General features: G+C 72.2%; 100 protein-coding genes and 3 tRNA genes (2 of these 103 cut by a window edge). 51 read left to right on the top strand and 52 right to left on the bottom strand.

From position 1 onward, the window contains the following. The 3 genes from M3666_RS03730 to M3666_RS03720 all read right to left on the bottom strand — a co-directional run. A protein-coding gene (locus M3666_RS03730) for an L-ribulose-5-phosphate 4-epimerase (protein WP_066655643.1) crosses the window boundary here: on the bottom strand, window positions 1-442 show its 5' portion. 269 nt of this gene lie to the left of the window's left edge; the window shows 442 of its 711 coding nt (coding positions 1-442); it begins with the start codon at window positions 440-442; the stop codon falls past the left edge of the window. Further along, window positions 439-2235, bottom strand: coding sequence for a xylulokinase (locus M3666_RS03725; RefSeq protein WP_251154538.1), 1797 nt, complete (start codon window positions 2233-2235; stop codon window positions 439-441). Before M3666_RS03725 ends, M3666_RS03730 begins: the two co-directional genes overlap by 4 nt. Before the next feature lie 739 nt (window positions 2236-2974). Further along, window positions 2975-3979, bottom strand: coding sequence for a LacI family DNA-binding transcriptional regulator (locus tag M3666_RS03720; protein WP_251154537.1), 1005 nt, complete (start codon window positions 3977-3979; stop codon window positions 2975-2977). A 150-nt stretch (window positions 3980-4129) separates the two neighbouring features. Here M3666_RS03720 and M3666_RS03715 point away from each other — a divergent pair, with 150 nt between their 5' ends. Next, a complete protein-coding gene (locus tag M3666_RS03715; protein WP_251154536.1) occupies window positions 4130-6199 on the top strand; it encodes a glycoside hydrolase family 127 protein in 2070 nt (689 codons plus the stop codon). Between the two features lie 122 nt (window positions 6200-6321). On the opposite strand, the gene M3666_RS03710 is transcribed toward M3666_RS03715, so the two are convergent. Then, window positions 6322-7371 carry a substrate-binding domain-containing protein gene (locus M3666_RS03710; RefSeq protein WP_066655657.1) on the bottom strand — a complete coding sequence of 350 codons (1050 nt, stop codon included), beginning with the start codon at window positions 7369-7371 and terminating at the stop codon, window positions 6322-6324. Window positions 7372-7552: 181 nt separating this feature from the next. Between M3666_RS03710 and chvE the strand changes: the two genes are divergently transcribed. From chvE to mmsB, 3 genes are all read left to right on the top strand, one after another. Next, window positions 7553-8686, top strand: a complete 1134-nt coding sequence (chvE, locus tag M3666_RS03705) for a multiple monosaccharide ABC transporter substrate-binding protein (RefSeq protein ID WP_251154535.1) — start codon at window positions 7553-7555, stop codon at window positions 8684-8686. A 102-nt stretch (window positions 8687-8788) separates the two neighbouring features. After that, on the top strand, window positions 8789-10339 hold the full coding sequence (gene mmsA / locus M3666_RS03700) for a multiple monosaccharide ABC transporter ATP-binding protein (protein ID WP_066655660.1): 1551 nt from the start codon (window positions 8789-8791) through the stop codon (window positions 10337-10339). Next, window positions 10326-11507, top strand: coding sequence for a multiple monosaccharide ABC transporter permease (mmsB, locus tag M3666_RS03695; protein WP_066655663.1), 1182 nt, complete (start codon window positions 10326-10328; stop codon window positions 11505-11507). Before mmsA ends, mmsB begins: the two co-directional genes overlap by 14 nt. Before the next feature lie 103 nt (window positions 11508-11610). Here mmsB and M3666_RS03690 read toward each other — a convergent pair whose 3' ends face one another. Further along, the gene (locus M3666_RS03690; RefSeq protein WP_066658547.1) at window positions 11611-12891 is read right to left on the bottom strand and encodes an alpha-amylase family glycosyl hydrolase; all 1281 of its coding nucleotides are present in this window, start codon (window positions 12889-12891) and stop codon (window positions 11611-11613) included. Between the two features lie 124 nt (window positions 12892-13015). On the opposite strand from M3666_RS03690, the gene M3666_RS03685 reads away from it, so the two are divergent. The 3 genes from M3666_RS03685 (at window position 13016) to M3666_RS03675 (ending at window position 14851) form a co-directional block, all read left to right on the top strand. Then, window positions 13016-13414 carry a DUF3253 domain-containing protein gene (locus M3666_RS03685; protein WP_066658549.1) on the top strand — a complete coding sequence of 133 codons (399 nt, stop codon included), beginning with the start codon at window positions 13016-13018 and terminating at the stop codon, window positions 13412-13414. A 35-nt stretch (window positions 13415-13449) separates the two neighbouring features. Next, window positions 13450-14544, top strand: coding sequence for an SDR family oxidoreductase (locus M3666_RS03680; RefSeq protein WP_209685696.1), 1095 nt, complete (start codon window positions 13450-13452; stop codon window positions 14542-14544). Between the two features lie 130 nt (window positions 14545-14674). After that, a complete protein-coding gene (locus M3666_RS03675) occupies window positions 14675-14851 on the top strand; it encodes a CsbD family protein (protein WP_126891475.1) in 177 nt (58 codons plus the stop codon). Window positions 14852-14916: 65 nt separating this feature from the next. On the opposite strand, the gene M3666_RS03670 is transcribed toward M3666_RS03675, so the two are convergent. Continuing rightward, the gene (locus M3666_RS03670; protein WP_251154534.1) at window positions 14917-15990 is read right to left on the bottom strand and encodes a spore photoproduct lyase family protein; all 1074 of its coding nucleotides are present in this window, start codon (window positions 15988-15990) and stop codon (window positions 14917-14919) included. A 45-nt stretch (window positions 15991-16035) separates the two neighbouring features. Here M3666_RS03670 and M3666_RS03665 point away from each other — a divergent pair, with 45 nt between their 5' ends. Beyond that, window positions 16036-16365, top strand: a complete 330-nt coding sequence (locus M3666_RS03665; protein ID WP_251154533.1) for a biopolymer transporter Tol — start codon at window positions 16036-16038, stop codon at window positions 16363-16365. Beyond that, complete coding sequence (locus M3666_RS03660; RefSeq protein ID WP_251154532.1) at window positions 16362-16808, top strand: hypothetical protein; 447 nt, start codon at window positions 16362-16364, stop codon at window positions 16806-16808. The genes M3666_RS03665 and M3666_RS03660 overlap by 4 nt, the downstream gene beginning before the upstream one ends. A gap of 133 nt (window positions 16809-16941) precedes the next feature. Here the strand turns inward: M3666_RS03660 and M3666_RS03655 are convergent, their stop codons facing one another. The 4 genes from M3666_RS03655 to M3666_RS03640 all read right to left on the bottom strand — a co-directional run bounded on the left by M3666_RS03655 (window position 16942) and on the right by M3666_RS03640 (window position 22193). Next, window positions 16942-18768, bottom strand: a complete 1827-nt coding sequence (locus M3666_RS03655; RefSeq protein ID WP_251154531.1) for a beta-galactosidase family protein — start codon at window positions 18766-18768, stop codon at window positions 16942-16944. A 75-nt stretch (window positions 18769-18843) separates the two neighbouring features. Further along, a complete protein-coding gene (locus M3666_RS03650) occupies window positions 18844-20175 on the bottom strand; it encodes a sugar ABC transporter substrate-binding protein (protein WP_251154530.1) in 1332 nt (443 codons plus the stop codon). Window positions 20176-20277: 102 nt separating this feature from the next. After that, on the bottom strand, window positions 20278-21261 hold the full coding sequence (locus M3666_RS03645) for a carbohydrate ABC transporter permease (RefSeq protein WP_066655680.1): 984 nt from the start codon (window positions 21259-21261) through the stop codon (window positions 20278-20280). After that, window positions 21258-22193: a carbohydrate ABC transporter permease gene (locus M3666_RS03640; protein ID WP_066655681.1), complete on the bottom strand. Its 936-nt coding sequence runs from the start codon at window positions 22191-22193 to the stop codon at window positions 21258-21260. Before M3666_RS03640 ends, M3666_RS03645 begins: the two co-directional genes overlap by 4 nt. Window positions 22194-22381: 188 nt before the next feature. Between M3666_RS03640 and M3666_RS03635 the strand changes: the two genes are divergently transcribed. The 3 genes from M3666_RS03635 to M3666_RS03625 all read left to right on the top strand — a co-directional run bounded on the left by M3666_RS03635 (window position 22382) and on the right by M3666_RS03625 (window position 25910). After that, window positions 22382-23410, top strand: a complete 1029-nt coding sequence (locus M3666_RS03635) for a LacI family DNA-binding transcriptional regulator (protein WP_066655683.1) — start codon at window positions 22382-22384, stop codon at window positions 23408-23410. A gap of 63 nt (window positions 23411-23473) precedes the next feature. Then, a complete protein-coding gene (locus M3666_RS03630) occupies window positions 23474-24331 on the top strand; it encodes a 3-hydroxyacyl-CoA dehydrogenase (RefSeq protein ID WP_251154529.1) in 858 nt (285 codons plus the stop codon). Window positions 24332-24401: 70 nt separating this feature from the next. After that, window positions 24402-25910, top strand: coding sequence for a GNAT family N-acetyltransferase (locus M3666_RS03625; protein WP_251154528.1), 1509 nt, complete (start codon window positions 24402-24404; stop codon window positions 25908-25910). A gap of 269 nt (window positions 25911-26179) precedes the next feature. On the opposite strand, the gene M3666_RS03620 is transcribed toward M3666_RS03625, so the two are convergent. Further along, a complete protein-coding gene (locus tag M3666_RS03620) occupies window positions 26180-27682 on the bottom strand; it encodes an alpha-N-arabinofuranosidase (protein ID WP_251154527.1) in 1503 nt (500 codons plus the stop codon). A gap of 231 nt (window positions 27683-27913) precedes the next feature. Between M3666_RS03620 and M3666_RS03615 the strand changes: the two genes are divergently transcribed. The 3 genes from M3666_RS03615 (at window position 27914) to M3666_RS03605 (ending at window position 31220) form a co-directional block, all read left to right on the top strand. Continuing rightward, window positions 27914-29281: an extracellular solute-binding protein gene (locus M3666_RS03615; RefSeq protein WP_251154526.1), complete on the top strand. Its 1368-nt coding sequence runs from the start codon at window positions 27914-27916 to the stop codon at window positions 29279-29281. Between the two features lie 123 nt (window positions 29282-29404). Next, window positions 29405-30301: a carbohydrate ABC transporter permease gene (locus M3666_RS03610; RefSeq protein ID WP_066655692.1), complete on the top strand. Its 897-nt coding sequence runs from the start codon at window positions 29405-29407 to the stop codon at window positions 30299-30301. Window position 30302: 1 nt separating this feature from the next. Continuing rightward, complete coding sequence (locus M3666_RS03605) at window positions 30303-31220, top strand: carbohydrate ABC transporter permease (RefSeq protein WP_066655694.1); 918 nt, start codon at window positions 30303-30305, stop codon at window positions 31218-31220. 226 nt (window positions 31221-31446) lie between these two features. Here M3666_RS03605 and M3666_RS03600 read toward each other — a convergent pair whose 3' ends face one another. Together M3666_RS03600 and M3666_RS03595 are read right to left on the bottom strand one after the other, a co-directional pair. Beyond that, entirely contained in the window at window positions 31447-31824 is a 378-nt protein-coding gene (locus tag M3666_RS03600) for a VOC family protein (protein WP_066655697.1), read from the bottom strand. A gap of 23 nt (window positions 31825-31847) precedes the next feature. Continuing rightward, window positions 31848-32675, bottom strand: a complete 828-nt coding sequence (locus M3666_RS03595) for a siderophore-interacting protein (protein ID WP_066655700.1) — start codon at window positions 32673-32675, stop codon at window positions 31848-31850. 29 nt (window positions 32676-32704) lie between these two features. Here M3666_RS03595 and M3666_RS03590 point away from each other — a divergent pair, with 29 nt between their 5' ends. From M3666_RS03590 to M3666_RS03575, 4 genes are all read left to right on the top strand, one after another. After that, window positions 32705-33784 carry an iron ABC transporter permease gene (locus tag M3666_RS03590; protein WP_251154525.1) on the top strand — a complete coding sequence of 360 codons (1080 nt, stop codon included), beginning with the start codon at window positions 32705-32707 and terminating at the stop codon, window positions 33782-33784. Next, window positions 33781-34902, top strand: a complete 1122-nt coding sequence (locus M3666_RS03585; RefSeq protein ID WP_251154524.1) for an iron ABC transporter permease — start codon at window positions 33781-33783, stop codon at window positions 34900-34902. Before M3666_RS03590 ends, M3666_RS03585 begins: the two co-directional genes overlap by 4 nt. Continuing rightward, a complete protein-coding gene (locus M3666_RS03580) occupies window positions 34899-35819 on the top strand; it encodes an ABC transporter ATP-binding protein (RefSeq protein ID WP_251154523.1) in 921 nt (306 codons plus the stop codon). The genes M3666_RS03585 and M3666_RS03580 overlap by 4 nt, the downstream gene beginning before the upstream one ends. A 73-nt stretch (window positions 35820-35892) precedes the next feature. Further along, window positions 35893-36918 (top strand): ABC transporter substrate-binding protein, encoded by a 1026-nt coding sequence (locus M3666_RS03575; RefSeq protein WP_251154522.1) that lies wholly within the window; start codon window positions 35893-35895, stop codon window positions 36916-36918. A gap of 81 nt (window positions 36919-36999) precedes the next feature. Here the strand turns inward: M3666_RS03575 and M3666_RS03570 are convergent, their stop codons facing one another. Continuing rightward, window positions 37000-39060, bottom strand: a complete 2061-nt coding sequence (locus M3666_RS03570) for a transglycosylase domain-containing protein (protein ID WP_251154521.1) — start codon at window positions 39058-39060, stop codon at window positions 37000-37002. A gap of 219 nt (window positions 39061-39279) precedes the next feature. Here M3666_RS03570 and M3666_RS03565 point away from each other — a divergent pair, with 219 nt between their 5' ends. Further along, window positions 39280-40272, top strand: a complete 993-nt coding sequence (locus M3666_RS03565; protein ID WP_066655713.1) for an alpha/beta hydrolase — start codon at window positions 39280-39282, stop codon at window positions 40270-40272. A gap of 21 nt (window positions 40273-40293) precedes the next feature. Here the strand turns inward: M3666_RS03565 and bla are convergent, their stop codons facing one another. Further along, a complete protein-coding gene (gene bla / locus M3666_RS03560; protein WP_374109568.1) occupies window positions 40294-41253 on the bottom strand; it encodes a class A beta-lactamase in 960 nt (319 codons plus the stop codon). A 171-nt stretch (window positions 41254-41424) separates the two neighbouring features. Continuing rightward, complete coding sequence (locus tag M3666_RS03555; RefSeq protein WP_066655718.1) at window positions 41425-42906, bottom strand: mannitol dehydrogenase family protein; 1482 nt, start codon at window positions 42904-42906, stop codon at window positions 41425-41427. 182 nt (window positions 42907-43088) lie between these two features. Between M3666_RS03555 and M3666_RS03550 the strand changes: the two genes are divergently transcribed. The 6 genes from M3666_RS03550 to M3666_RS03525 all read left to right on the top strand — a co-directional run bounded on the left by M3666_RS03550 (window position 43089) and on the right by M3666_RS03525 (window position 49881). Beyond that, complete coding sequence (locus M3666_RS03550; protein WP_158407762.1) at window positions 43089-43724, top strand: TetR/AcrR family transcriptional regulator; 636 nt, start codon at window positions 43089-43091, stop codon at window positions 43722-43724. A gap of 72 nt (window positions 43725-43796) precedes the next feature. Beyond that, complete coding sequence (locus M3666_RS03545; RefSeq protein WP_066655724.1) at window positions 43797-46505, top strand: MMPL family transporter; 2709 nt, start codon at window positions 43797-43799, stop codon at window positions 46503-46505. Between the two features lie 152 nt (window positions 46506-46657). Beyond that, window positions 46658-47104, top strand: a complete 447-nt coding sequence (locus M3666_RS03540) for a MarR family winged helix-turn-helix transcriptional regulator (protein ID WP_066658556.1) — start codon at window positions 46658-46660, stop codon at window positions 47102-47104. Window positions 47105-47153: 49 nt separating this feature from the next. Continuing rightward, window positions 47154-47366: a hypothetical protein gene (locus tag M3666_RS03535; protein ID WP_251154519.1), complete on the top strand. Its 213-nt coding sequence runs from the start codon at window positions 47154-47156 to the stop codon at window positions 47364-47366. Between the two features lie 53 nt (window positions 47367-47419). Further along, window positions 47420-48514 (top strand): alkene reductase, encoded by a 1095-nt coding sequence (locus M3666_RS03530; protein ID WP_209685658.1) that lies wholly within the window; start codon window positions 47420-47422, stop codon window positions 48512-48514. Between the two features lie 125 nt (window positions 48515-48639). Beyond that, window positions 48640-49881, top strand: a complete 1242-nt coding sequence (locus M3666_RS03525; protein ID WP_066655735.1) for a mannosyltransferase family protein — start codon at window positions 48640-48642, stop codon at window positions 49879-49881. On the opposite strand, the gene M3666_RS03520 is transcribed toward M3666_RS03525, so the two are convergent. Both M3666_RS03520 and pucL read right to left on the bottom strand, forming a co-directional pair. Then, a complete protein-coding gene (locus tag M3666_RS03520; RefSeq protein ID WP_251154518.1) occupies window positions 49789-50547 on the bottom strand; it encodes an NTP transferase domain-containing protein in 759 nt (252 codons plus the stop codon). The two genes, M3666_RS03525 and M3666_RS03520, sit on opposite strands and share 93 nt — an antisense overlap. Before the next feature lie 14 nt (window positions 50548-50561). After that, entirely contained in the window at window positions 50562-51503 is a 942-nt protein-coding gene (gene pucL, locus M3666_RS03515; RefSeq protein WP_209685656.1) for a factor-independent urate hydroxylase, read from the bottom strand. 283 nt (window positions 51504-51786) lie between these two features. Here pucL and M3666_RS03510 point away from each other — a divergent pair, with 283 nt between their 5' ends. The 3 genes from M3666_RS03510 to M3666_RS03500 are packed head-to-tail and all read left to right on the top strand — an operon-like array spanning window position 51787 to window position 56395. Next, window positions 51787-52620, top strand: a complete 834-nt coding sequence (locus M3666_RS03510; protein ID WP_251154517.1) for a xanthine dehydrogenase family protein subunit M — start codon at window positions 51787-51789, stop codon at window positions 52618-52620. Further along, the gene (locus tag M3666_RS03505) at window positions 52617-55412 is read left to right on the top strand and encodes a molybdopterin cofactor-binding domain-containing protein (RefSeq protein ID WP_251154516.1); all 2796 of its coding nucleotides are present in this window, start codon (window positions 52617-52619) and stop codon (window positions 55410-55412) included. The genes M3666_RS03510 and M3666_RS03505 overlap by 4 nt, the downstream gene beginning before the upstream one ends. Further along, window positions 55412-56395, top strand: coding sequence for an XdhC family protein (locus M3666_RS03500; RefSeq protein WP_066655757.1), 984 nt, complete (start codon window positions 55412-55414; stop codon window positions 56393-56395). The genes M3666_RS03505 and M3666_RS03500 overlap by 1 nt, the downstream gene beginning before the upstream one ends. 129 nt (window positions 56396-56524) lie before the next feature. On the opposite strand, the gene M3666_RS03495 is transcribed toward M3666_RS03500, so the two are convergent. Next, a complete protein-coding gene (locus tag M3666_RS03495) occupies window positions 56525-57823 on the bottom strand; it encodes an amidohydrolase family protein (RefSeq protein WP_251154515.1) in 1299 nt (432 codons plus the stop codon). Between the two features lie 147 nt (window positions 57824-57970). Here M3666_RS03495 and M3666_RS03490 point away from each other — a divergent pair, with 147 nt between their 5' ends. Next, the gene (locus M3666_RS03490; protein WP_251154514.1) at window positions 57971-59368 is read left to right on the top strand and encodes an amidohydrolase family protein; all 1398 of its coding nucleotides are present in this window, start codon (window positions 57971-57973) and stop codon (window positions 59366-59368) included. Window positions 59369-59465: 97 nt separating this feature from the next. Here the strand turns inward: M3666_RS03490 and M3666_RS17005 are convergent, their stop codons facing one another. Beyond that, window positions 59466-60419 (bottom strand): PDR/VanB family oxidoreductase, encoded by a 954-nt coding sequence (locus M3666_RS17005; protein WP_251154513.1) that lies wholly within the window; start codon window positions 60417-60419, stop codon window positions 59466-59468. Further along, the gene (locus M3666_RS03480; RefSeq protein ID WP_251154512.1) at window positions 60416-61051 is read right to left on the bottom strand and encodes an XRE family transcriptional regulator; all 636 of its coding nucleotides are present in this window, start codon (window positions 61049-61051) and stop codon (window positions 60416-60418) included. The genes M3666_RS17005 and M3666_RS03480 overlap by 4 nt, the downstream gene beginning before the upstream one ends. Window positions 61052-61263: 212 nt before the next feature. Between M3666_RS03480 and M3666_RS03475 the strand changes: the two genes are divergently transcribed. From M3666_RS03475 to M3666_RS03445, 7 genes are all read left to right on the top strand, one after another. Continuing rightward, window positions 61264-62556 (top strand): amidohydrolase family protein, encoded by a 1293-nt coding sequence (locus M3666_RS03475; protein ID WP_251154511.1) that lies wholly within the window; start codon window positions 61264-61266, stop codon window positions 62554-62556. Window positions 62557-62582: 26 nt separating this feature from the next. Continuing rightward, the gene (locus M3666_RS03470; RefSeq protein WP_251154510.1) at window positions 62583-63374 is read left to right on the top strand and encodes an ABC transporter ATP-binding protein; all 792 of its coding nucleotides are present in this window, start codon (window positions 62583-62585) and stop codon (window positions 63372-63374) included. Next, window positions 63374-64243: an ABC transporter permease gene (locus M3666_RS03465; protein WP_251154509.1), complete on the top strand. Its 870-nt coding sequence runs from the start codon at window positions 63374-63376 to the stop codon at window positions 64241-64243. Before M3666_RS03470 ends, M3666_RS03465 begins: the two co-directional genes overlap by 1 nt. A gap of 119 nt (window positions 64244-64362) precedes the next feature. Then, entirely contained in the window at window positions 64363-65559 is a 1197-nt protein-coding gene (locus M3666_RS03460; protein ID WP_251154508.1) for an ABC transporter substrate-binding protein, read from the top strand. Between the two features lie 118 nt (window positions 65560-65677). Continuing rightward, window positions 65678-67075 (top strand): FAD-binding oxidoreductase, encoded by a 1398-nt coding sequence (locus M3666_RS03455; RefSeq protein ID WP_251154507.1) that lies wholly within the window; start codon window positions 65678-65680, stop codon window positions 67073-67075. Further along, the gene (locus tag M3666_RS03450) at window positions 67072-67911 is read left to right on the top strand and encodes a creatininase family protein (RefSeq protein WP_251154506.1); all 840 of its coding nucleotides are present in this window, start codon (window positions 67072-67074) and stop codon (window positions 67909-67911) included. Before M3666_RS03455 ends, M3666_RS03450 begins: the two co-directional genes overlap by 4 nt. After that, window positions 67908-68531 carry a pyridoxamine 5'-phosphate oxidase family protein gene (locus M3666_RS03445; RefSeq protein ID WP_251154505.1) on the top strand — a complete coding sequence of 208 codons (624 nt, stop codon included), beginning with the start codon at window positions 67908-67910 and terminating at the stop codon, window positions 68529-68531. Before M3666_RS03450 ends, M3666_RS03445 begins: the two co-directional genes overlap by 4 nt. Before the next feature lie 28 nt (window positions 68532-68559). Here the strand turns inward: M3666_RS03445 and M3666_RS03440 are convergent, their stop codons facing one another. From M3666_RS03440 to M3666_RS03415, 6 genes are all read right to left on the bottom strand, one after another. Next, complete coding sequence (locus M3666_RS03440) at window positions 68560-68985, bottom strand: hypothetical protein (RefSeq protein WP_251154504.1); 426 nt, start codon at window positions 68983-68985, stop codon at window positions 68560-68562. Next, window positions 68978-69418 carry a hypothetical protein gene (locus tag M3666_RS03435; protein ID WP_251154503.1) on the bottom strand — a complete coding sequence of 147 codons (441 nt, stop codon included), beginning with the start codon at window positions 69416-69418 and terminating at the stop codon, window positions 68978-68980. The genes M3666_RS03440 and M3666_RS03435 overlap by 8 nt, the downstream gene beginning before the upstream one ends. A gap of 86 nt (window positions 69419-69504) precedes the next feature. After that, window positions 69505-69885, bottom strand: coding sequence for a hypothetical protein (locus M3666_RS03430; protein ID WP_251154502.1), 381 nt, complete (start codon window positions 69883-69885; stop codon window positions 69505-69507). Window positions 69886-70200: 315 nt separating this feature from the next. Then, a tRNA-Arg gene (locus tag M3666_RS03425) sits at window positions 70201-70273 on the bottom strand. Between the two features lie 112 nt (window positions 70274-70385). After that, window positions 70386-71171, bottom strand: a complete 786-nt coding sequence (locus M3666_RS03420; protein WP_251154501.1) for a dienelactone hydrolase family protein — start codon at window positions 71169-71171, stop codon at window positions 70386-70388. A gap of 102 nt (window positions 71172-71273) precedes the next feature. Continuing rightward, window positions 71274-72698: a glucose-6-phosphate dehydrogenase gene (locus tag M3666_RS03415; protein ID WP_251154500.1), complete on the bottom strand. Its 1425-nt coding sequence runs from the start codon at window positions 72696-72698 to the stop codon at window positions 71274-71276. Window positions 72699-72779: 81 nt separating this feature from the next. Here M3666_RS03415 and M3666_RS03410 point away from each other — a divergent pair, with 81 nt between their 5' ends. The 3 genes from M3666_RS03410 (at window position 72780) to M3666_RS03400 (ending at window position 78287) form a co-directional block, all read left to right on the top strand. Then, entirely contained in the window at window positions 72780-73949 is a 1170-nt protein-coding gene (locus M3666_RS03410) for a Gfo/Idh/MocA family protein (RefSeq protein ID WP_066655782.1), read from the top strand. Between the two features lie 52 nt (window positions 73950-74001). Further along, window positions 74002-75816, top strand: coding sequence for a thiamine pyrophosphate-requiring protein (locus M3666_RS03405; protein ID WP_251154499.1), 1815 nt, complete (start codon window positions 74002-74004; stop codon window positions 75814-75816). A gap of 122 nt (window positions 75817-75938) precedes the next feature. Continuing rightward, window positions 75939-78287 carry a bifunctional UDP-sugar hydrolase/5'-nucleotidase gene (locus tag M3666_RS03400; RefSeq protein WP_251154498.1) on the top strand — a complete coding sequence of 783 codons (2349 nt, stop codon included), beginning with the start codon at window positions 75939-75941 and terminating at the stop codon, window positions 78285-78287. Window positions 78288-78540: 253 nt separating this feature from the next. Here the strand turns inward: M3666_RS03400 and M3666_RS03395 are convergent, their stop codons facing one another. The 3 genes from M3666_RS03395 to efeU are packed head-to-tail and all read right to left on the bottom strand — an operon-like array spanning window position 78541 to window position 82647. Then, window positions 78541-79824, bottom strand: a complete 1284-nt coding sequence (locus M3666_RS03395; RefSeq protein WP_209685628.1) for a Dyp-type peroxidase — start codon at window positions 79822-79824, stop codon at window positions 78541-78543. Beyond that, window positions 79821-81071, bottom strand: coding sequence for an iron uptake system protein EfeO (efeO, locus tag M3666_RS03390; RefSeq protein ID WP_066655791.1), 1251 nt, complete (start codon window positions 81069-81071; stop codon window positions 79821-79823). Before efeO ends, M3666_RS03395 begins: the two co-directional genes overlap by 4 nt. Beyond that, window positions 81058-82647 carry an iron uptake transporter permease EfeU gene (efeU, locus tag M3666_RS03385; protein WP_209685624.1) on the bottom strand — a complete coding sequence of 530 codons (1590 nt, stop codon included), beginning with the start codon at window positions 82645-82647 and terminating at the stop codon, window positions 81058-81060. The genes efeO and efeU overlap by 14 nt, the downstream gene beginning before the upstream one ends. A 69-nt stretch (window positions 82648-82716) precedes the next feature. Here efeU and M3666_RS03380 point away from each other — a divergent pair, with 69 nt between their 5' ends. Both M3666_RS03380 and M3666_RS03375 read left to right on the top strand, forming a co-directional pair. Next, window positions 82717-83490 carry a trimeric intracellular cation channel family protein gene (locus M3666_RS03380; RefSeq protein WP_066655795.1) on the top strand — a complete coding sequence of 258 codons (774 nt, stop codon included), beginning with the start codon at window positions 82717-82719 and terminating at the stop codon, window positions 83488-83490. Window positions 83491-83905: 415 nt separating this feature from the next. Next, window positions 83906-84514 (top strand): TetR/AcrR family transcriptional regulator, encoded by a 609-nt coding sequence (locus tag M3666_RS03375; protein WP_209685623.1) that lies wholly within the window; start codon window positions 83906-83908, stop codon window positions 84512-84514. 481 nt (window positions 84515-84995) lie between these two features. Here M3666_RS03375 and M3666_RS03370 read toward each other — a convergent pair whose 3' ends face one another. The 7 genes from M3666_RS03370 to M3666_RS03340 form a co-directional block, all read right to left on the bottom strand. Then, on the bottom strand, window positions 84996-87353 hold the full coding sequence (locus M3666_RS03370) for a DUF3488 and transglutaminase-like domain-containing protein (protein WP_251154497.1): 2358 nt from the start codon (window positions 87351-87353) through the stop codon (window positions 84996-84998). Then, entirely contained in the window at window positions 87350-88681 is a 1332-nt protein-coding gene (locus M3666_RS03365) for a DUF58 domain-containing protein (RefSeq protein WP_209685619.1), read from the bottom strand. Before M3666_RS03365 ends, M3666_RS03370 begins: the two co-directional genes overlap by 4 nt. Further along, window positions 88681-89673, bottom strand: a complete 993-nt coding sequence (locus tag M3666_RS03360) for a MoxR family ATPase (protein WP_235426362.1) — start codon at window positions 89671-89673, stop codon at window positions 88681-88683. Before M3666_RS03360 ends, M3666_RS03365 begins: the two co-directional genes overlap by 1 nt. 188 nt (window positions 89674-89861) lie before the next feature. Next, window positions 89862-90860, bottom strand: a complete 999-nt coding sequence (locus M3666_RS03355) for a glycosyl hydrolase family 18 protein (RefSeq protein ID WP_251154496.1) — start codon at window positions 90858-90860, stop codon at window positions 89862-89864. Window positions 90861-91007: 147 nt separating this feature from the next. Further along, window positions 91008-91097, bottom strand: a tRNA-Ser gene (locus M3666_RS03350). Between the two features lie 343 nt (window positions 91098-91440). After that, window positions 91441-92115, bottom strand: coding sequence for a GntR family transcriptional regulator (locus tag M3666_RS03345; RefSeq protein ID WP_251154495.1), 675 nt, complete (start codon window positions 92113-92115; stop codon window positions 91441-91443). 149 nt (window positions 92116-92264) lie between these two features. After that, window positions 92265-93665, bottom strand: coding sequence for an MFS transporter (locus M3666_RS03340; RefSeq protein WP_251154655.1), 1401 nt, complete (start codon window positions 93663-93665; stop codon window positions 92265-92267). 249 nt (window positions 93666-93914) lie between these two features. Here M3666_RS03340 and M3666_RS03335 point away from each other — a divergent pair, with 249 nt between their 5' ends. The 3 genes from M3666_RS03335 (at window position 93915) to M3666_RS03325 (ending at window position 98665) form a co-directional block, all read left to right on the top strand. Next, window positions 93915-95114, top strand: a complete 1200-nt coding sequence (locus M3666_RS03335; RefSeq protein ID WP_251154494.1) for a cobalamin-independent methionine synthase II family protein — start codon at window positions 93915-93917, stop codon at window positions 95112-95114. 124 nt (window positions 95115-95238) lie between these two features. Continuing rightward, a complete protein-coding gene (locus M3666_RS03330; protein WP_209685614.1) occupies window positions 95239-96654 on the top strand; it encodes an AAA family ATPase in 1416 nt (471 codons plus the stop codon). Further along, window positions 96647-98665 carry a VWA domain-containing protein gene (locus tag M3666_RS03325; RefSeq protein ID WP_251154493.1) on the top strand — a complete coding sequence of 673 codons (2019 nt, stop codon included), beginning with the start codon at window positions 96647-96649 and terminating at the stop codon, window positions 98663-98665. The genes M3666_RS03330 and M3666_RS03325 overlap by 8 nt, the downstream gene beginning before the upstream one ends. Before the next feature lie 119 nt (window positions 98666-98784). On the opposite strand, the gene M3666_RS03320 is transcribed toward M3666_RS03325, so the two are convergent. From M3666_RS03320 to M3666_RS03310, 3 genes are read right to left on the bottom strand one after another with little or no spacing between them, the layout of a single operon-like run. Then, complete coding sequence (locus M3666_RS03320) at window positions 98785-99561, bottom strand: SCO1664 family protein (protein WP_251154492.1); 777 nt, start codon at window positions 99559-99561, stop codon at window positions 98785-98787. Beyond that, on the bottom strand, window positions 99558-100085 hold the full coding sequence (locus M3666_RS03315; RefSeq protein ID WP_066655829.1) for a DUF3090 domain-containing protein: 528 nt from the start codon (window positions 100083-100085) through the stop codon (window positions 99558-99560). The genes M3666_RS03320 and M3666_RS03315 overlap by 4 nt, the downstream gene beginning before the upstream one ends. 33 nt (window positions 100086-100118) lie before the next feature. Beyond that, a complete protein-coding gene (locus tag M3666_RS03310) occupies window positions 100119-100919 on the bottom strand; it encodes an MSMEG_4193 family putative phosphomutase (RefSeq protein WP_081985021.1) in 801 nt (266 codons plus the stop codon). A gap of 91 nt (window positions 100920-101010) precedes the next feature. On the opposite strand from M3666_RS03310, the gene M3666_RS03305 reads away from it, so the two are divergent. After that, entirely contained in the window at window positions 101011-101439 is a 429-nt protein-coding gene (locus M3666_RS03305; RefSeq protein WP_251154491.1) for a BLUF domain-containing protein, read from the top strand. A 32-nt stretch (window positions 101440-101471) separates the two neighbouring features. Here the strand turns inward: M3666_RS03305 and M3666_RS03300 are convergent, their stop codons facing one another. The 5 genes from M3666_RS03300 to M3666_RS03280 all read right to left on the bottom strand — a co-directional run bounded on the left by M3666_RS03300 (window position 101472) and on the right by M3666_RS03280 (window position 106088). Continuing rightward, window positions 101472-102083 carry a ScbR family autoregulator-binding transcription factor gene (locus tag M3666_RS03300; RefSeq protein ID WP_158407764.1) on the bottom strand — a complete coding sequence of 204 codons (612 nt, stop codon included), beginning with the start codon at window positions 102081-102083 and terminating at the stop codon, window positions 101472-101474. A gap of 76 nt (window positions 102084-102159) precedes the next feature. Continuing rightward, window positions 102160-102630, bottom strand: coding sequence for a BLUF domain-containing protein (locus M3666_RS03295; protein WP_066655844.1), 471 nt, complete (start codon window positions 102628-102630; stop codon window positions 102160-102162). A 114-nt stretch (window positions 102631-102744) separates the two neighbouring features. Further along, entirely contained in the window at window positions 102745-104118 is a 1374-nt protein-coding gene (locus M3666_RS03290; RefSeq protein WP_251154490.1) for a sugar ABC transporter substrate-binding protein, read from the bottom strand. Window positions 104119-104130: 12 nt separating this feature from the next. Continuing rightward, window positions 104131-105084 (bottom strand): carbohydrate ABC transporter permease, encoded by a 954-nt coding sequence (locus tag M3666_RS03285; RefSeq protein ID WP_251154489.1) that lies wholly within the window; start codon window positions 105082-105084, stop codon window positions 104131-104133. A 32-nt stretch (window positions 105085-105116) separates the two neighbouring features. Continuing rightward, window positions 105117-106088, bottom strand: a complete 972-nt coding sequence (locus tag M3666_RS03280; RefSeq protein ID WP_081985026.1) for a carbohydrate ABC transporter permease — start codon at window positions 106086-106088, stop codon at window positions 105117-105119. A 194-nt stretch (window positions 106089-106282) separates the two neighbouring features. On the opposite strand from M3666_RS03280, the gene M3666_RS03275 reads away from it, so the two are divergent. The 3 genes from M3666_RS03275 to M3666_RS03265 all read left to right on the top strand — a co-directional run bounded on the left by M3666_RS03275 (window position 106283) and on the right by M3666_RS03265 (window position 110212). Next, window positions 106283-107518: a Gfo/Idh/MocA family protein gene (locus M3666_RS03275; protein ID WP_251154654.1), complete on the top strand. Its 1236-nt coding sequence runs from the start codon at window positions 106283-106285 to the stop codon at window positions 107516-107518. Between the two features lie 203 nt (window positions 107519-107721). Further along, window positions 107722-108735: a LacI family DNA-binding transcriptional regulator gene (locus M3666_RS03270; RefSeq protein ID WP_066655849.1), complete on the top strand. Its 1014-nt coding sequence runs from the start codon at window positions 107722-107724 to the stop codon at window positions 108733-108735. A gap of 82 nt (window positions 108736-108817) precedes the next feature. Continuing rightward, the gene (locus M3666_RS03265) at window positions 108818-110212 is read left to right on the top strand and encodes a PepSY domain-containing protein (protein ID WP_251154488.1); all 1395 of its coding nucleotides are present in this window, start codon (window positions 108818-108820) and stop codon (window positions 110210-110212) included. Window position 110213: 1 nt separating this feature from the next. Here the strand turns inward: M3666_RS03265 and M3666_RS03260 are convergent, their stop codons facing one another. The 3 genes from M3666_RS03260 to hxlB form a co-directional block, all read right to left on the bottom strand. After that, a complete protein-coding gene (locus tag M3666_RS03260) occupies window positions 110214-110354 on the bottom strand; it encodes a hypothetical protein (RefSeq protein WP_251154487.1) in 141 nt (46 codons plus the stop codon). A gap of 105 nt (window positions 110355-110459) precedes the next feature. Further along, the gene (hxlA, locus tag M3666_RS03255; RefSeq protein WP_066658574.1) at window positions 110460-111098 is read right to left on the bottom strand and encodes a 3-hexulose-6-phosphate synthase; all 639 of its coding nucleotides are present in this window, start codon (window positions 111096-111098) and stop codon (window positions 110460-110462) included. 76 nt (window positions 111099-111174) lie between these two features. Continuing rightward, a complete protein-coding gene (hxlB, locus tag M3666_RS03250) occupies window positions 111175-111747 on the bottom strand; it encodes a 6-phospho-3-hexuloisomerase (protein ID WP_066655854.1) in 573 nt (190 codons plus the stop codon). Between the two features lie 198 nt (window positions 111748-111945). On the opposite strand from hxlB, the gene M3666_RS03245 reads away from it, so the two are divergent. Both M3666_RS03245 and M3666_RS03240 read left to right on the top strand, forming a co-directional pair. Then, window positions 111946-112686 (top strand): LuxR C-terminal-related transcriptional regulator, encoded by a 741-nt coding sequence (locus M3666_RS03245; protein WP_251154486.1) that lies wholly within the window; start codon window positions 111946-111948, stop codon window positions 112684-112686. Between the two features lie 294 nt (window positions 112687-112980). Continuing rightward, a complete protein-coding gene (locus tag M3666_RS03240; protein ID WP_251154485.1) occupies window positions 112981-113385 on the top strand; it encodes a hypothetical protein in 405 nt (134 codons plus the stop codon). 177 nt (window positions 113386-113562) lie between these two features. Here M3666_RS03240 and M3666_RS03235 read toward each other — a convergent pair whose 3' ends face one another. The 4 genes from M3666_RS03235 to serS all read right to left on the bottom strand — a co-directional run. Then, window positions 113563-114090: a GNAT family N-acetyltransferase gene (locus tag M3666_RS03235; protein ID WP_209685591.1), complete on the bottom strand. Its 528-nt coding sequence runs from the start codon at window positions 114088-114090 to the stop codon at window positions 113563-113565. 3 nt (window positions 114091-114093) lie between these two features. Further along, window positions 114094-114178 (bottom strand) — tRNA-Ser (locus M3666_RS03230). 62 nt (window positions 114179-114240) lie between these two features. After that, on the bottom strand, window positions 114241-115185 hold the full coding sequence (locus tag M3666_RS03225) for an HAD family hydrolase (RefSeq protein ID WP_081985027.1): 945 nt from the start codon (window positions 115183-115185) through the stop codon (window positions 114241-114243). Next, a protein-coding gene (gene serS, locus M3666_RS03220) for a serine--tRNA ligase (RefSeq protein ID WP_209685589.1) crosses the window boundary here: on the bottom strand, window positions 115182-115343 show its final stretch. 1107 nt of this gene lie beyond the right edge of the window; 162 of the gene's 1269 nt are visible here — the last part of the coding sequence; the start codon falls outside the window, past its right edge; the stop codon is at window positions 115182-115184. Before serS ends, M3666_RS03225 begins: the two co-directional genes overlap by 4 nt.

The raw sequence follows: 115343 nt of genomic DNA, 5'->3' as shown, positions 1-115343 counted from the left end.
CGATGATCGCGAACGGGCCGACCGGGATCGGACCGCCGAACTCGTCCGCCATCGCGGTGATCACGCAGGGGATCTCCTCGGCGCGGGCGGCCCATGCCGTGGCGTACGTCGAGTGGGTGTGCACGACGCCGCCCACCTCGGGCATGTTCCGGTAGACGAAGGCGTGCGCGGCGGTGTCGGACGACGGGCCGTGCGCGTTGCCCCACCCGTCGGCGGGCAGCCCGTCGAGGGTGCAGACCACCTGGTTCTCCGGGGTGAGGTCGTCGCTGGAGACCCCGCTCGGCTTGATGACGAACAGGTCGGTGCCCGGCACGCGCTCGGAGACGTTGCCGCCCGTCCAGATGACGAGGCCGTAGCGGACGAGCTCGCCGTGCAGGGACGCGACGCGCTCCCGCGCCGCGGCGACGGCTGCCCTCGTCTCGTCCGTGATCGGTCCGGTCATGCGGCTGACTCCTTCTCGGTCTGGAGGCGCGCCTCGACCACGTCGGTCGGCTCGCCCTGGTCGGTCGGTGCGGGCTGCCCCGTCGGTGCGGTCTGGTCCGTCGGTGCGGCCTGGTCCGTCGGTGCGGCCTGGTCCGTCGGTCCGGCCTGGTCGCTCGCCCCGCTGGTGCGGGTCGCGGCGGCGGCGACGTCCTGCACGGGGAGGGCCGCGCGGTACCGGGCCAGGTAGTCCTGGAAGCCCGCGACGTCGCGGTCCTCGGGCTCGGCGACGTGGACCGCGTCGCCGCGGAACACCGTGTCGGCGAGGAAGTCCTCCAGCGGGCGGTCGGTGTGCTCCAGGTACGCCGCGAGCACCGCGATGCCCCAGGCGCCACCCTCGCCCGCGGTCTCCTCGAGGGCGACCGGCACGCGGAGCGCTGCGGCGAGCAGGCGCTGCGGGGCACCCGGCGTGCGGAAGAGGCCGCCGTGCGCGGTCATCCGGTCGACGGCGACCTCCTCGCCGTGCAGGACGTCCATGCCGATCGCGAGGGTCGCGAAGGCACCGTGCACCTCGGAGCGGACGAGGTTGCCGAGCGTGAAGCGGGCACCGGGGGTGCGCAGCAGCAGGGGTCGGCCGTCCTCGACGTGCGTGACCGGCTCGCCGGCCAGGTAGTTGAAGGAGAGCAGCCCGCCGGCGTCCGGGTCCGCGTCGGCGGCCTCGGCCAGCAGGGTGGCGTAGACGTCGTCGACGGGGACCGACGCGCTGCCGGTCCGTTCGCTCGTGGCCTCGGCGAACCGGCCGAAGACACGGGCCCAGGCGGCGATCTCGCTCGCACCGTTGTTGCAGTGCACCATCGCGACCGCGTCACCGGCCGGGGTCGTGACGACGTCGAGCTCCTCGTGCGGGGTCCGGAGCGCCCGCTCGAGCACGACCATCGCGAAGATGCTCGTGCCGACGCTGACGTTGCCGGTGCGCGGTGCGACGGCGTTCGTGGCCACCATGCCCGTGCCGGCGTCGCCCTCGGGCGGGCAGAACGGGACGCCGGGCTGCAGCGTGCCGGTGGGGTCGAGCCACGTGGCTCCCTCGGGGGTGAGCGCGCCCGCGTCCTCACCCGCGACGAGCACCTCGGGGAGCAGGGCGCGGAGGTCCGGGACGCGGTCGCCGAGCAGGTCCTGCGTGGCGGCGAGCATCGACGCGTCGTAGTCGCGGCGACCGGGCTCCCCCGGGGCGCTCTCGACCGGGCCGGACTCGATCGGGAACATGCCGCTCGCGTCGCCGACGCCGAGGACGTCGCGGCCCGTGAGCATGCGGTGCACGTACCCGGCGAGCGTCGTGACGCCGGCCAGCTGGGCGACGTGCGACTCGTCGTCGAGCACGGCCTGGTACAGGTGCGCGACCGACCAGCGCTGCGGGACGTTGAAGTCGAGCGCGGCGCTCAGCTGCTCGGCGGCCGGGCCGGTCGAGGTGTTGCGCCAGGTGCGGAACGGGACGAGGAGCTCGCCGTCCTCGTCGAACGCCAGGTAGCCGTGCATCATCGCCGAAACGCCCGCCGCGCGGAAGGCCGTCGGGCGGACGCCGAACTGCCGCTCGACGTCGGCGACCAGGTCGGCGTAGGCCGCGCGGACACCGGTCTCGACGGCGACCAGCGGGTAGGTCCACCGCCCGTCGACGTACTCGTTCTCCCACTCGTGGGAGCCGCTCGCGATCGGTCGGAGCTGCTCGTCGACGAGCACGGCCTTGATCCGGGTGGAGCCGAGCTCGATGCCGAGTGTCGTGCGGCCGTCCTCGACCTGCTGCCGGCGGTCGTCGCTCATGTGTCCTCCCGAGACCTCGTCGTCCTGCGTGAGCGCTCACATCCTGGCACGTGAGCGCTCACGCCTGCAACGCGTCGGCGCGCCGCCCTGCTCGCGCGCGCCGGGCTCCCGCCCGCTCCCGCCCGCTCCCCCCGCTGCTCCCCCCCCGCCGAGCGGGCACGTTCCGTCACACTCGGCATCCCTCGCCGACACATCCCACCCGCTCGGCGGCACGCCCGCGGCATGTCGTGCCCGCTCGCGCAGCCGGGCTGCTCTCTCCACCGAGCCGTACCGAGCCCCACCGAGTCCCACCGAGCCCCACCGAGCGGGCACGATCTGTCACCCTTGGCCCCCCTCGCCGACACATCTCGCCCGCTCGGCAGCAACCCCGCGGCATGTCGTGCCCGCTCGCGCAGCCGGGCTGCTCTGTCCGCCGAGCCGTACCGAGTCCCACCGAGCCCCACCGAGCGGGCACGATCTGTCACCCTTGGCCCCCCTCGCCGACACATCTCGCCCGCTCGGCGGCAACCCCGCGGCAGGTCGTGCCCGCTCGGCGGCAACCCCGCGGCAGGTCGTGCCCGCTCGGCGGCAACCCCGCGGCAGGTCGTGCCCGCTCGGCGGCAACCCCGCGGCAGGTCGTGCCCGCTCGGCGGCACGCCCGCGGCAGGTCGTGCCCGCTCGCGCAGCCGGGCACCCCCGCCCGCCGCCCGCCGCCCGGCGCCCGGCGCCCCGCGCCCGGCGCCCGGCGCCTGCCGCAGGACTACGCGCCGAGGGTGCTCTCGCGGACGACGAGCGACGGGGTGACGGCCGTCGAGACCGGACTCCCGCCGGACACGAGCTCGAGCAGCGCCCGGCCCGCGATGCGACCGAGCTCGTCGAGCCGCATGTCGACGGTGGTCAGCGGAGGCCGCGACGCGAGCGCCACCACGTCCCAGTCGTCGTACCCGGTCACCGCGACGTCCCCCGGCACCGACCGCCCGGTCTCCCGCAGTCGGTCGCACACGCCACGGGCGATCTGGTCGTTCCCGCACAGCACCGCATCCACCGCGGACGGCTCCCGGTCGAGCAGGTCGACGGCCTGCCGCCCCCAGCGCTCGGACCACTCCCCGTGCATCGGAGCGCCCACCACCCGGTCGCCGAGCACCGGGGCAGCCCCGCGCGCCCGGTCGACCGCCGACCGTGCGTCCTGCGGGCCCGTGACGACGGCGACCCGATGCCGCCCGAGTCCGACGAGGTGCGCCGCCGCAGCAGCAGCGCCGGCGGGGTCGTCGAGCGTGATCGAGACGTCCGCGGGGTCGGTGGACGGGGTCAGCGCGTAGACGACGGGCACCGGGACCGGCACCTCGATCGGCGGCCGGGCATCGGCGGAGCGGCCGGTGACGATGATGCCGTCGACGCCGCGGGCGACGAGCGACCGGAGGTAGTGGGCCTCGCGCACGTGGTCGTCGCGGGTGTCGGCGACCAGGACCATCACCTCGCCGGCGGAGAGGGCGTCCTCGGCCCCGAGCAGCACCGGCATCGTGAACCGTCCGAACGAGTCGGTCGTCACCATGCCGACCGTCCACGTCCGACCGGAGGACAGCGCACGGGCACGTGCGTCGCCGACGAACCCGAGCTTCTCCGCCGCGTCCTTCACCCGCGCCCGGGTCTCGTCGCGCAGCTGCCCGGTGTCGTTCAGCGCCTTCGACGCCGTCCCGATGGACACCCCGGCGAGCGCTGCGACGTCGCTGATGCGAGCGAGTCGGGCTCTGCGGTCCGTGGCCACGGCAACGTCCTTTCCGGCGGGGGCCCGGACGACCGAGCCCGCGCTGATCCTAGGCGACTGCGCTCTTGTGCTACCGCACCACCTGTCGTACCGTCGTCCCGGAAAGCGCTTTCCGCACGGACGGCCGCCAGTCAGACGCAAGGAGGCGCCATGACCACCACGACCGGAACCCCGACGGCCACCCCCACGACGGGACGCGGCGCGCGGACCGCGACCCCGGTCCTCCCGACCCCGGGTGCGCACCTGGCGTCCCGTCCGCTCCCCGCCGGCGCTGCGCGCATCACCGGGGGCTTCTGGGCGCTGCGCCAGGACCGCAACGGTCGCGACGCCGTCCGCAGCGGGTACGAGCGCCTCCGCGACGCAGGGAACTTCCGGAACCTCCGCATCGCCGCGGGCGACGAGCAGGGCGAGGCGGTCGGGCCGATCTTCATGGACTCCGACGTGACGAAGTGGCTCGAGGCCGTTGCGTGGGAGTACGGCCGGGCCCCGGCCGACGACCTGCTCGAGCTGCAGCGCGAGGTGACGGCGCTCTACACCAGGGCGCAGGCGGAGGACGGCTACCTCGACTCGGTGCAGCAGGTCCGGGGCGGGGGCGAGCGGTACGTCGACCTGAAGTGGAGCCACGAGATGTACTGCGCCGGGCACCTGTACCAGGCCGCGGTCGCGCAGCACCGCGCCACGGGTGACACCGGCCTGCTCGAGGTGGCCGTGCGGAACGCCGACCACCTCGTCCGGACGTTCGGCCCGGGCGACGACCGCACCCAGGACGTCGACGGCCACCCCGTCGTCGAGATGGGGCTCGTCGAGCTGTACCGCGAGACCGGCACCCGCGCCTACCTCGACCTGGCGCACTGGTTCGTCGACGCCCGCGGGCGCGGCATCATCGAGCGCGCCGGCGGCGAGCCGACGTACTTCTCCGACCGGGTCCCCGTCCGCGAGGCCACCACCGTCGAGGGCCACGCCGTCCGCGCCGTCTACCTGGCCGCCGGTGCCGTGGACGTCGCGATCGAGACCGGCGACACCGAGCTCCTCACGGCGAGCGAGCGCCAGTTCGCGGACATGACGGCCACGAAGGCGTTCATCACCGGCGGCCTCGGCGCCCGCTGGGACTGGGAGGCGTTCGGCGACCCGTACGAGCTCCCGACGGACCGCGGCTACGCCGAGACGTGCGCGGCCATCGGCGGCATCCAGTGGGCGTGGCGGCTGCTGCTCGCGACGGGGAAGCCCGTGTACGCCGATGCGATCGAGCGCCTGCTCTACAACGCGTTCCTGCCCGGCGTGAGCCTCGCCGGCACCGAGTACTTCTACGTCAACCCGCTGCAGCACCGCGACGGCGCGCACCAGGACGAGAACCGCTCCCCCGCCCACGGACGTCGCGGCTGGTTCGACTGCGCCTGCTGCCCGCCGAACATCATGCGCACGTTCGCGAGCCTCGACGGGTACCTGGCGACGGCGACCGACGGCGGCCTGCAGGTCCACCAGTACGCGGACGCCGACCTCGGCCCCGTCCGCGTCGCGACCGGCTACCCGCACGACGGCCGCGTGGTCGTCACGGTGACCGAGGACGGCCCCCTGGCGCTCGGACTCCGCATCCCGGCATGGTCGGACACCACCACCGTGACCACCCCCGACGGCACCGCGACGCCGGCGCCCGGCACCCTGCACGTGGTCGAGCGCGCGTGGACGGCCGGTGACACCGTCGAGCTCGCCTTCGACACGACGCCGCACCGCTACGTGGCGGACCCCCGCATCGACGCGGCACGGGGCCAGGTGGCGATCGAGCGCGGGCCGCTCGTCTACGCCGTCGAGCAGGCGGACCAGCAGGGCTTCACGGTCGACGACCTGACGGTCGACGCGAGCGCGCCGGTCAACGAGGAGCGCCGCGACGACCTGCTCGACGGCGTCGTCACGCTGCGCGTCGCCGGGCACGCTCCGGCGCGGCACGAGCAGGCGGCGTGGCCGTACCGACGGCTGGAGCGGACGGGAGGCGCGACGCACCCCGCCGACGCCACCCCCGTCACCGAAGCGGCCGGCTCCACGACCGCGGCCGGTCCCGCCGGGGCGACCCCCGTCACCGACGCGGCCGGCTCCGCGACCACGGCCGGTCCCGCCGACGCGACCACCGGCCTCCAGGCCGTCACCGCGACCGCCGTGCCGTACTACGCCTGGGCGAACCGCGGCCCCGCACCGATGCGCGTCTGGCTGCCGCTCGCCCGCTGAGCGCGGCACCGCCCAGGTCGAGTCGCACGACGTGCCGTCCGTCCGCGCGACGGACGGCACGTCGTGCGACCGGGACGACCGCTGGCGGCACGTCGTGCGACCGGGACGACCGGCGCCGCCGCTCAGGCGGAGCGCCGCACCACGAGCTCGGGCAGCAGCAGCGTTTCGTCGAGGGGCTCCCCCTCGACGACGGCCCGGACCGCCTCGAGCACCCGCTGCCCCATCGCCATGAAGTCCTGGCGCACGGTGGTGAGCGGCGGGGTGAAGTGCGCGGCCTCGGGGATGTCGTCGAACCCCACCACGGCGATGTCGTCCGGCACGCGGAGTCCCTCGTCGGCGAAGGCGTGCAGCACCCCGAGCGCCATCTGGTCGTTGCCGGCGAAGACCGCGTCGACCGCGTGCACGTCGATCGTCCGCGCCGCCGCGAAGCCGCTCGCCGGGGTCCAGTCGCCGTCGAGCACGACCGGTTCGAGTCCGGCGTCGCGCATGATCCGCCCGTAGGTCTCCCGGCGGACCTCGGACTCCTGGGACACCGCGGGTCCGGCGATGTGCACGACGCGGCGGTGCCCTCGGGCGAACAGGTGCTCCATCACGAGGGTGGTGCCCGCGGCCTGGTCGATCGCGACGGCGGCGACACTGCGTGCCGCCGGGGTCCGGACGGCGTCGCGCTGCACGGCGTTCGCGACGACGACCGGCACGGTGACCGGGATCGTCAGCGACGCGAGCGCGTCGAGCACGCGGTTGTCGGCAGCGACCAGCACGATCGCGGCGACGTCCTGCGCGAGCAGCGTGGTGAGCGCCCCGGACAGGTCCACGGGGCGCGGGTCGTCCGGCAGCGTCGAGAGCAGCACGTGGTACCCGGCCGAGCGCGCGGCCCGCTCGAAGCCCACCGCGGTGCTCGACGGTCCGTACAGCGCGTCGCCCGCGGTGATGATGCCGAGCGCGCGACTGCGTCCGCCGGCGAGGGCGCGGGCGGCGGCACGCGGACGGTAGCCGAGCTCGGCGACGGCGTCGGTGACCTGCGACCGGTAGGCGTCGCGGACGGTCGGATCGCCGTTGATCACGCGGGAGACGGTCTGGTGGGAGACCCCGGCGCGCTCGGCGACGTCGAAGATCGTCGGGGCCTTCCGGCGTCTGCCGCCGGGACCCCCGAGCGCGGTCGTTGTCGTCACGTGGCCGAGCGTAGCGTCCGGTCCGCTCGGCGCAACAACATCTCGGAACGGTCACGACGAGTTGACACCCCGGTACGGAACCCTCAGTATGTGAGCGCTCACACGAGCACATCCCACGGGGCACAGCAGCCCCAGCACCCGAGCGCGTCGAGGACGACGCGAGAGGAACAGAGGTACTTCGATGATGAAGCGCAGGATCATCGCGGGGGTCGCGGCCCTCGGCATCGCGTTCTCCCTGGCAGCATGCTCGGCCGGCGGCCGTGCGTCCACCGAGGGCGGCGGCGACACCGCGGACGGCAACAAGGGCGCCCTCGTCGGCGTCGCGATGCCGACCAAGGTCTCCGAGCGGTGGATCAAGGACGGCAACGCCGTCAAGAGCGACCTCGGGAAGGCCGGCTACAAGGTCGACCTCGAGTACGGCGACAACAAGGTCCAGCAGCAGGCCCAGCAGGTCAGCAACATGATCACCAAGGGCGCGAAGGTCCTGATCATCGCGTCGATCGACGGTGGTGCACTCTCCGACCAGCTCGACGCCGCCGCCAAGGCCGGCATCAAGGTCATCTCGTACGACCGCCTGCTCACCGGCAACAAGAACGTCGACTACTACGTGTCGTTCGACAACTACAAGGTCGGCGTCGACCAGGCCACCTCGCTCCTCACGGGGCTCGGCGTGCTGGACGACAAGGGCGAGAAGACCGGCAAGAAGGGCCCCTTCAACATCGAGGTCTTCGCCGGCTCGCTCGACGACAACAACGCCGGGTTCTTCTTCAACGGCGCGATGGACACCCTCAAGCCGTACCTTGAGGACGGCACGCTGAAGATCGGCTCCGGCCAGGACCAGCTCTCGCAGGCCGCCACGCAGCAGTGGGACCCGGCGACCGCCAAGGCCCGCATGCAGAACCTCGTCGCGTCGACGTACTCCGGCGGCACGAAGCTCGACGGCGTGCTCTCGCCCTACGACGGCATGTCGATCGGCATCATCTCGGCCCTGCAGGGCGCCGGCTACGGCTCGGGTGACCGTCCGCTGCCGATCGTGACCGGCCAGGACGCCGAGGCCGCCTCGGTCAAGTCGATCATCGCGGGCCAGCAGTACTCCACCATCTACAAGGACACCCGCAAGCTCGCGAAGCAGTCCGTGACGATGGCCGAGGACCTGCTCTCCGGCAAGACCCCCGAGGTCAACGACACGAAGAGCTACGACAACAAGGTCAAGGTCGTCCCGACCTACCTGTTCCAGCCCACGGTGGTGACGAAGGCCAACTACAAGGAGGTCCTCGTCGACAGCGGGTACTACACCGAAGCCGACCTCAAGTAGGACGCAACCATCCACAGGACTGGAGGCGCGGTGCACCCCCGCACCGCGCCTCCAGTCCGTCTCCACCCGCGCCCAGGCGCGGACGACGGAAAGGCGGTCCACATGGCGGACACCATCCTCGAGATGCGGGACATCACCAAGACCTTCCCCGGTGTGAAGGCGCTCCAGGGCGTCTCGATCGAGGTCGAGCGCGGTCAGGTCCACGCGATCTGCGGCGAGAACGGCGCCGGCAAGTCGACCCTGATGAAGGTGCTGTCGGGCGTCTACCCGCACGGCTCCTTCGACGGCGAGATCCTGCTCGACGGCAAGCCGGTGCAGTTCGGTGACATCAACGGCTCCGAGAAGGCGGGCGTGGTGATCATCCACCAGGAGCTCGCCCTCAGCCCGTTCCTGTCGATCGCCGAGAACATCTTCCTCGGCAACGAGCGCGTCAAGGGCGGGCTCATCGACTGGAACCAGACGAACCTCGAGGCGGCGGCGCTGCTCAAGCGCGTCGGACTCAGGGACAACCCGGTCACCAAGGTCACGGACATCGGTGTCGGCAAGCAGCAGCTCGTCGAGATCGCGAAGGCGCTCTCGAAGGAGGTCCGGCTCCTCATCCTCGACGAGCCGACCGCCGCGCTGAACGACGACGACTCGGAGCACCTGCTCGAGCTCATCCGCTCGCTGCAGGCCGAGGGCATGACGGCGATCATCATCAGCCACAAGCTCAACGAGATCAAGGCGATCGCGGACAAGGTCACGATCATCCGCGACGGCAAGACCATCGAGACGCTCGACATGCACGCCGACGACGTCTCCGAGGACCGGATCATCCGCGGCATGGTCGGCCGCGACCTGTCCAGCCGCTACCCGGAGCGCGAGCCGAAGATCGGCGAGGAGCTCCTGCGCATCGAGGACTGGACCGTCCACCACCCGCTCGACGGCTCCCGCGAGATCATCCACCAGGTGAACCTGAACGTCCGCGCGGGCGAGGTCGTCGGCATCGCCGGCCTCATGGGCGCCGGCCGCACCGAGCTCGCAATGAGCGTCTTCGGGCACTCGTACGGCACCGGCATCTCCGGCACCGTCTACAAGCGCGGCGTGCCGATCAAGACGAACACGGTGACCCGGGCGATCGACAACGGCATCGCCTACGCCACCGAGGACCGCAAGCGGTACGGCCTCAACCTCATCGACGACATCAAGCGGAACATCTCCGGCTCGGCGCTGGGCAAGCTCGCCGACTGGGGTTTCGTGAACGCCTCGAAGGAGACCACCGTCGCCGGCGGCTTCCTGAAGAGCATGAACATCAAGGCGCCGAACGTCGACGCCGTGACGGGCAAGCTCTCCGGCGGCAACCAGCAGAAGGTCGTCCTGTCGAAGTGGATGTACGCCGACCCGGACGTGCTCATCCTCGACGAACCGACCCGCGGCATCGACGTCGGCGCGAAGTACGAGATCTACACGCTCATCAACGACCTGGCCGACCAGGGCAAGGGCGTCATCGTGATCTCGTCCGAGCTGCCCGAGCTGCTCGGGATCTGCGACCGCATCTACACACTCTCCGAGGGCACGATCACCGCTGACGTGCCCCGCTCCGAGGCCACGCCAGAGGTCCTCATGCAGTACATGACCCAGGAACGGGAGACCCCAGTCAATGAACGCGCTTAAGTCCGCCGCCGGCTACCTCACCGGGCAGCTCCGACAGATCGGCCTGTTCATCGCGCTGATCGTCATCGTCATCTTCTTCCAGGTGGCGACGAACGGCATCACGCTGGCCCCGATCAACGTCTCGAACATCATCGTCCAGAACAGCTACATCCTGATCCTGGCGATCGGCATGGTCATGGTGATCATCGCCGGCCACATCGACCTGTCCGTCGGGTCGGTCGTCGCCTTCAGCGGTGCGATGGCGGGCGTCATGATCACCCAGTGGGGCCTCCCCTGGCCGGTCGCGGCGCTCCTCTGCCTGGTCGTCGGCGCCCTCGTCGGTGCCTGGCAGGGCTTCTGGATCGCGTACTTCGGCATCCCGGCGTTCATCGTGACGCTCGCCGGCATGCTCGCGTTCCGCGGCGCCACCCAGATCGTGCTGCAGAACCAGCAGATCTCGCCCTTCCCGGAGGGCTTCCGCTCGCTCGGCTCCGGCTTCCTGCCGTCGTTCGGCACCACGGGCTACGAGCCGCTCACGATGATCCTCGGCATCGCGGCCGCCGCCGTCATGGTGATCTCGGCCTTCCGGGGCCGCATCACGCGTCGCAAGTACCAGCTCGAGAGCGAGCCGTTCGCCTGGTTCATCGTGAAGACGGCCTTCGGCGCCGCGCTCGTGATCTACGTGGCGCTGCTCCTCGCCAGCTACAACGGCACCCCGATCGTGCTCGTCGTCCTCGGTCTGCTCGTGGTCGTCTACTCGGTCGTCATGCGCAGCTCGGTGTTCGGTCGCCACGTGTACGCGATCGGTGGCAACGCCCTCGCCGCGCAGCTGTCCGGCGTCAAGACCAAGCGCGTCACGTTCCTGCTCTTCGTGAACATGGGCGTCATCGCGGCCCTGGCGGGCGTGGTCTTCACGGGCCAGCTCAACCTGGCCGCCCCGGGTGCCGGCAACGGCTTCGAGCTCGACGCCATCGCGGCCGTGTTCATCGGTGGCGCCGCCGTCACCGGCGGCATCGGCACGGTGCCGGGTGCGATCGTCGGTGGTCTCATCATCGGCATCCTGAACAACGGCATGTCGATCCTCGGTGTCGGCACCGAGTTCCAGTCCCTCATCAAGGGCCTGGTGCTGCTCGCCGCCGTCGCGTTCGACGTGTTCAACAAGCGCCGGGCGGCGTCCGCCCGCAAGTAGCGGTCGATCCCCCTTCGCCGAGGCTCGGGTCGGCGGACAGTTCCGTGGTCGTGGGACCGCGGAACCGTCCGCCGGCCCGAGCCTCGTTCTGTACGCGGAAGCGTCAGGCGGTCAGGACGGCCCAGGCGGCGGCCGGGAGGCGCAGGGTGCCGTCCCGCAGGTCGCCCCCGCCCGCCTCGACCCGTGTCGCGTCGGCCGCGGGCACCTCCACCGGGTCGTCGGCCAGGTTCAGGGCGGTCACCACCGCGGCGTCGGCCGTCGCGGTGCGCAGGACCACGGCCGTGTTGGTCAGGTGGACGACGTCGGTGTGCGCCCGGTGCAGCCAGGGGTTCCGCCGACGCAGGGCGACGAGGGCCTCGTGCGCGTGGGTCAGGTCGTCCGGCTCGGGCGGCATCGCGGGCAGCTCCGGACGGACGGCGTCGTCGCCACCCTCGCGTTCCTCCTTGACCCCGGTCCAGCCGTACTCGTCCCCCGCGTAGACCACGGGGGTGCCGGCCACGGTGAACAGCACCGCGGCGGCGTGCCCGGCGAACCGCTCCCCCACCGCGCTCGCGATCCGCGTCACGTCGTGGTTGCCGACGAACGTGGTGGGGACGAACGTCGCGAGCAGGGCATCGTGCCGCTCCACGGCGTGTGCCAGCTCGAAGCAGTTCCGGTCGGCGATCCCGTGCCAGACCGCCTGCCACAGCTCGTACTGCGTGGTGGAGTCCATCGTCGACGCCGCGACGATCGCAGCTGCGTCACCGTGGATGACCTCGCCGCTGAACCAGGCGTCGGGGTACTGCTCGCGCACCCGCGGCAGCACCCGTGCCCAGAACGACGGCGGCACGGCGTACGCGGCGTCGAGCCGCCAACCGTCGACCCCGCGGGCGAGCCAGTAGGTCATCACCTCGACCACCAGGTCCTCGGCGGCGCGGCCCTCGTGGTCGAGCGCGACGAGGATGTCGTGCCCCTCGAAGTCGCGGACCGGCACGGGGTCCCCTGCCTGCCAACCGGACCGTTCGACCGCGAAGAGCTCCGCGGTCGGGGCGTCCGGGCCCTGTTCCTCGAGCGCACGGAAGGCGGGGTGCTCGCGCCCGACGTGGTTGAACACGCCGTCGAGCACGACCCGGACACCGCGCTCGTGGGCGGCCCCGACCAGCGCGACGAGGTCGGCCTCGTCGCCGAGTCGGGGGTCGACCCGGAAGTGGTCGACGGTGTCGTACCCGTGCGTCGAGCTCGCGAAGACCGGCCCGAGCAGCAGGCCGTTCAGCCCGAGGGCGACGACGTGGTCGAGCCAGGGCACGAGCCGCTGGAGCCGGTGCTCGACCGGACGGTCATCGACGGGCGTCGTCGGACGGACCTCGGCGCCGACCGCGCCGAGCGGGTAGACGTGCCACCACATCGCGTGCTCGACCCAGGCGGGTCCGTGCGGGCGGGGGTCGTTCGGTTCGGGCTCCACCGGTCCGATCGTGCCAGCCGAGCCTGTGCTGTGGGTCGTGTCGGACCGCAGGACCAGGATGGTGCGCATGGGACGAGCGATCAGGACCGCTGCGGACGCATCGGCATCGCAGGAGGCGCACGCGGAACGGACCTGCGCGTCGTGCGGTCGGCGGATGCCGTCGTCCGCCTCCCCCGACGCGAAGTGGTGCTCGGCTGCGTGCCGGAAGCACGGCGTCGACGCCACCGACCGTGCCCTGGAGCAGCGGATCGACGAGCTGCTCGCCGCCCGCGCACGGACGTCGAGCATCTGCCCGTCCGAGGTCGCGCGGTCCCTCGAGCCCGACGACTGGCGCCCCCTGATGGAGCCCGCCCGACGGGCAGCACGTCGCATGGTCGCGCGGGGTGAGGTCGAGATCACCCAGCACGGCAGCGTGGTCGACCCGTCCACGGCGAAGGGTCCGATCCGGATCCGACGCCCCCGGTAGGGAACACCCGTCGTCGGCGCGCGTTGCACCCGACGATGACGACCACCACAGAACCGACCCCCGCCCGCCCCGAAGCCCTCGTCGTGGGTGCCAGCGGCATCACCGGCTCCGCCCTCGTCGACCACCTGCTCGGTCTCGGGTGGGACGTGACCGCACTCTCCCGCCGCCCGCTCGCGCGCGACGGTGTCCGGACCGTCGCCGCCGACCTCCGCGACCCGGACTCGCTGACGGCGGCCCTCGCCGACGAGCGGCCCACGCACGTGTTCTTCACCGCGTGGCAGCGCCAGGACACCGAGGCCGAGAACATCCGCGTGAACGGCGGCATGGTCCGCGACCTGCTCGCCGCGCTGTCCCACGCGCCGCTCGCCCACGTCGCCCTGGTGACCGGGCTGAAGCACTACCTCGGCCCGTTCGAGGCGTACGCGGCGGGCGAGATGCCGGACACGCCCTTCCACGAGGAGGAGCCGCGGCTCGACACCCCGAACTTCTACTACGCGCAGGAGGACGAGCTCTTCGCCGCAGCCGAGCGCCAGGGGTTCACGTGGTCGGTGCACCGCTCGCACACCGTCATCGGGTACGCCGTCGGCAACGCCATGAACATGGGCCTGACCATCGCCGTGCAGGCCACCCTCGCGAAGGAGCTCGGCCTGGACTTCGTGTTCCCGGGCAGCGAGGCGCAGTGGAACGGGCTGACCGACATGACCGACGCCGGCATCCTCGCCGAGCACATGGTCTGGGCAGCCACCAGCCCCGAGGGTGCGGACGAGCCGTTCAACGTCGTGAACGGTGACGTGTTCCGGTGGCGGTGGATGTGGCCGCGTCTCGCCGCACACCTCGGCGTCGACCCGGATCGGGTCGTCGGCTACCAGGACCGTCCTCGACCGCTCGAGGAACAGATGGCTCCGCACGAGGGTGCATGGGCCGGCATCGCCGAGCGGTACGGACTGGTCGAGTCGGACATCACCCGGCTGGCCTCGTGGTGGCACACCGACGCCGACCTCGGCCGGGCGATGGAGGTCGTGACCGACATGGGCAAGAGCCGCGAGGCGGGCTTCACCGCCTTCCGCCGGACCGAGCGGGCCTTCACCGACCTGTTCGACCGCTACCGCGCCGAGCGGCTCGTCCCGTAGGCGTACCCCGGCCGACCCGGTCGGGGTACACGAACCTCCGACCGGGCCGCGAGTCGGCGCCGACGCCCTGGTTGTCTCGGTTCCACAGACGCCGGGAGCCCTCGGCGGTTCCCGGAGGAAGGAAGACACCATGTCGCTCGGAGACAAGGCCAAGGACGTCACCCAGAAGGTCGCCGGCAAGGTCGAGGAGGCCGTCGGCAAGAAGACCGACGACGCCGAGCTCACGCACCAGGGCCAGAAGGACCAGGTCATGGGAGAGGGTCGCCTCGACAAGGAGAAGGCCAAGGACGCGTTCGACGGCAAGTGAGCCTCGCGCTCTGACGCCCGTACCGCTCGAGCGGTGCGGGCGTTCGTCGTTCCGGGGCGAGGTGCCTAGAAGGCGTACCGGATGCGGCAGGACGGCAGGTGTTCCGCCACCAGCTCACGGAACCGCTCGACGAGCTGCCCCTTCATGCCCGACCGGTAGCGCACGTTGACCGCACCGTTCTGCGACACCTTCTGCTCCTGCAGGTCGGGACGCCAGAGCAGGTCCTCGGCCTTCGGGTGCCACCCGAGGTTGACCTCGTGCAGGGGCTGGTTGTGCGTCAGGAAGATCACCTCGGCCGCGAGCTGCGCCTTGGCCGCGGGAGACAGCACGTCGTCGACCTGGCGCAGCAGCTCGGCCCAGTCCGACTCCCACGTCGGCGTCAGGATCACGGGCGAGAAGTTGAGGTGCACCTCGTACCCGGCGTCCACGAAGTCGTTGACCGCGGCGATCCGCTCGGCGATCGGGCTCGTGCGGATGTCGGTGACCTTCGCGGTCTCGTGCGGCATGAGCGAGAACCGGATGCGCGTGCGGCCCATCGGGTCCCAGTCGAGCAGCTCGCGGTTGACGTACTTCGTCGCGAAGGACGCCTTCGCCGTGGGCGTCATCCGGAAGAGGTCGCAGAGGTCGCGCACGTTGTCGCTGATCACCGCGTCGACCGAGCAGTCGCTGTTCTCGCCGATGTCGTAGACCCAGGCGTAAGGGTCGCACTGGTTCGGCTCGGTCTTCGGCCCCTGCTTCGCGATGTTGCGCGCCACGTGCTTCGTGATCTGCTCGATGTTCGCGAACACCGTCACCGGGTTCGAGTACCCCTTGCGCCGCGGCACGTAGCAGTAGGCGCACGCCATCGCGCACCCGTTCGCCGTCGACGGGGCGATGAAGTCGGCGGAGCGCCCGTTCGGCCGGGTGACGAGCGACTTCTTCACGCCGAGCACGAGCGCCTCGGTCTTGATCCGCACCCAGCGCTGCACGTTGCGCTCGTCGCCGTGGACCTCGGGGATGTTCCAGTGCGAGGCGACCGGCACGATCTCGGCGTCCGGCCAGCGCCCGAGGACCTCCTGCCCGCGCGGGAGCTCGAGGGCAGCATCCTCGGCGTAGATCCGCTTGACGTCGAGCATGGGTCGCACGCGTGGTTCCGTCATCGACATCTGTCTACCGCCGACCACCGACGGTGCAGACTCGGGAGCATGACCGCCGAGCCCGACGACCACTTCTTCGTCGTGGACGGCCGCCGGTGGCGTCGCACCGACCCCGCGTTGCCCGAGGAGGTCGCCGCGGCACTGCGCTCGCACCTCGGCCGCGGGCGCAATGCCGTGCGGCAGGCGAAGCGCGCCGGCGACGAGGACGCCCTCGCCGCCGCCCGGCACCGGAACGGCCTGGCGAAGCACGGGCTCGGCGAGCGCGGCCCCGAGTGGTGGACCCGCCCCGAAGCCGACCGGATCGCCGACGCCGAGCGCGCCCTGGCCGACCTCGGCGCCCTCGACGCCCTCGACGCCCTCGACGAAGACGCACAGTGACGATCCTGATCCGGCCGCCTCGTCCGGACCGGGTCCTCACAGCCGTGGTGTTCGGCCCCGTCGTGGTCGGTACCGGGATCGTCCTGGCATCGATCGCGACCGACCCGGATGCCTCGGCCCGCGTCTTCTGCTTCGTGCTCGGTGCTGCCGTCGTCGCTCTCGGGACGGTCGTGTCGGTCCGGCTCCCCCGCGTCGCCGTCCGCCTGACCGAGGACCGACTCGAGTACGTCGGCTTCCTGCTGTCGTGGTCCGCGCCGCGGGCCGGGATCGACACCGTTCTCGACGACGGCTTCGTCGAGTGGCGGGACGAGCGCGGCGTCGTGCGTCGGCGGCAGATCTGGCTCCTGACCCAGGCGTGGCAGGACGACGGCACGAGGTTCGCTCCGCTCTGGCGCTGGCGACGCGAAGGGCTGCTCCGGGTGCGCCACTGCGCGGACGCCTGAGTCCGCCCGATCCTTCCCAGAACACTCGCGATGGGAAGCGAGAACGGGCGTACCTGGTCGATTCGTCCGACCAGGTACGCCCGTTCTCACCAGGTACGCCCGGGAGTGCCCGGCGCCCGGAGACGCGCCCGCGTCAGGCCTCGGTGTGTCCCAGGTCGGGCTCGAGCAGCATGCAGACCGTGCGGGACGCCGAGGCGTGCAGCTCGAACACGACGACCTCGTTCCGACCGGCACGGAGCACCGGCCCCGGCACGGCCAGCGTCTGCTGCGGCCCGCGCGACCAGTACCGCCCGAGGCAGAACCCGTTCACCCAGGCGACACCCTTGCGGAAGCCGTCGAGCGACAGGTAGCGGTCCTCGGTGGACGTCAGGTCGAACGACCCGGCGGCGAGCACGGGCCCGGCCAGCACGTCACCGTCGGTGGGTACCAGCGCCGCGAGCTGGTCGACGGCCGCCGGTGCGATCGGGTCGAGCGCGAGCGGTGACGCCGACCACCGGGCGAGCGGCACACCGTCGACGGCCACGCCGCCGATCAGGCCCTTCGGCTCGCCGATGCGGGGGCCGTAGTCGACGCGCCCCTGGTCCTCGACGAGGAGCTCGAGCGTGCCGGTGACCGGCGGGAGCGCGATCGCCCGGTCGTGGTGCTCGCGCTCGAGGACGCCGACGACGACCCCGTCCACCGAGACGACCGCACGGTCGCGGACCTCGGTGCCGACGGTCAGGACGCCGCCGTCCGGCAGGTCGACCTCGGTGCGGTACAGCACGAAGCCGCTCGCGGCGCCGAGGGCGTCGAAGGTCGGCGGCTCGTCGTGCGTCGACCAGTCGGTGAGCGTGGGCAGCAGGGAGCGGAGCGACGCGACGCGGTCCACGCGGACCGCGAGGTCCGTGGCGGGGGTGACCCGCGCCTCCCGGCCGCTCGAACGATCATACGATTCAAGGCGGCCCGACCCACCCTCCCGCATCGACTCGGGCAGCGGCGGGACGGGTGCGTAGCGCTCGATGACCGCGCGGAACGCGTGGAACTTCGCCGTCGGGCGACCGGCCTCGTCGAGCGGGGCGTCGTAGTCGTACGACGTCGCGATCGGCCGGTACACGCCCTTGTCGTTCGCGCCGTTGGTGAAGCCGAAGTTCGAGCCGCCGTGGAACATGTAGATGTTGACGGAGCCGCCGGCGGCGAGCAGGTCGTCGAGGTCCGACGCCGACGCGGACGCCGGGGTGGTGTGGTGGTGCTCGCCCCAGCTGTCGAACCAGCCGTCCCAGAACTCCGAGCACATGAGCGGGCCGGTCGGCTGCGCCTGGCGGAGGCGCGCGAGACGCTCCGTGGAGCGGGACCCGAAGGAGCCGGTCTTGTGCAGCGAGGGCAGCGAGCCGTCCTCGAGCATCGAGTCCATCGGCTGGTCGACGCTCGTGAACGGGACGGTCAGACCGATGGCCCGGTGCATCTCCTCAAGCGCCCGCAGGTAGGACGCGTCCGAGCCGTAGGCGCCGTACTCGTTCTCGACCTGCACGAGCACGATCGGGCCGCCCTGGTCGATCTGGCGCGGAACGAGCACCGGCGCGAGGTGCTCGAGGTACTCCTGCACGGCGGCGAGGAAGCCCGGCTCGTTCCGCCGGACGCCGACGGTGCCGTCGGCGAAGAGCCAGTAGGGCAGGCCGCCGTTCGACCACTCGGCGCAGATGTAGGGCCCGGGGCGGACGATGGCGTGCATGCCCTCGGCGGCGACCAGGTCGAGGAACCGGCCCAGGTCGAGGCCGCCGGTCAGGTCGAACACACCGGGACGCGGCGCGTGGGCGTTCCAGGCGACGTAGGTCTCGATGGTGTTGAGGCCCATCAGCTTCGCCTTGCGGATCCGGTCCTGCCAGAGGTCCGGGTGCACGCGGAAGTAGTGGATCGCGCCGGACAGGACCCGGTGCGGCTCGCCGTCGAGCAGGAAGTCGGAGTCGCCGATGGCGAAGCGCATGGTGTGTCTCTCTCGTACGACGGGGCCGTGCGGACGTGGTGTCCGCACGGCCCCGGGGTGTGGGGAACGCGGGTGTTACTTGCTCTCGACCGTGAAGCCCTGGTCCTTGCCGTACTTCACGAGTGCCTTCTGCCAGGCCTCCAGACCGCCCTCGAGCGAGGTGCCGTTCTGGTATGACTGCCCCACGGTGTCGGCGTAGACGCTGTTCGCGTAGACCTGGTACGGCAGGTAGGTGAAGTCGTTCGCCGAGGACTTCGAGGCGTCGACGAGGACCTTGTTGATCTCCTGGCCACCGAAGTACTCGGGCTTCTCGTCCAGGAACGAGCTCGAGTTCAGGTCAGCGGTCGTCGACGGGAAGCCGCCGGACTGCATGAAGACCTTCGTGGACTCCTCCGACGAGTTCAGCCACTTCAGGAAGCCGGCGGCGAGGGCCGGGTTCTTCGACTGCTTCATGACGACCTGCGAGCTGCCGCCGTTGCTGGCGGTCTGGGCCTGGCCGCCGTCGTAGGTCGGCATCGGGGCGACGCGCCAGTCACCCTTTGCGTCCGGCACGCTGGCCATCAGGTTGCCGGGCATCCAGGCGCCGGTGACCATCGTGGCGATCTGGCCGTTGCCGAGCTGCTTGTACCAGTCGTCGGTCCAGCCGGTGGTCTTCGACAGCAGGCCCTGCTCGACGAGCTGGTCCCAGGTCTTCGCCCACTTCTGCGTGCCGGCGTCGTGCAGGTCGATGGTGATCTTGTCGCCGTCGGTCGTGAACGGGGTGCCACCGGCCTGGGCGATCATGCTCGTGGTGAAGCCGGCGTCGCCGGAGTCCGCCGCGATGTACTTCGACGAGTCCGCCTCGTGCAGCTTCTTGCCGGCGGCGATGTACTCGTCCCACGTCTTCGGCACCTCGATGCCGTACTCGTCGAAGACCTTCTTGTTGTAGAACAGCGCCATGGGGCCGGAGTCCTGGGGCAGGCCGTAGACCTTGCCGTCCATGGCGACGTTGCTCCAGGTGCCCTTCGAGAACTTGCTCTCGAGGTCGCCGAAGCCGTACGACGACAGGTCGACGAGCGAGTCGGACAGGGCGAACTGCGGCAGCGCGTAGTACTCGACCTGCGCGACGTCGGGAGCACCCGAGCCGGCCTTGATCGTGTTCTGCAGCTTCGTGTACTGGTCGGCTCCGGTGCCGGCATTGACCAGCTTGACCTTGACCTTCGGGTACTGCTTCTCGAACGCGGCGACCTGGTCCTTGGCCGAGGGGGTCCAGGACCAGTAGGTCAGCGTGCCGCCGTCCTTGAGGGCCTTGTCGATGTCGTCCGCCGAGCCGCCGGCGGAGCTGCCGGAGGCGCAGGCGGTCATCGCGATGGCGGCGGTGACGCCGATGGCGAGGGCGCTGAGCCCGCGCCGGAGACGCTTGTTCATGGGTTGCCTTCCACTTCTTCGTGATCTGGGGCTGGGGTGGTGCTGCTGTGTCCCGGTCGGGAGGCGCGTGGCGGGCTGCCGGCGCGCCTCCCGTCCGGTGGGTCAGGCCTTGACGGAACCGGCCGCGAGGCCGGACTGCCAGAAGCGCTGGAGGAAGAGGAACGCGACCACGATCGGGATGATCGTGAGGAGCGATCCGGTGACGACGAGGTTGTAGATCGGCTGCGCGCCCGAGCCGGTGGCCTGGGCGTTCCACTGGTTGAGGCCGACCGTGAGCGGGTACCACTTCGGGTCGCTCAGCATGATGAGCGGCAGGAAGTAGTTGTTCCAGGTGGCGACGACCGCGAAGAGCAGGACGGTGACGACACCGGGCGTGAGGAGCTTCAGCGCGATGGTGAAGAAGATCCGGAACTCGCCGGCGCCGTCCATGCGGGCGGCCTCGATGAGCTCGGTCGGGATCGCGTCGATCGCGTAGGTCCAGATGAGGTACATGCCGAACGGGCTGATGAGCGACGGCAGGATGATCGCCCAGGGGGTGTTCGTCAGGCCGAACTGCGAGAAGAGCAGGAAGGTCGGGACGGCGAGGGCGGTGCCCGGGACGGCGATCGCCCCGAGGACGACGGCGAAGACCGCGCGACGGCCGGGGAACTGGAACTTCGCCATGCCGTAGCCGGCGACCGTGGCGAGCAGGGTCGCGCCACCGGCACCGACGACCACGTACAGCAGCGTGTTGCCGAGCCACTGCAGGAAGATGCCGTCGTTGTAGGTCAGGGTGTCGACGATGTTCTGCCAGAGGTTGAAGTCGCCGCCGAACCACAGGCCGAACGTCGACAGCAGGGACGCCTGGGTCTTGGTGCTGTTCACCAGCAGGTAGAACAGCGGTGCGAACGAGTAGACGACGAAGACGACCATCACGGCGGTCAGGAGACCGGAGCGCTTCACCTTGCGTCCGTCGACCGGCTTGCCGGCGCGGCGCGACCGGGAGGCGCGGGTCGCCCGGTCCCCCGGGTCGCGCTGGGTGGTGGTCGCCTCGGTGACCGTGGCCGGGCTGGTCGCGCCGGCGGCGGGCTGCTGCAGGGTGCTCATCGGTTCTCCTGGCGGGTTCCGCGGACCTGGACGACGTAGGCGATCACGGCGGTGATGACACCCATGACGATGGCGACGGTGGCGGAGTAGTTGAACTGCTGGCCGCTGAAGGACAGCGAGTAGGCGTACATGTTCGGGGTGAAGGCGCTGCCGATGACGTTCGGCGCGAGCGTCTTCAGCAGGTTCGGCTCGTTGAAGAGCTGGAAGCTGCCGATGATCGAGAAGATCGTCGCGATGACCATCGGGCCGCGAAGGGCGGGCAGCTTGATCGAGAAGACGGTGCGCAGCGGGCCGGCGCCGTCGAGCTCGGCAGCCTCGTAGAGCTCACCGGGCACGACGCGCAGGGCGGCGTAGAAGATCAGCATGTTGTAGCCGAGGAACTCCCACGTGACCACGTTGCCGATCGACGTGAGGACCCAGGTCGGGCTGAACGGCTGGAGCAGGTCGATGCCGAGCGCGCTGTTCGCGGCGCCCGTGAGGCCGAACTGGTTGCCGTAGATGAAGCCCCAGATGAGGGCGGCGACCACGCCGGGCACGGCGTACGGCAGGAACACGGCGATGCGGAAGAACCCGGTGCCCCATAGCCGTGCGCTGTCGAGCGCGAGGGCCGCCACGAGCGCGAGGCCGAGCATGATCGGGACCTGCACGACCAGGAAGAGTGCCACGCGACCGAGGCCCTCCCAGAACTGGGCGTCCTGGAACAGCTGCACGTAGTTGGCGAACCACACGAACTGGTTGCCGCCGATGAGCTGGTCGCGGAACAGGCTGAGCCAGAGCGCGTAGCCGATCGGCACGATGAGCATCGCCACGAGGACGACGACGAAGGGGCCGACGAACAGCCAGCCGGTGTACCGCCCCCGGACCTTCGGGCGGCGAGCGGTCGGCCGCGCCGGCGGTGCCGCCTCGGCCGGGCGCGCTGCGAGCGTGCTCATGTGACTCCCTTGTCTGCTGCGTTCGGGTTCCGGACCGGGCACCCGACGGTGCCCACGGGTCGTGCCCTGCCTGCGCTGGCACGGATCCGGAGGACGTCGATGTTGACGTCAACATCGAACGACGTCACCGTAGCATGGCAACGTCAACATGCACTAGCGTTCGGGGAAGTCGAACGGAGGGAACAGCGTTGTCGACCGATCTGACCGCACCGCGCCGTGCGCCGTCGCTGGCCGCCGTGGCCGACGCCGCCGGCGTCTCGATGCAGACCGTGTCGCGCGTTGCCCGCGGCTTCGACAACGTCAGCCCGGACACCCGGGACCGGGTCCAGCGCGCCATGGACGACCTCGGCTACCGGCCGAACCGTGCGGCTCGTGCGCTGCGGTCCGGGCGCTTCCGGACCATCGGCGTGATCATGTTCACGCTCGCGTCGTTCGGCAACATGCGCACGCTCGAGGCCATCTCGGCCGCTGCGGCCGCCGCGGACTTCACCATCACCCTGCTGCCCATGGCGTCGCGCACCGGCGAGGGCGTCCGCACCGCGCTCTCCCGGCTGCACGAGCAGGCGGTCGACGGCGTCGTGATCGTCATCGAGTCGCACATCATCGACACCGCCGAGGTCGTGCTGCCGAGCGGTGTCCCGCTCGTGGTCGTCGACTCCGCGGGCACGACCGACCGGCCCTCCATCGACATCGACCAGGCCGAGGGCGCACGGCTCGCCACGCAGCACCTGCTCGACCTCGGGCACGAGACCGTCTGGCACGTCGCCGGACCCACCGCCTCGTACTCCGCGGAACGCCGCCTCGTCGCGTGGCGCGAGACGCTCGAGCACGCGGGCCGCAGGGTCCCCCGGGTCCTCCCCGCAGGGTGGTCGACGGCCGACGGGCACCGCGCCGGGCAGGAGATCGCGGCGCGGCCCGAGATCACCGCCGTCTTCGCGGTGAACGACCAGACCGCGCTCGGGGTCCTCCGGGCGGCGCACGAGGCCGGTCGGTCGGTGCCGGAGAGCCTCAGCGTGGTCGGCTTCGACGACTTCCCCGAGTCGGAGTCGTTCTGGCCGCCGTTGACCACCGTCCACCAGTCCTTCGACGAGGTCGGGCGGCGGGCGGTCGCGACGCTGCTGGCGCAGATCGAGGGCACCCCCGTCCGCACGTCGACCGACCTCGTGCCGGTGCGCCTGGTCGAACGAGCGAGCACGGCACCGCCGCCGCGGGCCTAGGCGCCCGCGTCGGGTCAGGCGCGCGCCCGCGCACTCCCACGGGTCGGGAGCACACTGGGCAGCATGACCACCTTCAGCTCCGTCACCGTGCTCGGCGCCGGCGTCCTCGGCACCCAGATCGCCCTCCAGTCCGCCCGACACGGCATCCCCGTCGTCGTGTACGACATCAGCGAGGACGCGGTCGCCGCCGGTCGTGAGCGACTCGCGGGCATCGTCGAGCAGTACCTCGGCGACGTCGGGCAGGACGCCCGACCGGACGCCGACGCCGCCGTCGCGCGGATCACCTTCGACACCGACCTCGCCCGGGCCGTCGGTGGGGCCGAGCTCGTCGTCGAGGCGGTCCCCGAGCGACTCGAGACCAAGCGCGAGGTCTACGGCCGGCTCGCCGAGGTGGCGCCGGCGGAGACCGTCTTCGCGACGAACTCGTCGACCCTGCTGCCGAGCGCGATCGCGGACGCGACCGGCCGCCCTGACCGCTTCCTCGCGCTGCACTTCGCCAACCACGTCTGGCGGCAGAACACCGCCGAGGTGATGGGGACCGAGCAGACCGACCCCGAGGTGTTCGAGCGCGTCGCGACGTTCGCCGAGGAGATCGGCATGGTCCCGATCCGCCTGCACAAGGAGCAGCCGGGCTACGTGCTCAACTCCCTGCTCGTGCCGCTCCTCGACGCCGCCGCGGGCCTGGTGCTCCGCGGGGTGGCCGACCCCGCCACGATCGACACCACGTGGCAGATCGGGACCGGCAGCCCGGTCGGGCCGTTCCGCATGTACGACGTCATCGGGCTCCGCACCGCGCACGCGGTCGCGAGCGCGTCCCCCGAGCCCGGCGCGCAGGCCTGGGCCGCGTACCTGCAGTCGGAGTACCTCGACCAGGGCAAGTACGGCGTCGAGTCGGGTGAGGGGTTCTACCGCTACCGCTGACGCGAGCAGGCCTGACGCGAGCAGGCCTGCCGTTGCGCACGCCGGACGTGAGCACCCCTAGGATCTCGGGATGGAACTCGTCGCCCCCTCCCCCGAGTACTACCCGTCCTTCCGCCGCGCCCTGCAGGAGTGGGACGGTGCCCACCAGGACGGCGCCGGGATCCGGGACGCCGCGGCGCTGCAGGACCGAGCGGGCTTCGAGCGCTGGGTCGACCAGCTCCTGGCCGAGGAGACGACCCCGGCCAGCCCCGACCACGTGACGTGCACCTACCGCTGGATCGTCGAGGGCGACGAGTACCTCGGCAGCATCGCGCTGCGGCACGAGCTCAACGACTTCCTCCGGTCGTACGGCGGGCACGTCGGGTACGGCGTCCGGCCCTCCGCCCGGGGCCGGGGCCTGGCGTCCGCGGCGCTCGCCGAGGTCGTCCGCGCGGCTGCCGAGCGCGGGCTGCCCGAGGTCATGCTGACGTGCGACGCGACGAACCCCGCGTCCCGCCGGGTCATCGAGCACGCCGGCGGCCGGTACGAGCGCAGCGTGGTCGACCCGGACGGGCACACCCTGCTCCACCACTGGATCCGCACCGGTGCGCACGCGCACCCCGACGTCACCGAGGTGGACATCGTCGGCGGCCCCGAACCGCTGACCGTCGGGCTCCGGGACCACGATCCCGCCTGGTCCGCCCGCTACGAGGAGCACCGTGCACGGATCGCCCACGCCCTGGACGGCCAGCACGTCACGATCGAGCACATCGGCTCGACGTCCGTGCCGGGACTCGCCGCGAAGCCGATCGTCGACGTCGCGGTCGCCGTGCCGGACGTCACCGACGAGGCCGCGTACCTCACCCCACTGCTCGGCGCCGGCTACGAGCTCCGGGTACGCGAGCCCGGGCACCGCCTCGTCCGCACGCCCGAGCGCGACGCGCACGTGCACGTGTACGAGCACGGCGCTGCCGAGCTCGACGACTACCTGCTGCTCCGCGACCAGCTCCGCCGCGACGACACCGACCGGCAGCGGTACGAGGACACCAAGCGTGCGCTGATGGAGCAGTCGTGGGACGACACGAACGCCTACGCCGACGCGAAGACCGCCGTGATCACGGACATCCGGTCCCGAGCGCGCGCCGCGGTCGTGCGCATCCGTCCGGTGCGGTCGACGGACGCCGCTGCGTGGCAGGCCCTGTACGCCGGCTACCGCGCGTTCTACCGACTGCCGGAGGACACCGAGGCCGTCCGGACCACCTGGCAGTGGGTGTCGACGGGTGCACACGGGCTGACCGGCCTGGTCGCCGAGGACGCCGACGGCCACCTGCTCGGGCTCGCCGACCTCCGACGGTTCGCCCGCCCGTCGTCGGCGACGACCGGCCTGTACCTCGACGACCTGTTCACGGCTCCCGACGCCAGGGGGCGCGGCGTCGCGACGGCACTGCTGCACGAGGCGGCGGCCACCGCCGCTGCCGAGGGCGCGAGCGTCGTCCGCTGGATCACCGCCGAGGACAACGCGACCGCGCGGGCGGTCTACGACCGCGTCGCCGCGGCGACCCCGTGGGTCACCTACGACATGCGGCCGTCCGCGGACTGACCGAGCGGCGGACGGGAGGCTCGCGGCCGGACCGCACCGCGCCTCCCGTCCGGCACGTCCCGGGTCGGGAGGTCCGTGGCGGTACCGCACCGCGCCTCCCGTCCGGCCCGCGCCGGCAGGCTCCGGCCCGCTCCGGCCCGCTCCGGCATGCTCCGGCACGAGCGAAGGGCACCGGTCCGCTCGCGCGGGCCGGTGCCCTCCGTGCTCACTCGACGCTCACCGGAGCGCTCGCCGAGGCGTTCGTGCGCCGACCGTGGTCGGCGGTCGGGTCAGCCGATCGACAGCGCGGTCCAGGAGACCGGGGGCAGCTCGATCGTGATCGTGTCGCCGTCGCGACGGACGGTCTCGTTCGTGCGGAGTCCGACGCGCTCGCGGCCCTCGAGGTCGTTGACGGCGTGCACGTCGTCGTCCCAGATGCCCTCCGCGCGGACGTCACCGTCGGCGCCGATGCCGGCCAGGTCGATCGTGACGGTCGTCGACTCGGTCTGGTGACGGTTCACCAGGAAGACCGCTGCCCTGCCGTCCTCGACCGTCGCGGCGGAGTCGACCACGGGGACCTCGCCGTACTTGCCGCCGTCGACCGTGTCACCCGAGGCCTTGACCTGCAGCGACGTGCCGTTCGCGAGCTTCGAGGTGAGCGAGAACGGGAAGAACGTCGTCTGGCGCCAGGCCGGGCCGCCGGGCTCGGTCATGATCGGGCCGATGACGTTGACGAGCTGCGCGAGACTCGCCGACGCGACGCGGTCGGCGTGCCGGAGCAGCGAGATGAGGAGCCCACCGACGACGACGGCGTCCGCGACGGTGTAGACGTCCTCGAGCAGGCGCGGCGCGACCGGCCAGTCCTGCAGCTCGAAGGTCTTCTGCTGCTCGTTCCACTTGCTGATCGACCAGACGTTCCACTCGTCGAACGAGATGTCGATGCGCTTGTCCGACTTCTTGTGCGCCTTGACGTGGTCCGCCGCGGTGGTGACGGTGTCGATGAAGTGGTCCATGTTGACGCCCGAGGCGAGGAACGTCGACATGTCGCCGTCCTCCTCGTAGTAGGCGTGCGCCGAGATGTAGTCGACGTCGTCGTAGGTGTGCTCGAGGACCGTGCGCTCCCACTCGCCGAACGTCGGCATCGAGGCGCCGGACGAACCGCAGGCGACCAGCTCGAGGTCGGGCTGGATCTGTCGCATGGCCTTCGCGGTCATGGCGGCGAGCTTGCCGTAGTCCTCGGCGTTCTTGTGGCCGAGCTGCCACGGGCCGTCCATCTCGTTGCCGAGGCACCACATCGTGATGGCGAAGGGCTCCTGGCGGCCGTTCGAGCGGCGGTACTCGCTGAGCGCGGTGCCGGCGTCGATGTTCGCGTACTCGAGGAGCTCGATGGCCTCCTGCGTGCCGCGGGTGCCGAGGTTCACGGCGAGCATGAGCTCGGAGTCGACCGCGTCGAGCCAGTGCTGGAACTCGTGCAGGCCGACCTCGTTGGTCTCGGTCGAGTGCCAGGCGAGGTCGAGGCGACGGGGGCGCTGCTCGACGGGCCCGACGCCGTCCTCCCACTTGTAGCCGGAGACGAAGTTGCCACCGGGGTAGCGGATCGCGGAGACGTTCAGCTCCTTGACGAGGTCGATGACGTCCTTGCGGAAGCCGTGCTCGTCGGCGGTCTCGTGTGCCGGCTCGTGGATGCCGTCGTAGACGTGGCGCCCGAGGTGCTCGACGAACCCACCGAACAGGCGACGGCGCACCGGCCCCACAGTGAACGCGGCGTCGAGGACGAGGTGTGTGCGAGGCATGGATCTCCTTTGATCAGCGTGGGGGCTCGTGGTGCGACGTGATCGGCCCGGAACGAAAGTGAGCGCTCACGTCCCCATGAACGCTAGCGGGTTCCGGGCGGATGGGGAAGCGGGGACGCGCCCCGGTCGTGACCTTCACGAAAGGGGTGGCGCACCCCCGGACCTGCCGCTACTGTGAGCGCTCACGGAGCAACGACCGCTCCGCTCGGCCCGTCCCGATGGAGTGATGCCATGCCGATCCGACCAGCCGTACCCACCCCGCAGTCCCGCGGCGGTGCCTTCACCCGCAGGACCCTGCTCGCCGGTGCAGCCGCCGGCGCCGCGGTCCTCCCCCTCGCCGCGTGCTCGAGCCCGCTCGCCGCCGGCGTCGCCGGTGCCCCGCTGAACCCCGAGACCCTCGTCTTCTGGAACCTCTTCGGCGGTGGCGACGGTGTCCGTATGCAGACGATGGAGGCCGGCTACGCGAAGCAGCACGGCGGGCCGTCCTCGCTGCAGGCGACGACGTTCGCCTGGGGCAACCCGTACTACTCGAAGGTCACACTGGCCACCGTCGGGAACAAGCCGCCGGACGTCGCGATCGCCCACCTGACCCGTGCGAAGCCGCTCTGGGACGGCGGGCTGCTCGACCCGATCACCGAGGACGACCTGGCGAGCGTCGGCCTGAGCGCCAGCGACTTCAACCAGAAGGCCTGGACCGCGCAGAAGACCGACGGCAAGAACATCTGCGTGCCGCTCGACACGCACCCCTTCGTGCTCTTCTACAACGTTGACGTGTGCCAGAAGGCCGGGCTCATCGACTCCGACGGCAACCTGAAGGACCTCGACGGGCTCGAGAACTTCGAGGCCGCGCTGGCCGCCGTCGCGAAGGTCACCGGCGGCACCGCGCTCAACGTCGCGAACGTCAGCGAGGTCGCGACCCCGTGGCGCTTCTTCTGGTCGATGTACAACCAGATCGACGGCGCGACGCCGTTCATCAGCGACGGGGGCGCGAAGCTCACCGTCAACGAGGACGCGTACACGAAGGTCACCGACATGACCCAGAAGTGGGTGAAGGAGGGCTGGCTGAACAAGGGGCTCGACTACGCCACCGCCCAGACGCTGATGTTCACCGGCAAGGCGGGCTTCTTCATGCAGGGCGAGTGGGAGATCAGCACCGCGCAGTCCATCAAGGGGCTGAAGTTCGGCATGGTCCCCGTCCCGCAGCTGTTCGACAAGCCGGCGACGCAGGCCGACTCGCACACGTTCATCCTGCCGCGGAAGGACCGGACGCCCGAGCAGCGCAAGGCGCACATGCTCTTCATCAAGCAGATGCTCGAGCAGAGCCTGACCTGGGCCGAGGGCGGGCACGTCCCCGCGTACATGCCCACGTTCGACAGCACCGCGTTCAAGGACCTCAAGCCGCAGTCCAACTACGCCTCGGCAGCCGAGTCCGCCGTCTTCGACGACCCCGCCTGGTACGGCGGATCGGGCTCGACCTTCGAGAACACCGTCGGCGCCCAGCTCGCACTGGTGCAGCAGGGCAGCAGCTCGCCCGCCCAGGCGCTCGCGGCCATCAAGGACCAGCTCGCCACCTACCTCAACACCCCGAGCCCGCTGTGACCGGGCACGCCTCCCCGACGACCGACGTGAACACCGCGCGAAAGGCACGATGACGTGACCGCTGCACCAGTTCTCACCCGACCCACGGACGCTGCCGCGGTCACCCGTGGCACGCGCCCCCGCGTGAACTCCACCAACCGGGGACAGGGCCGCACCGGCTGGCTCTTCCTCGCGCCCTTCGGCCTGTTCTACCTGGCCTTCCTGCTCGGTCCGACGGTCTGGATGATCGTCACGAGCTTCTTCAACACCTCGACCGTCCGCACCGGGCTCGGCAGCTTCGCGGGCTTCGCGAACTACGCCGAGATGCTCGGTCGCGCCGACTTCTGGTCGTCGCTCTGGCACACCCTGCAGTTCACGCTCTACACGACGCCGCCGCTGGTGATCCTGGCTTTCGTCTTCGCCGTGCTGACGAACCGGATGAACCGCGGGCAGTGGTTCTTCCGCCTGGCGTTCTTCCTGCCGTTCATCCTGCCGTCGGCGACGATCTCGCTCATCTGGGTGTTCATCTTCACCCCGGCGACGGGCCTCTTCGCCTCGATCCAGCAGGCGATCGGCCTGACCCCGGGTGCGGGTGTGCTCGCGAGCCCGAACACGGCCATGATCGGCGTCGCGATCGCCACCGTGTGGTGGACCCTCGGCTTCAACTTCGTGCTGTACCTGGCCGGCCTGCAGGAGATCCCCCGCGAGCTGTACGAGGCCGCCGCGGTCGACGGTGCGTCCAGCTGGCAGCAGATCAAGTCGATCACGCTGCCGCTGCTCGGCCGCACGACGACGCTGGTCATCCTGCTGCAGATCATCGCGAGCCTGAAGATCTTCGACCAGGTGTACCTGATGACGAACGGCGGCCCGGGCATCTCGACCCAGGTCTCGCTGCAGCTCATCACCGGCGTCGGCTTCACCGACAACCGTCTCGGCGCCGCGTCCGCCGCGTCGGTGCTCCTGTTCATCGTGATCGTCGCGATCGCGGTCATCCGGCAGCTCGTCGAGCGCGCTGCCGCCAAGCGAGAGATCGGGGCCTGACATGACCGCCACCGAGAGCATCACCACGTCGCGTCCGCGGAAGCTGCGCTCCGGCGTCTCGGCAGCCGCTCCCGCGAACGCGGCGAAGATCGGCGTCTCCGGCAAGGGCTTCAACACCGCCGCCGCGATCATCCTGACGGTGTTCGCGATCATCTGGCTCATCCCGAGCCTGTTCGCCCTGAAGACGTCACTGTCCGACAACGGGGTCGCGGCCCTGGGCGCGAACGCGATCCTGTCGAACTGGAACCCGACGCTGCACTCCTACGCGTCGCTGTTCCGGTCCGGCGACATCTGGAACTGGTACCTCGCCAGCGGCGTGACGAGCCTCGTCACCACGGCGCTGACGGTGCTGTTCGCCTCGATGGCGGCCTTCGCGCTGTCCCGTCTGGCGTTCCGCGGCCGGAACGTCGCGTTCCTGCTCATCATCCTGGGCATCATGATCCCGACGCAGGTCCTGATCATCCCGATCTTCCAGGAGCTCAACGCGGTCAACCTGCTCAACACGTACTGGTCGGTGATCTTCCCGCAGGTGCCGGCCGTGATCGCGGTCTTCATCTTCAAGCAGTTCTTCGACGGCATCCCGAAGGAGCTCGAGGAGGCGGCGCGCATCGACGGTGCGGGCATGTGGAAGATCTACTGGTCGGTGATCATGCCGCTGTCCCGTCCGGTGATCGCCGCGGTCGCGATCCTGACCTTCGTCGGGGTGTGGAACAACCTGCTCCTGCCGCTGTTCGTGCTGTCGAACCCGGACCTCATGACGATCCCGGTCGGGCTCGCCACGGTGCAGGGCAGCTTCGGGCAGCGCTACGCCGACATCCAGGCCGGCGCGATCCTGGCGGCGCTGCCGCTGATCATCCTCTACCTGGTCTTCCAGCGGCAGATCGTGGAGGGCGTGACGGGCTCGGGCCTCAAGGGCTAGACGCTCCGCGTCGACGGACGGGAGGCACGGTGCCAGCTGGCACCGTGCCTCCCGTCCGTCGTGCGCGTGGTCGGACCGGGCGTCCCTGGTGGACGCGGGCGTGCCTGGTCGAAGCGGGCGTCCCTGGTCGAAGCGGGCGTGCCTGGTGCTCCTGAACGACCAGGTACGCCCGAGATCGCATTGCATCGCGCCTGTCTTGGGAAGGAACGGGCGGCGCGAGGGCAGGTCAGAGCGGGTCGAGCCGCGTCCGCAGCAGGCAGAACTCGTTCCCCTCGGGGTCCTGCAGCACGTGCCAGGACTCCTCGCCGGTCTGTCCGACGTCTGCGGGTCGGGCACCGAGCGCGAGCAGCCGCTCGAGTTCGGCCTCCTGGTCGCGATCGACCGGCGAGAGGTCGAGGTGGAGCCGCAGGGTCTGGGTCGGCGCGTGCTCGACCCGGTTGAGGATGATCGTCGGGGTCGCGCCGCCGAAGCCCGATGCGGGCCCGATCTCGATGCCGTCGTCGTCCTTCCCGAGTTCGACGTAGTCCAGGACCGCGCACCAGAAGCGCGACAACGCCTCGGGGTCGCGGCAGTTCAGCACGAGTTCGCTCAGTCGACTGCTCATGCCCGCACGCTACGCGGGGACGTTCAGGCGGGGACGACCTGGCGCGCGTCGTGCTTCCAGAACCCGGAGAAGGTGATCCGGGTCTTCGGCAGACCGGCACGGTGCAGGTGTCGCCGGCCCTCGGTCGCGAGCCGCGACTCCCCGACCACGAAGGCGTACCCACGGTCGTCGGCGGGCACGTACCGCTGCAGTTCGGCGAGCGCCGCGCGTCCGGGGACGTCGTGCTCGGTGTCCGCCCGGACGATCCACGTCACCGTGACACCGACCGGGGCGTCGAGCACGCGGACGTCGGCGGCGGTCGGGACCTCCTGGATGATGCGGCCGACGGCGTCGCGCGGCAGCGACGCCGCGATGCCGACGACGGCGGGCAGGCCGGTCTCCTCGGCGGCGACGACGACCTCGCCGGCGTCGTCCGGGCAGTCGAAGATGCAGCCCTGGTCGAGCATCGCGAGCTCGTCGCCGGGACGGGCACCGCAGGCCCAGATCGCCGCGCGGCCCTCGGGCTCGCCGTCGGCGTCGCAGTGCACGACGAAGTCGACGTCGAGCTCGCCGACCTCGGGACGGAAGGCCGCGACCGTGTAGTTCGCGCAGTGGGGACGGACGTCCTCGGGGATGGCGAGGAACGACGGCCACCAGCGGCGACCGTCCAGGTCGGGCATCCGGAAGGCGTCCTGGTCGGGGCGCGGCACGAACAGGCGGAACCAGTGGTCGAACCCGAGGAACGGGAACTCGTGCAGGTCGTCGCCCGTCACGGTGACCCGCTGCACCGACGGGGTGTGCCGGACGGAGCGGAGCACCCGAGCACGGAAGAGCCGGGGTGCCTCGGGCATGAGCCGCGGGATCTTCGCCATGAAGGGAAGGCTACCCTAAGCTGGCCTGCGTGCCATCCCCCGAAACCGTCCTGACGCCCGACCGGGCTGCCCGGAGCGAGGCCCCGCCGCGTGCCGACGGCGTGCACCGCCGGGCCGTCCGTCGTCGGCTGCTGGTGGTCGTGGCCCTGGTCGTCGCGCTCGTCGTCGCCGCGGTCGCGAGCATGCTCCTCGGGAGCAACCGGCTCGGCGTCGACCAGGTGCTCGCGGGTCTGACGCGCAGCGGGTCGAGCACCGCCGAGGCCGTCGTCTGGGGTTCCCGCATCCCGCGCACCCTGATCGGCGCCGCCGTCGGCGCAGCGCTCGGCATCGCCGGGCTCCTCATGCAGGGCCACACCCGGAACCCGCTCGCCGACCCCGGGCTGTTCGGCGTCTCCTCCGGCGCCGGGCTCGCGGTCGTGCTCGGCGTGTACGTCTTCGGGGTGACGAGCACCGGGGCCACCGTCTGGTTCGCCCTCGTCGGGGCCGTCGTCGCGAGCGTCGTCGTGTTCTCGGTGACCGTCGCCGGCAGCGGCACCGCGAGCCCCGTGCCCCTCGCCCTGGCCGGGGCCGCCGTCTCCGCCCTGCTCGGGGCGATCACGTCGTTCATCGTCCTGACCGACCAGGACTCCCTCGACGCCTACCGCCTGTGGGTGGTCGGGTCGCTCGCCTCCCGGCAGCTCGACGTGCTCGTGGCCGCGGCACCGTTCCTGCTCGTCGGCGCCGTGCTCGCGGTCTGGAACACCCGCGCCCTCGACGCCCTGGGGCTCGGCGCCGAGCTGGCGAAGGGCCTCGGCGAGAACGTGCTCGTCGCCCGGCTCGTCGGGCTCGGCGGCATCACGCTCCTGGCGGCCGGTGCCACCGCCGCCGCCGGACCGATCGGCTTCGTCGGCCTCACGGTGCCGCACGTCGCCCGCGCCCTGGTCGGGACCGAGCACCGCTGGACGCTCCCCGTGTCGGCACTCGTCGGCGCTGCACTCGTGCTCGTCGCCGACGTGGTGGGCCGACTGGTCGGCGGGTTCTCCGAGGTCGAGGTCGGCATCGTGCTCGCCGTGCTCGGCGGTCCGGTCTTCGTCGCCGTCGCCCGTCGCCGATCGCTGGTGTCCCTGTGAGCGCCGCCGCGGACGGACGGCTCGAGGCCGAGCGCGCGGTACCGTCCGGCACGGGCCGTCCGCCCGCCGGTCGCCGTGGTGTCCGGATCGGCCCGGTCGGACTCGCCTGGCGTCCGCGGGTGCTCGGCTGGACGGTCGGTTCGCTCGCCGTCGCCCTGGCCCTGGTGGTGCTCGGCGTCGCGGTCGGCAGCACGTTCATCGCGCCGGGCACCGTCGTCCGCGCACTGCTCGGCGCCGAGGACGGCCCCGAGGGCTTCATCGTCACCACGCTCCGGCTCCCCCGCGTGCTCACCGGCGCCCTGGTCGGCCTGGTGCTCGGGACGGCCGGCGCGCTGACCCAGACGGTGACCCGGAACCCGCTCGGCACGCCGGACATCATCGGCGTGACCTCGGGAGCGAGCGTCGGCGCGGTCGCCGCGATCGTGCTCGGTGGTGGCACCTACTCGGTGTCGGCGGTCGTCCTGAGCGGCGGCATCCCGGTGGCGGCGACGATCGGGGCGCTCGTCGCCGCGGCCGCCGTGTACGGCCTCGGCTGGCGGGGCGGCGTGCAGAGCTACCGGTTGGTGCTCGTCGGCATCGGGGTGAGCGCGACGCTCGACGCCGTGACCAGCTACCTGCTCGTCCGCGCGAAGATCACCGTCGCCACGGCGGCGTCGCAGTGGCTCGTCGGCAGCCTGTCGAGCACCTCGTGGACGACGGTCTGGCCGCTCCTGCTCGTCGCAGCGGTCTGCGTCCCGATCGCCCTCGCCACCAGCGCCGCGCTCGGCATCGGGCAGCTCGGCGACGAGGTCGCGACCGGCGTCGGACTCGGCGTGCAGCGCCACCGGCTGCTCGTCCTCGCCCTGGCGGTCGTCCTCACCGCCGCCGCCGTCGCCGCCGCCGGGCCGATCGGCTTCGTCGCGTTCGTCGTCCCCCAGGTGGCCCTGCGGCTGGCCGGGACGAACCGTCCGCCACTGCTGCTCGCGGGGGCGCTCGGGACGGTCCTCGTCCTCGGCGCCGACCTGCTCGCGCGCTCCGCCTTCCCGTGGCAGGTGCCCGTCGGCATCGTGACCACCGTCGTCGGGGCCCCGTACCTGATCTGGCTCCTCGTCCGCCACCGCAAGGAGATGTCCCGATGACCGCCACCACGACCGACACCCGGACCACGGGCGCACCGGACGCGACCACCCACCGGAGCGCGGGCGGCGCCTCGACCGGCACCGTGCCTCCCGTCCTCGAGGCCCGCGGACTCTCCGTCGGCTACGACCGCGACCCCGTCCTCCGCGACCTGGACCTGCGGATCGAGCGCGGGACGGTGACGACGTTCCTCGGCGCGAACGGGTGCGGGAAGTCGACGCTCCTCAAGGCGTTCGGTCGCGTGCTGAAGCCACAGTCGGGCGAGGTGCTGCTGGACGGCTCCCCGATCCGCCGGGAGCCGAACCGCGCCGTCGCCCGGCGGCTCGCGATCCTGCCGCAGACGCCGGTGGCTCCCGCCGGCACGAGTGTCCTCGACCTCGTGATGCGCGGACGGAACCCGCACCAGTCGTGGGCGAAGCCGTGGACGGCCGACGACGCCGACGTCGCCGAGCAGGCCATCGCGGCGACCGGGCTGACCGAGGTTGCGCACCGCGACGTCGCGAGCCTGTCCGGCGGCCAGCGGCAGCGCGCCTGGATCGCGCTCGTGGTGGCGCAGCAGGCGGAGACCCTGCTGCTCGACGAACCGACGACGTACCTCGACCTCGCGCACCAGCTCGACGTGCTCCGGCTCGTGCGGCGCCTGAACCGCGAGCAGGGGTCGACCGTCGTGATGGTGCTGCACGACCTGACGCTCGCGGCGCGGTACTCGGACCGGCTCGTCGTGCTGCACGACGGCGGTGTCGTCGCCGACGGCACGCCGCAGGACGTCCTGACACCCACCGTGCTGCAGACCGCCTTCGGGCTGCACGCCCGCGTCGTGCCGGACCCGGTCACCGGCGCGCCGATGATCGTGCCCGAAGCGGACGAGCACGAAGCGGACGAGCACGAGGCGGACGAGCACGAGGCACCACGCGCCTGACCGCCGCCGGTCCGGGTCCGTGTTCGCGTCCGATGCTGGCGGGTCTCTCAGAGTTAGGTTAGGCTCTCCTAACGTGAAGATCCCCCGCCGCGGCTCCCTGCGCGCCGCCCTCGTGACCTCCGTGGCCGTCTCGGCCCTCCTCCTCACCGGCTGCTCCGGTGCGAACGACGAAGCCGGCTCCGGCGACACCGCCGGCACAGGTTCGGCCGCCTCGGGCCCCTGGTCGTACGAGGACGCCACCGGCACGACCGTCAAGACCGACAGCACGCCGAAGCGCGTCGTCGTCCTCAACGACGTCGCCATCTCGTTCATCGAGTACGGGCTGCGCCCGGTCGGCACCTTCGGCCAGCTGACGATGGCGAAGGACAAGCGGTTCGCCGACCTCGACACCGACGGCATCACCCAGCTCGGCGAGGCGTACGGCGACATCGACCTCGAGGAACTCGCGGCCCTGAAGCCCGACCTCGTCGTCACGTCGGTGTACCCGAAGGACGAGCAGGGCACGCTCGACACGACCCAGCCCGGCTACGGCTTCAAGGACAAGGAGCAGCAGCAGCAGGTCGAGGCGATCGCACCCGTCTTCCAGGTGAAGTGGGGCGGCAAGGGCGAGGACGTCATCGAGACCATCGCCGACCTGGCCGAGTCGCTCGGCGCCCCCGAGGCGAAGGTCCAGGCCGCCGAGGACCGCTTCGACGCGGCCGAGAACGAGCTCGAGCAGGCCGCGAAGTCGAGCGACGTCTCCGTCGTGTCGATGTTCGCCGACGGCTCCGGCGCGTACGTCACCCGCCCGAGCGACGAGCCGAGCCTGCAGATGTACTCGTCGTTCGGTGTCGACTTCGTGAACCCGAAGCCGAAGGGCTTCTACTGGGGCGTCTACTCGTGGGAGAACGCGGGGCAGATCACCGGTGACGTGCTCCTGCTGTCGCAGCAGGGCTACCAGGTCGCGGACCTCGAGAAGCAGCCGACCTTCGCCGACAACGCCGCGCTCGAGGCGGGCCAGGTCCACAGCTGGACCTTCCCGGCGCTCGACTACGCATCGCAGGCGGACTACATGACGAAGCTCGCGGGCTGGCTCGAGGACAGCAAGAAGGTCTCGTAGCGACCCACGTGCGGACGGGAGGCGCGGTGCCGGCAGGCACCGCGCCTCCCGTCCGTCACGGGGTCGCTCCGCAGCGGACGATCAGCCGACCGGCAGCGCCGCGTTCACCGCCGTCTGTGCCTGCCGCCACACGTCCGCCCGGGACCCGGCGTAGGTGCCGCCCTGGCCGCTCCCCACGTACCGCAGGTTCGTCTTCCCGCCGTCGGTGTTGCCCTGCCAGTACGCGGTCACCGCCCGCGAGGTCCCGCCGACGAGCCAGATCTGGTCCGCCGCGTCGGTCGTGCCCGTCTTGCCGAACAGCGTCGCCCCGTCGAGGGTCTGCCCACCCGACGCCGTGCCGCCGCGGAACGCACCCTGCATCACCGCGAACGCCTCGGCCGCGACCGACGCCGACACCGCCTGCGTGCAGGACCGCGGCTGCCCACCGAGGGCCGTCCCGTCCGGCCCGGTGACCTGGTCGACGACGACCGGGGCGCAGTACACGCCGCCGTTCGCGATGCCGGCGTAGGCGGCCGCCATCGTCAGCGGGGCGATGCTCGTCGTCCCGAGGATCGCCGCCGGGTTCGCCGGCAGCTCCCCACCCGTCGCCGGGTGGACACCCAGTCGCGCGGCGGTGTCGCGGATGTCGCAGAGATCGAGCTGCGACGCCATGTCCGCGTAGGCCGCGTTCACCGACTGGGCCGTCGCCGCGCGGACCGAGTACGGCCCGGTCTGCCCCGGCGAGTCGTTCTTCGGGTCGTACGGGGTGTCCAGCGTGACCCGCTGCCCGCACTGCGTCCACGTGGCGCGAGCCTTCCGCGTCCCGTCCACCACCGTGTCGGGGCTCCGGCCGGACTCGAGCCACTGCAGCAGCGTGAACATCTTGTAGGTCGAGCCGACCTGGAACCCCTTCGAGCCGCCGTTCGACTCGTCGGTGGCGTAGTTGAGCGAGGTCGCCGTCGCCGGTGCGTCGGCCGACCGGTCGAAGTCCTTGTTCTGCGCCATCGTCAGCACGCGACCGGTGCCCGCCTCAACGGTGTCGAGCGTCGCACCGAGGGCGAGCCGGCTCTCGGTCGCCGGGTCGTGCAGGGCGAGCAGGTCCTTCTGCTGGGTGTTGAGGTCGAGGTCGAGGGTGGTCTGCACCCGGTACCCGCCCGTGCGCCACGCGGCGGCGCGGGCACCGGGGTCGGCGCCGAGCTGCGGCAGCTCCTTCGCCACCTGTTCGGCGTACGCGCAGAAGAACTCCGCGCCGCGCACCGCCGACTCGCACCCCTGCTGCGGCGCCGTGAGGCGGACGTAGTCAGCCGGACGGGACGCGAGCGCCGTCGCGAGGTCCGCGTCGCTCAGGTGCCCCTGCTCGTGCATCGAGCGGAGGATGACGTCCCGCCGCGCCTGGTTGTCGGCGTGGTGCTCGGGCGTCGACAGGTCGCGGCGCTCGGGCCACTGCACGATGGCGATCAGCGACGCGGCCTCGGCCGGGGTCAGGTCGGAGGCGTCCTTGCCGTAGTACCGCTGCGCGGCTGCCTGCACACCGTAGGTCTGGTCGCCGAAGTACGCGATGTTCAGGTAGGCGGCGAGGATCTCGTCCTTCGAGTACTCCTTCGCGAGTCCGATCGCCAGCTTCACCTCGGCGAGCTTGCGCTCCGGGCTCTTCTTCGTCGCCTCGCGGTAGCCGGCCTCGCGCTCCTCGGCGGTCGGCAGTTCGCTCGCCTGCTGGATCTTGATGTTCCGCACGAGCTGCATCGTGATGGTGGAGCCACCGGACCCGCCCTGCCCGCCGGAGGCGATGACGCTCGCGACCGACCGCACCAGGCTCGTCGGGTCGACGCCGCCCGTCTCGCGGAAGCGCTTGTCCTCGCCGTCGATCGCGGCGTGCTCGAGGGTGTCGCTGATCTGGTCGAGCGACAGCTCCTGGCGGTTCTGGTCCCACACGTCGACCAGGTGCACGGGCTGTCCGCCCTGGTACGCCCAGATCTCGTTGCGCTCGGGCAGGTCACCGATCTCGATGTACTCCGGCATCGAGTCGAACAGGTCGATCGCCGAGGTCGTCCCCACGCCGGCCACCGCGAGCACCGGTGTCACACCGACCCCGACCAGCAACCCCGCCAGCACGCTGCCGCCGACGAAGCCCAGGGCTGCCCCGGTCGCACGTCGCATCGTCATGTGTCCCCCTCGTCGTCCCGCCCCCGTCGTCCGGAGGCGTCGGGTGACCCTCCCAACGCTGTTCGGACGTCTGCCCGGGGTTCCCCGGGCAGAACCGGCACGACCGCTGGGAAAGGACCGAGTCGGTACGGATCGTTACCGCAGGGGCTCCCGCCGTCACCGTCCCGTGACCCGACCGTGACCGCGTCGTGACCGTGTGCTCGTCGGTACGCTCGGGGGATGGGGACCGGACGGTGGCACGAGGACGTGCTGGGGGCCTCCTTCGAGCGCCTCGAGCTCCCGCTCGGCGAGGACGGTGAGGGACCGGTCGTCGCGACCCTGGTGCGGCGCCGGCGGTCACCGAACGACCTGCTGCTGCACGCCCGCGGCCCCCTGCACGGCGTGGACGTGCTGTACGTGCACGGCTGGTCCGACTACTTCTTCCAGGTGGAGCTGGCGGAGCACCTCGAGCGGCTCGGAGCGCGCTTCCACGCCCTCGACCTGCGGAAGTACGGCCGGAGCCTCCGCCCACACCAGACGCCCGGGTTCGTCGACGACCTGGCCGTGTACGACGAGGACATCGGTGCCGCCCTCGACGCGATCGCCGCCGAGCACCACGGCGGTCCGCGCCGACGACTCGTCCCGATGGGGCACTCCACCGGCGGGCTGACCCTGGCGCTCTGGGCCGCGCGGCACCCCGACCTCGTCGACGGCCTCGTGCTGAACAGCCCGTGGCTCGAGTTCCAGGCGAGTGCACTCGGCCGGGCGATCGTCACGCCGGTGATCAAGCTCGGAGCGAAGCGGAACCCGCTCGCGCCGATGCCCGCGGTCGACCCGGGCTTCGCGACGCGGACGGTGTCCGCCACGGGCGAGGGGTCGTGGACCTACGACCAGCGCTGGCGGCCCGAACGGGGCTTCGCCCTGCACCCCGGGTGGCTCGCCGCGGTGTTCGCCGGGCAGGAACGGGTCGCGCAGGGGCTCGGCATCGCGGTGCCGACCCTCGTGATGCTCAGCGACAAGAGCATGCTGCAGCCGCGGTGGGACGACGCGATGACGCGCGCCGACGTCGCGCTCAACGTGGACGTGGTCGCGCACCGGGCCCTGTCGCTCGGCGCCGAGGTGACCGTCCGGCGCCTGCACGGGGCCCTGCACGACGTGGTGCTCTCCGCGCCCGAGGTCCGCGACCAGGTGTGGGACGTGCTCGGGCGCTGGGCCACGACGCTCCCGCGCTGAGCAACGCCCTGCGGGTGCCCGTCAGACGATCCGCTGCACCGCCAGTCGGGTCGCCGCGGCCACCAGGGCGTCGGACGGCTCCGCGTCCGCCCGCTCGTGCGCCGTGAACACGACGAGCACGACGGGGTCCCGGCCCGGCGGCCGGACGACGGCGATGTCGTTGCGCACCCCGTACGAGGCGGTCCCGGTCTTGTCCGCGACCGACCAGCCCCCGGGGACGCCCGCCCGGATCGTGCCGTCACCGGTGGTCGTCCCCGCCATCGACGACCGCAGCAGCTCGCGGTCCCCGGCGTCGAGCGCGTCGCCGACGAGCACCGCCCGCAGGTCGCTCGCCGACTGCGCCGGGGTCGTCGTGTCCCGCTGGTCGCCCGGGACCGCCGTGTTGAGGTCGGGCTCGACGCGGTCCACCCGGGTCACGTCGTCCCCGATCCCCCGCAGCCACCGCGACACCCCGCCCACCCCGCCGAGCCGCTCCACGAGCAGGTTCGCAGCCGTGTTGTCGCTCTCGCGCACCGCCGCGTCGACGAGCGCCCGGACCGTCATGCCCTCGTCGACGTACCGGCGCGTGACGGGTGCGTACTCGAGCAGGTCGCCCCGTCCGTAGTGCACGACCTCGTCGAGGTCCTCGCCGCTCGACGCGTCGAGGACCGCCGCGGCGATGAACGCCTTGTTCGTCGAGGCGAAGGCGAACCGTTCGTCGGCCCGGTACCCGACGCTGCTGCCGTCCGCCGTGTCGATCGCGACGACACCGATCCGGGCGTCGTCCCGCTCCTCGAGCGCGGCGAACGCGCGGGACGTCGCCGCGTCCGCGGTCGCGGTCGGTGTCGGTACCGGTACCGGCCTCGTGGTCGCCGTCGGAGCACCGCCCGCCGTGCCCGAGGGGTCGCCACCACCACTGCCGCTGCACCCGGCGAGCGTCAGCGCGGCCACCGCCGCGATCGTGGCCAGGGTCGTCCTCGTCGTCCGCACGCGGACGAGCATGCCGACCCCGCCCGCGATCCACCTGCACGTCGCGTCCCGCCGTGCGAGCCACGCGGCCACGGTCGGACGGGAGGCACGTGGCGGTGCCACCACGCGCCTCCCGTCCGGTGGTGGCGGACCCGACACGCGTGGTCGGGGTCCGCACGCGCCTCCCGTCCGGCGGGCGACGTGTCAGGAGCGCGACAGTCGCGTGACCGTCGCGTGTGCGCCGTCCTGCAGGAGCCCGTCGAGCGCGTCGCGGTACGCCGCGACGAACCGGTCGTCGTCGACCAGGTCGCCGAACACCTGGCGGTCCTGCAGGAAGGCGAGCCGGTCCTCGTCCTGCCGCCGCGCGGCCGCCGTCAGCCGGTCGGCGAGGCGGTCCACGACCTGGATCGGCTGCCCGTCCTCGTCGGTGCCCTCCGCGTAGCGCGCCCACGAGGCGACGATGCCGGCCGAGAGCGCGACGGGACCTCCGGATGCGAGGTTCTCGCGGACCACCGGGAGCAGCCACTTCGGGATGCGGTCGCTCGACTCGGCGCAGAGCCGGGCGAGGGTGTCGCGGACCTCGGGGTTCCGGAAGCGCTCGATGAGCGTCGCCGTGTAGTCGTCGAGGTCGATCCCGGGGACCGCGTGGAGCGTCGGGGTCGCCTCCTCGGCCATGTAGCGGCGGAGGAAGGTCGCGATCGCCTCGTCCTGCGTGGCCTCGTGGGCGTAGCGGTACCCGGACAGGTACCCGAAGTAGCAGAGCCCCTGGTGGCTGGCGTTGAGGAGCCGGAGCTTCATCAGCTCGTACGGCTCGACGTCGTCGACGAGCTGCACGTCGGCGTCCTCGTACCGGGGGCGGCCTGCGGGGTGGTCGTCCTCGAGCACCCACTGGAAGAACGGCTCGGCGACGACCGGCCAGGCGTCCTCGATGCCGAGCTCGTCACGGACCCAGGCCCGGTCCTCGTCGGTCGTGACCGGGGTGATCCGGTCGACCATCGAGTTCGGGAACGACACGTGCTCGCCCATCCACGCCGCGAAGGCCGGGTCCTGCAGGCGGGCGTAGGCGGTGAACATCTGCCGAGCGACGTGTCCGTTGCCCTGGATGTTGTCGCACGACATCACCGTGAACGGCTCGAGACCCCGGTCGCGACGACGCCGGAGCGCCTCGACCACGAGGCCGAAGACCGTTCGCGGCGGGGCGTCCCCGCGGAGGTCCGCTGCGACACCCGGTTCGTCCGCGACGAACTCCCCCGTGACGTGGTCGAAGTTGTAGCCGCCCTCGGTGATGGTCAGGCTGACGATCCTGGTGTCCGGGTGCGCCATCTTCTCGACGACCGCGTCCGGGTCGTCCACCGCGAGCAGGTACTCGACGATGCTGCCCACGACCCGCGACTCCCGCGTGCCGTCCGGGTGCTTGAGCACGAGCGTGTAGAGGCCGCCCTGCTCCGCCATCGCGGCGGCCATGCGACGGTCCTGCTCGAGCACACCGACACCGCAGATGCCGTACTCGCGGGCCTCGCCCTGCTGCAGGAGCCGGTCCACCACCATCGCCTGGTGCGCACGGTGGAAGCCGCCGACGCCGAAGTGCACGATCCCCGGGGTGATCCCGTCGCGGTCGTAGCTCGGCACGGCGACGCCGCTCGCGGCGATCCGGTCCAGGGTCTCCGGGCTCAGGCGGACGGTCATGGGTACTCCTTCGTACGGCGGTCGCGAGCCCCCAGTCTGGCAGCCGGAACCGGTGTGCGGAACCGGTGTTCTGCTCCGACGCACCCGGATCGACCCGCGACCCTCGGTGCCCGGGGGACGAACCTGAGGGAGCGCTCGGAGAAGGTGCACCGAGTGCATCGATGCACCTAGTGTTGGCACACGTGACCACCACCGACCGTCGTGCCGCGCTCAAGGCGAAGCACCGTGCCGCGATCCTGCAGGCAGCGCGGGACCTGGTCGACGAACGCGGCGGACGCGGTTTCGGCGTCGACGACCTGGCGTCGCGTGCCGACATCGCGCGACGGACCGTCTTCAACCACTTCGCGTCGCTCGACGAGGTCCTGCTCGCGGTCTGCGAGCAGGAGCTCTCGGTGATCATCGACCGGTTCCTGGCCGACATGGCCCGGACCCCGATCGGCGACGGCAGCCGCGCGTCGATGTTCGAGGAGCTCGAGTCGGCCGCACGCGGGGCCGACCTGGCGCCGGCGATCTCCGGGATGTACCGGATCATCGGTGAACCGGGGAAGGAGGACCCGAAGGCCGCGGTCCTCACCCAGACCGCGTTCTCGCGGGTCACCGACCGGCTGCGCGACGAGGTCGCCCGGCGACACCCGGGTGCCGACCCGCTCGACACCGCGCTGCTCGTCGACTCGCTCATGAGCGGGATCGTCGTCATCGCCGACCACTGGCTCACCAACGACGGCCCCGAGCTCACCCCGGCGTCACTGACCGCCTGGGACGCCCTGCTGAGCAGACTCGTGCACAGCGTCCGCTCCGGCTACATGCCGGCCTCCTGACCACTCCCCCCGGGGTCCACCGGCGCACCCCGCACCACCACAGCACCTGACACGAAAGGACGGGGCAACCGCATGGCCGGTCTCCTCTACCGTCTCGGACGGTTCTCCGCACGACGCCACTGGCTGGTGATCATCGCCTGGATCGTCATCATGGGCATCGCGGGGCTCACCTACAGCCTGTTCGCGGGCACGATCTCCTCGTCCATCACGATCCCGAACACCAAGACGAGCCAGGTGCAGGACGAGCTGGCGGACAAGTTCCCGTCGGCGAACGGTGGCAACGGCACGCTGGTCTTCGAGACGACCGACGGCAAGGCGTTCACCGCGACGCAGCAGGCCGACGTCAAGGACTTCCTGGACGGGATCGCCGACCTCGACGGGGTGAAGGAGGTCCGTGACGGCTTCACCACGCAGGACCAGCTCGACGAGCAGCGGCAGAAGATCGTCGACGGGCGCCAGCAGATCGAGGACGGTCGCAAGCAGATCGAGGACGGCCAGGCCCAGCTCGACCAGCAGAAGGACCAGCTGGAGTCGGGCAAGCAGCAGATCGAGCAGGCGCAGGCGCAGCTCGACCAGCAGAAGGCCCAGGCCGAGGCGCAGGCCCAGGCCGCCGGGGCCGCCGCCGCGAACAGTGCGGCCGCGCAGGCCGGTCAGCAGCAGCTCGAGCAGGCCCAGGCGCAGATCGACGCCCAGCAGCAGCAGATCACCGCGGGCGAGCAGCAGATCGCCGACGCCCAGCAGGAGATCGACGACAACACGAAGAAGCTCGAGGACAACGAGCGCGAGCTGGAGCAGGGGTCCGACCTGCTCGACCTGTCGAAGGACATCCGCTTCGTGTCGTCGAACGGCGCTGCCTCGATCGGCACCGTGCAGTTCACGAAGTCGACCTTCGAGGTGCCGCAGGAGACCAAGCAGGAGATCTCCGACCGGGCCGAGAGCGCGAAGATCGACGGCCTCGAGGTGTACGTCTCGAACGACATCGCGCAGGGTGTCCCGTCGATCCTCGGCCCCGGCGAGATCGTCGGTGTCATCATCGCCGCGCTCGTGCTCTTCCTGATGCTCCGCACGGTCATCGGCGCCGCCATCCCGCTGCTGTCCGCCGTGCTCGGCGTCGGCGTCGCCACCCTCGCGTCGCTCTCGTTCTCGAGCCTGGTCGAGTTCATCTCGGTCACGCCGGTGCTGGGGGTGATGCTCGGCCTGGCGGTCGGCATCGACTACTCGCTGTTCATCCTCAACCGACACCGGACGCAGCTGAAGGCCGGCATGGGCGTCCACGAGTCCATCGGTCTCGCCAACGGCACCTCCGGCAACGCGGTGGTCTTCGCGGGCACGACCGTCATCGTGGCCCTGCTCGCGCTCAACATCACCGGGATCCCGTTCCTCGGCCTGATGGGCACCGTGGGCGCCGTCGCCGTGCTGTTCGCGATCCTCATCGCGACGTCGTTCACCCCGGCGCTGCTGTCCCTGCTCGGCATGCGCATCCTCCGGAAGAAGGAGCGGCAGCAGATCGGGCACACCGGGTCCGTCCGGGTGCCGAACAAGCCGATGTCGACCTGGCGCGCGGTCGTCACGCTCGTCGCCGGCGTCGCGGTGCTCGGCACGATCGCCCTCCCCGCCACGCAGATGCGCCTCGGCCTGCCGACCGGTGCCTCCGAGGCCACCGACTCGTCGCAGTACAAGGCGTACAAGGCGCTCGAGGACGAGTTCGGCGCCGGCCAGAACGGTCCGCTGCTCGTCGTGGCCGACCTGCCGGAGGCGATCGCGAAGGACGACGTCACCGCGACCGAGGTCACCATCGGCCAGGCGCTCGCGAAGAACGACGACGTCGAGGCCGTCCTGCCGATCGGCGCGTCGTCCGACCGCGACATCATCGCCTTCCAGGTCAAGCCCGCGGGCGGCCCGGACAGCGTCTCGACCGAGACCCTGGTCAAGGACCTGCGCGAGCAGACCGTGCAGACCGACGACGGCACGGTGACGCTCGGGGTCGCGGGCAACGCCAGCGCGAACATCGACGTGTCGGAGAAGCTCGCGAACGTGCTGCCGCTCTACCTCGTCGTGGTCGTCGGCCTGTCGCTGATCATCCTCATCGTCGTGTTCCGGTCGTTCCTCGTGCCGATCACCGCGACGGCCGGGTTCATCCTGTCCGTGCTCGCGTCCTTCGGTGGTCTGACGGCCATCTACCAGTTCGGCTGGCTGGGCTCCGTGTTCGGCGTGCACGACCCTGCGCCGATCCTGAGCTTCCTGCCCATCATCGAGATCGGCATCCTGTTCGGGCTCGCGATGGACTACCAGCTCTTCCTGGTGTCCGGCATGCGTGAGGCGTACGCGCACGGCGCCTCGGCCAAGGTCGCGGTGCAACGCGGTCTGCACGCCGGTCGCGCGGTCGTCACGGCAGCTGCGATCATCATGATCTCGGTGTTCGCGGGCTTCATCTTCTCGGAGTCCTCGACCATCAAGCCGATCGGCTTCGGCCTGGCGTTCGGCGTGCTGGTCGACGCCTTCGTCGTCCGGATGCTGCTCATCCCGGCGGTCATGCACCTGCTCGGGAAGAGCGCCTGGTGGATCCCGAAGTGGCTCGACCGGATCCTGCCGGACGTCGACGTCGAGGGCGCCAAGCTCGAGCGCTCGCACCCCGGTGACGACCGCGGCCACGGCGCCGAGCCCGCCGTCGCCGGTGCCACCGCCGGGGCCGGAGCCGGAGCACACCGCGGGTCGCACGCCGCCGATGTGGAGCCCGATGCGAACCCGCACGAGGGGCACACGCCGACGCACCGCGCCTAGGCGTCGAGCGTCCGCGGGGGCGCCAGCCCCACTGCACCGCCGGGAGGCCCGGTGCTGGTCCACGAGACCGGCACCGGGCCTCCCGTCCGTGTGCCGTGCACGACCGCAGCACCGGGCGCCCGAGCCGTTCGTGGACGAAGTACCGTGGACGCATGACCGCGACCGACGTCGACCCCCTCGCCCTCGACCGGCAGCTCTGCTTCGCCCTGGCCGCCACGAGCCGCAGCGTCATCGGCCTGTACCGCGACCTGCTCGACCCGCTTGGCCTGACGCACCCGCAGTACCTCGTCATGCTCGCCCTGTGGGAGCACGACCCGCGATCGGTGCGCGAGATCGCCGCGGAGCTCCGCCTCGACTCCGCCACGCTGAGCCCACTGCTCAAGCGCCTCGAGGCATCCGGCTACGTCCGACGCCAGCGCAGCGCGGCCGACGAACGCCAGCTCGAGGTGTCGCTCACCACCGCCGGTCGGGCACTCCGCGAGCGGGCGAGCACCGTCCCGGTCGCGGTGGCCGACCGGCTCGGCTGGCCGCTCGACCGGCTCGAGCGACTGAAGGACGACCTGACGGAGCTGCTCGGACGCGTCGACGCACTCGACTGAGCAGGTACTTCGTGGCAGAATGATTCGTGTACGAACGAAAGGACGGACCATGGGTCGCTTCGGCAGCTGGTACGACCGCTGGAACCGCACGCTCATCGAGAAGATGGGTCCGTCGCAGATCGGTGCCGGACGCGTCGAGGGCGTCGACGACCGTACCGTCGACCGCCCCTGCCCGATCTGCCACCAGCCACTCTCGCAGCACACCGTGATCCGCCCCGAGGGCCAGGTCCGCTCGAGCACGCTGGTGTGCCCCGGTCGCTGAGGATCCGCCGTGCCGGGGGAATTGCCCCGCGCAACACGTGGTTGAACGGACACGTGAAGCTCTTCGAAGCCGCCGACCTCGGCGCACTCCACCTCCGCAACCGCATCGTCATGGCACCCCTCACCCGGACGCGCGCCGGTGAGCAGGGCATCCCCAACGACCTCCTCGTCGAGCACTACGCGCAGCGCGCCGGCCTCGGCATGATCATCACCGAGGGCACCTGGCCCGTGCAGGAGGGCCGCTCCTACCCCGGGCAGCCCGGCATCGAGACCGACGAGCAGGTCGCCGGGTGGCGCCGCGTGACGGACGCCGTGCACGAGCGCGGCGGCACGATCGTCATGCAGCTCATGCACGGCGGTCGCGTCTCGCACACCGACATCTCGCAGACCCCGCGCATCGTCGGCCCCTCGGCGATCGCCGCTCCGGGGCAGACGCACCTGGCCGACGGCTCGAAGGCCGACATGCCCGTGCCGCACGAGCTCACCACCGACGAGGTCCGCGAGGCCGTCCAGGGCTTCGTCCGCGCCGCTCGCAACGCGATCGCGGCCGGGCTCGACGGCGTCGAGGTGCACGGTGCGAACGGGTACCTCGTGCACGAGTTCCTCTCCCCCGTCTCGAACACCCGCACCGACGAGTACGGCGGCTCGCCCGAGAACCGGGCGCGCTTCGCCGTCGAGGTCACCACGGCGATCGCGGAGGCCGTCGGCGCCGACCGCGTGGGCATCCGTCTGTCGCCGCAGCACAACATCCAGGGCGTGCTCGAGGAGGACGACGCCGACGTCCGTGCGACCTACACCGCCGTCGCCGAGGGCCTCGCGCCGCTCGGGCTGGCCTTCGTGGACGTCCTGCACGCCGAGCCGGCCAGCGAGCTCGTGCAGCACGTGCGCCGCACCGCCGGTGCCCCGTTCATCGCGAACTCGGGCTTCTCCTCCATGACCACCCGCGACGAGGCGATCACGCTGCTCGACGGCGACCTCGCCGACGCCGTCGCGGTGGGCCGGGCCGCCATCGCGAACCCGGACCTCGCCGAGCGCTGGGAGCAGGACGCGCCGCTCAACGAGCCGCGTCCCGAGCTCTTCTACGGTGCGAGCGCCGAGGGCTACACCGACTACCCGACGCTCGACCAGGTGCGCGAGCCCGTCGCGTAGTCGACGCGACCAGGGACGGACGGGAGGCGCGGTGCCGGCTGGCACCGCGCCTCCCGTCCGTCCGACCGTCATCCGTGTCGCACCGGTGCCGGGTCGGAGGCTCCCGGCCCACCTAGGATCTTCCGGTGAGCACCGCGACCGCGCCGCCGACGCCCCTCGACCGCCCCGACCACCTCGTCGGCGAGTCGACGCACGACCCCTCCGGAGCGCTGCACGACCGCGGTCGACGGGCGCTTCGCGGGACGCTCGCGGCGCTGGCGATCTGGGCGGCGGCCCGGGTGCTGCTCGAGGGAGCCGCCCTCGTCGCCTGGCTCGTCGAGCGACCGGGACAGCTCGGCCTGCGGACGCTCCCGACGGTCCTGAACCACTGGGACGCGGAGAACTACCTGCACGTCGCCCTGGCCGGCTACCCGACCTTCGGCGTCGTGCCGTTCGACGAGGCGTTCCTGCCCGGGTACCCCTTCCTCTCCCGCTTCGTCGCCGAGGGTGTGTTCTTCACCGTCACCCCAAACCCGACCCAGGTCGCCGCGGCCATGTGGCTCGTGACCGGCCTCTCCGCCGCCGTCGCCGCGGTGCTGCTGTGGAAGGTCGTCCGCGACCGCTTCGACGCGCGCGTCGCGGCCGGCGCCGTCGCGCTCCTGGTCGCGGGGCCCTACGCCCACTTCATGGTCGCGCCGTACGCCGGGTCGCCCTACCTGGCCTTCGCGATCGCCGCCTGGCTGCTCGTCCAGCGCGGCCGCTGGCTCACCGGGGCGCTGCTCTGCATCCCGGCGGGACTGATCCGTGTGGAGACGGTCTACCTCGTGGCGGCCCTGGTCGTCGCGCAGCTGCTCGGCCCGCGGATCCGGCCGTTCTGGTCGCGCCTGTGGCGAGCCGCCGCCTTCGGTGCGGTGGGGTCGCTCGGCCTGGGCTACTACCTCGCCTGGCTCTGGCACCAGACCGGCAACCCGACGCACTGGTTCCTCGTCCAGAAGCTCGGGTGGCACCGCGAGACGCAGTGGCCGTGGGAGACGTTCCGCACGACGCTCCGGATCGCGACCGGGACGACCGGGTCGGGGCAGTTCCAGGAGTGGTCGGACATCGTGATGGTCGCGGTCTACCTGGTCGCGGTCGGCTTCCTCATCGCGAAGCGGTGGTGGCCCGAGCTGGTGTACACGGGCCTCATGGTGGTGTCCATGGGGACGAGCTACGCGTGGACCTCGATGGCCCGCGAGAGCTCGGTGCAGTTCCCGCTCATGGTGCTCGTGGCCTCCACGCTGGCCGGCCGTCGTCGCTCACGGTGGGTCTTCTGGGTGGTGCTCGGCATCGGGATCGTGGACGCGACCTACCAGTCGTACCGGTTCGCACTCGGCGACTGGGGCGACTGAGCCGTCAGCGGACTGGTCGACGGGCGGTCCGGGCGTCGGGCGGTCCCGGTCCTCGCCGTCCCACAGGTCCGCGCAGTCGACCGCGGAGACCCCCGCCCGCCGGAGCCAGGCACCGGCGACCCGGTCCCCCGGGTCGGCCGTGACCGCCGCGACGAGCGCCCCGCGGTGCGCCGGACCGACCAGCACCGGGTGACCCGGTCGGCCGTCGAACGCGGCACGCCGCAGGACGTCCGCACCCGCAGACGCCCCGATGACGCGGCGCACGACCGTCGGTGGCATCGTCGGCAGGTCGACGAGCGCGACGCACGCGACGACCCCGTCGTCGAGCACCTGCAGCCCCGCCGCGAGCGACGCACCAGGTCCCTCGGCCCAGTGCTCGGCGACCACCGTGCGGACGGACGGCAGGTCCGGCACGAGCACTCGGGCGTCCCCGGCCGCGGCGCCGAGGACCACGACCACCGAGGCGCAGCCGCCGTCGAGCAGTGCCCGGCTCACGGACCCGAGCCACGGCGTCCCGTCCGTCGTCCGCACCAGCGCCTTCGGCATGCCCATGCGCGTCCCGGCACCGGCGGCGAGCAGGACCCCGGTCACCGGCAGCGGGCCGTGCGGGTCGACCGGCAGCGGGACGTGCGGGGCGACCGGCAGCGGGTCGTCCGGTCGCGGCACGCGCGGGCCGCCGCTCAGACGAACGCCGGGACGGACGTCCAGGCTGCCGGGGCGTCCTCGACCCCGTCACGCACGACCGTGCCCGAGATGAGTCCGTAGGGACGGTCGGCGGCGAAGAACACCTCGCCCGGGTTCTCGAGCCCGAACGGGGACAGGTCGACCAGGAAGTGGTGCTTGTTCGGCATCGAGAAGCGCACTTCGGCGATCTCGGGGAACGACTCGATCGCCGCGCGCCCCATCGCGAACAGGGTCTGCTGCAGGGCGAGCGAGTGCAGGTCCGCGAAGGTCGCGAGCATCCGGTCGAGCACGCCGGTCCACACCCGGTCGTAGTCGATGCCGTCGGCGACCGCCTCGGGTGTGTAGCGCCACCGCGCGGTGACCGACGTCGCGAGGATCCGGTCGTCGGTCTCGGCGAGCGTCGTGTACGCGTCACGCGGGAAGCCGTGGAACTCGCTGCCCGTCGACTTCAGGACCGTCAGGTCGGTCACGCCGGCGAGCACGTGGACGTCGTCGCCGTCGACCTGCACCACGGCGGTGCGGGTGCCGCGGCCGGACCGGACGAACGCGTGGTCGTGCGCCCGACCGTCGACCGCGATCCGCTCCCAGGCGTGCTGCTCGGCGGACAGCGTCGACCCGTCGTACCAGTCGAACGCCGTCGCGAAGTGCCGGCCGAGGCGGAGGAGGAACTCCTCCGGGGCGCCCACACCGTGCTCCTTCGCGAACGCGTAGACGGTGTTCTTCTGCGTGTCCGTCGCGACGACCTTCGCGTTGTCGCCCTCGGTGTAGGACTCGGCGAGCGCCGCACCGCGCAGCTGGGTCGTGACCGTCAGGTCCTCGATCTCGTGGCGGTCGGTGTCGCGGGTGACCCGGACGAGGCGGACCTCGGCCTTGCCGTACTGGTTCGCACCGAGGCGGACGGACGTGCTGACGGGGGCTGCGGTGGCGGTGGTGTCCATGCGGCGACGATGACAGCCGCGTGTTTCGGTGGTGCGTCGATCAGGTCACGAGCTCCGTCCGCCGAGCCGGCCCGGTCGTGACGCGGCCGTCGTTCCCCCGTAACGGTGCCGAAACACCCGTTCCCTAGCGTTGCCGCCACGAACCGATCCGACCGAGGAGGCACCGTGGCGCGCAGCACCGCACCCCGAGCGTCCTCGGCGTGGAACCGCGGGATGATCGCGCACGGCCGACGACCGGGCGACACCGTCGTCACCCGTCCCGCCACCCCGATCGGACCCCTGCATGGACCTCGTCACCGTCCGCACCCTGCGGACACCGTCGCACCGCGACGACCTCGCGCTCGCAGCCGGTGAGCAGCCGCTCGCCGGCGGCACCTGGCTGTACTCCGAGGAGCAACCGGGAACCACCGGCCTCGTCGACCTGACCGGCCTGGGCTGGCCGGACGCCGAGCACACGCCGGAGGGCCTGCGGCTCGGTGCGACGTGCACCATCGCGGCGCTGCTGCGGCTCGACCCCGAGCCGGGGTGGCGTGCGTGGCCCCTCGTCGAGCGGTGCGCGAACGCCCTGCTCGCGTCGTTCAAGGTGTGGAACGCGGCGACGGTCGGCGGGAACGTGGCGACCGCGCTGCCCGCGGGAGCGATCACGGCGTTGCTGGTGACCCTGGACGCGACGGCGGTCGTCTGGACGCCGGACGGCGGGGACCGCCGCCTGCCCGTCGCCGACCTCGTCACCGGGGTCCGCGCCACGGCACTGGCGTCCGGCGAGGTGGTCCGCGCGTTCGACGTGCCGGAGTCGGCGCTCAGGAGCACCACCGGGTACCGCCGTGTGTCGCTCAGCCCCCACGGTCGGACCGGCGCGCTCGTGACCGCGCGCTGGGACGCCGACGGCTTCGTCCTCGTCGTCACCGGCGGGACCCCGCGACCGGTCGTGCTGCGGTGGGACGCGGTGCCCACGGCTGCCGAGGTCGACACGGTGCTCGCCGCCCACGACGACTGGTACGACGACCCGCACGGCTCCCCCGACTGGCGTCGGGCGGTGTCCCGCCGCTTCGCCGCCGAACTCGTCGCCGAGGCCGGCGGCTCGGGTCGCGCTGCTGCGGAGGGGGACGCCCGATGAGGTTCGAGGTCGACGGGACGGCCGTGGACGCCGCCCCGCAGCCGGGCCAGGTCCTGCGCACCCTGCTCCGCGAGCGCGGTGTCACCAGCGTCAAGAAGGGCTGTGACGCCGGCGACTGCGGTGCCTGCTCGGTCCTGCTCGACGGGGTGCCCGTGCACTCCTGCATCACACCGGCGCACCGGCTCGAGGGTCGCGTGGTGACGACGGCCGCGGGCCTCGGCACGCCGGAGCAGCCCCACCCCGTGCAGCGGGCGTTCGCCGAGGCCCCCGGGTTCCAGTGCGGGTTCTGCACCGCCGGGTACGTCGTCACCGCGTCCGCCCTCGACGACGACCAGCTCGCCGACCGACACCGGGCGCTCAAGGGCAACCTCTGCCGGTGCACGGGGTACCGCGCGATCGAGGACGCCCTCGACGGCGTGCGCAACACGGCGTGCCCGGGTGCCGGGGCCGCCGTCGGCACGTCCGTCGCGGCCCCGGCGGCGATGCGGATCGTGACCGGGGGCGAGGAGTACACGCTCGACGTCCGCCCCACCGAGGCGCTCCTGCACGTGGCGGTCCTCGGCAGCCCCCACCCGCACGCCCGCGTCGTGTCGATCGACGCGAGCGCGGCCGAGGCCCTGCCCGGTGTGCACCTCGTGCTCACCCACCACGACGACCCCGGCGTGCTCTTCTCGACCGGGCGGCACGACTCGCGGCTCGACGACCCCGACGACACCCGCGTGTTCGACCGGGTGCTGCGGTTCCGTGGGCAGCGCGTGGCGGCCGTCGTCGCCGACAGCGTCCGGATCGCGGAGCAGGCGTGCGCCGTGCTTCGGGTCGAGTACGAGCTGCTGCCGAGCGTGCACGACGTCGACGCCGCGCGCGGCCCGGGCGCTCCCCTGCTGCACGGCGACAAGACGACCGCCGAGCACCGCATCGCCGACCCCGGCCGCAACGTGGTCGCGGCCCTGCACGGCGAGACCGGCGACGTCGAGGCCGCGCTGGCGTCCGCCGTCGCGTCGGTCGACGGCACCTGGAGCACCGGTCGTGTCTCCCACGCGGCGCTCGAGACGCACGCGACCCGCGGTTCGCTGGACCGGGACGGGAGGCTCGTGCTGCGGACCGCCACGCAGGTCCCGTTCCTGGTCCGCGACGAGATCGCGCACGTCTTCGGCCTCGACCCGTCGCGTGTGCGGGTGGTCGCCAAGCGCGTCGGCGGTGGGTTCGGCGGGAAGCAGGAGATGCTCACCGAGGACCTCGTCACCCTCGCCGTGCTGCGCACGGGTCGGAGCGTGCAGTACGAGTTCAGCCGCCGGGACGAGTTCACGATCGCGCCCACGCGGCACCCGATGCGGGTGCGTGTCCGGCTCGGTGCGGACGCGTCCGGCCGCCTGACCGCGATGCACGTCGACCAGGTGATGGACACGGGCGCCTACGGGAACCACGGCGTCGGCGTCATGTTCCACTCGGTCAGCGAGTCGGTCGCCGTCTACCGCTGCCCGGCGAAGCGGGTCGACGCCGAGTCCGTCTACACGAACAACCTGCCGTCGGGGGCGTTCCGCGGGTACGGCCTGGGCCAGGTGGTGTTCGCGATCGAGTCGGCGATGGACGAGCTCGCGCGTCGGCTCGACCTCGACCCGTTCGAGCTCCGGCGGCGCAACGTCGTCGTGCCGGGCGACCCCCTCGTCGTGACCGATCCCGACGAGGAGGACGACCTGCGCTGGGAGGGCAGCTACGGCCTCGACCAGTGCCTCGACCTGGTGGAGGACGCGCTGCGCGCGCCGCTGCCCGAGGTCCCGGCGATGGACGGTCCACCGCTCGACCCGCCCACGGCGGACGGCTCCGGGGACTGGGCGTACGGCACCGGCATCGCGCTGGCCGCCATCGCGACGATGCCGCCCCGTGGGCACCACGCGCACGCGACCGTCGAGGCCACCACGGACGGCCGCTATCGGATCGGGGTCGGCACGGCGGAGTTCGGCAACGGCACGACGACCGTGCACACCCAGCTCGTCGCGACCGCCCTCGGCACCACGCCGGACCGGGTCGACGTGCACCAGTCCGACACCGACGCCGCGCAGTACGACACCGGTGCGTTCGGCTCCGCCGGGGTGGTCGTGGCGGGCAAGGCGCTGTTCGCGGCGGCCGAGGACCTCCGCGAGCAGCTGACCGCCCGCGCGCTCCGGATCGTCGCCGCGCGCACACCCCGTGCCGCCTCCGGGCCGCTCGGCCCCGCCGTCGAGGTCCTGCCCGGCGGCGTCCGCGTCGGTGACGAGGTCGTCGGACACGCCGAGCTCCTCGCCGAGGGACCGCTGGTCGCACACGGCAGCCACGACGGCACCCCGCGGTCGCTCGCGTTCACGGTGCACGGTGCCCGTGTCGCGGTGCACCGACCGACCGGCGAGGTCCGGGTGCTCCACAGCGTGCAGGCCGTCGATGCCGGGACCGTCCTGAACCCCGAGCAGCTGCGCGGACAGGTCGAGGGCGGCGCAGCACAGGCGATGGGATCGACCCTGTACGAGGAGGTCGTGCTCGACGACACCGGTCGCGTGACCACCGACGCCTTCCGGTCGTACCGGGTGCCGAAGATCTCCGACGTGCCCCGCACCGAGGTCCGCTTCGCCGACACGCACGACCCGCTCGGACCGCTCGGGGCGAAGTCGATGAGCGAGGCCCCGTACAACCCCGTCGCCCCGGCGGTGGCGAACGCCGTCCGCGACGCGATCGGCGTGCGTCCGTACCGCCTCCCGATGACGCGCGACCGTGTCTGGGCACTGCTGCAGGGCGACGCGACCGACGCCGGAGGTGCGTGATGTTCGAACTGGCACCGCGCCTCCTGGCCGTCCTCGACACGGGTGCACCGGTCGTCGTCGCGACGGCGGTCTCGATGACCGGCAGCGCGCCGAGCGGCGTCGGGACCTCGATGGCGGTGCTGCCGGGCGGACAGGTCGTCGGCACCATCTCCGGAGGCTGCGTCGAGGGCTCGCTGTTCCTCACCGCCGAGCAGGTGCTCGAGACCGGCGAGGCGGTGTTCGAGCGGTTCGGCTTCGACGACGACCCCGACGCCGTGTGGGCCCCCGCGCTGCGGTGCGGTGGTCGCGTGGAGGTGCTCGTCCACCGGGTCACGTCCGACGACGCCCTGCTCGTGAGCGCGCTCCGTGACGCCGCGGCCGGTCTGCCGACCTCGCTCGCCGTCTCGCTGGAGCCGGGGACGCTCGGGGTGGTCGTCACCGCTCCGGACGGGTGCCGCGACCGGGTCTTCGTCGAGCGCAGTGACCACCGCCCCCGCTGCGTCGTCGTCGGCGCCGTCGAGACCGCCGTCGCCGTGACGAACGCCGCCGCGGTGCTCGGCTACGCCGTGACCGTGGTCGACCCGCGGTCGGTGTTCCTGACGGACGAGCGCTTCCCGGCCGCGGACGAGCGGATCGTGGGCTGGCCGACGCGCGTGCTCGAGGGGTTGCCCGTGGACCGGACGACCGCCGTCGTGGTGCTCGCACACGACGACCGGTTCGACGCCGAGGTGATCGACCAGGCGCTCCGCCGCGGAGCCGGGTACGTCGGCGCGATGGGCTCCCGATCGACCCACGAGCGGCGGCTCGCGGAACTGCACGCGCTCGGCACGCCGGACCTCGATCGGCTCCGCTCCCCGATCGGTCTCGACATCGGCGCGCGGACCCCGGCCGAGACGGCCGTCGCGATCATGGCCGAGGTCGTCGCCGTGCGGACGGGCTCCTCGGGAGGGGCGCTGACCGGCGGGTCCGGCCCGATCCACCGCGTCCCCGCGCGGGTCCCCTGACGCACGATCGCCCGTCGCGGTGTGCACGGGCGCGTCGTGCGAGTCGCGGTCCTCCTCCTCGGCCGGCGTGCGGGCCGAGGAGGGACCAGACCGGGACGGCGCGCCCCTCCCCAGCTCGGTGGCTCGCGTTCAGACCGCGGCGGGGGTCCGGGCGAGGCGCTCGCCGAGCCGGGCGGTGATCTCGCGCTCGTCGCCCGTCACGAGTCGGAAGTCCCGGACGACCACCCGCCCTCCGACGACCACGTGCCGCGGCCGACGACCCGGGGACGCCCAGAGGAGCCCCGCGACCGGGTCCGCGACGCCGGCATCGGCGACACCCGAGACGTCCCACACGCACAGGTCGCCCGCGGTGCCCTCGCCGAGGTGCCCGAGCTCCGGCCGCCCCAGTCCCGCCGCCGACCCCTCCGTCATCATCCCGAGCACCTGGCGCGCGGGCAGCTGCGGCCCGACGAGCGCGGACACCTGCATCGCCAGACGCCCGTCCGCGAGCAGGTGTCCGGCGTCGTTGCTGCCCCCACCGCTCGTGCCGAGGCCGACCGGGATCCCGGCCGCCGTGAGCTTCGCGACGGGAGCGACCCCCCACCCCATCGGTACATCGCAGCCCGGCGCGTGCGTCGCCGTGACGCCTGTGGTCGCCAGTCGTGCGATCTCGTCGTCGGTGACGTCGCAGAGGTGCGCGATCGTGACGTCGGGCGCGAGCCAGCCCCACTCGTCGAGCAGGTCGAGGGGCCGACGGCCGTACCGCTCGAGCGCGATCGCGGTGTCGACCTGCTCGTTCGCCTGGGTCCGGCGCCGGAGACCGTGCCGTTCCGCGACCTCGCCGAGCGCGCGGAACGTGGCCTCGCCGTCGGAGTGCACGCCGGCCGGACCGACGGCGAACTGGAGACCGCCGTCCGGGTCGACGCCGCCCACCGCACGTTCGTGCAGCAGACCGGTCGCGATCGCGTCTGCCGAGGCCGCGGCGCGCTCCGGGTCGTCCCGCGCCGACCCGCGCACGAACACGAGCCGTCCGCCGAGACCACGCACCGCGTCGATCGTCGCCGCGGCGAGCGCCACGGTGTCGTCCGTGCTCACGCCGGACGGCCAGTTCAGGTGGTGGTCGGCGATCGTCGTGACGCCGGACAGGAGGGCCTCCGCGGCTCCGGCAGCCGCCGCCAGTCCGTACAGCTCGGGATCGTGCCCGGCCCGGCCGTACGCCGCCGCCATGGTCGGCAACCAGTCGGCCATCGGCACGCCGCGGGTGCCGGGCAGGGTGCGGAAGGCGGTCTGCAGCAGGTGGTGGTGCGCGTTCACGAGACCGGGTGTGACCACGCAGCCGGACACGTCGAGGGTGGTCACGACCTCGCTGCCGTCGTCGATCACGACGTCGCCGTCCCGTTCGGTCCGGGGGTCGACGAGGACACGGTGTGCACCGGTGACGGTCAGCATGCGACGGTTCTAGCAGCCGCCTGTTTCCGGGGCGTGACGACGGGTCGCACGGTCTCGCCGACCCCGCGCGTTCCGGTCGACCGCGCCGCGCGGTCCGGGAAACCCGGCGGTGACACCCGCGAAACACGGGCACCCTAGGTTCGCCCCATGACGCAGACCCTGATCCGCGCCGGCTGGGTGCTCACCGCCGCACCGGACGGCTCCTCCACACCCGCAGCGATCCGCGACGGCGCCGTCCTGCTCGACGGGGACCGCATCGCCGCCGTCGGCACCTTCGCCGAGCTGTCCGCTGCGCATCCCGACGCACCCGTCCGCGGCGGCGCGTACGACATCGTGACCCCGGGCTTCGTGAACACACACGGCCACTTCAGCGAGGGGCTCATCACGGGCATCGGCTCGCAGTACACGCTGTGGGAGTGGCTCACCGCACTGATCGGCCGCGTCAACCCGGTGATGACCCGCGAGAAGGCGTACGCCGGCACGGTGCTCCAGGGCATCCAGCTCCTCCGGAGCGGTGTGACGACCGCGAACGACATGTTCTGCGCCGACCCGGTGCCCGACGAGCCGGCGACCCCGGGTGTCGTGCAGGCACTCGAGGACCTCGGGCTCCGCGGTGTCGTGTCGTTCGGCTCCGGCGACGTCGACCGCGACTTCGGCGCGACCCCGATCCTCGACGAGTTCGAGGCCCTGCGCGAGGCCGCCGACGCCAGCCGCTACAGCACCTTCCGCGTGGGCGTCTCGTCGATCGGCCGGTACACCGACGACACCTGGCAGGAGCACGTCGACTACGCGGTCGCGGGCGGCCACGGGGTGCACGTGCACTTCCACGAGGTGCGCGAGGAGGTCACCGCCGCCCGGCAGCGCACCGGTCGGACGGCGATCGGCCACGCCGAGGCGACGGGCATGTTCCAGGTCCCGGTGATCGCCGCGCACAGCGTCTGGGTCGACCGCGAGGACCGCGAGCGCTACGCCACGCACGGCGTCGGGGTCGCGCACAACCCCGTCGCGAACGGCATCCTGGCGAGCGGCATCGCGCCGGTCACCGAACTGCGAGCGCTCGGCGTCCCGGTCGGGATCGGGGTCGACGGTCCGGCGTCGAACGACTCGCAGGACTTCCTGCAGGCGATGAAGACCGCGGCCCTGCTCGCCCGCGTCCGCGACCTGCAGGCAACCGCGATGAGTGCACGCGAAGCCCTCGAGATGGGCACGATCGGCGGCGCCCGGGCCCTGCGGATGGAGCAGGAGATCGGGTCGCTCGAGCCCGGCAAGCGCGCTGACCTGGTGGTGTTCGACGGCGACTCCCCCACGCTGGCGAACGTGCACGACCCCTACCAGGCGGTCGTCTTCGTCGCGGGCAGCCGTGAGGTCCGCGACGTCTGGGTCGACGGCGAGCTGAGCCTCGCCGACGGCGACGTCACGAAGGTCGACGTGCGCGAGGCGGTGGACCGCGCCCGCCCCCTCGCCCGCCAGCTCGTCGCCGAGGCAGGGCTGGAGCGCCTGTCGGCGCTCACCGGTGGCGCGCTCGACGACACCGAGCGTCCCTGACGGCACACACGGACCGGGTGGGGACGGGACCGGACGGGAGGCGGTGCGCACGTCGTGTGCACCGCCTCCCGTCCGTCTCGTCACCGGCGACGGCCCGTCACAGTTCCAGGACCAGGCGCGGGCAGCCGCGCCGGGCGCGTGAGACGCACACCATCATCGTGCGGTCGTCCGCCTGCTCCTCGGGGCTGAGCACGGTGTCCCGGTGCTCGACCGAGCCCTCGAGGACCGGGGTCTCGCAGGTGCCGCACGTGCCCTCGCGGCACGAGGACAGGACGAAGGCGCCGGCCTCCTCGGCGACCTCGAGCAGCGTGCGGTCGGCGGGGACGGTGACGGTGACGCCGGTGACGGCGAGGTCGACCTCGAAGGGTTCCCCGGGGGCGTCGACATCGTCGGCCGGTTCGAACCGCTCGACCCGGACGCTCCCGGCGGCCCAGTGCGCGGCGGCTGTCTCGACCGCGTCCATGAGTCCGCGCGGACCGCAGCAGTAGACGACGGCGTCCCGCGGTTCGGCGAGGAGGCCGATCAGGTTCAACCGCGGGTGCTCGTCCGCCGCGGCGACGACGACCCGCTCGGGATGTGCCGCCACGAGCTCGTCGACGAAGGCCATCCGGCTGCGGCTGCGGCCGGCGTAGTGGAGCTCCCAGGGCGTGCCGGCGCGTTCGGCGGCGACGATCATCGCCACGAGCGGCGTGATCCCGATGCCGCCGGCGACGAACACCGCGGGCCTGGTCGGGTCGAAGCCGAAGTGGTTGCGCGGTCCGGCGACCACGATCTCGTGCCCGACCGCGAACCCGTCGTGCACGGCGCGGGATCCCCCGCGGCCGTCCGGTTCCCGGAGCACCGCGATGCGCCAGTGCCCCTCGGGCGTGGTCGTGACGAGCGAGTACTGCCGCTCGGTGCCCGGCGCGACCTCGAGGTCGACGTGCGCCCCGGGCTCCCAGTCAGGCAGTGGTGCGCCGTCGTCCGGTGCGAGGTCGAGCGCGACGACGTCGGTCGCGACCGCGCGGCGGGCGGCGACCCGCACGCGGCGACGCTCCGGCGCGGCGGTCACGCGACGACTCCGGTGCTCGGGGCCGCTCCGGCGCGTGGGGTCTCCTTGACCACGATCATGTGGAAGCGGCTGCCGTCCGCGCTGCACCAGCGGTGCCCGGTCCCGCCGCGGTAGTACGCGGAGTCGCCCGGCCCGAGGCGCAGGGGCTCGTGGCCGCGGAGGTCGAGCAGGACGTCGCCGACGAGCACGGTGAGGAACTCGTCCTCGCGGTGCTCGAACCAGTCGCCGAGGTCGGTGTTCTCACCCGTCCACTCGAGCGGCTCGAAGGCGTGCGGGCCGGCGTGCACGAGGAGTCGTGCCTCGCCGCTCGAGAACGGGCCGCGTGCGCCCTCGCCCGCACGGATGACCTCGGGGCCCCGGTCGTCGTGGTCCGGCCGTTCCGGGGCGCCGGCGGCGAGCAGCTCGACCTGGGTGGTCCCCAGCGCGGCGGCGATCTTCTCGAGGGACACCATGCTCGCGCGGGAGTGCCCTCGTTCGACCTGGCTGAGGAACGGGTGCGACAGCCCGGTCAGCTCGGCGACCTGCACGAGGGTCAGTCGTGCAGCGCGTCTGCGGGCGCGGATGTGCTCCCCGATCCGCTGGGTCTGGTCGTCGACGACGCGGTCGGTCTCGGTGGTGGTGCCGGTGCTCACGCGCACTCCTCTCGGCCTGGTGGCGGCGCTCCGGTGCGGTGGTGGGCGGGTCGGACGAGGCCCCCGGTCGGAACCGTCGTTCCGGCCGCCCGGTCCGGCCGGGACGGGTGTCACACACGGCAACCGCCTCGAAACGAGAGGGAAACACTGCCGCCCTAGCATCGGAGATGTTGATGCGATCAACATTCTCACACACGATCGGGAGGCACCGGATGGACGCCGCAGCACCTCGCCAGGTCGGACTCCTCCGGTCCGCGCTGCTGCCGGACGGGCGCCTGGTCGACGTCGCGATCGACGGCGAGACCGTGACCGACGTCGCCCCCGCCGGCACGCTCCCGGCTCCCGCCGACGCCGTGCTCGACCTCGACGGACGCCTGCTGCTCACCGCACCGGCCGAGCCGCACGCGCACCTCGACAAGGCCCTGAGTGCCGACGCGATCCACCCCCCGCTCGGCGACCTCGGTGCCGCGATCGCCTCGTGGTCCGCGCACGCCGCCACGATGACGGTCGAGGACGTCACCGACCGGGCACGGACCGCCGCACTGGCACTGCTCGCCACCGGCACCACGTCCGTCCGCACCCACGTCGACGTGCTGAGCGGCCGACGCACCGCCGAGGACGCCCCTGCCCCGGTCGAGTCGGCCACCCGCGGCGCCCGAGCCCTCGTGCAGGTCCGCGACGAGCTCGCCGGCCTGATGGACATCGAGCTCGTCGCACTCGCCGGGCCGCTCGCACCCGACCACCACGTCGAGGCCGTCCTCGACTGCGGCGTCGACCTGGTCGGCGGCGCCCCGCACCTGGCCGAGGACCCGCTGGCCGACGTCGACCGACTGCTCGCGATCGCGGAGCGGTACGGGGTCGGAGTGGACCTGCACACCGACGAGAGCCTCGACGGGCCGGTCACCCTCGACCACTACGCCCGCGCCGTCCTGCGGATGCCGCGCACCGGCCGGCAGTACTCGGCCGGGCACTGCGTCCGGCTCGGCACGCTCGGCCACGAGCGCCTGGCCGAGGTCGTCGCCGACGTCGCCGCCGCGGACCTCGGCATCATCACGCTGCCGATCACGAACCTGTACCTGCAGGGGTGGCAGCACCCGGTGTCCACGCCCCGGGGGCTCACCGCGATCCGCGCCCTGACCGAGGCCGGTGTGCGCGTCGCCGCGGGCGCGGACAACGTCCGCGACCCGTTCAACCCGGTCGGGCGGAGCGACGCCCTCGAGACCGCGAGCCTGCTCGTGTCGGCCGGCCACGTCACGCCGGACCAGGCGTACGCGATGGTGAGCGACACCGCCCGGAGCGTGATGGGCCTCCCGGCCGCCGGCCCCGTCCCCGGACGGCGGGCCGACCTGCTCGCGATCGCCGCGACGAGCGTCACCGACGCGGTGGCGAACGCTCCGGCCGACCGCATCGTCCTGTCCCGCGGGCGCCTCGTGGCACGCACCGAGGTCCGCACGACCGTCGCCGCCCCGATGTCCGTGCGCGCGACCGCACCCGTCCCCGCCTGACCCCCTCGCCCCACCACCGCGAACCCGTGACCCGAGAACCCGAGGTGCCCGTGACCACCACCGCCCCGCCGCCCGTCACCACGACGGACACGCTGCTCGACTTCCGGAACGTCGAGATGACCTTCCCGAACGGCACCATCGCCCTGCAGGGCGTCGACCTGACCGTCGACCGCGGGCAGTTCGTGTCCGTCGTCGGGCCCTCCGGCTGCGGCAAGTCGACGCTGCTGCGCATCGCCTCCGGACTCGAGTCGGCGTCCGACGGGTCCGCCGACGTCGCCGCCGACCGCATCGGCTACGTGTTCCAGGACGCGACCCTGCTGCCGTGGCGCACCGTGCAGGGCAACGTCGAGCTGCTCGCCGAGCTCGCGCACGTGCCGAAGGCCGAACGGGCTGCCGAGGCTGCTCGTGCGATCGACCTGGTCGGGCTGAACGGCTTCGAGACGAACCTGCCGAAGCAGCTGTCCGGCGGCATGCGGATGCGCGTCTCGCTCGCCCGGTCGCTGACGCTCGACCCCGAGCTGTTCCTGTTCGACGAACCGTTCGGCGCCCTCGACGAGATCACCCGCGAGCGCCTGAACGACGAGCTCCTCCGGCTCTTCGTCGAGCAGCAGTTCGCCGGACTGTTCATCACCCACTCGGTGTCCGAGGCCGTGTACCTGTCCACCGAGGTCGTCGTCATGTCCGGCCGTCCGGGCAGCATCGTCGGCCGGTTCGAGGTGCCGTTCCCGATGCCCCGCGACCCCGACATCCGCTTCACCCCCGAGTTCGCCGAACTGGTCGGCGAGGTCTCGCACGCGCTCCGGGAAGGACACCGCTGATGGTCACCCTGCAGGAGGTCGCCGAGGCCCGCGCCGTCCGAGCGGCAGCACGCCGCACCGCACCGCGCGCCCGCCGGACCGTGTCGTGGTGGCAGCCCGTCGTCGTCCTCGCCGTGCTCGTCGGCATCTGGTACGCCGCGGCCGCCTACTACGACCACGTCCGTGGCCTCGCGTTCCTGGTGCCGTACCCGCACCTCGTGGCGAAGGCGATCGTCGCCCCGACGATGCCCGACGGCTCGCCCTCGACCTTCGGCACCGACCTGTGGGCCGCGCTCGGTCGCACCACCGTGGTGTCCCTCGTCGGCCTCGGCTTCGCGATCGTCATCGGTGTCGTCTGGGCGATGGCGATGGCGCAGGCGAAGTGGCTCGAGCGGTCGCTCTACCCGTACGCGGTGGTGCTGCAGTGCGTGCCGATCCTGGCGCTCGTACCCCTGATCGGCGCCCTGTTCGGCTACGAGTTCGCGAGCCGGGTCATCGTCACCGTGATGATCGCCCTGTTCCCGATGGTGTCGAACACCCTGTTCGGCCTGCAGTCCGCCGACCGCGGGCAGCGCGAGCTCTTCCGGCTGCAGCGGGCGAGCCGGTTCGCCCAGCTCGTGAAGCTGCAGTTCCCCGCCGCCCTGCCGTCGATCTTCGTCGGTCTGCGGACCTCGGCCGGCCTGAGCGTCATCGGCGCGATCGTCGGCGACCAGTTCTTCCAGCGCGGCAACCCCGGGCTCGGCGTCCTCATCCAGGTGACCGCCTCGCGCCTCATGGGGCCGGAGCTCTACGCGACCATCATCATCGCCTCGCTCTACGGCGTCGCCGTCTTCCTCGTGTTCGGACTGATCGGCCGCCTGGCCGTCGGTCGCTGGCACGACTTCAGCTGACCCGCGTCGCGGCGCTCTCCCCCGACCGCCGCGGCGCGGGTCGCCCCGACTCCCCTTCGCTTCCCGTCCCCCTCACCGACCCACAGCACCACGAGACCCGCACCACGAACGGAGCCTCCATGCGCACCACCCGAACCACGACGCGGATCGGCGTCGCGACCGCAGCCCTCGCCGCGACCGCCCTCACCCTGACCGGATGCGCCGCCGGCTCGTCCGCCGGCACCGCGGCGTCGAGCGCCAGCGCGAAGGCCGCGACCGGCCCCGCGATCGACCTGTCGGGCGTCTGCCCGGCGACCGTCGTCGTCCAGACCGACTGGAACCCCGAGGGCGAGCACGGCCACCTGTACGAGATGCTCGGTCCGAACCCGTCGATCGACGCGTCGGGCAAGACCGTCACCGGCGACCTGTACGCCAACGGCAAGAGCACCGGCGTGCAGCTCGAGATCCGCGCCGGCGGCCCCGCGATCGGCTACACGAAGGTCGCATCGCAGATGTACCAGGACAAGGACATCACCCTCGGCTACATGTCCACCGACGAGCAGGTGCAGTTCTCCGGCAACCTGCCCACCACGGCCGTCTTCGCCGAGAACGACTCGTCCCCGATGTCGATCATGTGGGACCCGAAGACCTACCCCGACGTCGACTCCATCGAGGACCTCGGCAAGGAGCTCGAGAAGAACGGCGGCGTCGTCCGCTACTTCAACGGTGCCGCGTACATGACGTACCTCGAGCAGTCCGGCATCCTGCCGAAGCAGGTGCTCGACGGCAGCTACGACGGCACCCCGTCGAAGTTCGTCTCCGCCGGCGGCAAGGACGCGCAGCAGGGCTTCGCGACCGCGGAGCCGTACATCTACCAGAACCAGGTCGCCGCCTGGGGCAAGAAGGTCGCGTACAAGCCCATCTCGAGCACCGGGTGGAACCCCTACCCCGAGGCCGTGTCCGTCCGCACCGGCGACCTGTCGAAGCTCGAGCCGTGCCTGCAGAAGCTCGTGCCCGTGATGCAGCAGGCCGACGTGGACTACCTGAAGGCGCCCGAGGCCACGAACGACCTCATCACGCAGCTCGTGCAGCAGTACAACAACGGCTGGACGTACGACTCGAAGGTCGGAGCGTTCGCGGCGAAGCAGATGGTGGACCTCGGTCTGGCGAAGGACACGGACGGCTACATCGGCTCGATGGACGAGCAGCGCATGCAGGACTTCATCGACAAGGCGAAGCCCGTCTTCGCCGGCACCGGTGACGTGAAGAGCGACCTCGCACCGTCCGACCTGTACACGAACGAGTTCCTCGACAAGTCCATCGGACTGGGCAACTGACAGCCGGTCGGCCGCGCGCGTCGTGTCGGCCGACCACCCGTCGGACGGGAGGCGCGGGGCACGCCCGCCCCGTGCCTCCCGTCCGCTGTTCCCGCACCACCCACCCACAGGAGTGAGCATGACCACCGTCACCCCCGCCTCCACCACCCCCGCCACCGCTGTGTCCGCCGCGGCGCTCGCGGCGCTCCGCGCCGACCTCGTCGGCCTCCTCGGCGAGCGCGGCGTCAGCGCCGACGAGCGCACCCGCGCCCGCGCCTCCGTCGACGAGGCGACCATGAGCCCGATCCTCAGCGCGCAGCTGCCGCTCGGACTGGCCGACCTCGTCGCGTACCCGGCGTCGGCGGACGACGTCGCGGCCACCCTGCAGGCCGCCGTCCGGCACGGCGTCCCCGTCACGACCCGCGGCAAGGGCACCGGCAACTACGGCCAGGGCATCCCGCTGCACGGCGGACTCGTCCTCGACACCTCGCGGGCACGCGCCGTCGTCGAGGTCGGCGACGGGTGGATCACCGCCGAGGCCGGCGCGTCGATGGTCGCCCTCGAGCAGGCCGCGGCCGCCGCCGGGCAGCAGCTCTGGATGTACCCGTCCACCGCGCAGTCCACCATCGGCGGGTTCCTGTCCGGTGGCTCCGGCGGCACCGGTTCGATCGCGCACGGCTCGAACTGGCAGGGGTTCGTCACCGCGCTCGACGTCGCACTGCCCGGCTCGGACCAACTGCTGCACGTCGAGGGTGACGAGGCACAGCCGTTCGTGCACACCTACGGCACCGCCGGTGTGATCGCCCGGGCGACCGTCCGCCTCGAGCCGCTGCAGGAGTGGCGTGCGGTCTACGCGTCGTTCCCGACCTTCGAGGACGCGCTCGTCGCCGTCCGGACCCTGCGCGGGCTCGACCCGGTGCCGCGGCTCGTCAGCGCCGACCGACCCGAGGTCGCGGCCACGCTGCCGTCCGACACCGCGATCCCGGACGACCGGGCGAGCCTCCGCGCGATCATCGACGACGTCGTGCTCGACGAGGCCCGCGCGCTGGTCGAGCAGGCCGGCGGCACCGTGTCCGACGTCCGCGAGGGCCTGCAGCAGACCACCAAGGTGTCGATGCTGTCCTACAACCACCCGATCTGGTGGCTCAAGCGGAACACCCCCGACACCGAGTACTTCCACGTCGAGGTCGGCGGCGAGGCGCTCATCGACCGGATCGCCGAGGTCGAGGCCGTCTACCCGGGCGGGATGCTGCACATCGAGGCGGCACACGTCGGCCCGATCGGCATGCTCACCGCGCCGTACACCGGGGCCGAGGACGTCTACGCGGGCTACCCGGTGCTCCGTGAGCTGGGCGTCCGGGTGCACAGCCCGCACCAGTACTACGTCGACCACGGGGTCGAGGAACTCGTGGCACTGAAACAGCGCACCGACCCCGAGGGGCTGCTCAACCCGGGGCACGTCATCGACCCGTCGCTCGTGGTCAGCGGTGGCTCGACCGCGTCGGCGCAGCCCGTCGTGCCGGGGTTCGGCAAGTGAGCGGCGCCGTGCGCTCGCGTCGCCTGGCGGAGCTGTCGGGGCCGGCGGTCGCCGCCGGCTTCGGTCCGGAGACGATCGTCGTGCAGCCGACCGGGGCCGTCGAGCACCACGGGCCGCACCTGCCGCTCGTCACCGACTTCCTGCTCGCCGACCACATCGGCGGCGCGGCCGTCGAGCGGGCCGCTGCCGAGGGCCTCGACGTCTGGCAGCTGCCGACGCTGGCGTTCACGAAGTCCGACGAGCACAGCTGGGCGCCGGGCACGGTGTGGCTGGACGAGTCGACGATGTTCGACACCGCCGTGCAGATCGGCCGTGCCGTGGCGCTGACGGGTGCCGGGTCGCTGGTCTTCGCGAACGGGCACGGCGGGAACGTCGCCCTGCTCCAGGTCGCCCTGCGCGAGATCCGGAAGCGGTACGGACTGAAGACGTTCCTCATGCCGACGCTCGCCCGGATGCCCGGTCCCGCCGGCGAGGACGCCGACGAGCGCGGGTTCGGCATCCACGGTGGGGCGGCGGAGACGTCGATGATCCTGCACCTGCGGCCCGACCTGGTCGACATGTCGCTCGCGGAGCGGTGGGTGCCGGACCACCTGGCAGCGTTCGAGAAGATCCGGTTCAACGGTGGGCCGGTGTCCTTCGGGTGGTTGTCGAACGACTTCGGCACGCCCGGGGTCGTCGGGGACGCGAGCCGGGCGACCGCGACCTACGGGCAGGTGCTGTGGGACCTGTCCCTGGACGAAGCCGTGGCGTCCCTGCACGAGATCGCCCGCTTCGACCCGGCGGTCGCGAAGCCCGCCGCCGCTCCACTCGTGTCCGACGTGGTGACGGTGCCGTGACCGTCCTGCCGGGGCAGGCGGCGGCCGCGCAGGACGACGCTGCCGCCACCCCGGCCGACCCGCTCGAGCTGGCCGCCGCGTGGCTCCCGGCCGCCGAGGACGGACCCGGCCCCACCATGACCCTGTCCACACTCGGCCTCGACGGCTACCCGTCCGCCCGGACCGTGCTGCTCTCGCGGTTCGACGGAGAGCGCCTGCACTTCCACACCGACAGCCGGAGCCGCAAGGCCGCCGAGCTCGCCGCACTCCTCCGCGCCGCCGTCACCCTCGTCTGGCCCGAGGCGGCGCGGCAGCTCGTGGTCGTCGGGGACGTGGCACCCGTCACCGACGCCGAGGCCCGCGCCGCCTACGCCGCCAGGACCCGGTACCTGCAGGTGCTCGCGTGGGTGAACGACCACGAGGCCGCCGCCGACACCCACGGGCGACGACGGGAGCTCTGGGCGGCGTTCGAGCGTCAGCGACCGGGTGCCGGGCTCGAGCCACCGGGCACCTGGACGGGCTACGCGCTCACGCCGGTGCGGATGCTGTTCTGGCGCGGTGCGACCGATGCGGCGAGCAACCGGCTCGCGTACGAGCGCCACGCCGACGGCTCGTGGGCGCAGGAGTCCTGGCCCGGCTGACCCGCCAGCGGCAACCGGCATCACCGGGTCAGGCTGAGCGGATGATCTCCACTTGACGGGCCGGCAGGGCGTTCTTCGATGCTGACGCCAAGCGCGCCGGCAACACCACACCAGCGGTCCGCGCCGCGAGGTAGTCGACGAAGACACCGACGGAACTGTCAGCGCTCGGCTGATCACCCTCGCGGCGCATGTCATCGGCACCTCGGACGTCGAGCGCTCCGTCGACGTCCATGACCGACACTCGCCGGACACCGTCGCGCGTCTTGACGAAGACGTTGGCGAACCCGCCCACTGCCTCGATGCGACGGAGGAGCACCGGAAGCCGTTCGTCCTCGAGTGCGACCACCACCGGCGATCGTCCCTCGACGTCGACGACCTCGAGATCGATCTCCGCGAAGCGGCCGACCGCCAGAGAACGATCGACTTCCTGACGGAACGCGTCGAGTTCATGCATCGTGCTCGCGCCTGCCCTTCATGTCCCGGATTGTAACGGCGTACTCGAAGACGCGGACCGACGCTTGCGGGAAGAGCCTGTCGACGTCCTCGACGCAGTGCAACGGCGCGATCGACGAGACCGAGCCGTTCGTGTGGTGGAGGTGGACGTGTCCGTGGCAACAGTCCGCCCGTGCCCGTTCGACCCACTGCCCGTCGAGGTCGACCGCGAGCACCACGATCGCGAAGTCGACGAGTTCGCCGTTGCACCGGAACAGTCGATGGTCGATCCGGATCGTGTCGGCATCGTCCACGCTCTGGAACCACGAACGCTCGGAGCAGTCGTCACGCCGGGGCGGACGGTACAGGCCGCGATCCTGGTCGTCGAGACCCGCCGACAGTTCCTCGTGCGCACGGCGTTGGTCCCGTCGTGCTCGCTGCGTGCGCCGGACCATGCCGGAACGATAGTTGCGGGTCGAGCGGGCCGGCGAGGAATCTGTATGCACGCACGGTGCTGTGCGACGTGGCGCGCGAACCGGCGTCAGCGGAGCGTGATCCCCCGGATCGTCGCCGACACCGTGGTCGGATCGTCAGCCCTGGTCTGCGCGGAGCACGACCACTCGACCGGTTCCGTCGCCTCGCCGTCTTCCACACGTTGTACCGAGGACTCGCCGGTGACGATCACGGTGGTCACCTCGTCCGAGCCCCCCGGCCCGTCCTCGACGGACGTCGACCGGGTGTCGACGACCTTCCACGGGGTCATCCCGTACCCGTCCCGCCACCAGGCGACGATCGCCGGCCCGACCCTCGTCTCGCACGCCGCCCGCGCGACCCCGTCGAACGAGGTCTGCTGCTGCGTGCGCCCGGTGAGCACGACGAGGGCCACCACGACAGCCGTGGCCGCGACGGTGCGGGTCCTCATGGAGTCATGGTGCAGGACGCCGCGCGGTACGTACAGCTCCTGCCCTGGCGACGGCGAGCGAGGCACTCCCCGGCGCTCCGGACGACGCCGGCATCCGCAAGAGACGACGGCGTCGTCGCCAGACGAACTCGCTCCCCCGAGACACCGCCGGATCACCGGGCGTCTCGCTCGACCGGCGGCGTCTCAGCACGACACCGGCGTCTCGCTGCGAGCTGCGAGCCGCAAGCGGCGAGCGGCCCAGGACGCTCGCGCGGCAAGGAACATCCCCGGGAACGACGAAGGCCCCGTCGCAGTGCGACGGGGCCTTCTCAGATGTGCGCTCGAAGGGACTCGAACCCCCAACCTTCTGATCCGTAGTCAGATGCTCTATCCATTGAGCTACGAGCGCATCCGGTCTTGCGACCGATGCTGGCCTTGCGGCCGTGGAAGACTCTACAACAGGTGCGGCGCGGAACGCCAATCGAGCCGCGCCGCACCGAGCCCTCGGCGTGTCGCGCCGTTCAGACCACGGTCGGCTCCTCGTCGAACACCTCGGCGAGGAACACCTGCAACGCCTGCCACGAGCGGCGGTCGGCGCGCTCCTGGTACTGCGCCCCGTGGTCCGGCGCATCGGTGCCCGGCACCGCGAACGCGTGCATCGCGCCGGCGTAGGTGGTGACCTGCCAGTCGACCGACGGCACCGCGCGCATCTCGTCCTGCCACTCGGCGACCGTCGTGTCCGGCACCATCGGGTCCGCTCCCCCGGTGAGCACGAGGAGCTTCGCCCGGATCGCGGACGCGTCCGAGGGCTCGTGCACGATCAGGCCACCGTGGAACGACACCGCACCGGCGAGGTCCGCACCGGTGCGTGCGAGTTCGATCGCACCGGAGCCGCCGAAGCAGTACCCCATCACGACGATGCGGGAGTGGTCGACGTCGGGGTCCTCGCGCAGCCGGTCGAGCCCCGCGGTCAGCCGGGCGCGGAACATCGGCAGGTCCTGGTAGAACGAGCCCGCGACCTCGCCGGCGGTGTCGTCGCCGGGACGGACGCCCTCGCCGTAGACGTCCGCACCGAAGGCGACGTAGCCGAGACGGGCGAGCATCGTCACCCGGGCCTCGACGTGCTCGTTGACGCCGTGCCAGTCGTGGATCACGAGGACGGCGGGGCGGGGCCCCGACACGGCGTGGTCCTTCGCCAGCACACCGAGGAGCGCGGTGCCCTCGTGGTCGTAGCGGACGGGCTCGACGCGGACGTCGGAGCCGGCGGGGACGGGGACGGTGGACAGGACGTCGTCGGTGGTCTTCACGTCACCGGACGCTACGCCGCGCGACCGGCAGACGGACGGGAGGCGCGTGGCGGCCCCGCCACGCGCCTCCCGTCCGGCACCGCGCCTCCCGCCGACGCGACGTCAGCAGTCGATGTTGTCCCAGCTGTCGGGACCGGCCGACCCGGCCGCGTACTCGTCGAGCGGCGCCTTCCCGTCGCGCCACGCACGCAGGAACGGCTCGACCACCTTCCACCCCTGCACCGCGCTGTCACCGCGCACCGACAGCGTCGCGTCGCCCTCGAGCACGCCGGCCAGGACCTCGCCGTAGGCGCTGAGCCGACCGGGGTTGAAGTTCACGGACAGCGCCGTGTGGTCGATCGTGTACGGATCGCCGGGACCGTTGACGTTGAGCTCGAGCTGCATCTCGTCCGGGGCGATCCAGATCCGCAGCTTGTCCGGTCGCTCGGCGCCGCTCAGCCCGTTCGGCACGTGCGGCGAGTCCTTGAAGGTGATGACGATCTCGCGACGCTGCTGCTCCAGCGCCTTGCCGGACCGCAGCGTGAAGGGGACGCCGGCCCAGCGCCAGTTCGCGACCTCGAGGGTGAGCTGCGCGAGGGTCTCGGTGCCGAGCGACGGGTCGACGCCGTCCTCGTCGACGTAGGACGGCAGCTCACGGTCGCCGATCGTCCCGGCGGTGTAGCGCGCACGCTTGCCCGCGGCGACGACGTCCTCGCCCCACGGCCGGACGGCGCGGAGGACGAGCTCCTTCTGCGTGCGGAGGTCGTCGGCGTCGATGGATGCAGGCGCCTCCATCGCGACGACGGCCATCACCTGCAGCAGGTGGCTCTGGATCATGTCGACCAGGGCACCGGCCTTGTCGTAGTAGCGCGCGCGGCCCTCCAGCCCGAGGGTCTCGTCGTAGACGATGTCGACGCGGTCGACGTGCGCCGACGACAGCAGCGGCTCGATGATGCGGTTCGCGAAGCGCAGCCCGAGCAGGTTGAGGACCGTGGAGCGGCCGAGAAAGTGGTCGACGCGGTGGATGCGCTCCTCGGGCAGGAACGAGTGCAGCAGGTCGTTGAGGTGCTCGGCGCTCTCGGCGTCGGTGCCGAACGGCTTCTCGAGCGCGAGCCGCGTGCCACCGGGCAGGTCGAGGTCCTTGAGGACGGCGCAGCTCTTCTCGGTCACGGCCGGCGGCAGCGCGAAGTAGATCGCCGGATCGTGGTGGCACGCGTCGAGCAGGGTCCCGAGGTCGCCGGCGTCGGTGACGTCGGCCTTGCGGTAGGTCGAGGCCTCGATGACCTCGACGAGCCGCCGGCTGAGCTTCTCGCCGCCGTCGTGCGCGCCCTCGTCCTCCTCGTTCTTCGACGCCTGCGCGTTCTCGAAGGACGTGCGCACCTGCGCCTTCCAGTCGTCGTCCGAGATGTCCTCCACGCCGGCCCCGACGAGCTGGACGTCCCAGTCGTCCTTGACCTCGAGGAGGGTGGCGAGACCGGGCAGCAGCAGTCGCTTGGACAGGTCGCCGCTGGCTCCGAGGATGAGCAGGCTGGTCTGGAGGCTCGACATGCCCCCGACCGTACTCACGCGTTCCGGCGCGTGGCCGGGTTGCGTCGGTACGGTGGGGCGAGTCCGGCGCGAGGGAGCACCATGAGCAGTGGGTACGGAGGGCGACGCATCCGCGTCGCCGTGGTCGGCACCGGGATGATCGCGGGGGTGCACGCCCGTGCGGCACGGGCCGCGGGCGCCGAGGTCGTCGGGGTGCTCGGCCGGACGCCGGCCCGGTCGGAGCAGGTCGCCGCACAGCTCGACGTCCCCCGCGGCTACGCCTCGCTCGACGAGGTGATCGCCGACGCCCCCGACGTCGTCCACGTCTGCACGCCGAACGACCAGCACCACCCGCAGTCGCTCGCGGTCGTCCGCGCCGGGATCAACGTCGTGTGCGAGAAGCCGCTCGCGATCAGCGCCGAGCAGGCCGCCGAGCTGGTCGCCGCAGCCGACGAGGCCGGCGTCGTCGCGACCGTGCCGTTCGTCTACCGGTACCACCCGGTCGTCCGGGAGATCCGCGCCCGCATCGCCGCCGGTGAGCTCGGCCGGTTGCTCGCCGTGCACGGCCACTACCTGCAGGACTGGATGCTCGACGAGGACGCCTCGAGCTGGCGGGTGGACGCCGGTGCCGGCGGGGTGTCCCGGGCCTTCGCGGACATCGGCTCGCACTGGTGCGACCTGGTCGAGTTCGTGACCGGCGACCCGTTCGCCGCGGTGAGCGCCGCGACCGACATCGTCTACCCGACCCGTCCGGCTGCCTCCGGGCCGTCGTTCTCCGGCTCGCCGGACCCCGACCCGGTGGCGGACGCCGGGCAGCGGGCCGAGGTCACCACGGAGGACACGGCCGTCGCGACCTTCCGCACCGGCACCGGGCGCATCGGCAACGTCGTCGTCTCGCAGGTCGCGGCCGGGCGGAAGAACCGGCTGTGGTTCGAGGTCGACGGCACCCTCGGGTCGGCGGCCTTCGACCAGGAGCAGCCCGAGGCGGCGTGGTTCGGCAACGAGCGCGGCGCCCAGATCGTGGTGCGCGACCCCTCGCTCGGGTTCCCCGACCAGCGTCGGCTGGCGGTCGTGCCGGCCGGGCACCCGCAGGGGTACCTCGACGCCTTCGCGGCGTTCGTCGCCGACACCTACGCGGCGGTCCGGGCGGAGGGCGACCGTTCGGCGTGGCCCGAGGGGCTCCCCACGTTCGCCGACGGTGCTCGTGCGGCGTCGGTCATCGAGGCCGTCGTCGCCAGCGCGGCCGACGGGACGTGGCGTCCCGTCGCCTGACGTCCCCCGGGCGACCTGAGCGTGTACAGGAACCGCCGAGCACGGTGGGTGCATGAGCACGACCGTGAGCGACTTCGTCATCGACCGCATCAAGGCATGGGGCGTCTCGCGCGTCTTCGGCTACCCCGGGGACGGGATCGGTGCGTTCGACGGGGCGCTCGGCAAGGCCGACGGCAGCGAGCGGGAGCTCGAGTACGTCCGCCCGACGCACGAGGAGATCGCCGCGCTGATGGCGACCGCGCACGCCAAGTTCACCGGCGAGGTCGGGGTCTGCGTCGCGACCTCGAGCCCCGGCGCGTTCCACCTGCTCAACGGGCTGTACGACGCGCAGATGGACAACCAGCCGGTCGTCGCGATCGTCGGGCAGCAGGGCCTGGCGTCGATCGGCACGTTCACGCAGCAGGAGTCGAACCTCGAGCGCGTGTTCGCCGACGTCGCCTGCTACGTGGAGACCGTCGCCACGCCGGACGCGGTCGGCGTCGTGGTCGACACGGCGTTCCGGACGGCGATGCTCCGGAAGCAGCCGGCCGTCGTCGTGCTCCCCCACGACGTGCAGGCGATGGCGTACGAGGCCCCGGCCGCCGAGCACTGGGTGTCCCGGTCGAGCGACGTCGCCCCCTCGACCCGGATCGTGCCGCCGCAGGACCAGATCGCGCGCTTCGCCGAGATCCTGAACGCCGGGGAGCGCGTGACGTTCCTCGTCGGAGCCGGCGCCCGTGGTGCCACGGACCTGGTGCTCGAGGCCGCAGAGAAGACCGGCGCCGGCATCATCACCGCCCTGCGCGGGAAGGACGTCGTCCCCTCCGACGTGCCGTACCACACGCAGCAGGTCGGGCTCCTCGGCTCGCGCCCGAGCCTGACCCAGGTCAAGGAGTGCGACACGATCGTGCTCCTCGGCTCGAACTACCCCTACGGCGAGTACCTGCCCGCCTCCGGTCAGGCCCGCGGCGTGCAGGTCGACATCAAGCCCGAGCAGATGGGCCTGCGGTACCCGACCGAGCTCAACCTGTGGGGCGACGTCGGTGCGACGCTGCAGGCGGTCATGCCGCTGCTGCGCGACAAGCAGGACACCGCGTGGCAGGACAAGCTCGCCGGCGAGATGCGCGAGTGGGAAGCGGAGATGCACCGCCAGGCCGAGGTCGCGTACGACGACGGCGTCAACCCACGACGCGTCATCCGGGCCGTGAACGAGCGCCTGCCCGAGGGCGTCACGGTCACCTGCGACGCCGGGACCACCGCCGACTGGTACGGCCACCACATCCGACTGCGCCGCGGCATGCACGGCGACATGTCCGGACGGCTCGCGACGATGCTCGCGGCGATGCCCTACGCCGTCACGGCGAAGTTCGCCTTCCCGGACGCCCCGGCGGTGTGCACCATCGGCGACGGAGCCTTCCAGATGCTCGGCATGAACGAGCTCATCACGGTGAAGAAGTACATGGCCCAGTGGCCGAACCAGCAGCTCGTGATCGTGGTCATGCACAACGACGACCTCGGCCAGGTGTCGTGGGAGATGCGGACCGAGGACGGCAACCCGATGTGGTCCGGGTCGCAGGACGTCGAGTCGATGGACTACGCCGGGTACGCCCGGCTGCTCGGCTTCGAGGGCATCGCGGTGCACGGTGACGACGAGGTCGAGGCAGCCGTGGAGCGGGCGTTCGCCAACCCCGGGGTCACGCTCATCGACGCCTACGTCAGCCGCAACGTGCCGCCGCTGCCGCCGCACATCACCGCCGAGTACGCGGTGAACACCGCGAAGAGCCTGCTCAAGGGCGACCCGGCGGAGATCGGCGTCATCAAGGACTCGGCGAAGGCCATGGCCGCCGAGGCCGTCGAGCGGGTGAAGGGCGCGCTGGGCCGGGACTGACGCCGATCCCGCCGTGGTTGTCCCCCGAACGGGAGGAACGTCCCCCGTGGTGTGAACACCACGTGACGTGTTGCGGCAACCCCTGGCGCGTCGGCTGTGGGAGTTCATAGGTTCTTGCGGTGATGAACGCTCACACTCCCCCGCGTCGCCGGCGCCTGGCCGGGGCCTCCGCCCTGGTCGCCGCCGGCGTCCTCACCGCCCTGACCGTCCCGTCCGCCGCCCTCGCCGCCGAGGGCGACACCACGATCGACCTCTACAACGTCAACGACTTCCACGGCCGCATCGCGCAGTCGATCTCGAAGGACTCCGCCGGTGCTCCGGCACCGCGGGACGGCGACGCCGCCGGTGCCGCGACCCTCGCCGGTGCACTCGAGCAGCTCCGGGGTGCCGATCCCTCGACGTCCGCCTTCGTCAGCTCCGGCGACAACATCGGCGGCTCGACGTTCGAGTCCTTCATCCAGGACGACCAGCCCACCATCGACGTCCTCAACCAGATGGACCTGTCGGTCAGCGCCATCGGCAACCACGAGCTCGACAAGGGCCAGGACGACTTGCGCGACCGCGTGATCGGCGGCCAGGGCGAGGGCGTCCGCGCGGCGCAGTGGGACTACGTCTCCGCGAACATCCTCGACTCGGCCACGGGCGAACCCGCGTTCCAGCCGTACTCGATCCAGGAGATCAGCGGCAAGCGCGTCGGGTTCATCGGCGCGACGGTCGACCTCGTCGGCCAGGGACTCGTCGCTCCGGACGGCATCGCCGGACTGGAGATGGGCGACATCACGACCGAGGTGAACAAGGTCGCGGCGCAGCTCACCGACGGTGACACGGCGAACGACGAGGCCGACGTGCTCGTCCTCCTCGTGCACGACGGCGCCGAGTCCCCCGCCGAGGTCGCGCCCGGCGACGACTCCGACTTCGCGCGCGCGGTCCACGGCGTCACGCCGAAGGTCTCGGCGATCCTGTCCGCCCACACGCACCAGACGTACGCCTACTCGGTCGTCCCGACCGGCGGTACCGTCGCCCGCCCCGTGATCCAGACCGGCTCGTACGGCTTCAACCTCGGTCACGTCGAGCTCACGGTCGCCGCGGACGGCACGGTGACCGCGGCGACGCCCGAGAACCTGCGCCTGGTCGACGGCACGTACACGCCCGACCCCGCCGTGCAGACCACGGTCGACGCCGCCGTGCAGGAAGCCGACCGCCTCGGCGCCGTCGAGCTGGGCACGGTGGACCGCGACCTCCAGCGCGCCGTGCAGTCGAACGGGTCGGAGAACCGCGGCGGCGAGTCCACCCTCGGCAACTTCGTCGCCGAGGTGCAGCGTGACCAGACGCAGCGCCAGGGCTCGCAGATCGCCTTCATGAACCCGGGCGGTCTCCGCGCGGACATCGCCTCCGGCGCGGTGACGTACAAGGAAGCGGCGGTCGTCCAGCCCTTCGCGAACACGCTCGTCGTGCTCGACCTGACCGGCGACCAGATCCGGCGGGCGCTCGAGCAGCAGTGGCAGCCGTCGACCGCGAGCCGCCCCTTCCTCAAGCTCGGCGTCTCCGAGGGCTTCAGCTACACCTACGACCCGCTGGCCACGGCCGGCGAGCGCATCACGGGCATGACCCTCGACGGTGACCCGATCGCGTCCGACCGCACCTACAAGGTCACGGTGAACTCGTTCCTCGCGACCGGCGGAGACAACTTCGCCGCCTTCAAGGACGCCGCCGCGAAGCAGGACAGCGGCACGGTCGACCTCGAGGCGCAGGTCCAGTACTTCCGAGCACACCCGACCGTCGCGGTCCAGGAGGACCAGCGGGCCGTCGGCGTCCGGGTCTCCGAGGCACCTGCCGGCGGCTTCGGCCCCGGCGACGACGTCCGCATCGACCTGTCGTCCCTGACCTTCAGCAACGCGGCCGACCAGGGCGGCACCGTCTCGGTCAGCGCCGGTGGTCAGGAGCTCGCGTCCGCCGAGGTCGACACGACGGTCGTCGACACCACCGACGAGCAGGGTCGCGCGACCCTCGCGTTCACCGTGCCGGGCACGCCTGCCGCGGACACGGAGCCGACGGCCGTTCCGACCGCTGCTGCCCGCGCCGCCGCCCCGACCGCGACGACCGACCAGCCGCTCGTCCTCACCCTGCCGAACGGGCAGACCGTGACCCTCGCCGTGACGGTCCCGGTCGAGACGGCCGTCGAGCCGGAGCCGGGCACCGGCGAGCCGACCGACCCGGGTACCCCCGGTCCCGGCCTGCCGGGCAGCGGCGACACCGACGGCGACGGCAGCGCGGGCGGTGCCGACGGCGCGGGCACCGGTGTCGTGGACGCCGACCGACCGGACGCCGCTCGCGGCGACCTGGCGTTCACCGGCGCCGACCTGGTGTTCCCGGGCATCGCCGCCGGCGTCCTGCTGCTCGCCGGCGCCGTGGCGCTGGTGCTCGCACGCCGGAAGCGCGCCGTCGAGGACGGGCCGGTCCTGACGGACTGACACCGCGCCTCCCGGCCGACGACGCGACGGGCCGTCCCACCTGGTGGGGCGGCCCGTTCCGCTGTCCGATCCCAGAACGGGACTGCTCAGGGGCAGTCCCGCGAGGTACGCTCCCCCTGTCGCATCGCGATGCGTCGCGCCGGGTCGTCCCCCCAGGGGGCGGGCGGTGGTTCCGTCCGCCGGACTCCGCGGCGCGGGTGCTCTCCGTCTCCAGGGAAACGACGGAGGGCACCCACCTCGACTCCCGCCGGGGTCAGTGGAAGAGCTGCTCCCCGATGTACGAGCCCTTCCGGGGTGCCGGCGGCACGGCGAACACCCCGGACCCGATGTGCGACACGTACTCGTTCAGGCGGTCGGACGCACCGAGCTTCCGCTGCAGCCGCGTGACGTGCTCCGGGTCGTTCACGTACGCCGCGAAGAGCAGGCCGGCGTCGAGCTGCCCGTACTGGTTCAGCCCGTCCGTGTAGTTGTACCCGCGGCGCAGGATCTTCACGCCGCCGTTGTTCTCGTGCGCCGCGAGGGCGACGTGGGAGCGCGGGTCGATCGCGGTCCCGCCGTCCGCGTCGGTGCCGTGCGGCGCCCGGGCGTGGAAGTCCGGCGTCGTGTGCTCCGACCCGCCGGAGAGCGGCGCGCCCTCGACCTTCGTCCGGCCGAACACCCGCTGCTGGTCGGAGACGACGTCGGCGTCCCAGGTCTCCAGGTTCATGCGGATCTTCCGCACCACCTGGTACGTGCCACCGGCCATCCAGTCGGCTCCGCGGTCGAGCCACACGAACCGGTCGTACTCGTCGTCCGTCGTGACGTTCCGCGTCCCGTCCTTGAACCCCATCAGGTTGCGCGGCGTCGACTGCGTCGGACCGGCCGAGGCGCGGCCGAACCCGATCACGGTCCACCGCACGGTCGCGGTGCCGCGGGCCATCCGGGCCAGGTCGCGGACCGCGTGGTACGCCACCTGCGGGTCGTCGGCGCACGCCTGCAGCGACAGGTCGCCGCCGGTCAGCTGCGCGTCCAGGTCGTCGCTCGGCAGCGGCGGGATCGCGGCCAGGTGCGCCGGACGCTTCGCGGCGAGGCCGAAGCGCTCGTCGAAGACGCCGGGCCCGAGCCCGACGGTGACGGTCAGCGACGCCGGGCCGAGGTCGAGCGCCTCGCCCGTGTCCGCTCCCACACCGTCGCCGTGGACGGGTTCGACGCTGCCGATCGTCCGGCCGGCCTGCAGCTGCGCGATCGCGGCCGACCAGCGGGCGAGCAGGACCTGGAGCTCGGTCGCGGTGGACGCCGTCAGGTCGAACACCATGAAGACGCAGTGCCGCTGCGGCGTCGTGCGGATCCCGCCCTGCGGCTGCCGGGCGGCGGTCGCGTAGAACGGGACCGACTGCGACAGGTCGACGGACTCGTCGCCGTTCGCGGCCGCGGTGAAGGGGTCGACCCCGGTGGCGGCGGCCGACCCGGCGACACCCGCGACGGCGCCCACGCCCGCACCGGCGGCCGCGAGCCCGGCACCGATCAGCCCGCGGCGGGAGAACCGGGAGTCGTTCACGCCGTCGCGACCTTCTCGGCCAGGCGCGAGAGCGGGTCCTGCAGCGCCTGGACCTGCTGCGAGATGCGGTTGGCGTCCTTCGCCTTCGCGGCGTCGTCCCATGTGGCGAAGCCGCCGAGGGAGTCCGCGTCGCGGAAGCCGTCCATCAGTGTGTTCGTCGTGTCGAACTGCGTGGCGATCTGCTTCGTCAGCGCCGGGTCGACCTTCGTCAGGCCGGGCTTGAGGTAGGCGAAGGCCTGTCGGGCACCCTCGACGTTCGCGGCGAGGTCGACGAGGTCGATGTGGCTGTACGCCTCCTCCTCGCCCGTGATCTTGTTCGACTGGACCTCCTCGAGCAGCCCGGCCGCGCCGTTCGCCAGGTCCTCGGGCTTGTACTCGATCGACGGCACGCGCTTCGCGAGGAGCTCGACGTCGGCGGTCAGTGCGGCCGCGGTCTCCTTCGTCGACGCGGTGATGGCGCCGGCCTGGAACAGGTCCTTCTCGACGGCGTGGAAGCCGCTCCAGCCGACGGCGTCGTCGAGGTTCGACGCGCGCATGTCGATCAGGTAGTCGAGGTTGCCGGCGTTGTCGGTGGCCGAGAAGCCCTTCTTGACGAAACCGTCGACGTCGCTCTCGACGTGCTCGTAGAACGGACGGGCCGCCGCGTAGTCGCGCTTCGCCGCGTCGAGGTCACCGGCGTCCACGTCGTGCTGCAGCTGCTGCACGGCCGCCACCATGTCGGTGACCTGGCCGTCGACGTAGGTCGCGTAGCCCTTCGCGCCGTCGGCGAGCAGGGTGGCCGCGCTGCTGTTCGCGGTCGACGCGGCCTTTCCGGTGACGGTGAGGTCGGTGAGCTCGTGCTCGGCACCCGGGCAGTAGACCTGGTACTCCCCACCGCTCAGCGTGGCGGTGAAGCGGACGGCGTCGAGCCCCGGGGCGAGGTTCTCCTTCTCGCCGAGGATGCGCTGGTCCTGCAGGAGCTCCACCTCGGTGATGGCGGTGGACGACTCGTTGTGCACCGTGAACGTGACGGGGCCCGCGGGGACCTTCGTGGTCGACACGGCGCAGGCGTCGGAGCCGTCGTTCGTCAGGGTGATGGTGACACGCGAGAGCTTCCCGGTGCTGCTCGAGCTGTCGTCGGCGGGCGACCCCGTCGAGCAGCCGGTCAGGGCGAGGGCGGTGACGGTGCCGAGAGCACCGAGGACGATCAGGGGGCGGGCGGCCAGGGGGTGGGCGGCGCGGGGGCGGGCGGTCCTACCGAACGGCATGGTCGAGGCTCCTTGCAGGGACGTCGGCGGGCGGTCCGCGCGACGGGTCGGTTCCGGGGGTGGTGGTCGGTGGGGCGACGGCGCGCCGACGGTCGCGGAGGGCGAGCAACGCCTGTGCGGCGGCGGCGACGGCGAGCGCGATCGGCAGCCAGGTGCTCCAGAGCCGCAGCTCGGCAGCGCGGGTGTGCGCCGCGGCCAGGTCCGCGGCCGCGCGGTCGACGCGGTCGGTCGGCACCGCCCACACCGTGCGTTCCAGCGTGGTGGTCCGGGCGGCCGGGAGGCCCCCACCGCGCAGTGTGAGCACGTCGCGTTCCGAGCGGGTCGCGTCCAGGACACCCCCACCGACGGTGGTCAGGGTGACGGTCTCGCGGACGGACCAGCGGGCCGTGAACGGCCCGGGGTCCGTGCTCGGCGAGATGCCGACGGGGACCCGGCCGAAGAGGCCGACGAGGTCGTCGAGCGTCAGCGAGGTGGGGCGGCCGGCGACCGGGACGTCCTCGGTGACCTGCCAGCGGTCGGCGGCGACGCCGGAGCGGGTCACGCGGCGGTGGGCCGACGCGGGGAGGGTGCGTCGTGCCTCCCGGCCGGTGCCGGAGACGCGCAGGACTGCTGCCGGACCGTCGACGTCCGCCGTGACGGACCGTGCGTCACCGGTGACCGCCGTCGTGCGCGGCAGGTCGACGTCCGTGCTCGGGACGACCAGGGCGAGGACGACGGCCGTGGCCGCGAGCCCGGCGGCGACCGCCGCGCGGACCACCGGGACGCGGGCCGGCGACGGACGCCAGCGGCGCGGCCAGACCGCGACGGCGAGGACGGGCACGACGTAGAGGAACCAGCCGAGCACCTCGATGACGCGCGGATCGGCGGGGATCCCGAGGACGCCGGTGACGAGGGCGCCGCGGAGCGACCCGTTGGGGGCGAGCCACCCGAGGTCGACCGTGCGCTGCTGGCCGATGACGAGCCACCCGGCCTCGTGCGCGTGCCGCAGTGCGGTGAGCACGAGGCCGCCGGCGACGAAGACGAGGAAGACGCCGGTACCGGTGAAGAACCGGCCGAGGTCGAGGCGGACCCCGCCGGTGTAGATGCCGTACCCGACCGCCACCGCGACCGCGATGCCGATCACGGCACCGACGGCTGCCGTGCCGGTGTCCGACGACGCCTGGAAGGTCGCGAGGAGGAAGACCGAGGTCTCGAACCCTTCCTTGAGGACCGCGAGGAACGCCATGCCCGCCAGCGCCCAGGCGGTCCCCCGTCCGAGCGCCGCCGACGCACTGGCCTGCAGGTCCCGCGACAGCGTGCGCGCGTGCGTGCGCATCCAGACGATCATCCCGGTGACGAAGACCACGGCGACGGCTCCGATGACCGTCTCCATGCCCTCCTGCTGGGCCTGGGGCAGTGCCTGCTCGACGAGCTGCAGGCCGAAGCCGACGGCGATGCTCAGCGCGACGGCGAGCCCGACGCCGGCCCACATCGGGGCGAGAGGCGCGCGGTTGCGACGGAGGAACGCGGCGATGATGCCGACGATGAGCGTCGCTTCGAGGCCTTCGCGGAGGCCGATGACGAGGGTGGCGATCATGGCGAAGGTGAGGCTAACCTAACCAGCGCTCGGCCCGCCACTCCGGCGACGTGGGGTTTGATTGTTCTCATGAACGTGCTGACCCCGGAGGCCCTGGCGTCGGTCACCAACGTGCTCGACCTCGCCGGCGTGTTCGCCTCGGCACTGCTGGGCGGCTCGCTCGCACGCACGATGGACTTCGACCTGTTCGGCTTCCTCGTCGTCGGCTTCGTCTCCGGCCTCGGCGGCGGCATGCTCCGCGACACCCTGCTGCAGAACGGGCCGCCCGTCGCGCTCGTCGACCCGCTCTACCTGCCCGTGGCGATCGCCGGCGCACTGGTCGCATTCTTCGTGTCGTTCTCGGAGCTCACCTGGGACCGACTGTTCACCGTGCTGGACGCCGCCGTCATCGGCTTCTGGTCCGTGGTCGGGGTCCAGCGGACCTTCGACGCCGGTCTCGGCTGGCCCGCCGCGATCATCATGGGCACCATCACCGCGGTCGGCGGCGGGGCGATGCGCGACCTGCTGCTCCGTCGCGTGCCCGCGGTGTTCGGCGGGAACGCGCTCTACGCCACCGTGGCCGTCGCCGCGTCCGCGGTGATGGTGGTCGCCTCGTACCTCGGATCGCCGTCGATCGGCATCATCGCCGCGATCGTGCTGTCGCTCGGGCTCCGGTACGGGGCCGTCAAGCGCGGCTGGGGGCTGCCGAACGGTCGCGAGTGGCAGCCGAAGTCGACGCTCGGCGCACTGCTGCAGCGCGGGCGACGGCTGCGCCCCGACGCGATCCGGCTGCTCCGTCGACCCGGACGCCGAACCGGCGACGGGGCCGTCCGCAGCGACCGGGACACACCCGACGGCGTCTGACGAGCCGCGGTCGGCGTTCCGTCAGCGCCCGTCAGCACCCCGGCCGGTGCCTCGGTCAGCGCCTCGGTCAGCGCCTCTGCCCGGGCTCCGGTCGGTACCCGGGCACGGCGGTGGCCCACCGTCCGGACGACGCACGACCCCGTCGCTGCAGCGGCCTGCCGCGGTACGATCGCTCCCGCCGGGTACCGACCCGGTGACCACCGTCCTCGACGCACCGACACGACCCGAACGTGGCGGTCCACCGAGCGACGGGGCCGGGGGCTTCGCTGGTGCCGCGCGTGATCACGACGCGCGGCGCGGCAGGTCTCCGAGGGTCGCACCGGACCGGGTGCGGCACGGCCCGTGCGCCACCGACGCGCGGGGATCGACAGGACGGCGCACCACCGTCCACGACGACGATCACGGACCAGGACCCATGCGCGACGACGCTTCCTCCCCCAACCCCCGGACACCCCGCGCCGAGGTGCGCGAACGACTGCTCGTCGCCGGAGCCGACGTCTTCGCCGAGTCCGGCGTGCACGGCGCCCGGCTCGACGACGTGGCCGCTCGCGCCGGCTTCAGCAAGGGCGCCGTCTACTCGAACTTCACGTCGAAGCAGGACCTCGTCGCCCAGGTCATGCAGCGCTCGACGAACCGGATCCTCGCCGCGCTCCAGGAGGTCGTCCACGAGGACGTCGCCGCCGCGAGCATCGCCGAGGTCGTCCGGGCGGCGTTCGGGCGGTACGACCAGGGTCGGCAGTTCGCCCTCGTCTCGGAGCTCCGGGGGTACGCACTCCGCGACCCGGAGTTCATGCCCGAGTTCGTCCGGCAGCGGCGCGAGCTGCAGGACGGCGTGCTCGACCTGGTCCGGTCGTGGTTCGGGGCGCACCCCGAGGTCGAGCCGGGCATGCCGCTCGAGGACTTCGCCACGCTGCTCATCGGCGCGAACACCGGGATCGTGTTCGACGGGCCGGCCCTGCCCGGGGTGAACCCCGGCGACGTCATCGCGAGCCTGGTCGACGCGGTCGTGCGCCCGCGGCGCTGACGCGGCCGCGGCCGCGGCGGCGGCGCCGCATGCGCGCCGGCGCGGCAGGGCGCTTGCGCCCGGCGCGGCGGGGCGAGCAGCCGTCCGCACAACCGGAAGCACGTCGCGCCACGCGATTCCGCGGTGCGACGTGCTCCCCGTTGTGCGCGAGCACGCCACACCACGCCCGGCCCGGCGCGGCCGCACCAGGCCCGGGCCGGCACGGCCGGCACGGCCGGCACGGCCGGCACGGTCGTGCGCCCGCGGCGCTGACTCGACCGCGGCGGCCGCGGCCGAGTCCCGCCGCGGCCGTCCGCACAACCGGAAGCACGTCGCGCCACGCGATTCCGCGGCGCGACGTGCTCCCCGTTGTGCGCGAGCACGCCGCACAACGCACCACGCCAGGGCCCGTCCGGCACGGCCGGCCCAGCCGGCCCGGCACGGCCGCACCAGGCCCGGGCCGGCACGGCCGGCGCCGGCAGCGCGCCGCGCCGCGCCGCGGCTAGGCCGTGCGCCGGCGCTGCCGGCCCTCGTGGGACCACGCGGACGAGGGCAGCAGGCTCGGCGGGAACAGCCGCGCCCGGACCACGCGCGCCCGCGGGACGGACGCGTCGAGGGCGACACGAGCCTCCAGGACGGCCCGCCGGAGTGCTGCAGTGTCCACGCCCGCCGCACCGTCCGCGGCGAAGCGCTCCAGGTCGACCGCATCGACGATGCTCGTCAGGTGCGGGAGCACGCTCGCGGGGACGGTCCCGACGAGCCGACCGCGCACCGCACGCGCCGTCCGCGCTGCTGCGGCGGCGTCACCCGGCGGCGCGAGCCCCGGTGCGTACCCGTGGTCGGCGACGTCGTCGAGCACCTCGCGCCAGGCCTGCAGTGCGGGCGAACGTCCCGCCTGCACCGCGGCGAGCCGTCGGCGGCGACGCACCACACGGACGACCCCGGGTGCGACGAGCACCGCCAGCAGGAGCAGCAGCCCGATCACCAGGCCGGCGGCACCGGGTGGGGTGCCTCCGCCCGTCGTGGCCGCCGCGCCCGCTCCGGTCGAGGCGGAGGGTGTCGGGGTGGGCGAGGCCTCGGCGGGAGCGGTCTCCCCCGGGGCCGGCAGCGGCGTCTCCGACGGGGCCGGAGCCGGCGTCGCCGACGACTCGGTCCCCGCCTGCGCTGCGGCGTCGGAGCTCGGGGTCGGCTCGAACGACACCCAACCGGCGCCACGGATGTACAGCTCGGGCCACGAGTGCAGCTGTCGGTTCGAGACGGTGTACTCGCCGTCCTCCGTCTGGTCGCTGCTCGCCCGGTACCCGACCGCGATACGCGACGGGATCCCGAGCGTCCGCGCCATCACGGCCATCGACGACGCGAAGTGCACGCAGTAGCCCTGGCGCACGCGCAGGAACGTGTCGATCACGTCCATGCTGTCGCCGTCGTAGCCCTGCTCGACGGGGGCCGTCTCGGAGTAGGTGAAGAGGTCGCTGCGGAACCACTGCTCCAGGGCACGCGCCCGGGCGTAGTCGTTCGGCAGCCCGCCGGCCACCCGCTGGGCCGCCGCCCGGATGTCACGTGGCAGGTCCTCGGGCAGTGCCAGGTCGGTGCGGAGCTGCGTCTCGCTCGGCGCCGTGAACCCACGGCCGTCGGTGCGCCCGAGGATCCCGCTCGCGGCTATCGCGTCGAGGTACTCTCCCGACCAGGTCGAGGCGCCGAAGACCTGGTAGGTCGAACCGCGCTGGGTCACGGGACCGGTCGACCGGACCGTGCTCGAGTCCCCCATCCAGCGCCACTGCGACAGGTCCAGGTTCGTCGACTGCGACTCGAGCGACACGGCGCCGCCGGGCACGGGCAGGTAGTTGCTCGACAGCCCGGTGATCCGCACGGTCAGGTCGCCGCGGCTCGCCAGACGGGGGTTGATCCCGACCGCCCACTGCTGCTGGTCCGCGGTCTCCGCAGTGCTGGCGTCGGTCACGGTGGGCACCCAGTCGCCGGTGCCGAACTCGTCGAGGTCGGCGAGCTTGAGGTACTCCGGCTGCCCGTCGGCGGTGCGGTAGCGGAACACCTCGAGCTCGTTCGGCTGGCGGAGGTCGCGGCCGAGCTCGAGCAGCGTGCCGGGACGACCGGGCTGGATCGGGGCCTGCAGCGCGCCCGTCACGCCGGACAGCCAGCTGGCGTTGATCGGGACGAGCACCGGGAGCCCCACGGCGACGACGAGCCCGATCGCGCCCACCACGGCGGCCGGGAACGCCCGTTGCACCGGTCGGACGGACAGCCAGAGGAGCCCGAGGAACGCCGCCCCCACCAGGACGACGAGCACCGGCGAGGCGGGCTCGCCCGTGACGACACCGGGGACGATGAGCACGACCAGCGCGGGCACGGCCGCGAGCGCGACGGTCGGCGCGATCGCGGCGAGGAACAGGGTCACCCCGGCCACCCAGGCGATCGCGACGGTGACGATCAAGCGGATCGCGTCGCTCTGCGGCAGCGGCGCGGGGTTGAGCCGGATCGCGGCGAGCGCCTCGCCGAGGGCTCCCTCGCGGTCGAGCCAGCCGAGGGGGTGGACGTCGTTGACGACCGCGGCGACGCACGACCCGACCACCAGCGTGGCGACGAGGGCGATGAAGCGCACGCCCGGAGCGCGACGGCGGACGGCGAGGACGACGGCGACGAGCACCGCCGTGAAGACGACGCCGGACAGCCACCAGGCGGTGCCCTGCACGAGCGGACGCATCGCGAGCGCCGCGATGAGGACCGGCAGCGGTGCCAGGGCGACGACCCACGGTCCCGGGGCGTCGTCGCGTTCGGCCGGACGCTCGGGGCGGCCGCTGCGCGTGGGCGTCCTGACGCGGTCGGCGGTCGAGGTCCCGCTCACCGGGTGCTCCCGTGCGCCTGCGCGCCCGCGACGGGCACGACCAGGGTCCGCCAACCGGCACGGTCGAGGATGCCGCGCACCACGGGGTCGGGCGGGACGATGGTCGCGAGGATGCCGCGACTGGACCCGCTCGTCGCGGCGACGAGCTCTGCGGCCTGCTCGGCGGTGCACCGGCCGGTGACGACGGCGGTCATGCCGTGGACGTCGCGACCGTGCACGTCGGACAGGACCTCGGTGACCGGGCGGGCGTCCGAGCGGACCCGGACGTCGGCGAGTCCGACGAGCAGGTCCGTCAGGCTGCCGACGTCGCCGGTGTGCCGTCCCGCGCCCGGAGTGTCGTCGCTCACGAGCACCACGCGCGACGTCCGCGCGCTGAGGGCACGGGCGACGCTCGCGGCGACGACGACGGCGTGCTCGAACGCGGCGTCGCCACCGAGGTCGCTCAGTTCCGCGAGGTCGTCGCGGCCGAGCGCCTGGTAGGACTCTCGGCGGAGGTCGATGGCGATGACGGCCTCCGGCGGCTGCGCCTGCGTGGTCTGGCGGACGTGGAGTTCGCCGCGTCGGGCGCTCTGTGCCCAGTGCACGCGGCGGATCGGGTCGCCCTGCCGGTACGGCCGGAGCTCGCTGTCGTCGGCGGAACCGCCCTGACCCACACGGCCCTCGTCCGCCGAGACGGCACCCGCGAGCGCTCCGGTGTCGATGGCACCGAGGGTGGTGGATGCGGGGACGATCACGACCTCCTCGGCGGGGACGACCGGCCGGTCGATGCGCAGCAGGCCGAAGGGGTCCTCGACGCGGATGGTCACGGGGCCGACCAGCGTGCGGCCCCGGTGCATCGCGAGGGCCTCGACGTCGAGCACCGCCGGGGGCTCGTTCGGGCCGACCAGGGCGTAGGTCTGCGCGTCGGACACGCTCGCGAGGGCGTCCTCGAGCTGTTCCCGCACCAGCAGGGTCGTCCGCGGCCCGATCGGCAGCGACGTCCCCCGCAGGGTGATCCGCTCGCGGTGGACCTCACCGACCTGCACGACCGAGCGGGCGGTCGACCGGGTCGCACGCAGCGGCGCCGCGACGACGAGTGCCATGACGATCCCGAGCACGAGCAGCACGAGCAGCAGGAGCCCGGCGGAGACGGCGATGCTCGTCGTGGCGACGAGACCACCGCCGACGAGGGCGATCCCCGACCCGAGCACCGTCCACCCCCTGGCCGTCGGCCGCGGGAACGGGGTCCGGCGGAGCATGGCTGCGCCGCGTCGCCCGGTGCGGAGCACCCACGACCGCACCGCGCCCGCACGCAGCGCGGACGTCGAGGGCCCGCTGCCGTCGGGCATCAGGAGCGGACGGCGGCCGAGGCGAACGGCACGGCGGTGTCGGACACGATCCGGACGACCACGTCGCGCGCGGTGTCCTCGGCGGCCCCGCCGAGCCCGCGGGCGACCGGGACGAGACGGTGGGACAGGATCACCGGTGCGAGGTGGGCGACGTCGTCGGGGGTGACGAACGGGCGACCGAGCAGCGCGGCGTGGGCACGAGCGGCCTGCGCCAGGTGCAGGGTGGCGCGAGGGCTCGCGCCCAGCACGAGGTCCGGGTGCGTGCGGGTGGCACGGACGATCGCGACGATGTAGGCCTCGACGTCGTGGGCAAGGTGCACCCCGCGCACGGCGTGCACGATCGCCCGCAGCGTCTGCACGTCGACGATCGGTCGGAGCGCGGACAGCGGGTCGCGGGTCCCGCGCGCCGCGAGCATCTGGCGCTCGGCGTCCGCGCTGGGGTACCCCATCGCGATGCGGGCCATGAACCGGTCGCGCTGGGCCTCGGGCAGCGGGTACGTGCCCTCCATGTCGATCGGGTTCTGGGTCGCGACGATCATGAACGGCGACTCCAGCGGCCGGGTCACGCCGTCGACGGTCACCTGCGCCTCGGCCATCGCCTCGAGCAGGGCCGACTGGGTCTTCGGGCTCGTGCGGTTGATCTCGTCACCGATGACGACGTTCGCGAACACCGGGCCCGGCGAGAACCGGAACGTGCCCGACGACTGGTCGTAGATGTTCACACCGGTGACGTCGGACGGCAGCATGTCCGAGGTGAACTGGATGCGGTTCACCGTCCCGCCGACCGAGGCACCGAGCGCCTTCGCGAGCACGGTCTTGCCGACGCCGGGGACGTCCTCGACGAGCAGGTGCCCCTCGGCGAGCATCACGGTGAAGGCCGTGCGGATGGCGTCGACCTTGCCGTCCACCACGGTGGAGACGGCTGCGACGACGTCGTCGCCCACCGCTCGCACGTGCTCGATCGGGAAGGCTTGGTCGGTCTGGTCCGGCACGCAGGCCTCCTCGTCTCGGGACAGGTGTCGTGCATGCTACAACGGCGCGGTGACAGGCACCGGAGGATGCGTCACCGATCATCCGGAAGGCACACACGGGTCGTGCCCCGCGACGGACGGGAGGCGCGGTGCGGGGCCGCCACGCGCCTCCCGTCCGCCTCCTGGTCACGGTCCGGTCGGTGCGGGCGTCAGCGCGGCAGGGCCTCGGTCGTCAGCGACCAGAGCGCGACGCCGTGCAGCCCGAGTCGCCGCGCCAGCGCGACACGTGCCCGGTAGGAGCGGGCGTCCGACCAGTGCAGCTCGTGTCCGTCGCGGAGGGTCGCCGACCACTCCCCCGTGCGGTCCGACCAGCGTGCGGCACCGCCGGCCAGCGCACGGGCCCGCGCCGGCGACACCTGCCCGGCGTCCGGTCCGCCCCAGCGGTACCCGTACCCGGCGACGCCGAGGTCGGTGCGGTCGGCCGGCAGTCCCTCGTGCTCGGCCACCTCGACGACGCGCTGCGCCCACGGCAGGGCACCGATCGTGCCCGGTTCGCTCCACGGGCCGTGCTGGTCGTAGGTCATCAGCACGAAGCGGTCGACGTGCTCCGCCAGACGACGGAGGTCGTACCCGGTGTCCCGGAAGCCCGCGGCCGAGGTGGACGCCATCACGGCCATCGACACCGGGGCGTCGGCACCGAGCTCGTCGTGCACCGCGTCCTCGAGCGCTGCCGCGAAGGCGACGAGACCCGCGCGGTCGCGGTCGCGCAGTGATTCGAGGTCGATCTGCACGCCCGTGCAGTGGTGGTCGTGTGCCAGGGCCGCCAGCTCCCGGGCGACCCGTCCGCGGGCGACCGGGTCGGCCAACAGCGCCGAGGCGGTCTCCGGCGAGAAGTCACCGAGCGTCTCGGAGAAGTTGCTGACGAGGAGCTCCGGTCGCGCGCCCCCGCGGGCTGCGGCGCGGGCGAGTCGGTCGACGCCGTCGGGCAGCGGCGTGAGGCCCGTGCCGTCCGCGGTGAGGGTGACACCGTCGATGCCGATCGTGTCCGCCCGCTCGGTGGCGGCTCGTACCCGGGCGACCTCCGTCTGGGCTCCCGGCTCGACGTACGCCTCGACGGCGACGCCGCGGGCAGCGGACGCGTCGGCGCAGCCGGCGACCGTGGTGACGATCACAGCGAGCGCGACGGCGAGGGCGGATGAGCGGAGCACGGGGCAACGGTAGTGGGCGGGGCCAGGGCACCCGTGCCGGGCCGGCCCGTGCCTCCCGACCGTCGAGCACGGCCGCACCGTCGTGTTCCCGCGCGCACCCTGCCGGAACGACGAAACCCCCGCCGGTGGCGGGGGTTTCGTCGACTGCGGAGACGGAGGGATTTGAACCCTCGGTCCCCTCAAAGGGGACTCCACCTTAGCAGGGTGGTGCACTCGGCCGGACTATGCGACGTCTCCGTGCGCTCTCACGAGCGCGAGACCCACCATACAGGAGGACGAGCCTCCTCTCGACCTCCCGCCACGACACGATCACCTCGGGTCGGTCGCCGGGTCCCCTGAAGTGGGGACAGGTGGGGCTTGTCCGCTCGTACCCCGACGCCTAGCATCGTCGGGACGCGGACATCACGTTCCGGGGGCATCACCTCCCCCGTCGCCGCGACACAGCACCAGACGTCGTCCCCCCTTCTGCCGAGCCCGACGCACCCGACCGCGGCGGCCCGGACGGGGACGACCAGGGGGCGCGGACCCGGTCCGCGCCCCCGCTCTGGGCGCTCTCCGGTGGGCGCTGCCCCGCCGTGCCTCACGCGGCGGAGCGGAACCGGTCGGGCAACGCGATGAGGTCCTCCGCCAACCCCACGAGCGCTGCGGCGCACTCGTCGAGCTGTCCACGTTCCGCCGCAGCAGCCGCCCGTTCGACCTGCTGCACGCGAGCACGCCGCCCGACGACGGCGTCGATGCCGTTCGCCACGGCGACGTCGTCCGTGAAGAAGGTGTCGAGCACGGCTCGCTGCGCCGTGAGCCAGTCGGCACTGACGATCGCACCGCGCCGACGGAGGTACCAGGCACCGAGCTCGACGAGCGCCCCGGCCTCGGTCAGGCAGGACCTGAGCACGAGCGCGTCGAACTGCTCGTCCGCCACCTGGCAGCCGGGAGCGGGATCGGCGATCATCGCCCGGGCGACCCGGAGTCGCTCGATCATCTGGCCGACGGACCAGTGGGCGACGACGACGCCGACGTACCGCTGCACGCTGACGAGCCGCAGCGCCTCGAGCGGGACGAGGGCTTCGCGGACGGGTGTGCGCGAGACCTGCATGTCCCGGGCGATGTCGTCGAGCCGGAGCCGTTGCCCCCGCCGGTAGACCCCGCGCAGGACGTTCTCGAGGAGCTTGAGGAAGACGGCGTCACGCAGCAGGCTGCGGCGGATGCCGTTCGGGTCGGGGACCCGGTCGTTCCCCGAGGACGATGAGCGATCCATCGGCCCAGGGTCACGCACGACGACCACCCGGTGCTCCGGGAGCGGGCGACCAGGGGAACGATCCGGTCGGGGTCGGGATGTGGAGGAGTGCCATGCCGAGACCCTCCCAGCGGGAGGGCCTCGGCGCTAAACATCACGTATACGAAATCCTACTTCGTGGACGCGTCGGTGAGGACGGACAAGGGTTGGGTGATGTCCTCCAGACCCTTGCGCGCCGCATCGACCCCGAACACCAACGCCACGATCCCGCCGGCGATCATCACCGCCGACCCGAGCAGGTACCCCCAGAAGAGCGGCTCACGCGACGACCCGTCCCCGATGAACGCGCCGTAGATCGCCGGGGCGACCGCACCGAAGATCTGCGCGAGGGCGAAGAAGTACGAGATCGCCTGCGACCGCAGCTCGAGCGGGAAGATCTCGCTCACGGTCAGGTAGGCGCTCGAGGCACCGGCCGAGGCGAAGAAGAACGAGACGCACCAGAACACGACCTGCACGGTGGCGCTGATGGCGTCGGCTCGGAACAGGAACGCCGAGGTGGCGAGCACCAGACCCGACACCAGGTAGGTCAGGAAGATCATCTGCCGACGACCCCAGGTGTCGAAGAACCGGCCGAGCACGATCGGGCCCAGCAGGTTGCCGATCGCGAACGGGAAGAAGTACACGGCCGTCTCGGCGGTCTTCAGCCCGAAGAAGTTCGTGAGCACCAGGGCGTAGGTGAAGAAGATCGCGTTGTAGAGGAACGCCTGGGTGATCATCATGGTCGCGCCCACCAGGGTGCGGGTCGGGTACTGCTTGAGCAGCACCTTGGCGATCGTCAGGAACCCCACCTTGTCCAGCGGCGTGACGGTCATGGCCTTCGACTCGTCGACGTCCGGCAGCCGGTGTCCGGTGGACTTCTCGACGGAGGCCTCGATCTCGGAGACCGTGCGCTCGGCCTCCTCCTCGCGTCCGTGGGTCATCAGCCACCGCGGGCTCTCCGGGATGTGCCGCCGCAGGAAGATGATCGCGATGCCGAGCACCGGGCCGAGGAAGAACCCGATGCGCCACCCGATGTTCTCGGCGAAGATCGACGTGTCGAGCAGGTAGATGTTGGCGAAGGCGCCGAGCGCCGCACCGCCCCAGTACGTGCCGTTGATGGCGATGTCGACGTGCCCGCGGTACTTCGACGGGATGAGTTCGTCGATCGCCGAGTTGATCGCCGCGTACTCACCGCCGATGCCGAGGCCCGCCACGAAGCGGAACGCCGCCAGGAACCAGAAGTCCTGGGCGAGTCCGGCGATGCCCGAACCGATGAGGTAGATCGCGAGCGTCAGGATGAAGAGCTTGCGGCGGCCGAGCCGGTCGGACATCCGTCCGAAGACCAGGGCGCCGACGACCTGCCCCACCAGGTAGATGGTGCCGAGCAGGGTGACCTGCTGCGTCGACAGGTCGAGGTCGGCCTGGAAGCCGGCGTTCGAGACGATCTGGATCTCGAGGCCGTCGAGGATCCAGGACACCCCCAAGCCCACCACCACGCTCCAGTGGAAGCGCGTCCACGGCAGTCTGTCCATCCTGGCGGGGACCAGGCTCTTGATCGCCCCGTTCGTCGTGCTGCTCACGAGAGCGGACCGTACTCCGGAGATTCCAGGCTGGTTCCCAGTACCAGCGCAGCTTTACGTCCTCACAGATTCAGGAACTCGTGCGACGCGGACGGGAGGCGCGGGGCGGGCCCGCACCGTGCCTCCCGTCCGCGTCGGATCGCGGTGACGCGCGACGTCACGACCGCACGCGGCCGCAGCCCGCGTCGGTAGCGTGACGACGTGCCCACCCAGAACTCGATCGACCGCATCCTGACCACGCACACCGGCTCGCTCCCCCGATCGCCCGAGCTGACCGCGCTCCTGGTGGCCCGCGACCAGGGGAAGCCCCACGACGAACAGGCACTCCGCGAGGAGATCGCCGCCGTGCTCGCGCGCACCGTCGACGCGCAGCTCGACGCGGGCCTCGACGTCGTCAACGACGGTGAGGTCCCGCGCGTCGGCTTCTCGACCTACATCCGCGATCGGCTGTCGGGGTTCGGGGGCTCCGGTCACCGCAAGCCGACGCTCGACAGCGTGAAGTTCCCGGAGTACGCGGCGTTCCAGGCCCGGCAGATCGACGAGGGCGCAGAGTTCGCCCGGGTGTGGGACACCCCGCTCGCCCAGGGGCTGCTCGAGTACGACCAGGAGCGCGCCGGCATCCGCGAGGACCTCGACGGCTTCGAACGCGAGCTCGCCCGGAACGCCGCCGCCGGCCGCACCCCGGCCGGCACCTTCATCTCCGCCGCGACGCCGGGCATCGTCGCCACGACCCTGCTGCTCGACGACGAGAACCCGCACTACCGCGACCACCGGGAGTACGTGTTCGCGCTGGCCGAGCAGCTCCGCGTCGAGTACGAGGAGATCGTCGCCCGCGGGCACGTCCTGCAGCTCGACGCCCCGGACCTCGCCATGGAGCGCGTCATCCACTTCGGCGACGCGTCGCTCGACGAGTTCCTGGCCGCCGTGGACCTGCACGTCGACGCGCTCAACCACGCGCTGCGGAACATCCCGAAGGAGCAGACGCGGCTGCACGTCTGCTACGGCAACTGGCAGGGCCCGCACCAGGACGACGTCCCGGTCGACGTGCTGCTCCCCCACCTGTACCGCGCCGAGGTCGGGTCCTTCAGCATCCCGTTCGGCAACCCGCGGCACGCGCACGAGTTCCCGGCCTTCCGCGACCTGCCGCTCCCCGACGACGCGGTGCTCGTGCCGGGCGTCATCGACGTCACGACCAACTACCTGGAGCACCCGCAGCTCGTGGCGAACCGGATCGTCGAGGCCGCCGAGGCCGTCGGCGACCCCACCCGCATCGTCGCCGGGACCGACTGCGGCCTGGCGACCTTCGCGAGCTACGAGTTCGTCGCCGCGGACGTCGCGTGGGCGAAGCTCCGAGCACTCGTCGAGGGTGCGGAGATCGCGTCGCGCCGCCTGTTCGGCTGACGCTCCCGCCGCGCTGTTCCCGCACGACGCAACGTCGGCAGGCCCTCGCAGCGGTACAGCGCTGCGAGGTGTCGCCGAGGTTGCGTTCTCCGGAGCCGAGCGCCGAGACGCGCCTCCCGTCCGCATGTCGGTGCGCGGGCGTAGCGTGCGGACCGTGACCCGACCTGACATCCACACGGTCGGCGAGCTCCGCGCTGCTGGGCACGTCCAGAAGTCGGTCCGCGCCGAGATCCGCGACAATCTCCTCCAGGCCCTGCGCGAGGGCCGCGACCCCTGGCCCGGCCTGCACGGGTTCGAGACGACCGTCATCCCCCAGCTCGAGCGTGCGCTCATCGCCGGGCACGACGTCGTGCTGCTCGGCGAGCGCGGGCAGGGCAAGACCCGCCTGCTCCGCACGCTGCAGGGGCTGCTCGACGAGTGGACCCCGGTGATCACCGGGTCCGAGCTCGGCGAGCACCCGTTCGAGCCGATCACCACCGCGAGCACCCGCCGTGCCGAGGAGCTCGGCGACGCCCTGCCGATCTCGTGGGTGCACCGCGACGAGCGCTACGTCGAGAAGCTCGCGACCCCCGACACCAGCGTGGCGGACCTGATCGGTGACGTCGACCCGATGAAGGTGGCCGAGGGCCGCAGTCTCGGCGACCCCGAGACCATCCACTTCGGGCTGATCCCCCGCGGGCACCGCGGCATCGTCGCGATCAACGAGCTCCCCGACCTCGCGGAGCGCATCCAGGTCGCGATGCTCAACGTGATGGAGGAGCGCGACGTGCAGATCCGCGGCTACGTGCTGCGCCTGCCCCTCGACGTGCTCGTCGTCGCCAGCGCCAACCCCGAGGACTACACGAACCGCGGCCGCATCATCACGCCGCTGAAGGACCGCTTCGGCGCCGAGATCCGGACGCACTACCCCATCGAGCTCGCCGACGAGGTCGCCGTCATCCGGCAGGAGGCCCAGCTCACCGCCGAGGTCCCCGACGCCCTGGTCGAGATCCTCGCCCGGTTCACCCGCGCCCTGCGCCAGTCCAGCGCCGTCGACCAGCGGAGCGGCGTCAGCGCCCGCTTCGCCATCGCCGGCGCCGAGACGATCTCCGCCGCCGCCGTGCACCGCGCCGCGCGGCAGGGCGAGGAGCACCCGGTCGCGCGGCCGATCGACCTCGAGACCGCGGTCGACGTCCTCGGCGGCAAGATCGAGTTCGAGAACGGGGAGGAGGACCGCGCCGACGAGGTCCTCGAGCACCTGCTCCGCACCGCCACCGCCGAGACCGTCCGCTCGCGGTTCCGCGGGATCGACTTCGGCGTCCTCGTCGAGGCACTCGACGGCGGCACGATGGTGACGACGGGCGAGCAGGTCAGCGCCCGGGCCTTCCTCGAAGGGCTCCCGTCGATCGGCGAGTCGGACGTCTACGACCAGGTGTGCGAGCGACTCGGGGCGACCGACGACGGCGAGCGGGCCGGCGCGATCGAGCTCGCGCTCGAGGGGCTCTTCCTCGCCCGGCGCATCAGCAAGGAGTCGGGGGGCGGCGAGGCCGTCTATGGCTAGCCGGCAGAACCGCCGCCTGACCCGCGACGCCCGGTACGGGAAGTACGAGGGCGGACCGGATCCCCTCGCTCCCCCGGTCGACCTGACCGAGGCGCTCGACGCCATCGGCGAGGACGTCATGGGCGGCACCTCCCCCGAGCGTGCCCTCCGCGAGTTCCTCCGGCGCGGCGGCCAGACCCAGCGCGGGCTCGACGACCTCATGCGCCGCGTCGCCGAACGGCGGCGCGAGCTCACCAGCCGGAACAACCTCGACGGCACCCTGCAGCAGGTCAGGGAGCTCCTGGACCAGGCCCTGCTCGCCGAACGCGGTGAGCTCGCCCGGAACGTCGACCTCGACGACGGCGACCGCGCCCTGGCCGAGCTGCAGCTCGACAGCCTGCCGCCGTCGCCCGCGAGCGCCGTGCAGGAGCTGAACGGCTACGACTGGACGAGTCCGACGGCCCGGCAGAAGTACGACGAGATCAAGGACCTGCTCGGGCGCGAGGTGCTCGACCAGCGCTTCGCCGGCATGAAGCAGGCGCTCGAGAACGCGAGCGACGAGGACCGCGCAGCCGTGTCCGCGATGATGCGCGACCTCAACCAGCTGCTCGACGACCACCGCCGCGGCACGGACACGCAGGAGCAGTTCGACGCGTTCACGGCGCAGCACGGGCAGTACTTCCCGTCCGGCCCGCAGAACGTCGAGGAGCTGCTCGACGACCTCGCCGCACGAGCCGCGGCCGCGCAGCGGATGCGGAACTCGATGACGCAGGAGCAGCGCGACGAGCTCGACGCGCTCGCCCAGCAGGCGTTCGGCTCACCGGACCTGATGGGTCAGCTCGGGCAGCTCGACGACACCCTCCGCGCGCTCCGCCCCGGCGAGGACTGGGGCAGCTCCGAGCGGATGGACGGCGAGCAGGGCCTCGGACTCGGCGACGGGACCGGCGTCTTCCAGGACATCGCCGACCTCGACGCCCTGGCCGAGCAGCTGGCGCAGTCCGGGCCCGGGTCCGACCTCGCCGACCTCGACCTCGACGCCCTGCAGCGTCAGCTGGGCGACGAGGCCACCGTCGACGCCCAGACCCTGCAGCGGTTGGAGCAGGCCCTGCGGAACTCGGGCGCGGTGCAGCGCGGCACCGACGGACACCTCCGGCTGACCCCGAAGGCGATGCGGCAGCTCGGCAAGAGCCTGCTCAGGGACGTGGCCGAGCGGATGTCGGGGCGCCAGGGCGCGCGTGACCTCCGTCGCGCCGGGGCGTCGGGCGAGCCCTCCGGGGCGACCCGACCGTGGGCGTTCGGTGACACCGAGCCGTGGGACCTCCCCCGGTCGATCACGAACGCCCTGGTCCGGACCGCGGCGGACGGACGCACCGGACCGGGTGTCCGCCTGACGATCGACGACGTCGAGGTGCAGGAGACCGAGGCGCGGACCCAGGCGTGCGTGGCGCTCCTCGTCGACACGTCGTTCTCGATGGCGATGGAGGACCGCTGGGTCCCGATGAAGCGGACGGCCCTCGCGCTGCACACCCTCGTCAGCACGAGGTTCCGCGGCGACGACCTGCAGCTCATCGCCTTCGGGCGCGAGGCGGAGGTCATGGACGTCGAACGACTCGTCGGCCTCGACGCCCAGTGGGACAAGGGCACGAACCTGCACCACGCACTGCTGCTGGCCAACCGGCACTTCCGGAAGCACCCGACGGCGCAGCCAGTGCTCCTGGTCGTGACCGACGGCGAGCCGACCTCGCACCTCGAGCCGAACGGCCAGGTGTGGTTCGGCTACCCGCCCGATCCCGTGACGATCGCGCTGACGGTCCGCGAGCTCGAGAACGCCGGCCGGCTCGGGGCGCAGACGACGTTCTTCCGACTCGGTGACGACCCCGGGCTCGCGCGGTTCATCGATGCCATGGCCCGACGGGTGGACGGCTCGGTCGTCGCGCCCGAGAACGACGACCTCGGGGTCGCCGTGGTCGGGTCGTACCTCGGTTCCCGTCGCGGAGGCGCGTCCCTGTTCGGCGACGACCGGGCGGGCTGACCGGGCCAGCCGACAGACGGGAGGCTCCCCACCGGGCACGGCCCGGCAGCCGCTGGCGCGTCTGCCGGGAACCGGCCGGCGTGGGCCCCGGTGCCGGCGGGCGCCGCGCCTCCCGTCCGTCAGAAGAGGGGCCAGGGGACGGCGGGTCCGTGTCCGGGCGGCGGCGGGAACATCCCGACCGCGCGCAGCGCGGCGCACCGGGCCCGCAGGTTGTCGATCTCCCCGCGGGTCAGGTGCTCGGCGAGCGCGACGCCGAGGTCCCCGCGGAGCGCCTCGGACACCCGGTCGAGCCCCTCGAGCTCGTCGGGGTCGAGCGGCTCCCCGATCCAGCCCCACAGGACCGTGCGGAGCTTGTGGTCCACGTGGAAGGTCAGCCCGTGGTCGACGCCGTGGCGGTGCCCGTCCGGCATGGCGAGCACGTGCCCGCCCTTGCGGTCGGCGTTGTTCACCACCACGTCGAACACCGCCATCCGGCGGAGCGCCGCGGTGTCCTCGTGCACGAGCGTGACGGGCTGGTCGTGCTCGTCGATGGCCTCGAGCACGGGCAACCACGGGGTGCCCTCGGCGTCGGCCTCCTCGGTCGGCACCAGGTCGACGGGGTCCTGCTCCGGGTCGACGTCCTGCCAGCGCTGGACCATGCCGGGGCCGAACGGGCCGTCGCCGAGCCAGGTGGGCGGCACGATGCCCCAGCCGAAGGCCTCGGAGACCAGGTGTGCCGCGACCTCCCGGCCGGCGAGCGTGCCGTCCGGAAAGTCCCACAGCGGACGCTCCCCCTCGACGGGCTTGTACACGACGGACTCGCCGTCGAGGTCGGCGAGGAAGGTGGCGTTCGACGCCTCGCGGATGCGCGCCCGGATCGTCAGCGGGCCGTCGTACCGGGGTGCGTCGTCGCTCATGCGTCGCCGGGGCGCCGACCGGCAGCGACGACCTCGCGCGTGCGTTCGACGAAGGCCCGGGCGCTGCCGACGGGGATCTTCACCTGGAAGACCTCGGCGGGCTCGGGCATCTCGACGACGGCCTCGACCTCGTCGCCGTCCTCGTCCGTCTCGGTGACGATCTCGAGCTCGTCCTCGATCGGGTACGCCTCGATCACCACCTGCGCCGTCGCCGGGTCGAACCCCAGGCTCAGGGCACCCGCGCGGAACTCGGGCTCCACCGGCTGGTCGAGCGGCGCGGCGTCCCGGAGCTCGGACGGTGCCGCCGGCGGGACGCTGAAGCGGTTGTCCTCGACGGTCGCGACCTCGTCGAGGAGCTCGGCGACCTTGTCCGCGAGCACCGCGGACTGCTCCTTCTCGAGCGCGACGCTGGTCACCCGCTTGCCGTCGCGTGCCTGCAGGTAGAAGGCGCGTTCACCCGGGCGGCCGACCGTCCCGACGACGAGACGTTCCGGCCAGTCGAAGCCGTGCACGATGGTGGGCATGACCCGATTGTAGGAGCGTGCGGCTCCGTCCGTTCAGGGTCGAGCGGTCCCCGGCTCACTGCTGCCGACCGCTCCGTCCGCCGAGCCGGTCCCGTCGTGTCCTGCTCCGCCGCCGGTCCCGTCCGCTCCGCCTCCGCCGCCGGTCCCGTCGTGTCCTGCTCCGCCGCCGACCGCGGCGTCGCCCGAGGGGGCCGGTGCCGCGGCGAGCCACGACAGGTCGCCGGAGTCGGTGTTGGTGGCGACGACCTCGGGCCGGTGTTCCCCGTAGCGGACGACCGAGACGGACGCCGGACCGACCGCGATGCGCTGGAACAGGTCGAGGTGCATGCCGAGCGCGTCGGCGAGGACGGACTTCACGATGTCGCCGTGGCTCACGGCGACCCACACCGCCGTCGGGCCGTGCTGCGCCTCGACCTCGGCGTCGATCCGGCGGATCGCGGCGACCGCACGGGACTGCATCGTCTGCATGGACTCGCCGCCGGGGAACACCACGGCGCTGGGGTTCGCCTGCACCGTGCGCCACAGTGGTTCCTTCGCGAGGTCCGCGAGCTTCCGGCCCTGCCAGTCGCCGTAGTCGGCCTCGGTGATCGCCCGTTCGACCCGCACGTCGGGGCTGCCCTGCTGGCGGGCGAGCAGGGCGCGTGCGGTCTGTCGGCAGCGCTCGAGCGGGCTCGTGACGAGCGCGACGAGCGGGATCGGCGCGATGCGCTCGGCGGCCCGGTCGGCCTGCTCGCGGCCGACGCGGTCGAGTGCCACCCCGGCGGTGCGACCCGCCAGGACCCCGGTCGCGTTCGCGGTGGTGCGTCCGTGCCGGACGAGGAGGACGGTCGCCATGCGGTCGATCCTAGGCACCAGGGCGACCAGGACGCGAAGCGGATGGTGGACAGTGGTCGGCACCGCGCCGGTCATGCACGAAGATGGTGCGGTGCTCGTCTCAATCGTCTACATGAGCCGCTCGGCCGTGCCCTTCGACGACGACGCGCTCGCCGAGCTCCTGCGCGAGTCACGGCTCCGGAACGAGGCACTCGGGGTCTCCGGTCTGCTCGTGGCGAAGGGCGGCCGGTTCATGCAGCTGCTCGAGGGCCCGGCGTGGAGCGTCGACGACCGCTTCGGCGCCATCGCGCGCGATCCTCGGCACGACGGGGTGAAGTCGCTGATCCGCGAGGACATCGAGCGCCGGCGGTTCGACGGCTGGTCGATGGCCTACCGGTCGCTCGACGAGTCCGACGTGGCGACCGAGGACGGCTTCAGCCCGTTCCTGTCCGGCACGATGGACTTCGCGCCGGAGTTCGACGGCACGAGCGCCGCGTGGCTGCTCAAGTGGTTCCGCGACCGGGAGCTCACCGACCGCTGACGCGGACCTCCGCCCGTCGACGGTCCACGAGGTCAGCCTGCCGCGCGGAAGGTGTCGGCGACCACCCCGAGCAGACGTGCCCGGTGCGCCGGCGCGGCCGTCGCCTGCAGGAGCACCCGCCACATCACCGCGACCGCGGGGTCGAGGTCCGCGCGACCGCTCCGCACCTCGGCGACCAGCTGCACCCCGGTGAAGTAGGGCACGACCGAACCGCCGAGCTCCTCCGGGGTGAGGTCGGTCTCGAGCTCACCGCTGCCGATCGCGACGCAGAACACGTCCACGATGCCGCCGATCCACTGCTCGTAGAACGACGACGTCGCTCCGGAGAACTCGCCGCGTTCGAGCGAGAGCCGGATGCCGGCACGCACGATCGGGTCGGTGCGGAGCAGGTCCGCGATCTGCTTCGACGCCCCGATCAGGGCGGCCGTCGGCGACGCGGCGTCGTGGCTCACCTCCGCGAAGGTCCGCGCGTTCTGCTCGTCGATCACGCCGAGGGCGAGCGCGAGCTTCGTCGGGAAGTGGAAGTGCAGGGTGCCCTGCGCCACGTCGGCGCGGCGCGCGACGGCGGCGATCGACGTGGCGGCGAAGCCGACCCGGTCGAACTCCTCCGCCGCGGCCACCAAGATCTGCTCACGTTTCCCCACGTGACCAGTGTCTCGAACTGGAGGCACGGTGCGGGCCCGCACCGTGCCTCCAGTCCGAGGGGGTCCCGTCAGGTCGTCACGCGGCGTGGCGGGCCAGGGTCATGCGCTCCTCGGGCACGTCCTGCAGGTCGCGTCCGCGGAACCAGCGGAGCAGCCAGTCGGCCGGCGAGCCGGCCAGCTCGGCCGGCAGGCCGGAGCGCTCGGTGAGGAAGGTGTTGAAGCCGGGCTCGTCGCGGACCTCGAGGTCCGACGGGTTGCCGAACGCCATCGACCAGCCGTCGAAGCGGCGGGTGTCGATGTCCTCGCGGGAGAGCGACTTCACGCCCTCGTGGCGGGTGTCGCGCTCGATCGCGGCGAAGCGGTCCTCGACGCTCCAGGAGGGACCCTCGAGCACCTGCATGAAGCGGCCGCCCTTGGCGAGCAGGAGTCCGGAGACACCGAGCGCCTCGTTGCGCAGGCGGGCTTCACGGAGCATGGCGACCAGGTGGTCGTCGGTCATCTCGTCGACGGCGACGGACATGTACACGAGGGAGGTGAGTTGCGTCATCGGCGCCAGTCTGTGTGCTGCTCCGGTGGAGGGTCAATGCGGTCGTGCGCACACCGCAGTCGGGTGCGGTGTGCGGACGACCGGTGGGGGTGGCCGTGCTCGATCCAGCGGGGCTCAGGTCAGCGCGAGGAGCGTGTTGACCTGCTCGTTCACGCCGGTGAGCGTCGACACGGGCTTGCCGTTCGCGTAGATGCCGTCGAACGCCGGCTGCACGAGCGCCTGGACGTCGGCGGGGTTCCGGGTGACGGGGAACAGGAACGTCGTGCCGTCCGCCACCTGCTCGGTGAACGCGGAGACGTCGAGCCCGCGCTCCCGGAAGGCGGCGACCGCGGCGTCCGTGCCCGACCGGCGGGCGGGGAAGACGATGCCCGCGCGGCCGACGATCTCCTGCGCGGCGGCACTGCCGAGGAACGCGACCCACTTCGCCGCGGCCTCCGGGTTCCGCGCCTGCTTCGTGATCGAGTCACCCAGGCCGTTGAACATCGACGCGCGGTGCCCGATCGGCCCCTTCGGTGTCGGGGCGATGGCGACGTCGACGCCCTGCAGGTCGGCGTAGGCGCCGATCATCCACGACCCGTTGAACGAGAGCGCGACCTTCTTCGACCCGAGCTGCACGTCCGGACCGGTCGTCGTGGAGAACACTCCGTACTTCGGCATGTAGCCCTTCTCGGCGAGCCCGAAGTACCAGGAGATCGTCTTCTGGAACGCGGGGTCGTCGTAGCGGAACGCGTTCCCCCACGGGTTCCGGTTCGTGTAGGACCAGTCGATCGACCCGGTGAACGGCGACCACTGCGTCTGCCCGAACCCGTCGCCACCGCTGCCGTTGGCGCTGATGCCGTAGACCGCCACGTCCGACCTGTCGAAGCCGGGCTCGTCCCCGCGGCGCCCCTTGCCGTCGATGGTCAGGTGCGCGACCGCCCGTTCGAAGGTCCCACCGTCGTCCGGGTTCCACTCGAGCGCGGCGAGGTCCTCGGCCGAGTAGCCGGCCTTCGCGATCACGTTCCGGTCGTAGAACATCGCGACCGTGTCCCAGTCCTTCGGCGACCCGTAGCGGTGCCCGTCGCGCCCCTTCCAGAGCTGCGCGAGGCCGGACTGGTAGTCGTCGTCGCGGATCGCACTCGTCGCCTCGAGTTCGTCGAGCCGGTGGAGCACGTCGAGGTCGGCGAACTGCGGGAACTTCGACAGGTGGTCGGTGAACACGTCGGGCGCGGTACCGGCGATGAACCCGGCGGTGAGCTTCGTCCAGTAGTCGCTCCACCCGAGCTGGGTGATGCGGATCCGGATGTCGGGGTTCTCACGCTCGAAGGCCTTCGCGACGGCCTGGTACGCGGGGAGCTGGTTGGCGTCCCACAGCCAGTAGGACACGGTGCCGGTCGCGCCGCTGCGGGAGTTCGGCGTGCTCGGGGACGAGCAGGCGGCGAGGGCGCCGAGCGCCAGGGCCGAGGCACCGCCCGCGAACAGTGCGCGTCGGGAGATGGAGTGCGTCATGTGCGGGGTTCCCTACTTGATCCCGGAGAAGCCGATGGAGTTGACGATGCGCTTGGCGAAGACGCCGAACAGCACGATCATCGGGAGCGCGGCGACGAGGGTCGCCGCCATGAGACCCGCCCAGTCGGTGCCGGACTGCGGCGTCTGCGACTTGAACACCCCGAGCGCGACCGTGAGGACGCGGGAGCTGTCCGTGTACGACACCATGAGCGGCCAGAAGTAGTCGTTCCACGCCGTGATGTAGGTGAGGACCGCCAGCGTCGCGATCGGCGCCGATGCCATCGGCAGGACGAGCCGGAAGAACACGCGGACCTTCCCGGCGCCGTCGATGAGTGCGGCCTCCTCGACCTCGCGGGAGATGCCGAGGAAGAACTGCCGGAGGAAGAACACCGCGAACGGGGTCATCAGCATCGAGGGCAGGGCGATCCCGAGCAGGGTGTCGACCAGGCCGAGCGACTTGATCAGGGTGAAGTTCGGCAGGAGCGTGAAGATCGTGGGGACCATGAGCCCGGCGAGGAACACCCCGAACACCCGGTCGCGTCCCGGCCAGCGCAGCCGGGCGAAGGCGTAGGCGGCTCCGGCGGAGAAGAACACCTGCCCGACCGTGATCATCGTCGCGGTGACGACCGAGTTGAGCAGGTACTGCCAGAAGTTGATCGCCGCGCCGGAGCCGCCCTGCGCCAGGGCCTCCTCGGTGGACTGCAGACCGAACACCCGCTCGAACCCGCCCAGGCTGAAGCCGGTCGGCAGCAGTGAGGTCGGGTCGGCGGAGATCGCGCCGTTCGACGACAGCGCGGTCCGGAGGATCCAGTAGAAGGGGAACAGGGTCACGGCGATCACGGCGATCATCGCGGTCCAGGCGAGGACCCGTCCGACGGACGGCTTCGGACGCGGGGGCTTCGCGCCGCGGGTGGTGAGGGCGCGCGTGGTGGTGGGTTCGACCACCGGGGGCAGGGTGCTGGTCATCGTCGACTCGCTTCCGGTTGCTTCGGTGGCCGTCAGTCCAGGTCGCTCTCGCCGGAGCGCGAGAGTCGGTACTGGACGATCGTGATGATGCTCAGGACGACGAGGAGTGCCACCGAGACGGCGGACGCGTACCCGAACTGGAACCGGCCGAAGGCCAGGTTGTAGATGTAGTTCTGCACGACGTTCGTGGCGTTGGCGGGGCCGCCCTGGGTGGTGATCGCGACCGTGTCGAACACCTGGAACGAGCCGATGATCGTGATGATGAGCACCAGCGACAGGATCGGGCGCAGCAGCGGGACCGTGATCCGCCAGAACATCTTCCACTCGCTCGCACCGTCGATGCGGCCGGCCTCGTAGACGCTCTCCGGCAGCGCCTGCAGGCCCGCGAAGATGAGCAGTGCGGTGTAACCGACGTTCCGCCAGACGTTGATGAAGGCGATCGTGGGGATGCCCCAGACGTCGCTCTGCAGGAACGGGATGCGTCCGACACCGATCGCCGACAGGACCTCGTTGCCGATGCCGAGCTGCGTGTCGAGGATCCAGAGCCAGATGAGTGCCGCGACGACGTTCGACACCAGGTAGGGCGCGAGCACGATGCCCCGGACGAAGGTCGACTGCGTGAGCCGGTGCATCATGACGGCGATGAAGAGCGCCAGGACCGTCTGGAAGCCGATGTTCAGCACGACGTACTCGACGGTGACGAGCATCGAGTTCCAGAAGATCGAGTCCTGCACCAGGCGCTCGTAGTTCTGCAGACCCGTGAACACCGGCGGGGTGAGCAGGTTGTACGTGGTGAAGCTGAGCCAGATGCCCCGGATCGTCGGCCAGAGCAGGAACACCGCGAACCCGACCGACGCGGGGGCGATGAACACGAGCGCGAGCCACAGGTCGTTCCGTCGTCGGCGGCGTGGTGTGGTGGTCCGGGCACGTGCCGTGTCGGCACTCCGCGCGGTCCGTGGTGGTGCCGTCACCAGGGGTGACGACAAGGGGCTCTCGGTTGCCATCGCGACTCCTTCGTCTGCGGTGGACTGACGTCGGCAGTCCGTGGCGGGGAATCTACACGTGGGGACTCGGCCCCACAAGGACCGATTTGTGGCGCGCTCCAAGGGGTTGTCACGTGTAGACCGCTGTGCAATGCTTGGCGGCGATCGCGACGGAGCGACCTGCTCGGCGACACGTCCCCCACCTCGGAAGGTCACTGATGATCAGCATCGGAATGGTCGGAGCCGGCCAGTTCGCGCCCCAGTTCGCCAAGCTCTTCAAGATCCACCCGGACGTCGACCGGGTGTTCGTCACCGACGTGGTCGAGGGCCGCGCCGAGGACCTCGTCGCCGCCCAGCACCTCGACGGCACGCTCGAGGACTTCGACGCCGTGCTCGCCTCGGACGTCGACGCCGTCGCGATCTTCACCCAGCGGTGGACGCACGGTCCGCTCGTCGTCCGCGCCCTCCGGGCCGGCAAGCACGTGTACTCCGCCGTGCCGATGGCGGTCACCGAGGACGAGATCGCCGCGATCATCGAAGCCGTCCGCGAGACGGGGCTCACCTACATGATGGGCGAGACGAGCCACTACAACCCGGCGACGGTCTTCGCGCGGAAGCAGGTGGCCGAGGGCGCCTTCGGCCGGGTGTTCTACGCCGAGGGCGACTACGTCCACGACATGGACCTCGGCTTCTACGCCGCCTACCAGTACAGCGGCGGCGAGCAGTGGAAGCGCACTGCGAGCTACCCGCCCATGCTCTACCCGACGCACTCGGTCGGTGGCGTCCTCGGCGCGATCCCCGGACACGCGGTCAGCGTCAGCTGCATCGGCGTCAAGGACGACCGCGACGACGGCGTCTTCGACAAGGAGGTCAGCCAGTTCGACAACGACTTCTCGAACGCGACCGCCCTGTTCGAGCTCGACAACGGCGGTGTCGTCCGGATCAACGAGATGCGACGGGTCGGCTACCCGTCGCACCTCCGCGAGTCCCGCTTCCGGTACTTCGGCACCGAGGCCAGCTTCGAGCAGCTCGCGACGGTCAGCGTGTGGCAGGACAAGGAGGCCGTGCACGACGTCAGCGACCAGATCGACACCCGCCCGACGATGGAGCTCGACGACCCGCGTCTCGCCGACGTCGACCCGGCCCTCCGGGACGCGTTCGTGTCCGGCTACGCCCCCGTGCACGACGTCGACCGCCTGCCCGCCGAGTTCGACGGGGTGCCGACCGGGCACGAGGGCAGCCACCACTTCCTGGTCGACGACTTCGTCCGCGCGGTCGTCGACGGGACGCTCCCCCCGGTGAACGCCTGGGTCGCCGCCCGGTACACACTGCCCGGCATCGTCGCGCACCGGTCGGCCCTGCAGGGCGGCGTGCGGCTGCCCGTCCCCGACCACGGCGACGCACCCGAGCCCGCCATCAGCACCGTCTCGTCTAGGATCGCGAGCGAGTAGCCCGCCGCTCGGCGACGGACGGCGCCCGACCACGGTCGTCACCCGACGTCGGACGGCGCCCGACGACGACCGTCACCCGACGACGTCGAGGAGTCCGCGCGGGCATCCCGTGCGACCAGTGCGGCCCGGCCCCGTCCCGTGACGGCGCCGGGCCGCTCCCGTCGGCCCGAGCGGCCGACGGACCGACCGACGAAGGTGATCCCGTGACCGTACCGACCAACCCGAGGGCGGTCACCCGTGCGGACGTCGCCCGGTACGCAGGGGTGAGCACGTCGGTGGTCAGCTACGTCGTGCACGACGGTCCGCGCCCGGTCGCCGCGGAGACGGCTGCGCGGGTCCGCGAGGCCATCCGGGTGCTCGGCTACCGCCCGAACGCGAGCGCCCAGGCACTCCGCACCGGCTCCTCGAAGATGCTCGGCCTGATCGTGCCCGAGCTCGACAACCCGTTCTGGTCGGAGCTCGCGGTGGCCGTCACGCACGCCGCGGCGGCCCGGGGGTACGACCTCCTCATCGCGAACAGCGACGGGGACGCCCAGCAGGAGCGGGAGCGGCTCCGCACGCTGTCCGCCCGGCAGGTCGACGGGATCATCGTGACGAGCATCATGACGCACCCCGACCTGTCGTCGACGACCGACCCCGGCATCCCGATGGTGCTGCTCAACACCTTCTTCGAGGTACCCGAGTACGCGAGCATCGGCGTCGACGCCCTGCGCGGCGCCCGCGAGGGCACGCAGCACCTCGTCGACCACGGCTACCGGGAGATCGGGCTCGTCATGGGGCACACCGGGTCGATGGAGCTCCGCGAGCAGGGGTGGATGCAGGCCCTGCGCGCGGCCGGGCTGCCGGACGGACCGATCGTGCGCTGCTCGTTCGACCGCGCCGGCGGGTACGAGGCGGGCCTCCGGATGTTCGGCGGCGGCACCGGACCGCGCGCCGTCTTCGTCAGCTCCGACCTGCAGGCCGTCGGACTCCTGCGCGCCCTGTACGAGCTCGGGCTCCGCTCCCCGGACGACGTCGCCGTGGTCTCGTTCGACGGCGTGGCGGAGGCCGACTACACGAACCCCCAGCTCACCGTCGTCCGGCAACCCGTCGAGGCGATGGCCGCGGCCGCGGTCGACCGGGTGCTCGCGCGGGAGGACCCCGACGACCATCACCTCGACCTGGTGCCGGCGGAACTCGTGCTCGGGGCGAGCTGCGGCTGCGACGTGCGACGCTGACGTTCTACGTCTTGTAGAGTGAACGCTCGTGCGGCACGGTGCCGCACCTCAGCCCGACAGCCCGACAGGACCCTGCGCTCCGATGCCCGTCACCGCCCCGCCTCCGTCCCGCGGCTGGTTCGCCCAACTCCTCCTCCGTTTGCACTTCACCGCCGGGCTCTTCGTCGGCCCGTTCGTCCTGGTGGCGGCGCTCTCCGGCGCCGTGTACGCCGTCGCACCGTCCGTCGAGCAGGGCGTGTACCGGCAGGAGCTCACGGCGCCGTCGTCCGCGCCTGCGCTCCCCCTCGCCGACCAGGTCGCGGCCGCCGAGCGCTACGTGGCCCGCCACCACCCGGACGACACCGTCGCCGAGGTCCGCCCGGCCCCCACGCCCGGCACCACCACGCGCGTGATGTTCACCGAGGAGGGCCTGCTCGAGTCCCAGACCCGTGCGGTGTTCGTCGACCCGGGCGACGCCGCGGTGCGCGGGGACCTGCCGGTCTACGGCACGTCGGGGTCGCTCCCCTTCCGCACCTGGATCAGCACCGTGCACCGCAGCCTGTTCCTCGGCGACGTCGGGCGGCTCTACAGCGAGACCGCGGCGTCGTGGCTCGGCATCGTGTCGCTCGCCGGCATCGGCCTCTGGGCGTTCCGCATCCGGCGCGCACGGCGGAAGCGCGACCTCGTGCTGCCGGACAACCGTGCGACCGGGTACCGGAGGACGTTCTCCTGGCACGCCGCGACGGGCGCGTGGGTGCTCCTCGGCGCGCTCTTCCTGTCGGCCACCGGCATCACCTGGTCGCACTTCGCGGGCGACAACGTCAGCGCGCTCCGCTCGACGCTCAGCTGGCAGGCGCCGACGGTCGACACCGCACTCGACGGCTCGTCGGCGACGTCGGGCGGGGGGCACGCCGGGCACCACGGCGGTGGCTCGATGCCGATGGGCTCCCCGACGACGACGCCCGAGCAGTTCGACGAGGTGCTCGCGGTCGCCCGCGACTCCGGTGTCCGCGCGGCCGAGGTCCGGATCCGTCCGCCGGCGGCCGCCGACACGGCGTGGACCGTCGAGGAGATCAAGCTCAGCTGGCCGGTCGCGATGGACGCGGTCGCGGTGGACCCGGGCACGATGACGGCGGTGTCGCGGGTCACCTGGGCCGACTACCCGCTCATGGCGAAGGCCGCCAAGCTCGGCATCAACACGCACATGGGCGCGCTGTTCGGCCTGGCGAACCAGGTCGTGCTGCTGCTCGCGGCGCTCGGGATCGCGGCGATGGTCGTGTTCGGCTACCTCATGTGGTGGCAGCGGCGTCCCACCGGCGCGCGTGCGGGTCGCGCGCCCGCCGCGGGTGCGCTGGCCAGGGCTCCGTGGTGGGGCACCGCCGCGGTCGTCGTCGTCGCCGCCGGCCTCGCGCTGCTGCTGCCCGTCGTCGGGGTCACCCTGCTCGGGTTCCTGCTGGTCGACGCCCTGGTCACGACGTTCCGTCGGCCGCGCCGCTGAGTCAGCGCACGCCGCCGACGACGGCCGTCCAGACGATGAAGGCGGCAACGACGGGAGCCGCGGTCCAGACGCAGATGGCCAGGATCCGCTTGCCGCGGGGAGACTTCGGGGCCCAGCCACCGCGGCCGGAGGGCATCGTCATGGACCGGACCGTACTCAGGTCCGCTGGTGGGTCGCCGTGCCGGCTGACGGACGGGAGGCCCGTGGCGGTGTCGCCACGGGCCTCCCGTCCGTCGGGTGGTCCGGATCAGGCGGAGGCGGGCTCCGAGATCGCGTCGCGGAGCGCGGACGCGGCGGCGGCCACGTCGTCGGCGCTGTAGATCGCGCTGCCGGCGACCGCGATGCGGGCGCCCGAGGCCTGCACGGCCTCGATCGTGTCGGTGGTGATGCCGCCGGCGACCGAGAACGGGACGCCCGAGGCCTCGCCGTCGCGCAGCAGCGTCTCGAAGGTGAAGCCCTCCTCGGCCTGCTCGTCGAGGCCGGCGTGCATCTCGACGAACTCGGCACCGAGCGCGACGACCTCCTTCGCGCGGGCGGCCTTGTCGGGCACGCCGATCAGGTCGACGACGATGCCCTTGCCGTGCGCCTTCGCGGCCTTCACGGCACCGGCGATGGTGGAGTCACCCGCGACGCCGAGCACGGTGACGAGGTCGGCACCGGCCGTGAAGGCGATGTCGGCCTCGAGCTCGCCGGCGTCCATCGTCTTGAGGTCGGCGAAGACGACCTTGTCCGGGTGCGCCTCCTTGATCGCGGTGATCGCGGAGAGGCCGGCGCTCTTGATCAGCGGCGTGCCGAGCTCGATGACGTCGACGTACGGCGCGGCCTTGCCGGCGAGGTCGAGGGCGGCCTCGGTGGTCAGGGTGTCCATGGCGAACTGGAGCTGCATGGTGGTGTCCTTCCGGTGGTGGTTCGTGGGGGTCTCGGTGGCGCGCTCGGGTGGCACCGGCGGCGTCACGGTCGGTTCACTCGAGGTTGGCGTGCCGCGGCCACAGGTCGTCGGCGGAGTGCCCGCTGCGCTGCCAGAGCGCGTGGAACAGGGCGTCCCCGAGGAGCGCGACGCCCTGCTCGAACAGGCCGCCCGCGTACTGCGCCGAGGCCGTGCCGGAGCGGTCCGTCTTCGTGGCGGCGGGCAGGACGAGCGTGGTGTCGGCGACCTCGGACAGCGGGGAGTCGTCCGTCGTGCTGACGGCGAGCACCTGCGCACCGACCTCGGTCGCGGTGCGTGCTGCCTGCACGATGCCGCCGGTGGTGCCCGAGCCGCTCGCGACGAGCAGCAGGTCGCCCCGCCGGATCGCGGGCGTCGTGACCTCGCCGACGACGTGCACGTCGAGCCCGAGGTGCATGAGGCGCATGGCGGTCATCCGGAGCGCGAGTCCGGACCGTCCGGCGCCGTGCACGAAGACGCGCTCGGCGTCGGCGAGCAGGTCGAGGGCACGCGCGAACGGTGCCTGGTCGGCGCGGCGGACGGTCGCGATCAGCTCCTGGAGCTCGTCGCCGATCACTCCGAGGGCGTCGGCGGTCGTCGTGGTGGCCATGACTCCGATGCTCCTCGCGCGGGGTCGATCGCGCCGCTGCCCGGGCAGGCGGTCCACCCACCCGATCGGGTGGGACCGTCCGTCCGGGTGGGACGGGTACGTTCGGTCCTCGTGGAGACGGAACCGGACGCACCAGCCAGCCGGATCGCGGCGTCGGAGCACGCCCGGACGGTTGCGGAGCAGGCCGACCGTCACGCGTTGACCCTCGAGTCGGTGCTCGCCGCCCTGCGCGCGAACCGCCTGTCCGACGCCGCCGCCCGCGCCGAGGCCGTCGAGATCGCCTCGGCCGCACTCGTCGAGCTCCGGACCGTGACCGACCGGCAGCGGAGCACCCTGCTCGAGCCCGTCACCGGGGCGTTCTCACGGCTGCGGGCCGACCTCCGCCCGCTGGTCCGGTTCGGTGACCTCGACGTGCAGTTCGTCGAGCCGCCGGCGACCGGCAGGGCGCTGCCCGGAGACGTCGCGCACAGCGCACGAGCGATCGTCCGCACGGCCGTGCTCGCCCTGGTCGACGGCGGGGTCGCCCGACGCGTCCGGATCCAGTGGGACTGCGACGGGCGCAACCTGCTCATGCAGCTCCGGGACGACGGTGCCGGCACCCTCGACACGCACGACGATGCCGTCCGCCCGATCGCCGAGCGGGTCGTCGCCCTCGACGGCACGATGCACGTCGACTCCACGCCGGGCTGGGGCTCGACCCTGGACATCTCGCTCCCCCTCGACCCGGCGCCGGGCGCGGCCGACCTGCCGGAGGACACCGACCTGACCGAGCGGGAGCGCGACGTGCTGCGGCTCGTGGTGACCGGCGTCGGGAACCGGGAGATCGCCGAGGGGCTCGGGATCAGTCCGAACACGGTCAAGTACCACGTGGCGAACCTGCTCCGGAAGCACGGTGCCCGCACCCGTGCGGAGCTCGCCGCCCTCGGCGCCCGCCCCTGAGCGCTGATCGGCGGGCGTGGGGCGCCTCCGTGTCGAACCACGTTCCCGACATCGAACCAGCTGCCCGGGCTGGTTCGACGTCGGGATCGTGGTTCGACGGCGGGATCGTGGTTCGACGGCGGGATCGTGATTCGACGGCGGAATCGTGGTTCGACGTGCGCGCGCACAACCGGGAGCACGTCGCGCCACGTCGTTCCACGGCGCGACGTGCTCCCCGTTGTGCAGCGTGCAGCGCGAGGCGTGCAGCGTGCAGCGTGCAGCGTGCAGCGCGAGGCGGCACGCTAGGCTGCCCCGATGACAGCGGGGGCGACGGTCGGCACGGACGAACGGTCGGGGTGGACGCGACCGGGCTGGGTCGCGCTCTACTGGGCGACCGTGGGGCTCGGCGTCCTCGGCGGGGCCTGCTCGTGGCTGTGGCTGTTCCTGGCATCGGAGGAGGCCACCCGCGGCGCGACCCCCGACCGATCGGGAGCGAACCCCGGCATCCCCCTCGGACTCGTCGGACTCGTCGTCGGCCACGTGGTGGGGTTCCTCCTGCTGCTGATGGTGGCGCGCCTCGCTCGCCACGGCGGGGCGTCGGCGGCTGGGTTCGCGGTCCTCGGGCTCGTGATCGGTTCCGGGGTCGGGCTCGCGTGCTCGCTCGCGCTCACCGGCGGTGCGCTCGTCGTGCCGTGGCCGGACGCTCCGTACACCCCCTGACGACTGCGCACTGGCTCGACATCGGGGTCGTGGTTCGACACGCCCGCGCACAACGGGGAGCACGTCGCGCCACGTCGTTCCACGGCGCGAGGTGCTTCCCGTTGTGCAGCGGGCAGGGGGCAGCGGGCGCAGCGGGGGCAGCGGGCACCGCGCGCGTTCGGCTCGGGCGTCCGCGCGTCAGGCGTCCGGCGCGAGCACCTGGAACATGACGTGGTCCCGCCACTCGCCGGCGATCCGGATGTACTTCGGCGCGAACCCGTACCGCTCGAAGCCGTTCCGCTCGAGCGCCCGCTGCGAGCCGGTGTTCTCCGGGAGGGTCTCTGCCTGGACCCGGTGCAGCCCGAGCTCCCGGAACGCGTGGTCCACCGCGAGCCCGACCGCACGGGTCGCGTGCCCCTGCCGCGTTCGGTCGGCACGGACCCAGTACCCGAGCGCACACGACTGCAGGGCGCCACGGGTCACACCGCTCAGGGTGATCCGTCCGAGCAACTCGTCGTCATCTCCCACGATCACGAAGGGCACCGAGCCGTTCTGCGCGGCGGCGAGCAGGACACCGATGGTCGCGCGCTGCCCGGCCTCGGTGAAGTAGCTGTCCGGCCGCGTCGGCTCGAACGGTCGCAGGTGATCGGCGCTCGCGCGGACGATCGCGGCGAGCTCGGCTGCATCGGACAGCTCGATCAGTCGGAGGCGGGTCCCGGTGCTCATGTGCGGAGGGTGTGGGATTCGAACCCACGAGACATTGCTGCCCACCTGTTTTCAAGACAGGCTCCATCGGCCGCTCGGACAACCCTCCGTGACGCGACCACGTGGCGAGACGTGATCGCGTCCCGGGCAGTCTAGCGAACCTGCCGTCCGTCAGCGCGGCAGCGCGTCGAGTGCCGCGGCGAGCCCGTCGTCGGTGACCCCGCCGGTCAGCTCGTTGCCCGCGTCGACGACGTCGTCCGGGGCCTGCCCCATGACGACTCCGCGGCCCGAGGTCGACGCCCAGCGCAGCATGTCGATGTCGTTCCGCCCGTCACCCGCCGCCATGACGCGGGAGCGTGGGATGTCGAGCCACTCGCGGACGCGCTCCATCGCGGTGGCCTTCGTCACGCCCTCGGGAGCGATGTCGAGCCAGGACGTCCAGCCGACCGAGTACGACACCTTCTGCAGCCCCATGCGCTCGACGACCTGCAGGAAGTCCTCGGTGTCGTGTCCCGGCGAGATGACGACGACGCGGGTGGCCTCGGTCCCGAGCAACTGCTCGAACGGCACGTGCTCGCCGGCGACGGTCATCGTGTCGTCCGGGAAGTTGCCGGAGAGCAGGAAGTGGCCGGTCTCGTCCTCGACGCCGAACGCCGCGTTCGCGAGCGCACCGTGGATGACCTGCAGGACCTCGGTCGGGTCGAACCGCTCGACGTGGACCCGGCGGTAGGACCCGTCGTCCTGACGGGCGAGGGTCAGCGCACCGTTGGCGCACACGACGTACTTCGACCGGAGCCCCAGGCGTTCGAGCAGCGGGATCGTCATGCCCTCGCTGCGTCCGGTGGAGAGCATGACCTCGTGCCCGGCGGCCTCGGCGTCGCGGACGGCGTCGATCACCGTGTCCGTGATGACACCGTCCTCGCGCATCGTCGTGCCGTCCACGTCGAGCGCGACGAGCCAGCGCTTCGTCCGCGGAGAAGTGGCAGCACCACCGGCAGCACCACCGGTGGCACCAGCGACAGCGCCGCCGGCAGCGACCGAGCCCGAGCCGGACGCACCGGCGCCGGAGCCGCCGCCCTGCGCCGACCCGTCGACGAACCGCTCGTGCGCGCTCATCGGGGCTCGATGACCTCGACGCCGCCCAGGTACGGCCGCAGCACCTCGGGCACGACCACCGACCCGTCGGCCTGCTGGTGGGTCTCGAGGATCGCGACGATCCAGCGGGTGGTCGCGAGCGTGCCGTTCAGCGTGGCGACCGGCGCCGTCTTCCCGGT

This window comes from Curtobacterium sp. ODYSSEY 48 V2 (assembly GCF_023712625.1).
In the GTDB taxonomy this organism is placed as follows: Bacteria; Actinomycetota; Actinomycetes; order Actinomycetales; family Microbacteriaceae; genus Curtobacterium.
The sequence above is the reverse complement of the archived record's forward strand: the minus strand, read 5'-3'. Positions and strand labels throughout refer to the sequence as shown.

Excerpts from the sequence above, each read along its gene's own strand:
- M3666_RS03315 (WP_066655829.1), bottom strand. The coding sequence starts at position 100,085 with ATGCCCACCATCGTGCACGGCTTCGACTGGCCGGAACGTCTCGTCGTC.
- M3666_RS03630 (WP_251154529.1), top strand. The coding sequence starts at position 23,474 with ATGACCACCTTCAGCTCCGTCACCGTGCTCGGCGCCGGCGTCCTCGGC.
- M3666_RS03235 (WP_209685591.1), bottom strand. The coding sequence starts at position 114,090 with ATGAGCACCGGGACCCGCCTCCGACTGATCGAGCTGTCCGATGCAGCC.
- bla (WP_374109568.1), bottom strand. The coding sequence starts at position 41,253 with ATGCTCGTCCGCGTGCGGACGACGAGGACGACCCTGGCCACGATCGCG.
- M3666_RS03380 (WP_066655795.1), top strand. The coding sequence starts at position 82,717 with ATGAACGTGCTGACCCCGGAGGCCCTGGCGTCGGTCACCAACGTGCTC.
- M3666_RS03495 (WP_251154515.1), bottom strand. The coding sequence starts at position 57,823 with ATGCTGACCGTCACCGGTGCACACCGTGTCCTCGTCGACCCCCGGACC.
- pucL (WP_209685656.1), bottom strand. The coding sequence starts at position 51,503 with ATGGACACCACCGCCACCGCAGCCCCCGTCAGCACGTCCGTCCGCCTC.
- M3666_RS03500 (WP_066655757.1), top strand. The coding sequence starts at position 55,412 with ATGTTCGAACTGGCACCGCGCCTCCTGGCCGTCCTCGACACGGGTGCA.
- M3666_RS03280 (WP_081985026.1), bottom strand. The coding sequence starts at position 106,088 with ATGGCAACCGAGAGCCCCTTGTCGTCACCCCTGGTGACGGCACCACCA.
- M3666_RS03430 (WP_251154502.1), bottom strand. The coding sequence starts at position 69,885 with ATGAGGACCCGCACCGTCGCGGCCACGGCTGTCGTGGTGGCCCTCGTC.
- M3666_RS03620 (WP_251154527.1), bottom strand. The coding sequence starts at position 27,682 with ATGCCTCGCACACACCTCGTCCTCGACGCCGCGTTCACTGTGGGGCCG.
- M3666_RS03225 (WP_081985027.1), bottom strand. The coding sequence starts at position 115,185 with ATGAGCGCGCACGAGCGGTTCGTCGACGGGTCGGCGCAGGGCGGCGGC.
- M3666_RS03400 (WP_251154498.1), top strand. The coding sequence starts at position 75,939 with ATGAACGCTCACACTCCCCCGCGTCGCCGGCGCCTGGCCGGGGCCTCC.
- M3666_RS03365 (WP_209685619.1), bottom strand. The coding sequence starts at position 88,681 with ATGCCCGACGGCAGCGGGCCCTCGACGTCCGCGCTGCGTGCGGGCGCG.
- M3666_RS03650 (WP_251154530.1), bottom strand. The coding sequence starts at position 20,175 with ATGAACAAGCGTCTCCGGCGCGGGCTCAGCGCCCTCGCCATCGGCGTC.
- M3666_RS03685 (WP_066658549.1), top strand. The coding sequence starts at position 13,016 with ATGGGACGAGCGATCAGGACCGCTGCGGACGCATCGGCATCGCAGGAG.
- M3666_RS03240 (WP_251154485.1), top strand. The coding sequence starts at position 112,981 with ATGACAGCGGGGGCGACGGTCGGCACGGACGAACGGTCGGGGTGGACG.
- efeO (WP_066655791.1), bottom strand. The coding sequence starts at position 81,071 with ATGCCGTTCGGTAGGACCGCCCGCCCCCGCGCCGCCCACCCCCTGGCC.
- M3666_RS03690 (WP_066658547.1), bottom strand. The coding sequence starts at position 12,891 with ATGTGGTGGCACGTCTACCCGCTCGGCGCGGTCGGCGCCGAGGTCCGT.
- M3666_RS03410 (WP_066655782.1), top strand. The coding sequence starts at position 72,780 with ATGAGCAGTGGGTACGGAGGGCGACGCATCCGCGTCGCCGTGGTCGGC.
- M3666_RS03505 (WP_251154516.1), top strand. The coding sequence starts at position 52,617 with ATGAGGTTCGAGGTCGACGGGACGGCCGTGGACGCCGCCCCGCAGCCG.
- M3666_RS03465 (WP_251154509.1), top strand. The coding sequence starts at position 63,374 with ATGGTCACCCTGCAGGAGGTCGCCGAGGCCCGCGCCGTCCGAGCGGCA.
- M3666_RS03555 (WP_066655718.1), bottom strand. The coding sequence starts at position 42,906 with ATGACCGTCCGCCTGAGCCCGGAGACCCTGGACCGGATCGCCGCGAGC.
- M3666_RS03340 (WP_251154655.1), bottom strand. The coding sequence starts at position 93,665 with ATGGACAGACTGCCGTGGACGCGCTTCCACTGGAGCGTGGTGGTGGGC.
- M3666_RS03675 (WP_126891475.1), top strand. The coding sequence starts at position 14,675 with ATGTCGCTCGGAGACAAGGCCAAGGACGTCACCCAGAAGGTCGCCGGC.
- M3666_RS03285 (WP_251154489.1), bottom strand. The coding sequence starts at position 105,084 with ATGACCAGCACCCTGCCCCCGGTGGTCGAACCCACCACCACGCGCGCC.
- M3666_RS03455 (WP_251154507.1), top strand. The coding sequence starts at position 65,678 with ATGACCACCGTCACCCCCGCCTCCACCACCCCCGCCACCGCTGTGTCC.
- hxlA (WP_066658574.1), bottom strand. The coding sequence starts at position 111,098 with ATGCAGCTCCAGTTCGCCATGGACACCCTGACCACCGAGGCCGCCCTC.
- M3666_RS03310 (WP_081985021.1), bottom strand. The coding sequence starts at position 100,919 with ATGGCGACCGTCCTCCTCGTCCGGCACGGACGCACCACCGCGAACGCG.
- M3666_RS03680 (WP_209685696.1), top strand. The coding sequence starts at position 13,450 with ATGACGACCACCACAGAACCGACCCCCGCCCGCCCCGAAGCCCTCGTC.
- M3666_RS03645 (WP_066655680.1), bottom strand. The coding sequence starts at position 21,261 with ATGAGCACCCTGCAGCAGCCCGCCGCCGGCGCGACCAGCCCGGCCACG.
- M3666_RS03460 (WP_251154508.1), top strand. The coding sequence starts at position 64,363 with ATGCGCACCACCCGAACCACGACGCGGATCGGCGTCGCGACCGCAGCC.
- M3666_RS03415 (WP_251154500.1), bottom strand. The coding sequence starts at position 72,698 with ATGTCGAGCCTCCAGACCAGCCTGCTCATCCTCGGAGCCAGCGGCGAC.
- M3666_RS03475 (WP_251154511.1), top strand. The coding sequence starts at position 61,264 with ATGGACGCCGCAGCACCTCGCCAGGTCGGACTCCTCCGGTCCGCGCTG.
- M3666_RS03725 (WP_251154538.1), bottom strand. The coding sequence starts at position 2,235 with ATGAGCGACGACCGCCGGCAGCAGGTCGAGGACGGCCGCACGACACTC.
- M3666_RS03570 (WP_251154521.1), bottom strand. The coding sequence starts at position 39,060 with ATGACGATGCGACGTGCGACCGGGGCAGCCCTGGGCTTCGTCGGCGGC.
- M3666_RS03625 (WP_251154528.1), top strand. The coding sequence starts at position 24,402 with ATGGAACTCGTCGCCCCCTCCCCCGAGTACTACCCGTCCTTCCGCCGC.
- M3666_RS03545 (WP_066655724.1), top strand. The coding sequence starts at position 43,797 with ATGGCCGGTCTCCTCTACCGTCTCGGACGGTTCTCCGCACGACGCCAC.
- M3666_RS03665 (WP_251154533.1), top strand. The coding sequence starts at position 16,036 with ATGACCGCCGAGCCCGACGACCACTTCTTCGTCGTGGACGGCCGCCGG.
- M3666_RS03540 (WP_066658556.1), top strand. The coding sequence starts at position 46,658 with ATGACCGCGACCGACGTCGACCCCCTCGCCCTCGACCGGCAGCTCTGC.
- M3666_RS03605 (WP_066655694.1), top strand. The coding sequence starts at position 30,303 with ATGACCGCCACCGAGAGCATCACCACGTCGCGTCCGCGGAAGCTGCGC.
- M3666_RS03290 (WP_251154490.1), bottom strand. The coding sequence starts at position 104,118 with ATGACGCACTCCATCTCCCGACGCGCACTGTTCGCGGGCGGTGCCTCG.
- M3666_RS03490 (WP_251154514.1), top strand. The coding sequence starts at position 57,971 with ATGACGCAGACCCTGATCCGCGCCGGCTGGGTGCTCACCGCCGCACCG.
- M3666_RS03440 (WP_251154504.1), bottom strand. The coding sequence starts at position 68,985 with ATGCATGAACTCGACGCGTTCCGTCAGGAAGTCGATCGTTCTCTGGCG.
- M3666_RS03325 (WP_251154493.1), top strand. The coding sequence starts at position 96,647 with ATGGCTAGCCGGCAGAACCGCCGCCTGACCCGCGACGCCCGGTACGGG.
- M3666_RS03510 (WP_251154517.1), top strand. The coding sequence starts at position 51,787 with ATGGACCTCGTCACCGTCCGCACCCTGCGGACACCGTCGCACCGCGAC.
- M3666_RS03295 (WP_066655844.1), bottom strand. The coding sequence starts at position 102,630 with ATGACGCAACTCACCTCCCTCGTGTACATGTCCGTCGCCGTCGACGAG.
- mmsA (WP_066655660.1), top strand. The coding sequence starts at position 8,789 with ATGGCGGACACCATCCTCGAGATGCGGGACATCACCAAGACCTTCCCC.
- M3666_RS03600 (WP_066655697.1), bottom strand. The coding sequence starts at position 31,824 with ATGAGCAGTCGACTGAGCGAACTCGTGCTGAACTGCCGCGACCCCGAG.
- M3666_RS03345 (WP_251154495.1), bottom strand. The coding sequence starts at position 92,115 with ATGGATCGCTCATCGTCCTCGGGGAACGACCGGGTCCCCGACCCGAAC.
- M3666_RS03375 (WP_209685623.1), top strand. The coding sequence starts at position 83,906 with ATGCGCGACGACGCTTCCTCCCCCAACCCCCGGACACCCCGCGCCGAG.
- M3666_RS03320 (WP_251154492.1), bottom strand. The coding sequence starts at position 99,561 with ATGAGCGACGACGCACCCCGGTACGACGGCCCGCTGACGATCCGGGCG.
- M3666_RS03435 (WP_251154503.1), bottom strand. The coding sequence starts at position 69,418 with ATGGTCCGGCGCACGCAGCGAGCACGACGGGACCAACGCCGTGCGCAC.
- chvE (WP_251154535.1), top strand. The coding sequence starts at position 7,553 with ATGATGAAGCGCAGGATCATCGCGGGGGTCGCGGCCCTCGGCATCGCG.
- M3666_RS03265 (WP_251154488.1), top strand. The coding sequence starts at position 108,818 with ATGCCCGTCACCGCCCCGCCTCCGTCCCGCGGCTGGTTCGCCCAACTC.
- M3666_RS03640 (WP_066655681.1), bottom strand. The coding sequence starts at position 22,193 with ATGAGCACGCTCGCAGCGCGCCCGGCCGAGGCGGCACCGCCGGCGCGG.
- M3666_RS03260 (WP_251154487.1), bottom strand. The coding sequence starts at position 110,354 with ATGACGATGCCCTCCGGCCGCGGTGGCTGGGCCCCGAAGTCTCCCCGC.
- M3666_RS03330 (WP_209685614.1), top strand. The coding sequence starts at position 95,239 with ATGTCGGTGCGCGGGCGTAGCGTGCGGACCGTGACCCGACCTGACATC.
- hxlB (WP_066655854.1), bottom strand. The coding sequence starts at position 111,747 with ATGGCCACCACGACGACCGCCGACGCCCTCGGAGTGATCGGCGACGAG.
- M3666_RS03535 (WP_251154519.1), top strand. The coding sequence starts at position 47,154 with ATGGGTCGCTTCGGCAGCTGGTACGACCGCTGGAACCGCACGCTCATC.
- M3666_RS03715 (WP_251154536.1), top strand. The coding sequence starts at position 4,130 with ATGACCACCACGACCGGAACCCCGACGGCCACCCCCACGACGGGACGC.
- M3666_RS03670 (WP_251154534.1), bottom strand. The coding sequence starts at position 15,990 with ATGACGGAACCACGCGTGCGACCCATGCTCGACGTCAAGCGGATCTAC.
- M3666_RS03565 (WP_066655713.1), top strand. The coding sequence starts at position 39,280 with ATGGGGACCGGACGGTGGCACGAGGACGTGCTGGGGGCCTCCTTCGAG.
- M3666_RS03615 (WP_251154526.1), top strand. The coding sequence starts at position 27,914 with ATGCCGATCCGACCAGCCGTACCCACCCCGCAGTCCCGCGGCGGTGCC.
- M3666_RS03595 (WP_066655700.1), bottom strand. The coding sequence starts at position 32,675 with ATGGCGAAGATCCCGCGGCTCATGCCCGAGGCACCCCGGCTCTTCCGT.
- M3666_RS03580 (WP_251154523.1), top strand. The coding sequence starts at position 34,899 with ATGACCGCCACCACGACCGACACCCGGACCACGGGCGCACCGGACGCG.
- mmsB (WP_066655663.1), top strand. The coding sequence starts at position 10,326 with ATGAACGCGCTTAAGTCCGCCGCCGGCTACCTCACCGGGCAGCTCCGA.
- M3666_RS03655 (WP_251154531.1), bottom strand. The coding sequence starts at position 18,768 with ATGCGCTTCGCCATCGGCGACTCCGACTTCCTGCTCGACGGCGAGCCG.
- M3666_RS03405 (WP_251154499.1), top strand. The coding sequence starts at position 74,002 with ATGAGCACGACCGTGAGCGACTTCGTCATCGACCGCATCAAGGCATGG.
- efeU (WP_209685624.1), bottom strand. The coding sequence starts at position 82,647 with ATGATCGCCACCCTCGTCATCGGCCTCCGCGAAGGCCTCGAAGCGACG.